At 70.7% G+C, this 115,343-nt stretch carries 94 protein-coding genes, 2 tRNA genes and 4 pseudogenes (1 of these 100 running past the window's edge); 32 read left to right on the plus strand and 68 right to left on the minus strand.

All coding sequences use genetic code 11. The features are described from left to right. The first annotated feature begins 17 nt into the window (after window positions 1–17). The 3 genes from MXD64_RS09325 (at window position 18) to MXD64_RS09335 (ending at window position 5,246) form a co-directional block, all read left to right on the plus strand. Window positions 18–3,482: an SdrD B-like domain-containing protein gene (locus tag MXD64_RS09325; protein ID WP_263136343.1), complete on the plus strand. Its 3,465-nt coding sequence runs from the start codon at window positions 18–20 to the stop codon at window positions 3,480–3,482. 91 nt (window positions 3,483–3,573) lie between these two features. After that, complete coding sequence (locus MXD64_RS09330; RefSeq protein WP_214533030.1) at window positions 3,574–4,605, plus strand: alcohol dehydrogenase catalytic domain-containing protein; 1,032 nt, start codon at window positions 3,574–3,576, stop codon at window positions 4,603–4,605. A gap of 56 nt (window positions 4,606–4,661) precedes the next feature. Further along, entirely contained in the window at window positions 4,662–5,246 is a 585-nt protein-coding gene (locus tag MXD64_RS09335) for a hypothetical protein (RefSeq protein ID WP_194590934.1), read from the plus strand. A gap of 157 nt (window positions 5,247–5,403) precedes the next feature. Here the strand turns inward: MXD64_RS09335 and MXD64_RS09340 are convergent, their stop codons facing one another. From MXD64_RS09340 to MXD64_RS09360, 5 genes are all read right to left on the minus strand, one after another. Beyond that, entirely contained in the window at window positions 5,404–5,559 is a 156-nt protein-coding gene (locus tag MXD64_RS09340; RefSeq protein ID WP_262117580.1) for a hypothetical protein, read from the minus strand. Window positions 5,560–5,667: 108 nt separating this feature from the next. Next, the gene (locus tag MXD64_RS09345; RefSeq protein WP_017887321.1) at window positions 5,668–5,952 is read right to left on the minus strand and encodes a DUF4190 domain-containing protein; all 285 of its coding nucleotides are present in this window, start codon (window positions 5,950–5,952) and stop codon (window positions 5,668–5,670) included. A gap of 123 nt (window positions 5,953–6,075) precedes the next feature. Next, window positions 6,076–8,469, minus strand: a complete 2,394-nt coding sequence (locus tag MXD64_RS09350; RefSeq protein ID WP_263136344.1) for an excinuclease ABC subunit UvrA — start codon at window positions 8,467–8,469, stop codon at window positions 6,076–6,078. A 91-nt stretch (window positions 8,470–8,560) separates the two neighbouring features. Continuing rightward, the gene (locus MXD64_RS09355; RefSeq protein ID WP_017887319.1) at window positions 8,561–9,013 is read right to left on the minus strand and encodes an NUDIX hydrolase; all 453 of its coding nucleotides are present in this window, start codon (window positions 9,011–9,013) and stop codon (window positions 8,561–8,563) included. A gap of 10 nt (window positions 9,014–9,023) precedes the next feature. Then, a complete protein-coding gene (locus MXD64_RS09360; protein ID WP_056068678.1) occupies window positions 9,024–9,785 on the minus strand; it encodes an SDR family oxidoreductase in 762 nt (253 codons plus the stop codon). A 154-nt stretch (window positions 9,786–9,939) separates the two neighbouring features. On the opposite strand from MXD64_RS09360, the gene MXD64_RS09365 reads away from it, so the two are divergent. Further along, window positions 9,940–10,413 carry an NfeD family protein gene (locus MXD64_RS09365; protein WP_017887317.1) on the plus strand — a complete coding sequence of 158 codons (474 nt, stop codon included), beginning with the start codon at window positions 9,940–9,942 and terminating at the stop codon, window positions 10,411–10,413. Beyond that, entirely contained in the window at window positions 10,410–11,633 is a 1,224-nt protein-coding gene (locus MXD64_RS09370) for an SPFH domain-containing protein (RefSeq protein WP_263136345.1), read from the plus strand. The genes MXD64_RS09365 and MXD64_RS09370 overlap by 4 nt, the downstream gene beginning before the upstream one ends. Window positions 11,634–11,706: 73 nt before the next feature. On the opposite strand, the gene MXD64_RS09375 is transcribed toward MXD64_RS09370, so the two are convergent. From MXD64_RS09375 to MXD64_RS09415, 9 genes are all read right to left on the minus strand, one after another. Then, complete coding sequence (locus MXD64_RS09375; RefSeq protein ID WP_027465636.1) at window positions 11,707–12,057, minus strand: RNA polymerase-binding protein RbpA; 351 nt, start codon at window positions 12,055–12,057, stop codon at window positions 11,707–11,709. A 110-nt stretch (window positions 12,058–12,167) separates the two neighbouring features. Continuing rightward, window positions 12,168–13,760: an apolipoprotein N-acyltransferase gene (gene lnt, locus MXD64_RS09380; RefSeq protein ID WP_263136346.1), complete on the minus strand. Its 1,593-nt coding sequence runs from the start codon at window positions 13,758–13,760 to the stop codon at window positions 12,168–12,170. Between the two features lie 11 nt (window positions 13,761–13,771). Next, a complete protein-coding gene (locus MXD64_RS09385; RefSeq protein ID WP_017887313.1) occupies window positions 13,772–16,210 on the minus strand; it encodes a DEAD/DEAH box helicase in 2,439 nt (812 codons plus the stop codon). Next, a complete protein-coding gene (tatC, locus tag MXD64_RS09390) occupies window positions 16,207–16,959 on the minus strand; it encodes a twin-arginine translocase subunit TatC (RefSeq protein WP_031259811.1) in 753 nt (250 codons plus the stop codon). The genes MXD64_RS09385 and tatC overlap by 4 nt, the downstream gene beginning before the upstream one ends. Before the next feature lie 319 nt (window positions 16,960–17,278). Continuing rightward, entirely contained in the window at window positions 17,279–18,250 is a 972-nt protein-coding gene (locus tag MXD64_RS09395; protein ID WP_017887311.1) for a helix-turn-helix transcriptional regulator, read from the minus strand. Continuing rightward, on the minus strand, window positions 18,243–19,295 hold the full coding sequence (locus tag MXD64_RS09400; RefSeq protein ID WP_056068682.1) for a helix-turn-helix transcriptional regulator: 1,053 nt from the start codon (window positions 19,293–19,295) through the stop codon (window positions 18,243–18,245). Before MXD64_RS09400 ends, MXD64_RS09395 begins: the two co-directional genes overlap by 8 nt. A 71-nt stretch (window positions 19,296–19,366) precedes the next feature. Next, on the minus strand, window positions 19,367–20,287 hold the full coding sequence (locus tag MXD64_RS09405; RefSeq protein ID WP_052481627.1) for an FKBP-type peptidyl-prolyl cis-trans isomerase: 921 nt from the start codon (window positions 20,285–20,287) through the stop codon (window positions 19,367–19,369). Window positions 20,288–20,329: 42 nt separating this feature from the next. Continuing rightward, the gene (locus MXD64_RS09410; RefSeq protein ID WP_194590940.1) at window positions 20,330–21,517 is read right to left on the minus strand and encodes a tRNA (adenine-N1)-methyltransferase; all 1,188 of its coding nucleotides are present in this window, start codon (window positions 21,515–21,517) and stop codon (window positions 20,330–20,332) included. Continuing rightward, window positions 21,514–22,263, minus strand: coding sequence for an HAD family hydrolase (locus tag MXD64_RS09415; RefSeq protein ID WP_159556241.1), 750 nt, complete (start codon window positions 22,261–22,263; stop codon window positions 21,514–21,516). Before MXD64_RS09415 ends, MXD64_RS09410 begins: the two co-directional genes overlap by 4 nt. A 147-nt stretch (window positions 22,264–22,410) precedes the next feature. On the opposite strand from MXD64_RS09415, the gene MXD64_RS09420 reads away from it, so the two are divergent. Next, window positions 22,411–23,334: a proteasome assembly chaperone family protein gene (locus tag MXD64_RS09420; protein ID WP_263136347.1), complete on the plus strand. Its 924-nt coding sequence runs from the start codon at window positions 22,411–22,413 to the stop codon at window positions 23,332–23,334. 357 nt (window positions 23,335–23,691) lie between these two features. On the opposite strand, the pseudogene mshC reads toward MXD64_RS09420, so the two are convergent. From mshC to MXD64_RS09435, 3 genes and pseudogenes are all read right to left on the minus strand, one after another. After that, a pseudogene (gene mshC, locus MXD64_RS09425) lies at window positions 23,692–24,937 on the minus strand (cysteine--1-D-myo-inosityl 2-amino-2-deoxy-alpha-D-glucopyranoside ligase). Beyond that, entirely contained in the window at window positions 24,934–25,764 is an 831-nt protein-coding gene (locus tag MXD64_RS09430) for an undecaprenyl-diphosphate phosphatase (protein ID WP_017887304.1), read from the minus strand. Before MXD64_RS09430 ends, mshC begins: the two are co-directional and overlap by 4 nt. 61 nt (window positions 25,765–25,825) lie before the next feature. Continuing rightward, window positions 25,826–27,154 carry a M20/M25/M40 family metallo-hydrolase gene (locus tag MXD64_RS09435; protein ID WP_056068690.1) on the minus strand — a complete coding sequence of 443 codons (1,329 nt, stop codon included), beginning with the start codon at window positions 27,152–27,154 and terminating at the stop codon, window positions 25,826–25,828. A 161-nt stretch (window positions 27,155–27,315) separates the two neighbouring features. On the opposite strand from MXD64_RS09435, the gene MXD64_RS09440 reads away from it, so the two are divergent. After that, window positions 27,316–27,401 (plus strand) — tRNA-Leu (locus MXD64_RS09440). A 269-nt stretch (window positions 27,402–27,670) separates the two neighbouring features. On the opposite strand, the gene MXD64_RS09445 is transcribed toward MXD64_RS09440, so the two are convergent. From MXD64_RS09445 to MXD64_RS09465, 5 genes and pseudogenes are all read right to left on the minus strand, one after another. Continuing rightward, on the minus strand, window positions 27,671–28,999 hold the full coding sequence (locus MXD64_RS09445; protein ID WP_214519676.1) for an NAD(P)/FAD-dependent oxidoreductase: 1,329 nt from the start codon (window positions 28,997–28,999) through the stop codon (window positions 27,671–27,673). A gap of 32 nt (window positions 29,000–29,031) precedes the next feature. Next, window positions 29,032–29,241, minus strand: coding sequence for a hypothetical protein (locus tag MXD64_RS09450; protein WP_017887301.1), 210 nt, complete (start codon window positions 29,239–29,241; stop codon window positions 29,032–29,034). Between the two features lie 7 nt (window positions 29,242–29,248). Continuing rightward, window positions 29,249–31,040: pseudogene (locus tag MXD64_RS09455) on the minus strand (DEAD/DEAH box helicase). Between the two features lie 173 nt (window positions 31,041–31,213). Continuing rightward, complete coding sequence (gene dinB, locus MXD64_RS09460; RefSeq protein WP_263136348.1) at window positions 31,214–32,458, minus strand: DNA polymerase IV; 1,245 nt, start codon at window positions 32,456–32,458, stop codon at window positions 31,214–31,216. A 485-nt stretch (window positions 32,459–32,943) separates the two neighbouring features. After that, the gene (locus MXD64_RS09465; protein WP_263136349.1) at window positions 32,944–34,107 is read right to left on the minus strand and encodes an acyl-CoA dehydrogenase family protein; all 1,164 of its coding nucleotides are present in this window, start codon (window positions 34,105–34,107) and stop codon (window positions 32,944–32,946) included. A 23-nt stretch (window positions 34,108–34,130) separates the two neighbouring features. On the opposite strand from MXD64_RS09465, the gene MXD64_RS09470 reads away from it, so the two are divergent. Then, complete coding sequence (locus MXD64_RS09470; protein WP_017887296.1) at window positions 34,131–34,925, plus strand: SGNH/GDSL hydrolase family protein; 795 nt, start codon at window positions 34,131–34,133, stop codon at window positions 34,923–34,925. 154 nt (window positions 34,926–35,079) lie between these two features. Here the strand turns inward: MXD64_RS09470 and MXD64_RS09475 are convergent, their stop codons facing one another. The 4 genes from MXD64_RS09475 to MXD64_RS09490 are packed head-to-tail and all read right to left on the minus strand — an operon-like array spanning window position 35,080 to window position 39,683. Continuing rightward, window positions 35,080–36,453, minus strand: a complete 1,374-nt coding sequence (locus tag MXD64_RS09475) for a serine hydrolase domain-containing protein (RefSeq protein WP_263137445.1) — start codon at window positions 36,451–36,453, stop codon at window positions 35,080–35,082. A gap of 42 nt (window positions 36,454–36,495) precedes the next feature. Further along, window positions 36,496–37,728 carry a D-alanyl-D-alanine carboxypeptidase family protein gene (locus MXD64_RS09480; RefSeq protein WP_162243000.1) on the minus strand — a complete coding sequence of 411 codons (1,233 nt, stop codon included), beginning with the start codon at window positions 37,726–37,728 and terminating at the stop codon, window positions 36,496–36,498. 25 nt (window positions 37,729–37,753) lie between these two features. Then, window positions 37,754–38,377 carry a DUF1097 domain-containing protein gene (locus tag MXD64_RS09485; protein ID WP_262159777.1) on the minus strand — a complete coding sequence of 208 codons (624 nt, stop codon included), beginning with the start codon at window positions 38,375–38,377 and terminating at the stop codon, window positions 37,754–37,756. Further along, on the minus strand, window positions 38,370–39,683 hold the full coding sequence (locus MXD64_RS09490; protein ID WP_262159776.1) for an amidohydrolase family protein: 1,314 nt from the start codon (window positions 39,681–39,683) through the stop codon (window positions 38,370–38,372). Before MXD64_RS09490 ends, MXD64_RS09485 begins: the two co-directional genes overlap by 8 nt. Before the next feature lie 147 nt (window positions 39,684–39,830). Here MXD64_RS09490 and MXD64_RS09495 point away from each other — a divergent pair, with 147 nt between their 5' ends. From MXD64_RS09495 to MXD64_RS09505, 3 genes are read left to right on the plus strand one after another with little or no spacing between them, the layout of a single operon-like run. Continuing rightward, entirely contained in the window at window positions 39,831–40,508 is a 678-nt protein-coding gene (locus MXD64_RS09495; protein ID WP_042540895.1) for a FadR/GntR family transcriptional regulator, read from the plus strand. After that, window positions 40,505–41,662, plus strand: coding sequence for an acetamidase/formamidase family protein (locus MXD64_RS09500; RefSeq protein ID WP_214519682.1), 1,158 nt, complete (start codon window positions 40,505–40,507; stop codon window positions 41,660–41,662). The genes MXD64_RS09495 and MXD64_RS09500 overlap by 4 nt, the downstream gene beginning before the upstream one ends. After that, window positions 41,659–43,314 (plus strand): AtzH-like domain-containing protein, encoded by a 1,656-nt coding sequence (locus tag MXD64_RS09505; protein ID WP_263136350.1) that lies wholly within the window; start codon window positions 41,659–41,661, stop codon window positions 43,312–43,314. Before MXD64_RS09500 ends, MXD64_RS09505 begins: the two co-directional genes overlap by 4 nt. Here the strand turns inward: MXD64_RS09505 and MXD64_RS09510 are convergent. Next, a complete protein-coding gene (locus MXD64_RS09510; protein ID WP_263136351.1) occupies window positions 43,311–44,129 on the minus strand; it encodes a TrmH family RNA methyltransferase in 819 nt (272 codons plus the stop codon). The genes MXD64_RS09505 and MXD64_RS09510 overlap by 4 nt on opposite strands. Before the next feature lie 163 nt (window positions 44,130–44,292). On the opposite strand from MXD64_RS09510, the gene MXD64_RS09515 reads away from it, so the two are divergent. From MXD64_RS09515 to MXD64_RS09525, 3 genes are all read left to right on the plus strand, one after another. Beyond that, window positions 44,293–45,183: a Sir2 family NAD-dependent protein deacetylase gene (locus MXD64_RS09515; RefSeq protein ID WP_263137446.1), complete on the plus strand. Its 891-nt coding sequence runs from the start codon at window positions 44,293–44,295 to the stop codon at window positions 45,181–45,183. Window positions 45,184–45,222: 39 nt separating this feature from the next. Next, on the plus strand, window positions 45,223–45,861 hold the full coding sequence (locus MXD64_RS09520; protein WP_042540899.1) for a histidine phosphatase family protein: 639 nt from the start codon (window positions 45,223–45,225) through the stop codon (window positions 45,859–45,861). 67 nt (window positions 45,862–45,928) lie between these two features. Beyond that, window positions 45,929–46,660: a hypothetical protein gene (locus MXD64_RS09525; RefSeq protein ID WP_263136352.1), complete on the plus strand. Its 732-nt coding sequence runs from the start codon at window positions 45,929–45,931 to the stop codon at window positions 46,658–46,660. Between the two features lie 154 nt (window positions 46,661–46,814). On the opposite strand, the gene MXD64_RS09530 is transcribed toward MXD64_RS09525, so the two are convergent. Together MXD64_RS09530 and MXD64_RS09535 are read right to left on the minus strand one after the other, a co-directional pair. Continuing rightward, window positions 46,815–47,885: a glycosyltransferase family 4 protein gene (locus tag MXD64_RS09530; protein WP_263137447.1), complete on the minus strand. Its 1,071-nt coding sequence runs from the start codon at window positions 47,883–47,885 to the stop codon at window positions 46,815–46,817. Between the two features lie 5 nt (window positions 47,886–47,890). Next, window positions 47,891–48,967, minus strand: a complete 1,077-nt coding sequence (locus MXD64_RS09535; RefSeq protein WP_317629825.1) for an alpha/beta fold hydrolase — start codon at window positions 48,965–48,967, stop codon at window positions 47,891–47,893. A 113-nt stretch (window positions 48,968–49,080) separates the two neighbouring features. Here MXD64_RS09535 and treS point away from each other — a divergent pair, with 113 nt between their 5' ends. Continuing rightward, window positions 49,081–50,790, plus strand: coding sequence for a maltose alpha-D-glucosyltransferase (gene treS, locus MXD64_RS09540; protein ID WP_017887282.1), 1,710 nt, complete (start codon window positions 49,081–49,083; stop codon window positions 50,788–50,790). Window positions 50,791–50,825: 35 nt separating this feature from the next. Then, window positions 50,826–51,572 carry a 3'-5' exonuclease gene (locus MXD64_RS09545; RefSeq protein ID WP_197068681.1) on the plus strand — a complete coding sequence of 249 codons (747 nt, stop codon included), beginning with the start codon at window positions 50,826–50,828 and terminating at the stop codon, window positions 51,570–51,572. A gap of 178 nt (window positions 51,573–51,750) precedes the next feature. Here MXD64_RS09545 and MXD64_RS09550 read toward each other — a convergent pair whose 3' ends face one another. The 3 genes from MXD64_RS09550 to glgA all read right to left on the minus strand — a co-directional run bounded on the left by MXD64_RS09550 (window position 51,751) and on the right by glgA (window position 54,093). After that, entirely contained in the window at window positions 51,751–51,999 is a 249-nt protein-coding gene (locus tag MXD64_RS09550; RefSeq protein WP_017887280.1) for a type B 50S ribosomal protein L31, read from the minus strand. Window positions 52,000–52,101: 102 nt separating this feature from the next. Next, a complete protein-coding gene (locus tag MXD64_RS09555; RefSeq protein WP_017887279.1) occupies window positions 52,102–52,884 on the minus strand; it encodes an ABC transporter ATP-binding protein in 783 nt (260 codons plus the stop codon). Between the two features lie 9 nt (window positions 52,885–52,893). Beyond that, a complete protein-coding gene (gene glgA / locus MXD64_RS09560) occupies window positions 52,894–54,093 on the minus strand; it encodes a glycogen synthase (RefSeq protein ID WP_031259795.1) in 1,200 nt (399 codons plus the stop codon). 47 nt (window positions 54,094–54,140) lie between these two features. Between glgA and MXD64_RS09565 the strand changes: the two genes are divergently transcribed. Then, window positions 54,141–55,382, plus strand: coding sequence for a glucose-1-phosphate adenylyltransferase (locus MXD64_RS09565; RefSeq protein WP_042540903.1), 1,242 nt, complete (start codon window positions 54,141–54,143; stop codon window positions 55,380–55,382). A gap of 155 nt (window positions 55,383–55,537) precedes the next feature. Next, entirely contained in the window at window positions 55,538–56,176 is a 639-nt protein-coding gene (gene serB / locus MXD64_RS09570) for a phosphoserine phosphatase SerB (protein ID WP_263136353.1), read from the plus strand. 91 nt (window positions 56,177–56,267) lie between these two features. Here the strand turns inward: serB and fabG are convergent, their stop codons facing one another. Next, entirely contained in the window at window positions 56,268–56,981 is a 714-nt protein-coding gene (gene fabG, locus MXD64_RS09575; protein WP_031259788.1) for a 3-oxoacyl-ACP reductase FabG, read from the minus strand. 165 nt (window positions 56,982–57,146) lie between these two features. On the opposite strand from fabG, the gene MXD64_RS09580 reads away from it, so the two are divergent. Genes MXD64_RS09580 through MXD64_RS09590 form a run of 3 tightly spaced genes read left to right on the plus strand, consistent with a single transcriptional unit; the run spans window position 57,147 to window position 58,866 of the window. Continuing rightward, the gene (locus tag MXD64_RS09580; RefSeq protein ID WP_263136354.1) at window positions 57,147–57,569 is read left to right on the plus strand and encodes a DUF3099 domain-containing protein; all 423 of its coding nucleotides are present in this window, start codon (window positions 57,147–57,149) and stop codon (window positions 57,567–57,569) included. After that, the gene (locus tag MXD64_RS09585; RefSeq protein ID WP_081612300.1) at window positions 57,569–57,877 is read left to right on the plus strand and encodes a hypothetical protein; all 309 of its coding nucleotides are present in this window, start codon (window positions 57,569–57,571) and stop codon (window positions 57,875–57,877) included. The genes MXD64_RS09580 and MXD64_RS09585 overlap by 1 nt, the downstream gene beginning before the upstream one ends. Next, the gene (locus MXD64_RS09590; protein WP_259552575.1) at window positions 57,874–58,866 is read left to right on the plus strand and encodes an SURF1 family cytochrome oxidase biogenesis protein; all 993 of its coding nucleotides are present in this window, start codon (window positions 57,874–57,876) and stop codon (window positions 58,864–58,866) included. Before MXD64_RS09585 ends, MXD64_RS09590 begins: the two co-directional genes overlap by 4 nt. A gap of 434 nt (window positions 58,867–59,300) precedes the next feature. Here MXD64_RS09590 and MXD64_RS09595 read toward each other — a convergent pair whose 3' ends face one another. Further along, window positions 59,301–60,899, minus strand: coding sequence for an ABC-F family ATP-binding cassette domain-containing protein (locus MXD64_RS09595; protein ID WP_031259783.1), 1,599 nt, complete (start codon window positions 60,897–60,899; stop codon window positions 59,301–59,303). 115 nt (window positions 60,900–61,014) lie between these two features. Between MXD64_RS09595 and MXD64_RS09600 the strand changes: the two genes are divergently transcribed. Further along, window positions 61,015–61,614, plus strand: a complete 600-nt coding sequence (locus tag MXD64_RS09600) for a biotin transporter BioY (protein ID WP_071251502.1) — start codon at window positions 61,015–61,017, stop codon at window positions 61,612–61,614. Between the two features lie 307 nt (window positions 61,615–61,921). Here the strand turns inward: MXD64_RS09600 and MXD64_RS09605 are convergent, their stop codons facing one another. The 5 genes from MXD64_RS09605 to sufB are packed head-to-tail and all read right to left on the minus strand — an operon-like array spanning window position 61,922 to window position 66,155. Then, window positions 61,922–62,251 carry a metal-sulfur cluster assembly factor gene (locus tag MXD64_RS09605; protein ID WP_017887270.1) on the minus strand — a complete coding sequence of 110 codons (330 nt, stop codon included), beginning with the start codon at window positions 62,249–62,251 and terminating at the stop codon, window positions 61,922–61,924. Further along, entirely contained in the window at window positions 62,251–63,027 is a 777-nt protein-coding gene (gene sufC, locus MXD64_RS09610) for a Fe-S cluster assembly ATPase SufC (RefSeq protein ID WP_263136355.1), read from the minus strand. The genes MXD64_RS09605 and sufC overlap by 1 nt, the downstream gene beginning before the upstream one ends. Before the next feature lie 57 nt (window positions 63,028–63,084). Further along, window positions 63,085–63,411 carry a non-heme iron oxygenase ferredoxin subunit gene (locus MXD64_RS09615; RefSeq protein ID WP_017887268.1) on the minus strand — a complete coding sequence of 109 codons (327 nt, stop codon included), beginning with the start codon at window positions 63,409–63,411 and terminating at the stop codon, window positions 63,085–63,087. Then, window positions 63,411–64,736, minus strand: coding sequence for a Fe-S cluster assembly protein SufD (gene sufD / locus MXD64_RS09620; RefSeq protein WP_017887267.1), 1,326 nt, complete (start codon window positions 64,734–64,736; stop codon window positions 63,411–63,413). The genes MXD64_RS09615 and sufD overlap by 1 nt, the downstream gene beginning before the upstream one ends. Next, on the minus strand, window positions 64,737–66,155 hold the full coding sequence (sufB, locus tag MXD64_RS09625) for a Fe-S cluster assembly protein SufB (RefSeq protein ID WP_263136356.1): 1,419 nt from the start codon (window positions 66,153–66,155) through the stop codon (window positions 64,737–64,739). Between the two features lie 251 nt (window positions 66,156–66,406). On the opposite strand from sufB, the gene MXD64_RS09630 reads away from it, so the two are divergent. Next, window positions 66,407–67,381: a COX15/CtaA family protein gene (locus tag MXD64_RS09630; protein WP_042540911.1), complete on the plus strand. Its 975-nt coding sequence runs from the start codon at window positions 66,407–66,409 to the stop codon at window positions 67,379–67,381. 488 nt (window positions 67,382–67,869) lie between these two features. Here MXD64_RS09630 and MXD64_RS09635 read toward each other — a convergent pair whose 3' ends face one another. Next, complete coding sequence (locus tag MXD64_RS09635) at window positions 67,870–68,796, minus strand: heme o synthase (protein WP_017887264.1); 927 nt, start codon at window positions 68,794–68,796, stop codon at window positions 67,870–67,872. Between the two features lie 424 nt (window positions 68,797–69,220). Between MXD64_RS09635 and tkt the strand changes: the two genes are divergently transcribed. The 6 genes from tkt (at window position 69,221) to pgl (ending at window position 77,536) form a co-directional block, all read left to right on the plus strand. Further along, window positions 69,221–71,314: a transketolase gene (gene tkt / locus MXD64_RS09640; RefSeq protein WP_017887263.1), complete on the plus strand. Its 2,094-nt coding sequence runs from the start codon at window positions 69,221–69,223 to the stop codon at window positions 71,312–71,314. 138 nt (window positions 71,315–71,452) lie between these two features. Next, complete coding sequence (gene tal / locus MXD64_RS09645; RefSeq protein WP_017887262.1) at window positions 71,453–72,565, plus strand: transaldolase; 1,113 nt, start codon at window positions 71,453–71,455, stop codon at window positions 72,563–72,565. Next, complete coding sequence (locus MXD64_RS09650; RefSeq protein WP_071251504.1) at window positions 72,565–74,163, plus strand: glucose-6-phosphate isomerase; 1,599 nt, start codon at window positions 72,565–72,567, stop codon at window positions 74,161–74,163. Before tal ends, MXD64_RS09650 begins: the two co-directional genes overlap by 1 nt. A 22-nt stretch (window positions 74,164–74,185) precedes the next feature. Then, window positions 74,186–75,724, plus strand: coding sequence for a glucose-6-phosphate dehydrogenase (gene zwf / locus MXD64_RS09655; protein WP_017887260.1), 1,539 nt, complete (start codon window positions 74,186–74,188; stop codon window positions 75,722–75,724). Beyond that, complete coding sequence (locus MXD64_RS09660) at window positions 75,721–76,665, plus strand: glucose-6-phosphate dehydrogenase assembly protein OpcA (RefSeq protein ID WP_027465684.1); 945 nt, start codon at window positions 75,721–75,723, stop codon at window positions 76,663–76,665. The genes zwf and MXD64_RS09660 overlap by 4 nt, the downstream gene beginning before the upstream one ends. 100 nt (window positions 76,666–76,765) lie before the next feature. After that, complete coding sequence (gene pgl / locus MXD64_RS09665; protein ID WP_262117605.1) at window positions 76,766–77,536, plus strand: 6-phosphogluconolactonase; 771 nt, start codon at window positions 76,766–76,768, stop codon at window positions 77,534–77,536. Window positions 77,537–77,835: 299 nt separating this feature from the next. Here pgl and MXD64_RS09670 read toward each other — a convergent pair whose 3' ends face one another. From MXD64_RS09670 to polA, 15 genes and pseudogenes are all read right to left on the minus strand, one after another. After that, complete coding sequence (locus MXD64_RS09670) at window positions 77,836–78,204, minus strand: RNA polymerase-binding protein RbpA (protein WP_027465686.1); 369 nt, start codon at window positions 78,202–78,204, stop codon at window positions 77,836–77,838. 3 nt (window positions 78,205–78,207) lie between these two features. Further along, on the minus strand, window positions 78,208–78,459 hold the full coding sequence (secG, locus tag MXD64_RS09675) for a preprotein translocase subunit SecG (protein ID WP_017887256.1): 252 nt from the start codon (window positions 78,457–78,459) through the stop codon (window positions 78,208–78,210). Between the two features lie 108 nt (window positions 78,460–78,567). Continuing rightward, window positions 78,568–79,347, minus strand: coding sequence for a triose-phosphate isomerase (gene tpiA / locus MXD64_RS09680; protein WP_031259782.1), 780 nt, complete (start codon window positions 79,345–79,347; stop codon window positions 78,568–78,570). Beyond that, the gene (locus tag MXD64_RS09685; RefSeq protein ID WP_140448077.1) at window positions 79,344–80,561 is read right to left on the minus strand and encodes a phosphoglycerate kinase; all 1,218 of its coding nucleotides are present in this window, start codon (window positions 80,559–80,561) and stop codon (window positions 79,344–79,346) included. Before MXD64_RS09685 ends, tpiA begins: the two co-directional genes overlap by 4 nt. Before the next feature lie 3 nt (window positions 80,562–80,564). Next, a complete protein-coding gene (gene gap / locus MXD64_RS09690) occupies window positions 80,565–81,569 on the minus strand; it encodes a type I glyceraldehyde-3-phosphate dehydrogenase (protein ID WP_017887253.1) in 1,005 nt (334 codons plus the stop codon). A 269-nt stretch (window positions 81,570–81,838) separates the two neighbouring features. Continuing rightward, the gene (gene whiA / locus MXD64_RS09695) at window positions 81,839–82,819 is read right to left on the minus strand and encodes a DNA-binding protein WhiA (protein ID WP_017887252.1); all 981 of its coding nucleotides are present in this window, start codon (window positions 82,817–82,819) and stop codon (window positions 81,839–81,841) included. A 74-nt stretch (window positions 82,820–82,893) separates the two neighbouring features. Next, on the minus strand, window positions 82,894–83,793 hold the full coding sequence (rapZ, locus tag MXD64_RS09700) for an RNase adapter RapZ (protein WP_140448078.1): 900 nt from the start codon (window positions 83,791–83,793) through the stop codon (window positions 82,894–82,896). A 103-nt stretch (window positions 83,794–83,896) separates the two neighbouring features. After that, on the minus strand, window positions 83,897–85,951 hold the full coding sequence (uvrC, locus tag MXD64_RS09705) for an excinuclease ABC subunit UvrC (protein WP_042540917.1): 2,055 nt from the start codon (window positions 85,949–85,951) through the stop codon (window positions 83,897–83,899). Further along, window positions 85,952–89,008, minus strand: coding sequence for an excinuclease ABC subunit UvrA (gene uvrA / locus MXD64_RS09710; RefSeq protein WP_056068716.1), 3,057 nt, complete (start codon window positions 89,006–89,008; stop codon window positions 85,952–85,954). 11 nt (window positions 89,009–89,019) lie between these two features. After that, window positions 89,020–89,973: an SDR family NAD(P)-dependent oxidoreductase gene (locus MXD64_RS09715; protein ID WP_263136357.1), complete on the minus strand. Its 954-nt coding sequence runs from the start codon at window positions 89,971–89,973 to the stop codon at window positions 89,020–89,022. After that, entirely contained in the window at window positions 89,963–92,035 is a 2,073-nt protein-coding gene (gene uvrB / locus MXD64_RS09720; RefSeq protein WP_031259778.1) for an excinuclease ABC subunit UvrB, read from the minus strand. Before uvrB ends, MXD64_RS09715 begins: the two co-directional genes overlap by 11 nt. A gap of 120 nt (window positions 92,036–92,155) precedes the next feature. After that, complete coding sequence (gene coaE, locus MXD64_RS09725; protein WP_017887246.1) at window positions 92,156–92,758, minus strand: dephospho-CoA kinase; 603 nt, start codon at window positions 92,756–92,758, stop codon at window positions 92,156–92,158. A 92-nt stretch (window positions 92,759–92,850) separates the two neighbouring features. After that, window positions 92,851–94,329 carry a 30S ribosomal protein S1 gene (gene rpsA / locus MXD64_RS09730; protein ID WP_042540921.1) on the minus strand — a complete coding sequence of 493 codons (1,479 nt, stop codon included), beginning with the start codon at window positions 94,327–94,329 and terminating at the stop codon, window positions 92,851–92,853. A 158-nt stretch (window positions 94,330–94,487) separates the two neighbouring features. Beyond that, window positions 94,488–96,168, minus strand: a pseudogene (locus MXD64_RS09735) (DUF885 domain-containing protein). A gap of 127 nt (window positions 96,169–96,295) precedes the next feature. After that, window positions 96,296–98,938, minus strand: coding sequence for a DNA polymerase I (gene polA / locus MXD64_RS09740; protein WP_250891603.1), 2,643 nt, complete (start codon window positions 98,936–98,938; stop codon window positions 96,296–96,298). A 74-nt stretch (window positions 98,939–99,012) separates the two neighbouring features. On the opposite strand from polA, the gene MXD64_RS09745 reads away from it, so the two are divergent. Continuing rightward, window positions 99,013–99,435 carry a PaaI family thioesterase gene (locus MXD64_RS09745; protein WP_017887242.1) on the plus strand — a complete coding sequence of 141 codons (423 nt, stop codon included), beginning with the start codon at window positions 99,013–99,015 and terminating at the stop codon, window positions 99,433–99,435. A gap of 20 nt (window positions 99,436–99,455) precedes the next feature. On the opposite strand, the gene MXD64_RS09750 is transcribed toward MXD64_RS09745, so the two are convergent. The 5 genes from MXD64_RS09750 to MXD64_RS09770 all read right to left on the minus strand — a co-directional run bounded on the left by MXD64_RS09750 (window position 99,456) and on the right by MXD64_RS09770 (window position 103,040). After that, window positions 99,456–99,926 carry a GNAT family N-acetyltransferase gene (locus tag MXD64_RS09750; RefSeq protein ID WP_263136359.1) on the minus strand — a complete coding sequence of 157 codons (471 nt, stop codon included), beginning with the start codon at window positions 99,924–99,926 and terminating at the stop codon, window positions 99,456–99,458. A 115-nt stretch (window positions 99,927–100,041) separates the two neighbouring features. After that, window positions 100,042–100,647, minus strand: a complete 606-nt coding sequence (locus tag MXD64_RS09755) for an ANTAR domain-containing response regulator (protein WP_017887240.1) — start codon at window positions 100,645–100,647, stop codon at window positions 100,042–100,044. Between the two features lie 128 nt (window positions 100,648–100,775). Beyond that, window positions 100,776–100,857 (minus strand) — tRNA-Leu (locus MXD64_RS09760). Between the two features lie 12 nt (window positions 100,858–100,869). Further along, the gene (locus tag MXD64_RS09765; protein WP_140448083.1) at window positions 100,870–102,360 is read right to left on the minus strand and encodes a sensor histidine kinase; all 1,491 of its coding nucleotides are present in this window, start codon (window positions 102,358–102,360) and stop codon (window positions 100,870–100,872) included. Further along, window positions 102,357–103,040 (minus strand): response regulator, encoded by a 684-nt coding sequence (locus MXD64_RS09770; RefSeq protein WP_259495636.1) that lies wholly within the window; start codon window positions 103,038–103,040, stop codon window positions 102,357–102,359. The genes MXD64_RS09765 and MXD64_RS09770 overlap by 4 nt, the downstream gene beginning before the upstream one ends. A gap of 149 nt (window positions 103,041–103,189) precedes the next feature. On the opposite strand from MXD64_RS09770, the gene MXD64_RS09775 reads away from it, so the two are divergent. After that, window positions 103,190–103,660 carry a hypothetical protein gene (locus MXD64_RS09775; protein WP_263136360.1) on the plus strand — a complete coding sequence of 157 codons (471 nt, stop codon included), beginning with the start codon at window positions 103,190–103,192 and terminating at the stop codon, window positions 103,658–103,660. 25 nt (window positions 103,661–103,685) lie between these two features. Here MXD64_RS09775 and MXD64_RS09780 read toward each other — a convergent pair whose 3' ends face one another. Genes MXD64_RS09780 through exaC form a run of 3 tightly spaced genes read right to left on the minus strand, consistent with a single transcriptional unit; the run spans window position 103,686 to window position 106,901 of the window. Continuing rightward, complete coding sequence (locus MXD64_RS09780) at window positions 103,686–104,909, minus strand: helix-turn-helix domain-containing protein (protein ID WP_071251688.1); 1,224 nt, start codon at window positions 104,907–104,909, stop codon at window positions 103,686–103,688. A gap of 52 nt (window positions 104,910–104,961) precedes the next feature. Continuing rightward, window positions 104,962–105,360: a DUF779 domain-containing protein gene (locus tag MXD64_RS09785; RefSeq protein ID WP_042540264.1), complete on the minus strand. Its 399-nt coding sequence runs from the start codon at window positions 105,358–105,360 to the stop codon at window positions 104,962–104,964. Beyond that, window positions 105,360–106,901 (minus strand): acetaldehyde dehydrogenase ExaC, encoded by a 1,542-nt coding sequence (gene exaC / locus MXD64_RS09790; protein ID WP_263136361.1) that lies wholly within the window; start codon window positions 106,899–106,901, stop codon window positions 105,360–105,362. Before exaC ends, MXD64_RS09785 begins: the two co-directional genes overlap by 1 nt. A gap of 151 nt (window positions 106,902–107,052) precedes the next feature. Between exaC and MXD64_RS09795 the strand changes: the two genes are divergently transcribed. Next, entirely contained in the window at window positions 107,053–107,592 is a 540-nt protein-coding gene (locus tag MXD64_RS09795) for an HdeD family acid-resistance protein (protein ID WP_263136362.1), read from the plus strand. 98 nt (window positions 107,593–107,690) lie between these two features. Here MXD64_RS09795 and MXD64_RS09800 read toward each other — a convergent pair. The 5 genes and pseudogenes from MXD64_RS09800 to gltB all read right to left on the minus strand — a co-directional run. Next, window positions 107,691–108,782: pseudogene (locus tag MXD64_RS09800) on the minus strand (acyltransferase family protein); the annotation flags it as partial. Window positions 108,783–108,820: 38 nt separating this feature from the next. Beyond that, on the minus strand, window positions 108,821–109,915 hold the full coding sequence (locus tag MXD64_RS09805) for a VIT1/CCC1 transporter family protein (RefSeq protein WP_214585017.1): 1,095 nt from the start codon (window positions 109,913–109,915) through the stop codon (window positions 108,821–108,823). A 130-nt stretch (window positions 109,916–110,045) separates the two neighbouring features. After that, complete coding sequence (gene pyk / locus MXD64_RS09810; protein WP_017887208.1) at window positions 110,046–111,491, minus strand: pyruvate kinase; 1,446 nt, start codon at window positions 111,489–111,491, stop codon at window positions 110,046–110,048. A gap of 233 nt (window positions 111,492–111,724) precedes the next feature. Further along, a complete protein-coding gene (locus MXD64_RS09815; RefSeq protein ID WP_263136363.1) occupies window positions 111,725–113,182 on the minus strand; it encodes a glutamate synthase subunit beta in 1,458 nt (485 codons plus the stop codon). A 53-nt stretch (window positions 113,183–113,235) separates the two neighbouring features. After that, window positions 113,236–115,343: the final stretch of a glutamate synthase large subunit gene (gene gltB, locus MXD64_RS09820; RefSeq protein ID WP_396127154.1), read on the minus strand. 2,497 nt of this gene lie beyond the right edge of the window; the window shows 2,108 of its 4,605 coding nt (coding positions 2,498–4,605); its start codon lies off the right edge, out of view; the stop codon is at window positions 113,236–113,238.

Below are 115,343 nucleotides of genomic sequence, written 5' to 3' on the forward strand. Positions count from 1 at the left end.
CCCGCACGAGGAGTCCCATGCGAACACGCATCCCGATCCGAACTGTCGTCGCCACGGCGTTGTCGCTGACGCTCCCGCTCACCGCCGCCGCCCCCGCGGGCGCGACCCCGGCCGGGGGAGCGGTGGGCACGGCCACGACGGACCCTGCGACGTCGACCGTCCGTCCGGCAGGGACGGTCGGTCTCGCTGCGAAGGTCGCCAAGGACGGCAACGGCCCGTTCACCCCGGACGACCGGCCCGGGGGCGACTCGAGCGGAACGAACGGCATCGTGCGGACACTCGACGCGATCACGTACAGCGTCGAGATGAGCGTGAACGACGGCGACAGCGTCAACCAACGGTTCGTCGTGACCGCTCCGGCCGGCACGACCTGGGCGGGGCTGCCGAAGCCGTGCACCGGGGCCGCATCGCGCATCGACGGGCAGCGACTCACCTGCTCGGTCGGTGACCTGACCGAGGGCAACCTCGTCGAGGTCCCCGTCGTGCTCGACGTCTCCGGCACCATGCGGCACGGCGACGAGATCGAGGTCACGGTCGAAGCCACGGCGGACAACGCGGACAACGGCGTCGTGACGGCAGTCGCGCCGACCGTGACGGTCTCGGCAGCCGCGCGCTACAACCTGAGCAAGGACGTCGTCGGGTCCTCGCTCACCCCTGACGTCATCGGTCCCGACGGCGAGCGAGGCCTGCGTCTCGTCTACCCGATCGCGGTCAACTGGGAGCCCGTCGTCGCCGGACAGGGCCTGCTCGGGTTCGAAGCGAGCACCGGCCCGATGACCTTCACCGACGACGTGTCCGAGATCCTCGGCGACCTGCCGTCGACCGCCGTGCTGTGGAACGGGACCGCGCCTGCCTGCGGCGTGAACGCAACGAACGCCTGGCGCTTCGACGGCCTGCCGGGCGGACGGGGTGGCGGGCCGCGCAGCGTGGTCGACTCGGGGACCATCGTCTGCGCGCAGTCCTCGCCCGGCGCGGACGTCGACGTGACGATCACGGACACCGTCACCGACCCGGGCCGCATCCCCACCCAGTCGCTCAGCGGCGGCCCGGTCACGGGTGGCACCAGGGCGTACTTCGTCTCGGGCTACCTGAGCCTCTGGCTGCCCTACCCGCCGGGCTCGGTCCTGTCGACCAACCGGTACTCGGCTCTGCAGACCACGTCGGCGAGTGGCGCACAGAACTACCCCGGCAGCGAGGAGCCCCTCGCCGACAACAGCACGTCGCGCAACCTGGTGGGTGTCGGGTCCGGCACCGCCGGCAAGCGACTCTGGCACGTGATCGACAGCGCCGGCACCACCGTCGAGGGTTCCGCCCGCGCGGGCGATCCATGGGTGACGCAGGGGCAGGTCCTGCGGAGCGACGTCACCGTCCTCAACGACGGGTACAGCCGCTGGACCGGCACGATCCTCTGCGACACCTTCGATCGCGGGACCCAGCGCCTCACCCGCGGGGGCACCCCGGGCGCGACGGCGTGGACCAGCGGGTTGAGCAGGCCGCGCATCGAGTACGCGGCCTACGACATGACGAACCCCGCGGCCGGGCGGGACCACACGTGCGGCGATGACGACGGACCGTGGTTCGCCAGCCCGGACGAGGTTCCGGGCGGTCGCGCCGCGGTCGGCGCCGTGCGCGCGCTCGGCGACGTCGACGGTGGGGCGAGAGCGGTGCTGCACACGTACGTCGCAGTGGCCGACGCACCCTCGGGGACCCGCGCGTACGACTTCGGACACGCCCTGCTCGGCGAACACACCGACGTCTGGACCCACGACACGGCCCGGCCGGAGAACGGTGCCGGAGCGATGGCCGACAGCGTCGTGATCACGGAGAACCTGGCACGCATCAGGAAGAAGATCGTCGACCCGGGCACGACCGCGGAGGACACACCGGACAAGACGAGCTTCGTCGGCTCCGGGAGCACCCTCGAGTACGCCCTCTACCCGACACTCACCAACGGCCACTCCGGTGGGCAGCCGACCACGGTGACGGTCCGCGACGTGCTGCCGATGCACACCGACTACATCCCCGAGAGTGCGTCCAGGCCGGCCGAGCTCGACACGATCACGGACAACGCCGGCAACCTCCGCCAGCGCCTCACGTGGACGCTCGACGGCCTGCAGCCGAACACGAGGATCCCGCCGATCACCTACGAGCTGCAGGTGTCGAGTCTCGCGCCTGCCGGACCGGTGCAGAACTACGCGACCATCGCCTCGCCGACGGACCGCTCGGAAGCGTTCCGCCGCGACACCCAACGAGCGGTGCAGGTCGTCGCCGCGGTCGGTGTCGGCGTGGAGAAGGTGGCGACCGAACCGGTCGTCGCGACGGGGGACCAGCTCGAGTGGGACCTGCTCTACACGAACCGCGACGCCCGGAGCATCAGCGGGCTCGACGTCATCGACGTCCTGCCGCACCGCAGCGACCCCCAGGGCTCCGCCTTCCACGGGGCCGTCTCGCTGGCCGACCGCGTCGACGTCGCGCCCGGCGCCGGTGAGACCGTGCGCTACACCACCAGCGATCCGGCCACGATCTCGCTCGACGGCACGGCAGCGTCCAACCAGCCGGGCGGCAGCACGCTCTGGTGCGCGGCGGCAGACCTCGGCGACCCCGCGTGCGGATCCGCGGAACTCGCCGACGTCACCGCCGTGCGGATCGAACGGACCCGCGGTGTCGCGCCGGGACAGACGGTCCGACACCACGTCGTGCTGCGGACCCACGGGGAGCGGGACGGCGACACCTACACGAACCGCTTCGGGCTCCGCGCCTCGAACCTCGAACTCGCCGCGCTGTCGAACCGCGCCACCGTGCGGGTGGTCGCCGGCAGCATCGGGGACCGGGTGTGGACGGACAGCAACGACGACGGCCTCCAGGGTTCCGACGAACCGGGCATCGACGGCGTGCCGATCCGACTGTCCGGCGTCGACGACCGCGGAACCGACGTCGCACGCGCGACCAGGTCCGGACCCGATGGGCAGTACTCCTTCGACGGACTCCGCCCGGGGGACTACGTCGTGGCCTTCACGGCTGCGGACGGCCGTCGGTTCACGAAGGAGCACGTCGGCACCGACGGCACCATCGACTCGGACGCCGGCCAGGACGGCGAGACGCCCGCGGTCTCGATCGCGTGGGAACGCTCCGACGAAGGCGCGAAGGAATCGATCACCCGCGACCGCACCGTCGATGCCGGACTGCTGCTCGGTGACTCGCCGTCGGATCCCGAACCTGAACCCGGGCCAGACCCCGGAACGGTTCCCGGCGCCGGCACGGTCCCCGGCGCCGGCACGGTCCCCGGCTCCGGGCCCGGGGGCGGGTCCGGGTCGACGGCCGTTCCGACTGTGGCGCCGTCGCCCGGAGCGCGCGGGGGCGTCCAGGGGCTCGCCTTCACCGGCACGTCGGGGACGCCGCTCGTCCTCGGCGTCGCACTCCTGCTGCTGGCGCTCGGGGCCGCGATGCTCGGAACGAACCGGAACCAGCGGCGACAGCGCTGATCCGTCACCGGCAGCACGGCGATGCGGCGGAGTCCTGACCTCCGGGGTCGGGGCTCCGTCGTCGTTCGACGCCGTCTGTCAGGATGGCGGCATGCGCGCCGTCCAGTACGCCCAGTTCGGTTCCGTCCCCTCGATCGTCGACCTGCCGGAGCCCGTCGCCCCGGACCACGGTGTCGTCGTGCGGGTGGCTGCCACCGGTGTCTGCCGAAGTGACTGGCACGCGTGGAAGGGCCACGACGACTCAGTCCGGCTGCCGCACGTGCCCGGCCACGAGTTCGCCGGCGTCGTCGCGACGATCGGCACCGACGTGCAGCGCTTCGCCGTCGGCGACCGGGTCACGGCACCGTTCGTGTTCGCCTGCGGCACCTGTGCCGAGTGCCTCGACGGCGCGACCCAGGTGTGCACCGCCCAGCAGCAGCCCGGCTTCGACCTGCAGGGGTCCTACGCGGAGTCGCTGGTGGTCCCGCACGCCGATCTGAACCTCGTCGCCCTGCCCGACGCCGTGGAGTTCACGGTGGCAGCGGCACTGGGCTGCCGCTTCGGCACCGCGTTCCACGCCCTGCACGCCCGCGGGCGGGTGAGCGCAGGGGAGTGGGTCGTGGTCTACGGCTCCGGGGGAGTCGGGCTGTCGGCGATCATGGTCGCCGTGGCCGCCGGTGCGCACGTGCTCGCTGTGGACGTCTCCGCGGCGGCGCTCGAACGGGCCGCAGCACTGGGTGCCGACACGGTGCTGATGGACGCCGATGCGGTGACCACGGTTCGCTCCCGCACCGCCGGGGGAGCGCACCTGTCGATCGACGCCTACGGCAGCCGTGCCACCTCGGTCGCGGCGGTTGCATCCCTGCGTCCGCGCGGCCGACACGTGCAGGTCGGGCTGCTGCTCGACGACGAAGCAACGCCGGCGATCCCGATGGGACGGGTCATCGCCGACGAGCTCGAACTGCTCGGCAGTCACGGCGCAGCGGTCGGGGAGTACGGCGCGATGCTCGACGCCGTCGTCAGTGGGCGGCTCCGGCCGGAGGAGACGATCGGCCGCACCATCGGCTTCGACGACCTGCCCGAGGCGCTCGTCGCGATGGACCGGCCAGCCACTTCTCCGGGGATGACCGTCGCGACGTTCTGACGGTGCGCCGGCCCCGCGTCCTGTCTGGCATGCTGAACCGCGGGGGAAGGGGCGCCATGGAAGACGACACGCTCGAGGGACGCGCCGCTCGTCGTCGACGGACCGTGAAGAACCTGGTGATCGGTACGGTCTTCATGACGGTGTTCGTGCTCATCGTTGCCGCCTGCCAAGGCCACCGGCCGTACATCGCGTCCGATGCCGTCGCCACCCAGCAGGACGAACGGACCGTCGCTGTCGTGAACGCGTTCATGGAGGCGAACGGTGGCTTGTCGCAGTGGAAGGACTACTACGACGAGGGGGAGTCCCGGCCTGCGCCGTTCGGGGAACTGACCGGCGACTCCGTCTGCTCGAACACCGACGTCCTCGGCTTCACCACCGGTGATGCTGGGATCCGCCGGGAAGTGAACCTGTCGAGCACGTCTGCAGTGACGCCACGGACAGTGCTCGACAACGCCGAGCGGGTTTGGACGCGGTACGACATCAGCCGCCGTGGCGACGACCGGGGCCGGAGCACGTGGACCCAGGTGCGGTTCTCAGGAGGCCGGACCTCGCCGAACGTGTACGTCAGCTACGCCGGTGACGACCCGGATGCGAAGGTCAACATGCTGGTCCTTGCCGCATCCGTCTGTCGGGAACTGTGACCGGTGGAGGCGGGGCGTTCCGGACTCCGGTCCATTCGAGTTGACATAATATGCATTATCGGCGCGCACATGAACACCCGATCGGCGCTGAGTGAGCAGAAAAGGTCGGGTCCGTTCTCCGGACTCGACCTCTTCTGCTCACTGGATGACGACGGCGTCAGTCGGCGGGCTTCGTCGGGACGTCGTCGGCGTCGATCTCGAGCGCTGCCGGCTCGCCGCCCTGTTCCTCCAGGTTTGCCTGGTCGGTGTCGGGCTGCTCCGGCGACTCGCTCTGGGTGCTCTCTTCGGCTGGGTCAGGCTGGCTGTAGCTCATGCGCCGGACGGTACGCCCGGGTTCCTGGACACGTACCAGCGGCGCCGGAGATCGACAGCGGGCGCGTGGCGACTCCGCCACGCGCCCGCTGTCATGCGGCGATCAGCCTCAGTTGTTCATCGCGGGAACGACGATCGTCAGAGCGACGATGATGAAGATGATCGAGAGCACGAGGCCGATGACACTCAGGATGATGCCGGCGAGCACCATGCCTCGGGTACCGGCGTTGCGACGACGGGCGACGAAGCCCAGGACCAGGCCGATGATGCTGGCGATGAGTCCGACCCACACGAAGAGGAACGAGAAGACGACGCCGACGATGCCGAGGACGAGCGAACCGACGGCGATTCCGTTGCCGCTGTTGGTCGCGGGTGCGTTGCCGGGGTTGGACATGGTGGAGCTCCTTCGGGTCAGGACGCTGATCCAGGCCGGGTAGCCGATCGTGAGCGTCGGTCAGAACAGTAGTCCTCGCACACGGCTGGCGCCCAGATTCACCGTCCGAGCCTGTCCCCCGGCTCAGGCTCCGACGTACGCCGCCAGGTGCTGCCCGGTCAGCGTCGACCGGGCCGCCACGAGTGCAGCGGGCGTCCCCTCGAACACGATGCGCCCGCCGTCGTGCCCGGCGCCCGGCCCGAGGTCGATGATCCAGTCAGCGTGCGCCATCACGGCCTGGTGGTGCTCGATCACGACGACCGTCCGGCCGGCGTCGACGAGCCGGTCGAGCAGGCCGAGCAGCTGCTCGACGTCGGCCAGGTGCAGGCCCGCGGTCGGCTCGTCGAGCACCACCACGCCGCCCCGGTCACCGAGGTGCGTCGCGAGCTTGAGCCGCTGCCGCTCTCCCCCGGACAACGTGGTGAGCGGCTGTCCGCTCGTCAGGTAGCCGAGCCCCACGTCTGCGAGCCGGGCGAGGATCGTGTGGGCCGCCGGCAGTGCGGACTCCCCCGCCGCGAAGAACGCCAACGCGTCGGCGACGGACATGCCGAGCACCTCGCTGATGTCCTTCCCGCCCAGGTGGTACCCGAGCACGGACTGGTCGAACCGCTTGCCGTCGCACTCGACGCAGGGGCTCGCGACGCCCGCCATCATGCCGAGGTCGGTGTACACGACACCGGCACCGTTGCACGCCGGGCAGGCGCCCTCGGAGTTGGCGCTGAACAGTGCGGGCTTGACGCCGTTGGCCTTCGCGAACGCCTTGCGGATCGGTTCGAGCAGGCCGGTGTAGGTCGCCGGGTTGCTCCGTCGTGAGCCACGGATACCGCTCTGGTCGATGGCGACCACGTCGTCGCGTCGGGCCAGCGACCCGTGGATGAGTGTGCTCTTGCCGGAACCGGCGACCCCCGTGACGACGGTGAGCACCCCGGTGGGGACGTCCACGTCGACGTCGTGCAGGTTGTGGGCCGACGCGCCGCGGATCGCGATCGCTCCGTCCGGACGACGGACGTCGGACTTCACGGTGACGCGGTCGTCCAGGTGCTGACCGGTCACGGTCCCGCTGGCGCGCAGCCCGTCGACGGACCCCTGGTAGCAGAGCGTCCCACCGCCGGAACCGGCACCGGGTCCGAGGTCGACGACGTGGTCGGCGATCGCGATGACCTCGGGCTTGTGCTCGACGACCAGGACGGTGTTGCCCTTGTCGCGCAACCGGACGAGCAGCTCGTTCATCCGCTCGATGTCGTGCGGGTGCAGCCCCGTGCTCGGCTCGTCGAAGACGTACGTGACGTCGCTGAGTGAGGAGCCGAGGTGCTTCACCATATTCACGCGCTGCCCTTCTCCCCCGGACAACGTGCCGGTCGGACGGTCGAGCGACAGGTAGCCGAGTCCGATCTCGACGAAGGACTCGAGCAGGTCACGGAGCCCCTCGAGCAACGGCCCGACCCCCGGGTCGTCCAGACCCCGCAGCCAGGTGACGGTGTCGGTGACCTGCATCGCGCAGACGTCGGCGATGCTGCGGCCCGCGACCTTCGACGAGCGGGCGGTGTCGTTCAACCGGGTGCCGTCGCAGGCCGGACACGTCGTGAAGGTCACCGCACGGTCGACGAAGGCCCGGATGTGCGGCTGCATCGCCTCGCGGTCCTTCTGCAGGAACGATCTGCGGACCCGGTGCACGAGCCCCTCGTAGGTCATGTTGATGCCGGCGATCTTCTGCTTCGTCGGCTCGCGGTACAGGAAGTCCTGCCGCTCCTGCTCGGTGAAGTCGCGGATCGGGGTGTCCCGGTCGAAGTAGCCCGACTCGGCGTACAGCCGCACGTTCCACCCGTCGGTCCCGTACCCGGGGATCGTGAGCGCGCCGTCCCCGAGCGACTTCGTCTCGTCGAACAGCTGCGTCAGGTCGATGTCGTTCACCAGGCCCCGACCCTCGCAGTCCGCGCACATGCCGCCGAGCCGCGTGAACGAGACCTTCTGGGCCTTCGCGTCCGCACCCTTCTGCACCGTGATCGCTCCCCCGGCCGTCACGGTGGCGAGGTTGAACGAGAACGCGTTCGGTCCGCCGACGTGCGGCTGACCGAGTCGGCTGAACAGCACGCGCAGCATCGCGTTCGCGTCCGTCGCGGTGCCGACGGTGGAGCGCGGGTCGGCGCCGATGCGCTCCTGGTCGACGACGATCGCGGTGGTCAGTCCGTCGAGCAGGTCGACGTCGGGACGCGCGAGCGAGGGCATGAACCCCTGCACGAACGCGCTGTAGGTCTCGTTGATCATCCGCTGCGACTCGGCGGCGACGGTGCCGAACACGAGCGAGCTCTTGCCCGAGCCGGAGACCCCGGTGAACACCGTGAGCCGGCGCTTCGGCAGGTCCACGTCGACGTCGCGCAGGTTGTTGGCGCGCGCTCCGCGCACGCGGATCCGGTCGTGCCGGTCGGCAGGGTGCACGACGGCACCGGCGGGGTCGTCGTCGACCGGATCGGTGTCCATGCGGGTCAGCGTACCGACGGGAGGCCCGTGGCGGGGCCGCCACGGGCCTCCCGTCCGCTGGTGGGTCGGCCGTCAGGCCGTGGTGGGGTGCTCAGGCGCCGTGACGGCGCACCAGGTCCGGCAGCTCTGCGGGTTCGAACGCCTCGTCGGTCGCTTCGAGCTCCTCCGCCGTCCACCAGCGCGAGGCGAGGATGTCGACGCGTTCGTCGTCGGTCCACTCGGCGTCGGACAACTCGAAGCCCGGCGTGCGGACGACGTAGAACTCGGCGTGCCCACGGTCGTGGTCAGCGAGGTCCCACTCGACGGTGAAGTCCCACGACCAGACCGGTTCGCCGGGTTCGTCGATGACGATCCCGGTCTCCTCGCGCAGCTCGCGGATCGCGGCGTCGCGGTGGGACTCCCCCGGGTCGACGCCACCACCCGGCGTGATCCAGCGGTGCGCGCCGTCGGACGAGGGCGACTTCGTGTCCATCAGGAACACGCGACCACGGGGGTCGAGCAGCAGGATGCGGGAGGTGCGGCGCAGGCCGGGCTTGGCGGTCACCCGCCCGACGTTAGCCGACGAACCCGCTGACGTCGCCGACCAGCTTGGTGTGGTCGGCGGGGATCGGCTCGACGGCGGCCAGGGCGATCTCGGCCGCGAACTCGGACACGCTGTAGAGCTTGCCGACCTCTTGCCGACGGCCCTCGATCGCGCCGGGGTTCAGGCGGTTCAGGAGCGTCGCGGTGATCGTGCCCTCGATCATGTCGCCGGAGACGACGACGAACTCGATGCCCGCGGCCTCGAGCTGCGGGATGAGCGCACGGAGGGCGAGTTCCCCGGCACGCTTGCTCTTGGCGACCGGGACGTACTCGTCCATCGTCTCGGCGGTCTCGACGAAGTGCGCCTGGTGGCTCGTGACGAAGACCACGCGCGACCCGGCAGGCATGTGCGGCACGGCGGTCTGCAGCATGTCGACCTGGGCGTCGCGGTTCAGACGGAGCGCGTAGTCCTCGCCGACACCGGACTCCATGCCGCCCGAAGCGTTGAGCACGAGCAGGTCGATGCCGCCCCACTCCCGCACGACCGTGTCGACCAGGGCCTGCACGGAGTCGTGCTCGGTGAGGTCGGCGCCGACGGCCAGGGCGGAGCCACCGGACTCGACGATCTTCTCGGCGATCTGCTCGGCCCGCCTGGCCTTGTTGCGGTAGTTCACGACGACCTTCGCGCCGGCCTCGGCCAGGTACCCGACGGTGTCGGCGCCGATGCCACGGGACGAACCGGTGACGACGGCGCGCTTGTCGGTGAGGGATCCGGGGGCGAGGGGGTTGCTCACAGTCGTGTTCTCCAGGTCTGGTTCCGGCCGGTCGGGCGCACCGAGCCTACCAATCGCCTGCACGGTCGTCGGACGTCCTTGATATGTTGAACGGAGTTGTACCGGCTGTCGCGACGCAGCGAGCCGCCGCGCGCGACCGAGGGAGGGAGATCGCGTGAACGGAATCGATTGGATCCAGAGCATCGTCTGGATCGGCCTGGTGTTGCTCCTGGGCGTGGTCGAGATCTTCACTCTCGACTTCATCTTCATCATGCTCGCGGCGGGCGCCGCCGGCGGGTTGGTCGCCGCGCTCCTGGGCGCACCGTGGTGGTTGTCCGCCATCGTCGCCGCGGTGGCCGCCCTCGTGCTGCTGTCGCTCGTCCGACCGCGACTGCTCGTCGCGCTCGGCCGTGGCGCCGACCCGCACCGCACCAACGTCGAGGGCCTCATCGGGCTCGCCGGCACGGTCGCGGTCGCCTTCACCGCTTCCAGCCCTGGCCAGGTCCGCCTGGCCAACGGCGAGACCTGGAGCGCGCGGTTCGCCGCGGACTCCGTCGACCGCACACCGCCACTCGGGACCCCTGTGGTCGTCGAGTCGATCGAGGGGTCGACCGCGGTCGTACGCCTCGCAGAAAGGGCCACCTCGTGACCAGCATCTCCCCGGGGACGATCGCACTGCTCGTCCTCATCCTCGTCGTCGTCATCTTCGTGATCGTCGTCCTGGCGAAGGCGATCCGCATCGTCCCCCAGGCCACCGCGGGCGTCGTCGAACGTCTCGGCAAGTACCACAAGACCCTCAACCCGGGGTTGAACCTCCTGGTGCCGTTCATCGACCGTCTGCGGCCGCTGCTCGACATGCGCGAGCAGGTCGTCTCGTTCCCGCCGCAGCCCGTGATCACCGAGGACAACCTGGTGGTCTCGATCGACACGGTCGTCTACTTCCAGGTGACCGACGCCCGTGCGGCGACCTACGAGATCGCGAACTACCTCGGCGCCGTCGAGCAGCTCACCACCACGACGCTCCGCAACGTGGTCGGTGGCCTGAACCTCGAAGAGGCCCTGACCAGCCGCGACAACATCAACGGCCAGCTGCGCGTCGTCCTCGACGAAGCGACCGGCAAGTGGGGCATCCGGGTCGGCCGAGTCGAGCTCAAGGCGATCGAGCCGCCCGTGTCCATCCAGGACGCCATGGAACAGCAGCTCCGTGCCGAGCGCAGCCGTCGTGCCGCGATCCTGCAGGCCGAGGGCACCAAGCAGTCCCAGATCCTCGAGGCCGAGGGCCAGCGGCAGGCCGCGATCCTGGCGGCCGAGGGTGACGCCAAGGCACAGGTCCTCCGTGCCGAAGGTGAAGCCCAGGCCATCGCGACCGTGTTCGAGGCGATCCACACCGGTGACCCCGACGAGAAGCTGCTGTCCTACCAGTACCTGCAGACCCTGCCGAAGATCGCGGAGGGCACGTCGAACAAGCTCTGGATGATCCCGAGCGAGTTCACCGAGGCCCTGTCCGGCATCGCCAAGGGCTTCAGCGCCAGCCGCGGTGGTGGCGGCGCCGGACCGGTCGCCGGTGCTGCAGGTGCTGCCGGTGGCGCGGACTTCCTGTCCCGTATCTCGAAGCTCGCGAACGAGAGCCTGGCGAACACCGCCGCGGGCGGATCCGCCGACACGACGATGCCGCGCGCGGACGCCACCGCCGCCGACATCGTCCCCGAGTCCGAGCTCGACGCGCGTCTGGCCGAGTCGAACCGCAGCGTCGACGCCCACATCGCGGCCGCCGATGACGCGACCGCCGAGCAGGTCGAGGACACTACGACGACGCCGGGCGACGACGCTTCCGGTCACCGGACGAGCGACGGCTCCGGTCGGCGCTGACACGCCGGCACGCACGAACGACGACGCCCGCCCCGGGGAACCGGGGCGGGCGTCGTCGTTCGTGCGTGGGGTGTCAGGCGCCGCGTCGTGCGCGGAGGACCTGCAGGCGCTCTTCGAGGAGCTCCTCGAGTTCCTCGCGCGAGCGGCGCTCGAGCAGCATGTCCCAGTGGGTGCGGGGTGCCTTCACGTCCTCTTCGGCGACCTCGACGGGGATCCCGTCGTCGCCGAGCAGTCGGCCCTCGCGGCCGGAGCGGGGCTCCGACCAGGTCTGGGGGACGTCCGCATCAGCCGAGAAGACGATGTCGAACGTCTCACCCGAATCCGTCTGGTAGACCGCGCGCTTGCGATCCGAGAGCTCGACGCCCTCTTCGCTCTGGAGACTCTGACTCCCGAGCCGCATGCCGCGGAGACTCCGATCAGCCATGTGTGTGCTCCTCTCGCTCGTCTGCCCTCCACAACACTGTCCCACGCCCCATCAATCCCGTACCGGCGCATTCACAGTCCGTTCCCAGTGGCTGGGCGCGGCGGGTCGGATCAGGAGCGGGCGCGACGACCCCAGGGCGCACAGGCCAGGAGCACGAGCAGCCCGCCGAGGGTGAGCAGGAGTGTGATCGACCCGGACAGGATCGACGCCGGGGTGGTGGACGTCCCGAGCGGCACGTCGGTCACCATCGAGGTCGCGGTGTACTCAGGAACCCGGTCGATCGTGCGGCCGCTCGGGTCGATGACCTGCGACGCTCCGACGGTCGAGATGTTCACGAGCGAGCGTCCGGTCTCGATGGCCCGCATCCGCGCGATCTCGAGCTGCTGCAGGTTCTCGTCGGTGCCCGAGAAGTCGGCGTTGTTCGTCTGCGCGAGGATCACCTGCGCTCCCCCGCGCACCATGTCGGCGGTCAGAGAGTCGTCGACGATGTCGAAGCAGATCGAGATGCCGGCACGGACCCCCGCCACGGACAGCACGTTCGGCTTCGTCCCCGGCGTGTAGTCGCGCTGCAGCAGACCGATGAGCGACGGCGCGAGCTTCGAGAAGAACCAGCGATCGGGCACGTACTCACCGAACGGCACCGGGCGCTTCTTGTCGTACGAGGACTGCCAACCGTCCGCGGTCCACACGAACGACGTGTTGTGCAGGACCCCCGACGGCGTCTGCGTGATGGCGCCCGCCACGATCGGAGCGTGGAGCGAGTCGACCACGGAGTCGAGCGCCGAGGCGATGACGGGCTGCTGGCGCGGGTCGTACTCCGCACCTGCCTCGGGCCAGACGACCAGGTCCACACCCTTCGCGTCCACGTCCGTCGCCGCGACCTGCGCCGCCAGGACGTCACCGGGCTCCGCGCGGTCGAAGTAGCCCGCGGGACCGTTGCCCTGCACCGCCTCGACCCGGATGGTGCCGCTCGTCGCCGTCGGCCACGCCGGCACGGCAAGGACCGCCGCGACGAGCAGGCCCGCCGTCGCCACCCGCACGGGCAGGCGGAGGGTGACGCCCGGCGCGCGGGGCGCCACGAGCGCGAGCGACACGACGACCGCGACGCAGTACACGACGACGAAGGTGAGTCCGAGGACGCCGACGTACGCGGCCAGGTGCGCGAACGGCCCCTGCGACTGCGACAGCCCGACCCGCCCCCAGGCGAACCCGCCGTACGGCCAGCTCCCCGAGAACCACTCGCGTCCGGTCCAGAGTGCAGCGACGACGGCCGGGAGGCCCCACACGCGTCCGGCGGTCGACGGCACCACGCGCGCGACCCAGCGGTACGCCAGGGCGATGGCCACGCTGCCGAGGGCGAAGAACGCGGCCTCCAACAGCGCCAGCGCGAACCACGGGACCGGGCCCAGGTAGCGGCCGGCCCACGAGATCGCGGGGATCCAGAACGCCGCACCGGCGAGGTAGCCGATCCACGCCGCGCGCCGTGCACGCTGCCCCATCACCGCGAGCAGCATGCAGGCGAGCGCCGGGTAGGCCAGGAACCACCACCCGGGCGACGGGAACGCGAGGGCGAACAGGATCCCGCCGATGACGGCCAGTGGTAGCGCGGTGCCCAGCGGCAACGCGGCGAACGGGCCGATCGCGGCCGCCCCGCGGCCGACGCGCGTGGGCAGCCCGCGCACAGTCGTCTCCGGAACCCGCACCGTGCCTCCTGTCAGACCGCTGCGTAGGCGACGATGCCGCGGCGGACCGCGTCCGTCGCACGCCTCGCGGTCTGGGCCAGGTCGTCGTCGCCGGCGTTCCGGATCTGGTCGAGCAGGTCGATGACCTGCTTCGACCAGCGCACGAAGTCACCGGCGGGCAGGTCGAGGGTCCGGAGGACGTCATCGAGCGCCGAGCCCGACGCCCAGCGGAACATGCCGACCGCCATCGCCGGGGTGGGCGGCTGCGAGCCGGCCAGACGTGCCGCACGCTCGATGTCGTCGAGGCGTGACCAGATCGTCAGGGTCTCGTCGAGCGCCGGGCGGAACGCACCACGGGGCAGCGCGTGCTCGGTGCCGGGCGCGTCCTCGCGACGGGGCTGGTAGATGATCGTCGCGGCCATGGCGGCGAGCTGCGCCGGGGTGAGGTCCTTCCAGACACCCGCCTCGAGGCACTCGGCCACGAGCAGGTCGCGGTCGCCGTAGATCCGCTGCAGACGACGGCCGCCGGCTGCCACGGTGGCTTCACCGTTGCCGCCGTCCACCAGGTAGCCGAGCTCGAGCAGGACGTCGGTGACCCGGTCGAACGTCGTCGCGACGGCGCCCGTGCGGGACCGGATCTGCTGGACGAGCTTGTCGTTGGCGCGCTTGAGCTTCCACCAGCGCTCGGACCAGCGGGCGTGGGCCTCGCGTTCCGGGCAGGTGTGACAGGGGTGGCGCTGCAGCTGACGGCGGACCGCGGTGATCGCGGCCTGGCGTTCCTGGCGGGCGCCGTGCGATGCCTCTCGACCCCCGGGGACGTTCGTGCGCTCGAGGTCGGAGAGTTCTCGGCGGAGCGCCGAGTACTCGGTGAAGTCGCCGAGGTGGCACTGCATCGCCTGCCGGTAGCCGTCGAGCGACTCCTGCTGCGAGCGGACCTTGCGGGCGAGGTCGACCACCGACCGGTCGGCCTGGAACTGGGCGAACGACGTCTCGAGGACCTCACGCGTGCGCTGCCGGCCGAACTGGTCGATCAGGTTGACCGCCATGTTGTAGGTCGGCTTGAACGACGAGTTGAGCGGGTACGTGCGACGGCTTGCCAGCGACGCCACGGCCTGCGGGTCGAGGCCGTCGGTCCACTGGATGACCGAGTGCCCCTCGACGTCGATCCCGCGACGACCGGCACGACCGGTGAGCTGGGTGTACTCCCCCGGGGTGATCGGCACACGCGCTTCGCCGTTGAACTTCTCGAGCTTCTCGAGCACGACGGTGCGCGCCGGCATGTTCACGCCGAGCGCCAGGGTCTCGGTGGCGAAGACGACCTTCAGCAGCTTGCGCTGGAAGAGGTTCTCCACGACCTCCTTGAACGCGGGGAGCATGCCGGCGTGGTGCGCCGCGACCCCGCGCTCGAGGCCTTCCAGGAACTCCCAGTAGCCGAGCACTGCGAGGTCCTCGTCCGGCAGGGTGCGGCAGTGGTACTCCGCGGTCTCGCGGATCTCGTTGCGCTCCGGCACCGTCGTCAGCGACAGCCCTGACCGCAGGACGTTCCGGACGCCTTGGTCGCAACCGTTGCGGCTGAACACGAAGAAGATCGCGGGCAGCAGCATCCGCTCGTCGAGCATGTGCGCGATCTGCTCGCGGTGCACCTTCTCGGTGCGGGGCCCACGGCGCTCGGGGTACCCGCCGCGACCACGACGACCGCGGTGTCCGCCGCCGTTCCGCTCGCTCCGTGCGCCGCCGCCGACCATGCGGAGCAGTTCGGGGTTGACACGGTTCGTCGCCGCTGCGCCGCTCGAGTCGAACAGGTCGACCATCTTCGAGCCGACCAGGACGTGCTGCTCGAGCGGGACCGGGCGGTCTTCGGAGACGATGACGTCGGTGTCGCCACGGACGGTCTGCAGCCAGTCGCCGAACTCCTCGGCGTTGGACACCGTGGCACTGAGCGAGACCAGGCGGACCTCGGTCGGCAGGTGCAGGATCACTTCTTCCCACACGGCACCGCGGAACCGGTCGGCCAGGTAGTGCACCTCGTCGAGGACCACCCAGGCGAGGTCGTCGAGCAGGTCCGAATCGGCGTAGATCATGTTCCGCAGTACCTCGGTCGTCATCACGACGACGCGGGCGCGGGGGTTGACGTTGGTGTCGCCGGTGAGCAGGCCGACCTCGGACTCGCCGTAGACGTCGACGAGCTCGGCGTACTTCTGGTTGCTGAGCGCCTTCATCGGGGTCGTGTAGAACACCTTCGCCGTCGGCTGCCGCATGGCGAGCCAGATGGCGAACTCGGCGATGATCGTCTTGCCCGCACCGGTCGGGGCGGCGACCAACACGCTGCGGCCCTGGTCGAGCGCGTCACAGGCAGCGAACTGGAACGGGTCGAGGTCGAACCGCAGGTCGGTCCGGAAGAGCTCGAGGTTGCGCGACCGGTTGCGCACCTTGGCCGCGGCGAACCGCTCGGCTGCGCTCGTGCCGCTCACAGGCCGTACTCCTCGTCGAGCTTCGCCTGCCGCTTGGCCACGCGGCGGTCGTGGATCCAGGCGACGAAGCACGCTGCGATGTAGAGCACCACCATCGGGACGGCGAGCAGGAACATCGAGATGACGTCGGCGCTCGGGGTCACGATCGCGCAGAACACCAGGATGCAGAGGATCGCCACACGCCAGCTCTTGATGATCGCGGCGGCGGACAGCACGCCGACGAAGTTCAGCAGGACGATGAACACCGGCAGGACGAAGGCGATGCCCACCGCGACGATGAGCTTGATGACGAAGTCGTAGTACGCCTTGGCGTCGACGATCGAGGTGTCCTGGCTGGACACGAAGCTGCCGAGGATGCCGACCACGTGCGGCAGGATGTACCACCCGAAGTAGCACCCGGCGAAGAACAGCGGGATGGCGGTGCCGAGGAAGCCCCACACGTACTGCCGCTCACGCCGGATCAGCGCCGGCACGATGAACGCCCAGATCTGGTACAGCCAGACGGGGCTCGCGATGACGACACCGATGGTGATCGCGATCTGCAGCTTGAGGTCGAACGCCCCGGTGATCATCGGGAAGTTCAGCTCGGCGGTGTGCCCGCCGACCTTGGCGAGCTCGGTCACCGGTGCCCGCAGCGAGTCGAGCACCCACGGGGTGAGGAACCATCCACCGACCGCGCCGATGACGATCGCCACCACTGCGCGGAAGAGGCGGTTGCGCAGCTCGATGAGGTGCTGCCCGAGCGACATGCGGCCTTCGGCGTCGGTCTTCTGGCGCCCCTGCCGCTTCGCTCGCCCGCGCGCGGTCGTCGAAGCCATGTGGTCGATCTTACGGGGTCGGGACCGACAGTCCGCCGGGGGTCGGCGTGGGCGGGTCGAGCGGGTGAGGCGGGCACGCGGGAGCGCGGGCGAGCGCGACAGGGCGTACCTGGCGAGATCGGGCGCACCTGGTCGGAACAACGCACCAGGTACGCCCGGAACGACCAGGCACCCGCGGCCCACCGAGCGGGAACGGGCACACCTGGCGAGATCGGGCGAGAAGCGACCGACGGAGACCCCGGGGCGGACGTCAGCCGGCGGCGAGGGCCGCGGCGGCGAAGTCGCGCACGGCGTCACGGGCAGCGGGCGGGTCGAGCACCACCGCGCGGCCGGGCAACCCCGCGACGAGCCGGACCACCCCGTCGAACCCGTGCGACGCCGCGAGCCGGATGCGCACACGCCCGTCGGTGTCGGGCGCGTCGGCGGTGTCGGCCAGGAAGTCGGCGACCAACGGCAGCGACGTGGAGTCGAGTTCCACGGTGACGATGACGTCGTCGGCGGCCTGCTGGAACAGCGTGTCCGGGATGACGACCTGGTCGATCGTCTTCTCGGCGGGACGGTCGTCGACCCGGGCCCCGGACATCCGGTCGAGCCGGAACGTCCGGAGCGCCTGTCGATCCAGGTCCCACGCGCGCAGGTACCAGTCGGTGTCGATCGACTCGACGCGGAGCGGGTCGACCCGTCGGGTGCTGCCCTGCGTGCGCGGTCCGGCGTACTCGAAGACCAGGCCGCGGCCGTCCGACATGGCCCGGCGGATGGTGGCGAGGGCGACGTCGTGCAGGTCCTGCCCGACGGCGACGGTCGACGCCGCTCCCCCGGCACCGCGGGACAGCTTGGCCATGAGCGCGCGGATGGCGTCGCGGTCTGCGGCCTCGGGCAGCGCGGACAGGTACTGCAGGCCGGCGATGAGTGCCGAGGCCTCGCGAGCGGACAGGCGGGGCGAGTCGTCGATCGCCACCAGGTTGGTCAGGACGATCATGTCGTTCTGGTCGAAGTCGTCCCACGCGATGTCGAACAGGTCACCGTGCTGGTACTGCATCGTCTCGCCCGGGACCCCCGACACCGCGATGAGTTCGACGGCGCGGCGGATGCGGGCCTCGGGCACCCCGAAGTGCCGAGCGGCCTCGGCCACCGAGACACGCTCGCGGTCGATGAGGTACGGCACCAGGGCGAGCAGGAAGGCGAGCTTGTCCTGCGCCTGCAGGGGTTGGGCGTCAGCCACGAACGGGGTCCTCTCCGGGGGCTGCGGCACCGTCGTCGTCGGTGTGGTCGCGCACGAGCGCGCGGAGGCGCTCTTCGACCCGTGCCCGCAGGTCGGCCGGCTCGAGCACCCGGACCTCTGGACCGAATGCTGCGAGCTCCTCGGCCAGGATCTGCGGGTCGACGTGGTGCAGCACGAGCCCACCGTCGGCGTCGGTCTCGGTGTCGCGGCGACGGGTGAGTCGGCGTTCGGCGTCGGACCCGGGTGCCACGGCGATGCGTGCGGTGCGCTCGGCCCAGATCCGCTCGAGCTCGGCGAGGGTGCGCTCCCCCGCGCCGACGGGCGCGGTGTGCTGTCCGACCGCGTACTGGGTGACGGGTCCGACGATCCGGGACAGCAGGTAGTTCTTGTCGGAGTCGGTCGCGAACTCGTGGGCGGCGAGCATCCACCGACCGCCGTGCTGCACGAGGGCGAGCGGGGCGACCTCACGCCGGCGGGCGTCGTGCTGCCCGGGCGTGATGTAGTCGAAGCGGACGGCTGCGCCGCGGTCGAGCGCGGAGCGGAGCGGTTCGAACGAGGCGTCCCGGGCGCGGAGCCGCGGGGCGTAGGCGTCGACCCCGAGCTGCAGGGCACCGTCGTCGTCCTCGGCACCCGCCGAGCGCACCTTCAGCAGGCCGCGGCGGGAGTCGGCGGACAGTGCGCCCTCGCGCCACGCCATCGCGGCCAACGACAGCAGCGCGGATTCGTCCGGGGTGAACCGGACGTCGACGGGCAGGTCGTACTCGCCCTTCGGGATCCGGTAGCGGAGCGTCTGGTTGTTGCCCGCGGCACCCGGCGTCTCGATGGTCTCGAGCGGGATGCCGAGCTCGCGGACGTCGTCCTTGTCGCGTTCGAACTGACGCTCGAGCGAGGCGTTGTCGCCACCGGTCGAGAACCGCTGCCGGTACCCCTGCACGTTGGCCAGGATCTCGGCCTTGGTCAGCCCGGACTCCGTCGAGAGCAGCGCGAGCACGAGGCTGAACAGCCGCTCCTCGGCGGGCACACGGGGCACACGGGTCGCTGGCACGAGCCGATCCTACGGCAGCGCGGGTGCACCGGAGTGCACCCGCGCCGCGGTCCGTGGACGGTCGGAGGAGGTCAGTTCGAGATCGCTCCGAGGACGTCGATCACGTAGGCGTTCGCGGTCCCCTGTTGGTTGACGATCGCCAGGACCTGGTCACCGACGCGGTGCCCGACGATCGCGTTCCGGACGCCCTCGTCGACCTGGCCCTTGGTGAGCGGGACCGCCTGCGCGCCGGAACCGTCGGTCCAGCTGGAGCCGACGACGGACGGGTCGGCACCCCAGGTGACGGCGGTGTACTTGATGACCGCGGTGTCCTTCGCGGTGAGCTCGCGGCCGTCGCCCTTGCGGAGCAGGTGCGTCTCGTTCGACTTCGGGGCGCTCCACGACGGGATCGTGATGCCGGGGGCACCGGACGGTGCGAGCACGACGGCGGGCATCTTGTCGCCGGCGAGCTGCGGGGTGCCGGTGGCTCGGGCGTCGAACGCCCGCTTGACGTCGATGACGGCGATCACGGCGTCCTCGGTCTTCTTGGACGAGTCGGTACCAGCGGCGCCGCCGGTGCTGCTCAGGGCGCTCTTCGGCAGGGCCACCGCCAGGCGGTCGCCGACGTGGGCGCACTGCAGCGAGTCGCCGAGGGCCCCGTAGTTGCTCGCGCCCGCGGTGATCGGCGCGGTCTGGCCCGAGTAGCCGCTCGTCTGGGCGACCTGGCCGGTGGAACCGTCGACCAGGGTGTACTCGACCAGGACGGGGGTGCCGTCGTCGATGGTGCGACCGGTGCCCTGCTTCAGCACGGACACCTGGGTGCCCTTGGTGGTGAGGCCCTTCGGCACGGTGACCTTCGGCTCCGAGCCGAACTTGCCGGTGGCGGTCACCGCTTCGGAAGCGGCACCGGGAGCGGCACAGCTCGCGGGCGTGGTGCCGGCACCGTTCGAGGCGCAGGCGGTGAGGGACACCGCGAGACCGATGGTGACCAGGAGTGCGGGGATGGTGCGCACGGACCCTCTTTCCGTTCGATGCAGGACGGGCACGCCGTCAGCCTACCGTTCGTCCTCGGCGGCCCCGGACGGAGCCCCAGCGGCATCCGACGGAACCCCGTCGGCCCCCGACGGAGCCACGGCGGCATCCGACGGAACCACCGCCGACGATGCCTCGGCCGCCGCGACCTTGCGCGCCTGCGCCGCCGACTGCCGGGCCACCTTGCGGAGCTTCTTGTCGCTCGTCGCCCGCTCGCCCACGGCTCCCGGGGTCCACGCCTCGATGTCCTCGTCCGAGAACTCGGCCTTGCCCGCTCGGCGCTTCAGGTTCGGCAGGACCGTGCCGTCGGCCAGGCGTCGTGCCGTGATCAGGAACCCGGTGTGCCCGACCATGCGGTGGTCCGGGCGGACGGCGAGCCCCTCGACGTGCCAGGTGCGCACCAGGGTCTCGCTCGGCATCGGGTCGGTGAAGCGTCCGGTGTCGCGCAGCGCCTCGGCCGTGCGGGACAGCTGCGTGACGGTCGCGACGTAGCAGACGATGAGTCCGCCGGGCACGAGGGCGTCGGCTGCGGCGTCCACGCACTCCCACGGCGCGAGCATGTCGAGCACGACGCGGTCGACGCTCTGCGGCTCGGTCGCGTCGGGCAGCGACTCGACCAGGTCACCGACGGTGACGGACCAGTTGTCCGGGACAGCACCCAGGAAGGTGCCGACGTTGCCCCTGGCGATCGCGGCGAACTCCTCGCGGCGCTCGAACGACTGCAGCTGCCCGGTCGGGCCGATCGCGCGGAGCAGGAACAGCGACAGCGCCCCCGAGCCGACACCGGCCTCGACCACGCGGGCCCCGGGGAAGACGTCCGCGAAGGCCACGATCTGCGCGGCGTCCTTCGGGTAGACGATCGCCGCACCACGCGGCATCGACATCACGTAGTCGTTGAGCAGCGGACGGAGCGCGAGGTACTCGTCGCCGGTGCTCGCCCGGATGACCGAGCCGTCGGGCTGGCCGATGACGTCGTCGTGCCGGAGCACCCCGCGGTGCGTGTGGTACTCACCGGCGGTCTCGAGGGACAGCGTCGTGAGCTTGCCCTTCGGACCGGTCAGCTGCACGCGGTCGCCGGCCCGGAACGGGCCGCGCGGCGGCGTGTGTGGTGCCCCGCCCGCGGTGTGCGGGAGGGCTGCGGTCGGGTCCGCGGTCGGACTGGAGGCGCTGCTCGCGTCCGCTAAGTCGCGTGCGTCGTCGGTGTGGCTCATCGGGTGACCCCTTCGGTGTCCGCAGCGTGCGCCGGGTCCGGCACCGCGCCTCCAGCCCGTGCGGCCAGTGCCGGCGTCGTCAACTCGACCAGCCGGTCGACGTCGACGCCCGCCAGGGTGGTCAGGTGCACGTCGCCGCCGGCGATCTCGGACAGCGGGACGATGTGCTCGACGGCGACCGTGACGGCGCCGGAGGCGACGGCCGACGCGACTCCGGTGGCGGAGTCCTCGATCGCGACGCACGCGGTGGGCTCGACGCCGAGCTGCGCGGCGGCGGACAGGTAGGCGTCCGGGAACGGCTTCGGGCGGTCGACGTCGTCACCGGCCACGACGACGCGGAAGCCGCGCTCGCCCAGGGCCTCGGCGGCGACGAGCGCCATCTTGCGCCGGGACATCGTCACCAGCGCGGTGGGGATGCCGCGGGCGTGCAGCTCCTCGATGAGCTCACGGGCACCCGGACGCCACGGCAGCTCGCCGTCGCGCAGGTGCTCCATCACGTAGTCGGTCATCCACTGGATGATCTCCTCGACCTCCATGTCGACGCCCTTGGCGCGCAGGAGCTCGCCGGAGCGCTCGAGGCCGCTGCCCACCAGGGACAGGCCGTCCGCTTCCGTCCACTCGGCGCCGTACCGGGTCGTCAGGTCCACCTGGGACCGCTGCCAGATCGGCTCGGTGTCGATGATCGTGCCGTCCATGTCCCACAGCACGGCTGCGGGCGGGACGAGGGCAGGAGGATGCGCGGTCACGGGCGACGAGTCTACCGGGGCCGTTCCGCTGGGCGCGGACGCGCACGTCCGCCGGCACCCCCTGGGCCTACAGTGGATGCCTGAATCGTGTCCGGCCGGGGGCATCGCTCCCGCCCCGCTCCGCTCCACCACCAGGAGGTCCGCTCCGTGCCACAGCACTCCCCCTTCAGCGACGGCCGCTTGCTCGTCGTCGCCTTCGAGGGCTGGAACGACGCCGGCGAGGCCGCGAGCGGTCTGGCGCGTCGCATCGTCGAGTCGCTCGGCCTCGACGAACTCCGCGAGCTCGACGGCGAGCGGTACGTCGACTACCAGTTCAACCGGCCCACCGTCGGCACCGACGACGACGGCAACCGCGGCGTGCAGTGGCCCCGGATCGTGCTGCACGGCCCCGGAGCCGAAGGGCGTCCGGTCATCGGCGCCACCGGCTCCCCCACCGACCGCGACGTGTTCGTGCTGGTCGGCCCCGAGCCCTCGCGCACCTGGCGTGGCTTCTGCTCGGAGATCATCGACCTGGCGGACGTCTACTCGATCGACGCCGTCGTCTTCGTCGGCGCCATGCTCGCCGACGTCCCGCACACCCGACCGATCTCGGTGTTCGTGTCGAGTGAGAACGCCGGCGTCCGCGCTGCCTTCGACGTCGACAAGTCCTCGTACGAGGGGCCGACCGGCATCCTCGGTGTCCTCGCCGACTCGATGGACAAGGCGGGGCTGACCACGCTCTCGCTCTGGGCGTCCGTGCCGCACTACGTGCACAACTCCCCCTCGCCGAAGGCCACGCTCTCGCTGCTCGACAAGATCGAGGAGCTCACGGACGTCACGGTGCCCCGCGGGTCGCTGCTCGACGACGCCACCGAGTGGGAGGAGGGCATCGACGCCCTCGCCGCCGACGACGAGGACATGGCGTCGTACATCGGGCAGCTCGAGCAGGCACGCGACACCGTCGACTCCCCCGAGGCCTCCGGCGACGCCATCGCGCAGGAGTTCGAGCAGTACCTCCGTCGCCGGGAGCGCAAGGACGGCAAGGACGGCGGCACCGCCGGTGGCGAGGGGCCCTGGCGACCCCAGCAGTAGCCGTCACCCACTGACGGACAGGAGGCACGGTGCCGGCTGGCACCGTGCCTCCTGTCCGTCGTGGGGTGTGCGGTCACGACACGCCGCTCGCGTCCGCCGGGTGGTCGCGAACTGTCGGCTGCGGCCCGCCTGGGGGACGGTTCCTGACCCCTCGGCGGCGCGCACGCGACGCGTCGCGACCACTCCGCGGACGGGAGGCACGGGGCTGACCCGCCACGAGCCTCCCGTCCGGCGGCCGCGAACGGTCACGACACACCACTCACCTCCGGCGACTGGTCGCGAACTGTCGGCTGCGGCCCGCCTCGGCGACGGTTCCTGACCCCTCGGCGGCACGCACGCGACAGGTCGCGACCGAGCTCAGGCCAGGCGGATGCCGAGCAGCGCGTCGATCAGGTCGACGAGCTCGGGAGTGCACGCCGTGCCGCCCGCGATCGCCGTGTCCACCGCTGCGACCGCCCCCGGCGTGTCGAGGTCGTCCGACACCCGCGCACGGATGCGCGTGGCGACGTCGGCCGCGTCGTCGGCGTGCCCGGCCGATGCTCCGGAGGCCCAGGCGTCCCAGCCCGCGAGTCGCGTCTCGGCACTCGTCAGCTCGGTGGCGAACCACTCCCAGTCGTCGGAGTAGCTTGTGCGACAGCAGCGCCAGCCGGATCGCCCGGGGGTCGGCGCCGTCGTCGAGCAGGCCACGCACGGTGACCAGGTTGCCGAGCGACTTCGAGATCTTCGTGCCCTGGTAGGCGATCATCCCGGTGTGTACGAACGCGTTCGCGAGGGGCTGGTGGGCGAGGGCCGCAGCGTGCCCGGCACTCATCTCGTGGTGCGGGAACACGAGGTCGCTCCCGCCGCCCTGCACGCTGATCGGCAGCCCGAGGCGGTCACCGGCGATGACACTGCACTCGATGTGCCAGCCGGGGCGTCCGGTGCCGATCTCGGTGTCCCAGGCCGGCTCGCCGTCCCGCGCGGCGCGCCACAGCAACGGGTCGAGCGGGTCGCGCTTGCCCGGACGGTCGGGGTCACCGCCGCGTTCGGCGGCGAGGGTCAGCATGGTCTCGCGGTCGAGGCCGCTCTCGTCGCCGAGGGTCCACGCGTCGGTGGGCCGGCTGACGTCGAAGTACAGGTCGTCGCCCTCGGCGTCGTCGGTCGGGACCTCGTACGCGTAGCCGGTCTCCTGCAGGAACGACACGGCCTCGGCGACCCGCTCGACCTCGTCGGTCACGGCCACGAAGTCGTCCGGCGGCAGGATCCGCAGCGACTCCATGTCGCGACGGAACAGGTCGACCTGGGACGCAGCGAGCTCGCGCCAGTCGACACCGTCGCGAGCGGCGCGCTCGAGCAGCGGGTCGTCGACGTCGGTGACGTTCTGCGCGTACTCGACGTCGAGCCCGGCGTCGCGCCAAGCGCGGCCGAGGGTGTCGAACGCCAGGTACGTCGCCGCGTGACCGAGGTGCGTGGCGTCGTACGGTGTGATGCCGCAGACGTACAGCGCGGCACGGTCCTCGTCGCGGGCGGGGTCCACCGGCCCGCCCGTGGCGGTATCGTGGACGACCGGTCTGGGCGCGGCGCCGGGGACGTCGGGGACGGATGGGGCCTGCCAGGCCCTCACGGCTGGATCACTCCGAGCGACAACAACACGATGAGCACGATACCGAGTGCGATCCGGTAAACGACGAAGGGCATGAAGCTGCGCTTGCTGATGTAGTTCATGAACGCTGCGATCACGACGAACCCGACCACGAACGCGACGACCGTGGCGATGAGCGTGTCGGCGAGTCCGAACGGCGATCCGTGGTCACCGAGGCTCGTCGCGGCCTCGTAGAACCCGGACAGGAACACCGCCGGGATCGCCAACAGGAACGCGAAGCGCGCGGCCGCCGGACGGGTGTAGCCGAGGGCGAGGCCCATCGACACCGTCGCACCGGAACGGGACACCCCGGGCACCAGGGCGAGCATCTGCGCCAGGCCGATGAGCAGACCGCCGCGGAACGTCATCTGCTCGATCCGGCGCTCCTTGCGGCCGACCCGGTCGAGCACCCCGAGGACGACACCGAACACGATGAGGACGATCGCGACGATCCAGAGCGACCGGAACGTCGTCTCGATGGAGTCCTTGAGCAGGAGCCCGGCGACCCCGATCGGGATCGTTCCGAGGATCACCAGCCAGCCGACGCGGACGTCGGGGTCGCCCTTCGGCACGTCACGCTTGACCACCGACCGGAACCACCGCCCGATGATCCGGGTGATGTCCTTCCAGAAGTAGATGAGCACCGCGGTCTCGGTGCCGAGCTGCGTCACGGCGGTGAAGGCCGCACCCGGGTCCTTCGCGTCGGGCAGGAACAGCCCGACGATGCGCAGGTGCGCGCTGGAGGACACGGGCAGGAACTCGGTGAGCCCCTGGACGAAGCCGAGGAAGATCGCCTCGAGGATGTGCATCGCACGGGCCTTTCGGGGGAGGTCGGTCAGGGCACCGCCACGACGGCGACCACGAACAATATCAGTACGTCGCGAGCAGGTCGCCCAGCACCCGCCGGCCGAACGCGAGCGAGTCGAGCGGCACCCGCTCGTCGACCCCGTGGAACATCGCCGGGAAGTCCACACCGGCGGGCAGCTGCAACGGCACGAACCCGTACCCGGCGATGCCGAGCGTCGAGAGCGCCTTGTTGTCGGTGCCGCCGGACAGCAGGTACGGCAGGACCGGGGCTCCCGGGTCGTGCCGCCCCAGGACATCGCGGACCGCGTCGACCAGGGGGCCGCCGAAGTCCTGCTCGAGGCCGATGTCGCGGAACGACATGACCACCTCGACCTCGGGTCCGGCGAGCTCCCGCACCCGTTCCAGCACGGACTCCTCATCGCCCGGCAGGCAACGGATGTCGACCAGCGCCTCGGCGGTGTCGGGGATGACGTTGTGCTTGTAGCCCGCGGTCAGCACGGTCGGGTTCGACGTGGTGTGCAGCGCGGCGTGGATGAACCGCGACGCCGACCCGGTGGCCAGCGCGACCTCGTCCGGACCGGTCACCGTCGGGTCGACGCCGAGGAACCGCGCCACCTCGGCGACCATCGCGTCCGTCGTCGCCGAGAGCCGGACCGGCCACTCCTCGCTGCCGATCCGCGCGACCGCCGCCGCGAGCTTCGTGACGGCGTTGTCGCGGATCACGTGCGAGCCGTGCGCCGCAGTGCCCCGCGCGACGAGCTTCACCCACATCAGCGCCTTCTCACCGGTCTGCAGCAGGTAGGCGCGACGGTCACCGAGCGTGATCGAGTACCCGCCGACCTCGCTGATCGCCGCCGACGCTCCCGCGAAGACCTCCGGATGCTGGTCGACCACGTGGTGCGAACCCAGGACTCCCCCGGCCTCTTCGTCGGCGAAGTACGCGATGACCAGGTCACGCTCGGGCGCACCGTGCTGCTCGATGACGTCGGCCAGCGACGTCAGCATCATCGCGTCCATGTTCTTCATGTCCACGGCACCGCGGCCCCACAGCGAACCGTCCTTGACGACGCCGCCGAACGGATCGACCGACCAGTTCGCCGGATCCGCCGGCACCACGTCGAGGTGCCCGTGCACCACGAGCGCCGGCTTGTCACGGTTCCGCCCGGGGACACGCGCAACCACGCTCACCCGGTCCGGCTCCGACTCGAACAACTGCGGCTCGAGACCCAGCGCTCGGAGCTTGTCCTCGACGTAGTGGGCCGCCTCGGCCTCGCCGCGCGACTTCCCCTCGCCCCAGTTCGTCGTGTCGATGCGGATGAGGTCGCGGGCGATCGCCGCGGTCGCCTCGAGCTCGGACACGGACTGGTGCTCGGACGGCTCCGGGTTCGTCATGGCTCCACGGTATCGGTCGACACCGACCCCGACCCCGGGACGGCACACCGAGGACTCGCCCGGGATGCGCTCCCGTGTTCATCGCGCGTTCAGACCCGTGCTAGTGTCTTCTCTCGGCAGGAACGCCGGGTTCAACCCGGGAAACAGACACCAGACACCCTGTCCGGGTGGCGGAATTGGTAGACGCGCTAGCTTGAGGTGCTAGTGCCCGTATTAGGGCGTAGGGGTTCAAGTCCCCTCTCGGACACAGGAAATGCATGCCCCCTGACCTTTCGGTCGGGGGGCATTTTCTGTTGTGTCTTCCCGGCGAGTGCCGCCATCGCTGCGCTCAGGGCGTCCTCCGCGCACACCTCCCCAACCCGTGCGAGGTTCCGCGCTCCGTGCGGCGCTGCAAGCGCGCACCGAACACGCAACACCGCACCAGATCGTGAACACAGCACGGTGCGAACGCAGCACGTACGCACGGGAGGCGCGGTGCCAGCTGGCACCGCGCCTCCCGTGCGTCCGTGGGTGCGTCTAGCTCTTCGACGCCTCGACGAAGTTGCGTCGCGGGTCGGTCTCCTTGATCAGGGAGGTCGCGTCGCGACCGGACACGGCGCCCGTGATCCAGCCGATGATGATGCGCGCCTTCCGGTTCAGGGTCGGCATCGCGTACACGTGGTAGGCGCGGTGCGCGAGCCACGCGAACAGGTTGGTCATCTTGATGCCCTTGATGTTCGCGGCACCCTTGCCCACACCGTACGACGCGACGGTGCCGATGGAGGGGTGGCGGTACTCCTCGAGCGGCTTGCCGGTGATGGTCGCGACGATGTTGTCGGCGGCGACCACGGCCTGACGGACGGCGTTCTGCGCGTTCGGCGGGTAGAACGCCGGCTGCTTGTCGGCGGTCAGGTCGGGCACCTGCGCGACGTCGCCCAGGCCCCAGACGCCCTCGACGACCTGGTGGGTGTCCTCGGCCTCGACCTGGAGCTTCGCGTTCGCGGCGAGGTGGCCCTTCGGCCCGCGCGGCAGGTCGGAGGCGTCGAGGAGCGGGTTCGGCTTGACGCCTGCGGTCCAGACGAGCAGTCCGGTGGCGAACTCGTCGCCGTCGGAGAACTTGACGACACCACCCTCGGCGCTCGGCATGGTGGTCTTCAGGCGGACGTCGATGCCGCGGGCACGGAGCGACTCGAGCGTCCACTTGGACAGCTCCGGGCCGACCTCGGGCGCGACGCGGTCGAGCGCGTCGATGAGCACCCAGCGGGGCTGCTCGCCGGCGAGCGACGGGTAGGTCTTGATGGCGGCCTGCGACACGTCGAACAGCTCACCGATCGCCTCGACGCCGGTGTAGCCACCGCCGACGAACACGCTGGTCAGCAGACGACGGCGCTCGTCCTCGTCACGCGTGGCAGCAGCCTTCGCGATGTTGTCGAGGAGCTTGGCGCGCACGTAGGCGGCCTCTTCCACGCTCTTGAAGCCGACGCCGTACTCCTCGAGTCCGGGGGTCGGGAACGTGCGGGTGACGGAGCCGAGGGCGACGACGAGCTGGTCGTAGCCGAGGGTGCGGTCGTCGCCGCCGGCGGTCGCGATCGACACGGTCTTGTCGGCCGAGGAGATCGCGGTGACCTTGCCCTGGATCACGCGGGTCTTGCGCAGCGCACGGCGCAGCTCGACGGTGACGTCCTTCGGCGCGATGTGGCCACCGGCGACCTCGGGCAGGAACGGCAGGTACGTGTAGTAGGTGTTCTGGTCCACCAGCGTGATCCGCATGGGCACCGTGGCCGCGTGCTTCTGGAGCTGCTTGACCGTGGCGTAGCCAGCGGAGCCGCCGCCGAGGACGAGGACGTGAGGGATCGAGTCTGCCATTCCTCCGGTCTACCGGACTTTGGCTTGGCGCGTCATGAGTTCCGCGGCCTGTCGCGGAGCCGCCACCACGCGGTCTCGGCGAGTTCGGGGCCCGTGAACACTCCGTGCGGGGTGCGGCGGGACTCGGTGAGCGAGAAGCGGCGCAGCCGGTAGCCGCCGCCGAAGCGGTCGATGATCGCCTCGGGCGACGCCTCGGGGTCGCGTTTGACGTACCAGGTGCGATCGTCGACCGGCTCGATCACGCCGCCGTCACCGACGTCCGCCGATGCGGGAGCGCAGGATGTCGATGCGCTTCTGGATCTGCTCGATGCTCGCCTGTGCCACGGCCGGGCCACCGCTGATGCGCCGGAGTTCGGCGTGGATCGATCCGTGCGGCTCGTTCGAGTGACGGGACCAGATCGACACGAGCCGGGCGAGCTCGGTCCGCTGTTCCTTGATCGTCATGTACATCGGGCGGTCGGGCTCGGGCGCCTTGGGCAGGCCGTCCTTGGCCGTCCGGCCCTTGGACCGCTTGGCCTGGGTCGCCTGCCGGGCGCGCAGGAGGTCGCGCACCTGGTCGGGTTCGAGGAGCCCCGGGATGCCGATGAAGTCGAGCTCCTCGAGGGAACCGACCTCGCCGCCGGTACCGAACTCGCCGCCGTCGTAGAGGACGCGGTCGAAGGACGCCTGCGAGTCGAGCGCCTCGAACGGCTGGACCTCGAGCAGGCTCTCGGACGCACGGTCTTCCTTGTTGGCCTCGGCGACCATGGCGTCTTCGGGGTTGTACATCCCGTCGTCGGCGTCCTTCGGGCGGTCGAGGGCGTGGTCGCGCTCGAGCTCGAGGGTGGCGGCGAGGGCCATCAGGCCGGGGACGCTCGGCAGGAAGACACTCGCGGTCTCACCACGACGACGGGCACGGACGAAGCGGCCGATGACCTGTGCGAAGAACAGCGGCGTGCTCGCGCTCGTGGCGTAGACGCCGACGCAGAGCCGTGGGACGTCGACGCCTTCGGAGACCATGCGGACGGCGACCATCCAGCGCGAGGTGTCCTCGGCGAAGGCGCTGATGCGGCTCGACCCCGCGGCTTCGTCGGACAGCACCACGGTCGGGCGCTCCCCCGTGATCTGCTGCAGGATCCGGGCGTAGGCGCGGGCCGTGGTGGTGTCCGTGGCGATGACCAGACCGCCGGCGTCGGGCACACCACGGCGGACCTCGGTCAGGCGCTTGTCGGCGGCGGAGAGCACGGCCGGCATCCACTCGCCCTCGGGCGACAGTGCGGTGCGCCAGGCCTGGGCCGTGATGTCCTTCGTGACCTGCTCACCCAACGAGGCCGACATCTCGTCGCCCATCCGGGTCTTCCAGCGCATCTGGCCGGCGTAGGCCATGAACAGCACCGGGCGGACGACGCCGTCCTTGAGTGCGCGGCCGTAGCCGTAGTTGTAGTCGGAGATCGAGGTGCGGATGCCCTGCTCGTCGGGGGCGTACTGCACGAACGGGATCGGTGCGGTGTCGGACCGGAACGGGGTCCCCGACAGCGAGAGCCGTCGGGTGGCACCGGAGAACGCTTCCCTGATGCCGTCGCCCCACGTCAGGGCGTCGCCGCCGTGGTGGACCTCGTCGAGGACGACCAGGGTGCGCCCGCCCTCGGTGATGCGCTTGTGCACTTCGGGGTTCATGCCGACCTGGGCGTAGGTGATCGCGACGCCCTGGTAGTGCCGGCCGAACATGCCGTCGCCGTTCTTGAACATCGGGTCGATCCGGATGCCCACGCGGTCGGCGGAGTCGGCCCACTGGCGCTTCAGGTGCTCGGTCGGTGCGACGACGACGATGCGGTCGACGGTGCCGCGGGCCAGGAGCTCGGTCGCCAGTCGGAGCGCGAAGGTGGTCTTGCCGGCACCCGGGGTCGCTGCCGTCAGGAAGTCGCGGGGTTCCTTCTCGAAGTAGCTTCGTGAGCGCTTCGATCTGCCAGGCACGGAGCTTCGATGCCGTGCCCCACGCGGCCCGGTCCGGGAACGCCGGCGACAGGTGCTGGACCGCCGAGTTGCCGGCCGCTTCGGCCAGGGCCGCGGCGTCGGCTTCGTCACGGGCGGCGTCACCGTCGGCCTGCGCCGTGTCGAGCGTCGGCGATGTGCCGCCGGCGCCGGACTGGTCGTCACCCGACTCCGCCCACAGCGTGGCGGGCTGCTGGTCTTCGTACTCCGCTGCGCTCACTGAACCCGATTCTACCGCCACCGTCAGTCCTGCCGAGCGTGCGGGACGCCCCCGTCAGGGGTCCGACGGACCAGGGATGCCGGTCGCAGGACGCCGGCGCCGAAGCGAGCGGCGACCGCGTCCACGGTGGTCTCGGTGTCACGCCACGGCGCGTCGTCGTCCCACAGGGCGTTGCTGGCAGCCGTGGGCACGAGGTTCTCGCCGCGCACGCCGATCAGCCGGATCTGGTTGCCGGGTCGGTGCAGCACGTCGTACAGCTCGACGGCTTCGCGGTGCAGGCGCTTCGCGACGTCGGTCGGTTCCGCCAGGGTGCGCGACCGGGTCAGCGTGGTGAAGTCGGTGTAGCGGACCTTGAGCGCCACCGTCCGGGCCTGCACGTCGGCCTGACGCAGGCGGACCGCGACCTTGTCGGCCAGGCGGAGGAGTTCGCGAGCGACGTCGTCGCGCTCGGTCAGGTCGCGGCCGAAGGTGACCTCGTGCCCGATCGACTTCTCGCCGACGCCGGTGTCGACCACGCGCGGGTCGCGACCCCAGGACAGGTCGTGCAGCCGCTGCCCGCCAGCCGGGCCGAGTGCCGAGACGAGCGAGCCGAGCGGGGTGTTCGCCAGGTCGCCGACGGTGCGGATGCCCCGGCGTTCGAGCGTCTCCTGCGTCTTGCCGCCCACGCCCCAGAGCGCGGAGACCGGCTGCGGGTGCAGGAACGCCACGGTGTCCGCTCCGGGCACGACGAGGAGGCCGTCCGGCTTCGACCGGCTGGAGGCGAGCTTCGCCACGAACTTGGTCGATGCCGCACCGACCGAGCAGTGCAGCCCGGTCTCGGCGAAGACCGTGCGGCGGATCGCCTGGCCGATCTGCCACGGCGTGCCGTGGAGCCGGAGCGCGCCGGCGACGTCGAGGAACGCCTCGTCGATGCCGAGCCGCTCGACCCGCGGGGTGAACCGGTCGAAGATCGCCATCACGGATGCGGACTTCGCCCGGTACTTCTCGAAGTGCGGTTCGACGATCACGGCGTTCGGGCAGCGGCGTTTGGCGACGGCCATCGGCATGGCGGAGTTCACGCCGTACCGACGGGCTTCGTAGGTGGCCGCCGTGACGACGGAGCGGTCGGAGTCGTGGCCCACGATGACCGGCAGGCCCTGCAGGTCGGGGCGGTCGAGCAGTTCGACGGAGGCGAAGAAGGCGTCCATGTCGACGTGCAGCACGGTCGCCGAGACGTCGTCCACCGGTGCGTCGGAGACGAGGCGGTTCCGTCCGTCCTGCTTGCTCACACCGAGATGATGCCAGGCGCCACCGACATCGCCGTGCCGGGCGTGCCGACGGCCGCACGGTGCGAGGTTCGTCCCGTCGTGCGCGGTTGTTCGCCCGTCATCGCACCGTGCGCCCTTCGCAACTCGGTGCCGGGTTGGTTGCACGGTGCGACGCCACAAGGCAGCACCGAGCGGCCAACCTCGCACCTGCCGACGGACCCCGCACGGTGCGCCGCCACGCCATCGCCCGCGGCACCGCGCGCCCTTCGCAACTCGGTGCCGGGTTGGTTGCACGGTGCGGCGCCGCAAGGCAACACCGATCGGCCAACCTCGCACCGGCCGACGGACCCCGCACCGAGCGCCGCCACGCCAACCCCGCACCCGCCGACGGACCCCGCACGGTGCGCCGCCGCGCCAACCCCGCACCGGCCGACGGACTCGGCACCGTGCGCGGCCACGCCACCCTCGCACCGGAAGCGCCCCGGAAGCGCCCCGGAGCGCAGCGCTCAGCCGAGCGGGCCGAGCACCGACGCGGCGATCGTCCGCGCCGCGGAGTCGCGCGACGACGGGTGGTACTGCCCCGCCCGGACGTCACGCGCCAGCCGCGCCAGCTCACTCGACGCCCGGAACGCCGAGCCGCCGACGACGCGCATGGCCTCGTCCACGACGTGCTGCGCCGTGTCCACGGCCCGCGCCTTCGTGCCGACGAGCAGCGGGAACCACCGGGCTCCGAGGTCGTCGACCTCGTCGACCGACCGCGCCAACGAGTCGACCTGCAGCGTGATCGCGTCGACCGCGCCGCGCAGGTCGGCGATCGCCCGGCGCACGTCGGGGTCCTCCGACCGCCGAGTACCGTCGGCCGCGGTCCGCCCCGCCACGGCGGTCGCCGCGAGCGCGATCGCCCGCTCGGCGATCCCGACGTACACCGACGCGATGAGGAGCTCGAACGAGGCGAAGATCCCGAACACGAGCGGGTCCTGGTTCGGCCCGACCGGCAGTGACCGGACGATGCGGCCAGCCGGGACGTGCACGCCGTGCAGCTTCGTGGTGCGGCTCTGCGTCGCGCGCATCCCGAGCGTGTCCCAGTCGTCCAGGTGTTCCACGTCGCCGTCCGACCGCAGCACGAAGCCGTGCACGAGCCGGGGTTCCGCCCCCGAGGTGTCCTTGCCGAAGACGCTCATGACGTCCCACGCCGGAGCGAGGGAGGTGAACATCTTCGTGCCGGTGAACCGGTACCCGCCGTCGCCGTCCGGCTCCGCCGTGGTCGACGAGTCGAACAGCACGGCGTCGTTGCCGGGTTCGCTCACCCCGAAGGCGAGCAGGTGATCGTCCGCAGCGTGGTCGGTGACGGCCTGGAGGAACGACTCGCCTCGCGCACGGACGGCGCGCGCCGCCTGCACCCACACCTGGTGCATGCCGAGGCCGAGCGCCGTCGCCGGCGCGGCCTGGGCGAGGGCGCGCTGCACGCCGGCGGTGGCGCGCAGGCCGAGGCCCGCCCCGCCCTGCTCGACGGGGACACCGATCCGCAGGTAGCCGGCGGCGCGGAGCTCGTCGAGGTCCTCGGTGCAGAACGCGTTCGCGGCGTCGTACCCGGGGGCGCGCCCGGTGATGCGGTCGAGCAGTTCGTCGGGCACCGACCAGCCGACGGCGTCCGTGTTGGCCTTCGTCATGCCACGAGACTAGGGTCCGGGACGTGTCAGATCGTCATCCTTGGACCAGGTACGTCGCGATCGGTGACTCGTTCACCGAGGGGATCGGGGACCCCGACCCGACCGTCCCGGGCGGCAACCGCGGCTGGGCGGACCGCGTCGCCGAGGTGCTGGCACACCAGACGGACGACTTCGCGTACGCCAACCTCGCGATCCGCGGGCGGCTGCTCCAGCAGATCATCGACGAGCAGGCCGAGGCCGCCGTCGCCCTGCACCCGGACCTCATCACGGTGTCGGCCGGCGGCAACGACATCATCCGCCCGGGCTCGGACCCGGACGAGCTCGCCGAACGGGTGGACCGGCTCGTCGCCGACCTGCGCCGCGATGGAGCCACCGTCGTGCTGTTCACCGGCCCGGACGTCGGGATGACCCCGGTGCTCGGGATGGTCCGCGGCAAGACGGCGATCTACAACGAGAACCTGCACGCCATCGCCCTGAAGCACGGTGCCCTGGTGGCCAACATGTGGGCACTCCGCGTGCTCCGGGACCCGCGGATGTGGGCTCCGGACCGGCTGCACCACTCCCCGATGGGCCACTCCACGATCGCCGCCGCGGTGCTCGACGCCCTCGGTGTGCCGCACGGGCTCGAACCGTTCAACCCGGACCCGCTCGAGGCACGGCCGTGGCGCGAGGCCCGCGCCGAGGACCTCGGGTGGGCCAGGGAGTACCTGGTGCCGTGGGTGGTCCGCCGCATCAAGCACACCTCGTCCGGCGACGGGGTGACGGCGAAGCGGCCCGAGCTGCAGATCGTCACCGAGCACCCTTCCGACACCCCGTAGCCGACGACGCCCCTTCGAGTCCGCACGCCTCCGCAGCCGCGCCCCACCACGGTCATCGCGCCCCGGCTCACCGGGGCGCGATGACGGCACGGGGGCGCGAACCGCGTCGTGCGCGCCGCGAACGGGGTTGTGCGCACCCCGTCGTCGGCACAGGTCAGTCCGCGGGGCGACGGAGCGTCATCGGACCGTCGTGCAGCGGCTCGGTCTTCCACTTCGCCCCGACCGTGCCCGCGTCGAGGTCGACGCGTAGGTGCAGCAGGTGCGGGGTCTCCAGGAAGCGGACCGCGACGAGCACGGTGCCCTCCGGCTCGGTCGCCGCACTCGCCGCGAGGGCGCCCTCGACGGCCCACCGTCCTTCGCCGAGCGGCACGGACTCCGACCGGCCGTCGTCGGTGATCGTCAGGCGGACACCGTCTGCACCGCGCGCGAACGTGGCGGCGTCGAGGATCCCGCCCGGACGCGACCGCAGCTCGACGTCGGCGAGGTGCTCCGGAAGGCGACCACCCTGCACCGGTGGCAGCCCGAGGGAGGCGAGCCGTGCCTCCAGTGCGGTGTCCGCATCCGTGTCGGTCGTGCCGTCGACGGCGGGCAGGAGGTGCTGCCAGGCCGCGTCGAGGACCGCCTGCATGTCGACGGTCTGACCGGTGATCGCGAGCACGACGTCCTGTTCCGGCAGGACGACGCAGAACTGACCGTAGGCGCCGTCGCCGCGGAAACCGTGGCGGGCCATCCAGAACTGGAAGCCGTACCCCTTCGACCAGTCCGGGTTGGCCTCGTCCGGGTTGGCGACCTGCCTGCTCGTGGCCTGTTCGACCCAGTCGGCGTCGAGGATCCGCTCGCCGTCCCAGACGCCGTCCTGCAGGTACAGCTGGCCGAGCTTCGCGACCGCGTCGGTCGTGGCGTAGCACCCGCTGAACCCGAACTCCGCGCCGGTGTCGTCGCGGCGCCACGCGAGGTCGTCGATGCTGAGCGGGTCGAGCAGGTGCGGGCGGAGCCAGGCCACGAGCGACCCGCCGGTCACGCGCCGGACGATGCTCGCGAGCGTGTACGTGCACGGCTGGTTGTACGCGAAGACCGAGCCGGGCTCCTCGTCCGGCGGGAGCAGCAGGAACCCGCGCACCGTGTTCGTCGAGTCGAGGGCCTCGGCCCGTTCGAGCGTCTCCTCGCGGTGCCCGCTGGCCATCGCGAGCAGGTGCCGCACCCGCATCCGGCGGCTGCGCTCATCGGTGACGTCGGCGTCGAGCTCCGGGAAGTACGACAGCACGGTCGCGTCGAGGTCGACCAGTCCCTGGCGCACGGCGATGCCGACGGCCGCTGCGGTGAAGCTCTTGCTCAGCGAGTAGAGCAGGTGCACGCGGTCGGCCGAGTACGGCTGCCACCACCCCTCGGCAGCGACCTGGCCGTGCCGGAGCAGCATGAAGCTGTGCGGCTCGACGCCGGGTGTCGACTCGAGGGCGTCGACGAACGCGAGGACTCCGCGGGCGTCGACGTCGAGGGCGGAGGGGGTGGTCCGGGGGAACGTCGTCATCGTCGTCACCCGACCGACTCTACGGTCGGGCACCGACGAGCGTCACGCCCCCTGGAACGGGTTCGTCCAACGCCACCAGACGCCGGGGTCGTCGATCGTCCGCGCGAGCGCGAGCGGCACCGTGACCGGGTCGTGGTCGGAGATGCGGAACCGGACCTGCCCGACCCGCTCGCCCTTCGTGCCGAAGGTCACCCGCTCGAGCGTCGCCTTCGCGGTGACCGTGGTCTTCCCCCACACGAGCACCTCGGCGGCCTTCGTCGTGACCGCGTCCGCCTCGTCCTGCCACGGGGTCGAGAAGGTGCCGAAGGTCTGCCCCTGGTGGGTGAGCGTCACCACCTGGAAGTTGTCCGCGACGGACCGCAGCAACCGCTGCACGTCGTTGTCGAGGGAGTCGTGGTCCACGCCGCCGAGCATCACGCCGACGACGGTGACCTGCCTGCCGCCGCGCTCGTACGTCGCCGCGAACAGCAGGCAGGCCCCGGCCTCGTCGAGCGTGCCGGTCTTGATCCCCTCGACGCCGTCGAGCCCGAGGAGCTTGTTCGAGTTCTCGATCGCGCCGACCGTCGGGATCGTGACGTCCTGCGTGCCGACGATGTCCTTGACGACCGGGTTCGCGAGCGCCAGCTGCCCGAGCTCGACCAGGTCGGTCGCGGTCGAGGTGTTGTCCGGGTCGAGGCCGGTCGGCTCGTGGATCGTCGTGTCGTCGAGGCCCTGCTCGTCGAGCCACTTCGCGGCCGCTCGCTCGTAGGCGTCGAGGGATCCGAAGGCCCAGATGGCGAGCGCGCCGGCGTAGTTGTTGGCCGACTTCATGAGCATCACCTGGAACGCCTGGTGCTCGGTGAGCTTCAGGCCGGCCGGCATCGGGGCGACCTCGCCGTTCTGCGCCGCGTACTTCGCGTACAGGCCCTCCATCTGCTTCGTGAAGCGGATGGCCGGGCCCGACTGTCCGGGCGCCATCGGCTTCTCGTCGAGCACCACGAGCGCCGTGACGACCTTCGTGATGCTCGCGATGGACCGGGGCTTCGTGTCGCCGCTGGTACGCAGGCTCTCGGGGAAGTCCGTCGCTTCGACCGCGGTCGCGCCGTAGCCCGGGAAGCTCAGTGCCGGGGCAGTCGTCCTCGGTGCCGAGTAGGTGGTGGTGCTGGCGCTCGCCGGACCGAACGGCACGACGGCCGCGGCGACGAGGTACCCGGCCACCAGGAGCAGCACGGCGACCACCGAGATCGTGACCGGCCTCCGGACGGCGGAGCGGGGGCGGCGGACGACTCGTGACACGGGACCCGAGCGTACCGGTCCGCTCCTAGGCCGAGGCTGCGACCGGCTGGTCGGGCTGCCGTTCCGGAGCAGGGGCATGGGCGGCCGGGCTGGCGGGGTGCGCACCCACGGCCGGGTCGGCCACATCGGCCGCGCCGGTCGTCTCGGGCCGCGCGAAGGTCAGGCGACGGGACAGGTACGCGAACACCGGGCCGAGCGCGTTCATCAGCACGACCGAGACCCAGGCGGCCCAGGCGTTCCCCGGGTCGAAGCCGAACCCGCCGAAGCACGTCGCGAAGAACGAGGCGAACCCGAGGAACATCCCGGGGACGAGCCCGAACAGCTTCGTGCGACCGGTGTACATCAGCGCGCAGTTCACGACGAGGATGAGCAGCGCCAGCACGGTGTTCTGCGCCGCCTGCCCCTCGCCGAAGAGCGTGCCGAACCGCTGGTCGAGCAGGACGATGACCAGACCGAACGCCGACCCGATCGGCATCGCGGCCCAGAGCCGGGTGGCGTTCCGCAGCGTCGGCTTGCTGCCGAGCAGGAACATCCCCGCCCAGCTGATGAAGATCGCCCAGGTCGGCAGGTGCAGGGCGTTGCCCCCGATGAACGCCGTGGCACCGGCCAGGACGGAGGCGACGATCTCGTGCGGGATCCGTTCACGCATGGCTGAGTTCCTTCGATCGGTTCGTGGTGCGGCTGGTGGTGAGTCGGGTGGTCCTGGTGGTCTCGGCGACGACCCGGCCGCGCTTGACGACGAGGGCGCGGTCCGGCCGGTCGAGCAGCACGCCGTCCGGGTCCGTGGTGGAGAGCACGACGAGGTCGGCGGCGGCACCGGCCCGGATGCCGTGGGTGTCCGCGACGCCGACGACCTGCGCGGCACCGGTGGTGGCCATCGCGAGCACCCGTCGCAGGTCGTCCGGTCCGGACAGGTGCCCGGTCTGGGCCAGCAGGAGCCCGACGTCGAGCAGGTCGGCGTTCCCGAACGGGGTGAAGGCGTTCCGGACGTTGTTCGACGCGTACGCGCTCGTGACGCCGGCGTCCCAGAGCTCACGGACCGGCACGACCCCGCGGCGGACGTCGTGGTCGTCGGACCGGCCGCCGAGGTGCAGGTCGGTCGCGGGCAGCGGCACGACGGCGACCCCGGCGGCGGCCAGGCGGTCGAACAGCACCCGGCGCTCGCCGCGGGGCAGGCTGGCGACCGAGGTCACGTGGCCGAGCGCCACCCGCCCCTGCAGCCCGCGGGCCGCCACACGGTCGGCGATGTGCCCGGCGAGCGCGTACCGCGGGTCGGAGGTGTCGTCGGCGAAGTCGGCGTGCAGGTCCGCCGGCACGCCGAACTCCTCGGCGAGGTCCAGGACGGTCTCGACGTGCTCGTGGCACGCGGCGAGGGTGCGCTCGTTGTAGGTGCAGCCGCCGATGACGTCTGCCCCTGCGGCGAGCGCCCGGCGGAGCAGGGCCAGCGTGCCCGGTGCCTTCGCGATGCCCTCCTGGGGGAAGGCGACGATCTGCAGGTCGAGGGCGTCCCGGTACTCGTCGCGCAGGTCGAGCAGGACCTCGACGCCGGTGAGCCCGACGATCGGGTCGACGTCGGGGTGTGCGCGGACGAGGGTCGTGCCGTTCGTGATGGCCTGGTCGAGCAGGGTGCGGGCGCGGTCGCGGACGGTGGCGTGGGTGAAGCCGCGCTTGAGCTCGCCCGTGACGGCGATGGCTCCGGCGAGTGTGCCGTCGGGGTTCGGGCGTTCCCGGTCGAGCAGGGCCTTGTCGACGTGCAGGTGCGCTTCGATGAGTCCGGGGATGACGACGCGGCCGGCGCAGTCGACCACGCGGGTGGGAGCAGCACCGGTGCCGGTGCCGTGCGCCGAGCCCAGACCGGGCAGCGCGTCGGCCACGCTGACGATCACGCCGTCGGCGATGGTGACGTCGACGGAACGGCCGTCGGTCAGCCGTGCATTGGTGAGGACCAGGTCCACGTCGGACCTCTCTTCCGGTCGGTGCTGGCGGGGTGTGCTCCACCATTCGCCCACCGTGTTTCGGGTTCCGACGCCGGATGTGACGGCCGTGTAAAAGTTGGTCGTACCAATGAACCAAGCAGACCAACGGGCCCTACGGTCGAAGGCATGCACCGTGGACGGACCCTGAGTGCGGCGACCGCCGCCCACCTCGGCACGCTCGTGCTCGACGACCTGCAGCCCGGCGACAAGCTGCCGCCGGAACGCACCCTCGCCGAGGACCTCGCCGTGTCCCGCACGACGATCCGCGAGGCGTTGCAGGAGCTGGAGCGCCGTCGCCTGGTCTCCCGGACCCCTGGTCGTGGCACCGTCGTGCTGCCGAGGCCGGAGGAGGCGTCGGCCCTGCTCGACCACCACCGCGACGACCTGGACCACCGGGCCGAGCACGTCGCCGAGTTCCGGACGGTCGTGGAGCCGCAGGTCGCGGGACTCGCGGCGGCGCGGGCGGGTGCGGCCGACCTGCTCACCCTGGAACGCATCCTCGCCGCCACGCACGCGGGCCTCAGCCCGGAGGAGTCGCTCGCGCAGGACGTCGCCTTCCACGTGCAGGTCGCCCGCACCTCGGGCAACCCCCTGCTCGTGTCCCTGTGCGAGCTCAGCAGCGGATGGGTGCAGGACGTCCGCGCCCGGTCGCACAGCACCAGCGAGGGGCGGCGGTCGTCGTTCGAGTGGCACGAGCGGATCCTCGAGCGGATCCGGCAGCACGACGTCGACGGCGCGGCCCGGGCGATGGCCGACCACCTCGCCGACGTGGCCCACCTGGTCGAACGGAGGACGGACCGATGACCACCGCACACCACACCAGCGCACACCGCACCACCGCACACCGCACCACCGCACACCAGAACACCGCCCCCGCGGTCCCGACCCTGCAGCCCGGCGCCGGGCCCGTCCGCGGCGACCACTCCCTGCCCGTCGACCCGGAGACCGTCCTGTGGGGCCGGCTGCCGAGCGACGGTGACGTCCCCGCCCTGACGATCGGTGCCGGGGAGTCCGTCACCATCGACACCGTCAGCCACGAGGGGATCCTGCCCGACCAGGGCAGCGACCCCGTCGCCTGGTTCGGCGACCACGGTGTGGCCCCGGAGCACGTCCTCGCCGACGCCGTCGCGATCGCCCGCTCCGGACACCGCGACCCCACGGCGGACGGCCCCCACGTGGTGTCCGGTCCGATCGCGGTGCGCGGCGCCCGCCCCGGTGACGTCCTGACCATGACGGTGCTCGAGACCCTGCCCCGGGTGCACTACGGCGTGGTCTCGAACCGGCACGGCCGCGGTGCCCTGCACGGCGAGTTCCCGGTCGACGGCACGACGGTGAGCGTCTTCGCCGACGTCGTCGACACCGCCCAGGGTCGACGGGGCCGCATCCCGCTCACCGCCGCGGGCGACCGCTTCGCGCACTTCCCCCTGGCACCGTTCCTCGGGATCATGGGCGTCGCGACCCCCGGCGAGCGGCTGCACTCCGTCCCGCCCGGTCGTCACGGCGGCAACATCGACGTCAACCTGCTGCAGGTCGGTTCGCAGCTGCACCTGCCGGTACTCGTTCCCGGTGCGCTGGCCCACGTCGGCGACCCGCACTTCGCCCAGGGCGACGGCGAGGTGGCGCTCACCGCGATGGAGGCCTCGCTCCGCGCCACCATCCGCTTCGACCTGACCCCGGCAGCCGAGGCCGCCGCCCGCTTCGGCGACCTGGTCTGGCCCGTCGCCGAGACGCAGGAGTTCCTCGTGCCCACCGGCATGGACCCCGACCTCGACGAGGCCGTCCGGCAGTGCGTCCGGCACGCCGTCGCGATCCTCGGCGCGCGCTGGGGCATGGAACGCCACCTGGCGTACGCGTACCTGTCCGCCGCGACCGACTTCAACATCTCGCAGGTGGTGGACCTGGTCACCGGGGTCCACGCCCGCATCCGCAAGGCCGACTTCGAGGAGCCCGCCCGATGACCACGCCCGGAACGTCGACCAAGCCGCACACCCCGGCCACGCCGGACGCGCCCGAGGCCCCGGCCGGCCTGCTCGCAGCCCTCGACGCCTACGAGACGGCACTGCTGGCGAACGACCTCGACGCCCTCGACGCCGCCTTCGTCGACTCCCCCGGCACGATGCGCGGCGACGACCGCGGCCTGCTCGTCGGGCACGACGCGATCAGCGCGTTCCGCGGGGCACGGGGTGGGGTCGCGACCCGGTCGCTGACGCACGTCGAGGTCCGCCCCCTGACCGAGGACCGCGCCCTCGTCGTGTCGGTGTCCCGGTTCGCCGCGGGTGGGCAGGGCCTCCAGACCCAGCTCTGGCGCCGCGACGGCGAAGGCGACACCGACACCGACCCCGGCGCCGGACCCCGCTGGCGCATCGAAGCGGCCCACGTCACCGGCCGCCCGAAAGCCGTCGACACCACCGTCTGGCGGGCCGTCGGCGACCCGCTCGTCGCACCCACCGCCGTGGGGCCGCTCGACGGCCTGACCATCGCCGTCAAGGACCTCTACGCCGTGCCCGGCCAGCCGGTCGGCGCGGGCAACCCGACGTACCTGCACGAGGCACCGGTCGAGACGACGGCCGCCCCCGCGGTCGCCGCGCTCCTCGCCGCCGGCGCGTCGATCCGCGGGGTCGCACGCACCGACGAGTTCGCCTACAACCTGACCGGCCGGAACGCGCACCACGGCACGCCGCCGAACAGCGCGGCTCCCACCCGACTGCCGGGAGGCTCGTCCAGCGGATCCGCATCGGCCGTCGGCCTCGGGATGGTCGAGATCGGGATCGGCACGGACACCGCGGGCTCGGTGCGGGTCCCCGCCTCGTACCAGGGACTCTGGGGCCTCCGGACGACCCACGGCACGGTGTCCCGCGACGGGCTGCTCCCCCTGGCGCCGTCGTTCGACACCGTCGGGTGGCTCACCCGCAGCCCCGAGGTGCTGCTCGCCGCCCTCGACGCCACCGTCCCGCCGATGCCCGGACCGGACGACGCGGTCGACGCGACGGTGCTCGTCGTCCCCGAGGAACTCGTCGCGCTCGTCGAACCGGACACCGCCCGGGCCTTCACGGCCTTCGTCGAGACCCTCGACGAACCCGTCGCCACCGTCCGACTGCGCGACCTCGGCATCCCGGAGCCCCGAGCCCTGCAGGAGCAGCTGCGGCTCGTCCAGGCCGCCGAGGCCCTGGCAGCACACGGCCCCTGGATCGACGCGCACCCCGGAGCGCTGAGCGCCGTGGTCGGTGACCGGTTCCTCGCGGCCGGGGCGAACGACCCCGACGCGACCGCCGACGCCGTCACCGCCCTGGACGCCGTGCGCACGACGATCCGCGGTGCCCTCGCCGGTCGGACCCTGCTGTTCCCGACCGTCCCCGGGCCCGCACCGCTGCTGGACGCGGACGCCCGAGCGCTCGAGCGCACCCGGACCGCCACCACGGCGATGACCGCGCTCGCGAGCGTCGGCGGGCTCCCCGCGGTGAGCGCACCGGCGATGACCGTGGCCGGCGCGCCCGCCGGCGTCTGTCTGGTCGGTGGACCGGACACCGACCGTGCCCTGGTGATCCGTGCCGGGCGCATGCTGTCGGACCAGCCCGCCCCGGGCCTCCCGACCGTCTCGGTGGTGCGCTAGGAGGCGAGCCGCCGGGCGTGGGTGACCGCCCACAGACCGACGGCGCTCGCCGCGGCCACGTTGAGCGAGTCGACGCCGTGCGCCATCGGGATGCGGACGGTCGTGTCCGCCGACGCGATCGCGGCCGGCGACAGTCCCTGCCCCTCGGTGCCCATGACGAGCGCGACCCTGTCGGGCAGGTCCGCCACGAAGGCGTCGAGGTCGACGGACTCGTCCGTCAGTGCCATCGCGGCCAGGTGGAAGCCCTGTGCGCGGAGTTCCTCACCCGCCGCGGGCCAGTCGCCGATGCGGGTCCACGGCACCTGCAGGACGGTGCCCATGCTCACCCGGACGCTCCGGCGGTACAGCGGGTCGGCGCAGCGCGGGCTGACGAGCACGGCGTCGGCGCCGAGACCGGCGACGCTGCGGAACACCGCGCCGACGTTCGTGTGGTCGACGATGTCCTCGAGCACGACGACGACCTTCGCGTCCCGCACCACGTCGGCGACGCTCGGCAGCTCGGGACGCTGCATCGCAGCGATCGCACCGCGGTGCATGCGGAAACCGGTGAGCTCCTCGAGCAGGGCGTCCGCACCGACGAAGACGGGACCGTCGTGCTCCGCGACCAGCGGCAGGACGGTGTCGAGCCACTTCTCCTGCACCAGGATGCTGCGCGGCACGTGACCGGCGCGGACCGCCCGCTCGATGACCGTGTTCGACTCGGCGATGTACAGGCCGCCCTCGGGCTCCGAGACCCGACGGAGCGCCACGTCGGTGAGCCGGGCGAAGTCGTCGAGGCGGGGATCGTCGAGGGAGTCGATGCGGACGGGGTGCACGGGGCTCGTTTCGGTGTGGTGCGGGGATGGCGTCCCCGGTGCTCCACTCGGGAAGTGACCGGGACGGTCGGGTGTTGAGGGTACCGTGAACAGGGTGCTGGATGATGCTGCGTCGACGACCGGACCGACCACCGGAGCGGCCTCCGGGGCCACCTCCGAGTCGGTGAGCGCCGACGACCTCGACCGTGTCGTCGAGCTGCTCGCGGGCAAGCGCGTCGCCGTGCTCTCCGGCGCCGGTCTCAGCACCGACTCCGGCATCCCCGACTACCGCGGAGCCGGACGCGTCGTGCGGAAGCCCATGACGTTCCAGGAGTTCCTCGCCGACCCCGCGAAGCGCCAGCGGTACTGGGCCGGATCGCACCTGGGCTGGCGGAGCTTCGCGGCCGCCACGCCGAACGACGGGCACCGGGCGCTCGCCGCGCTCGAGGAAGCCGGGATCGTCGCCGGCGTCATCACGCAGAACGTCGACGGCCTGCACCTGCGCGCCGGGTCCCGTCGCGTCGTCGAGATCCACGGGTCGATGGACCGCGCCGTGTGCCTGCGGTGCGGGCAGGTGTTCTCCCGCTCCGACCTCGCCACCACCATCGACCGGGCGAACCCCTGGATCGACGAGCCCGGGTCCGTGCAGCTGCAGCCCGACGGCGACGTCGAGATCACCGACGTCGAACGGTTCGTCGTGCCCGCGTGCTCCGTCTGCGGCGGCGACCTGAAGCCCGACGTCGTCTTCTTCGGCGAGTTCGTGCCGGCCGAGAAGTTCCGCGAGGCCGTGTCGATCGTCGCCGACGCCGACGCGCTGCTCGTGGTCGGGTCCTCCCTCACCGTGAACTCGGGCGTGCGGCTGGTCGACCACGCGGCACGCCGGAAGAACCCGGTGGTCATCGTGAACCGCGGTGAGACCCGCAGCGACCGCCGGGCGGCCGTGAAGCTCGACGCCGGCACCACCGAGACGCTCGTGCACCTGGCGGAGCGGCTCAGTGCGGCGGGGGCGTCGCGCGCGGCGTCACCCGCAGCCTCACCCGCAGCGTCGCGCGCGGACTCGCGCTCGTCCGAGTAGCCGGACGGGCCCGCCGGTCGCGTCTGCGAAGATCGACGAGTGACGACCCTCCTGTACCTCGTCCGCCACGGCGAGACCGACTGGAACGCGCAGCGCCGCATCCAGGGCTCCACCGACATCCCGCTCAACGACACCGGACGACGGCAGGCCGCCGAGGCCGCCGAACTCCTGACCCGCCGGCCGTTCGACGCCGTGGTCGCCTCCCCGCTGTCCCGCGCCGCCGAGACCGGTGCGATCATCGCCGATCACCTGGGACTCGACGCACCGACGACGTACCCGGGCCTGGCCGAGCGGTCCTACGGCGAGGCCGAGGGCCTGACCGACGACGAGGTGTCCGCCCGGTACCCGCACGACGACATCCCCGGTCGGGAGTCCCGCTCCGCCCTGCTCGCGCGGATCACCGAGACCCTCGGCGAGATCGCGGTGCGCTTCGACGGAGGCGTCGTGGTGGTCGCGACGCACGGCGCGGTGATCCGCAGCGTCGTCAACGCCGCAGCCCCCGGGACGGCCGACCGCGGCCACACCCCGATCCGGAACGGGTCCATCCACTCGTTCCGGTGGGACCCGGAGCGCTTCCACGCCGAACTCGTCCGGTTCGACGACCCGATCGACGACGTCTCCGACGCCACCGGCGGCTCGGCGTTCGAGTACCAGAACCCCTTGGAACGCCGGGGCTGACCGGGGACTACGCTCCGACGCACCCGCACACCGGGGACCACCCGCAACCCAGGGTGACGGGAGCCAGATGTCCGACGACGGAACCAGCCGACACGGCCGGCATGCCCCCGATCCGTCCGACGACGACCTCGACCGCGTGTTCGGCCCGGAGACGGCGAGCATCCCCACGCGTACCCGCGCCCGCACCTGGTTCGTCATCGGCGGGAGCGTCCTCGTCGTGGCCGCGGTCATCGCCGTGGTGCTCGGGTCGATCATCGGCTCCGTGCAGAACGGCATCGGCGGGGTGTTCCCACGGCCGGACATCGCGCTCGACCGGTTCGACACGCGGGTGGACGACCTGCCCGGCGTCATCGAGGTGCGGCACCACGCCCCGGCCAAGACCGGGTTCGCGAGCTACGACGCGGTCGCGACGGTCCGCGCCGACCCCTCGCTCGACCGCGCTGCCAGACGTGACCTGGTCGCCGCCATCAGCCGTGCAGCCGACGAGTCCGGTGGCAACGGCGTCCGCGTCGTCGTGATCGCCGACCTCGGCAGCCTGCAGATCGGCGTCACGGGAGCCGGGGAGGTCGCGGCGAAGCGACTCGCGCTGGCGGACACGCTCGACCGCATCGGCGGGGTCACCGCGGTCCGCTGCTCGTGGGAGCGCGGCGGCGACCCGTCCGACACCGCAGGGGACCAGTCGATCGTCGTGCGGACCCCGGGGCGGGGAGCAGCGGTGCCGCCCATCCTGTCGCGGGCGACCGAGGAGACGCAGAAGGTGTTCCCCGGGGCGGACGTGCAGGTGATCGCGCGGAAGTAGCGGAAGGAGGTGTGGTGCGGTGGTCGCGGCCGGGCGACGTGGAACCACACGGTCGACGTCGTACGACATCGGCAGCGTCGTTCCGCATCGCCACGAAGCGCGAGACCGCGCGCAACGCCCCGAGCCCGAACCGCGAGCCCGCCCGCGCCCGCACTCAGGCCCGCCGGTCCCCCACGGCCCGCTCGACGGCCCGGACGACCTGCTCCGCCGAGTCCTGCCACCGGAACCGCCGAGCACGCTCGATCGACCGCAGCGAAGCCTCGTCCCACCGGTCCTCGACCCGCCGGACGGCCGCGGCGACGGCGGACGGCGACGCCGGGTCGAAGTACTCGGCCGCATCGCCACCGATCTCGCGGAAGATCGGGATGTCGCTGACGACGACCGGGGTCCCGACGCCCATCGCCTCGACGAGCGGGATGCCGAACCCCTCGTCGTACGACGCGGTCGCCAGCGCCGTGGCCGAACGGAGCACGGACAGGTACTCCTCGTCCGTCGCGCCGTCGTGGAAGACGATCGTCCCCGCGGGAGCGAGCCCCTCGAGTCGCGCCCGGTCGGCACCGGACACCCGCGACATGCAGTGCAGCGTCCAGTCCGCCCCGAGCAGCGGCAGCGCCGCCGCCAGGGTCTCGACGTTCTTGTACGGCATGAACGACCCCATGTAGACGAGGGAGCGCTCGCGCGGCGCTCCGGTCGCCCGTGGCGTCGCCGGGTCGGCCGCGTTGTACGCGACCGTCACGGGTCGGCTCGTCAACCGGTGCTCGGCGATCAGCCCGGCGGTCGTCTCCGACACCGTCACCACCCCGTCCGCACCGTTCAGCAGGAACCGCTGTGGCGCCCACGACAGGTGGAACGCCCGCCAGCCGAGCCGCAGCGGCCACGAGAACTCCCGCGGGGGCGTGCGGTTGCGGTAGTAGATCAGGTCGTGCAGCGTCAGGACGAGCGCGTACCGGCGCCCGCGCGACCCCATCGTCTGCATCGGTGAGAACACCGCGTCGAGCCCCAGACGGTTGACCCGCCGGGCGACGAGCGGCTCCCGCGCGTCCGTCGGCGCCGGCAGCAGCTCCCACGGCAGGTCCGGCGGCAGCGACTCGAGCTGGCGCTCGTCGTGGACGAGCAGCACGAAGTCGTGTCGGTCCGGCAGGTTCGCGACCACTCCGGCGGTGAACCGGCTGATGCCGTCGTGCCGACCGATCCGCACGTACCGGCAGTCGATCCCGATGCGCAGGCGCGTCACGCGTCGGTCTCCTTCGTGTCGCTCGCCGTCGCCTCGGTCGCCTTCGCGGCGTTCGGCTTCGTGGTGTTCGACTTCGCCGGAGCCGTCTTCGCCTCGGTCGCCTTCCCGGCGGTCGTCCGGGAGGCCCGCCCCGCCCCCGACGGTCGGCCCGCCCTGGTGCCGCGGCCCCGTTCAGGGCGCGCGGCCGTGTCCGCCATCCGGCGCAGCACCGCGGCGGCGGCCGGAGCCGGTGTCTCGTAGTGCACCAGGTGCCCGACACCCGGGATCACGACGAGCTCGGCGTCCCGCAGGCGTTCGGCGAGTGCACGCTGTTCGGGCACGGCGGTGATGTCGTCGTGCTCCGCCGCGACGAGCAACACGGGCACGTCGATCCGGTCGGCGTACTCGGACACGTCGTGGGTGACCGAGGTGCGGAACGCCTCGAGCACGCTCGTACGGTTCGCGAAGGCCGAGAAGTACCGGTCGTGCTGATCGTGGACCCACCGGCGGACGACGGGGTCGTGCGACTTCAGCATCGCGATGCTCATCGCCCGGACGATCGCACCGTTCCGCAGTATCCCGAGCCCGATCGGCTTCGGCAGCACCGCGCCGGCACGGTAGTACCCGATCGCGATCGCGGTCCCGACGGCACGCGGACCCTGCAGTGCCGGGGCGGCGATGGGGTTGACGAGCACGAGCAGCCGGGTGTCGAGACCGGCGGCGACGGTGGCCGACACCACGATCGACCCGAACGAGTGCCCGAGCACGACGGTGTCGCGCCCGAGCCCGAGCGCGGCGTGGAACCCGGTCAGCCAGGTGACGTACGCGTCGATGTCGGACACCGGCAGCGGATCGGACACGCCGAAGCCGGGCAGGTCGGGCACGATCACCCGGACACCGTCCAGGTGCGCGGCGATCGTCTCGAGGCCGTGGTGGTCCCCGCGGAACCCGTGCACGGCGAGCACGGTGCGATCCGCGCCCTCGGGCCCGTAGACCCAGTAGTGCGTGGTCCGGCCGTCGACCTGGACGGCCCGGTGCACGACCGGGGTGGCGGCCATCAACGACTGGTACGGGGAGAGCACGGGCGGTTGCATCGGCGTCAGTCTAGGGAGCGAACCGCACGAATCCCCGGACACCCGCAGCATCTCGCGCCTATCGTGTCCGGGGCGGGCCGTCGAGCGGTCCGTCGACGACGACGAGGAGCACGGTGACCTTCACAGCCCCGATCCAGCTGCCCGGCCTGACGCTCGACCCGCAGTGGTACAAGCGCTCGGTCTTCTACGAGTGCATGATCCGGTCGTTCGTCGACTCCAACGGGGACGGCATCGGCGACATCCAGGGCGTGATCGGCAAGCTCGACTACCTGCAGTGGCTCGGCGTCGACGCGCTGTGGCTGCCGCCGTTCTTCCAGTCGCCGATGCGTGACGGTGGCTACGACATCGCCGACTACCGGGCGATCCTGCCGGAGTTCGGCACCCTCGACGACTTCCGCGAGCTCGTCACGAAGTCGCACGAGCGGAACATGCGCATCGTGATCGACATGGTGATCAACCACACCAGCGACCAGCACGAGTGGTTCCAGCAGTCCCGCGAGGACCCGGACGGCCCCTACGGCGACTTCTACGTCTGGCGCGACACCGACGAGGACTACTCGAACATCCGCATCATCTTCGTCGACACCGAGGAGTCCAACTGGACCTTCGACCCGGTCCGACGCCAGTTCTTCTTCCACCGCTTCTTCTCGCACCAGCCCGACCTGAACTTCGAGAACCCCGCCGTCATCGAGGCCATCTACGACGTCGTCCGGCACTGGCTCGACATGGGCGTCGACGGGCTCCGGCTCGACGCGATCCCGTACCTGTTCGAGTCGGAGGAGGGCAACGGCGAGGGCGAGCCGGAGACGCACGAGTTCATCAAGAAGCTCCGCGCGATGGTCGACGACGAGTACCCCGGCCGGGTGCTCCTGGCCGAGGCGAACCAGTGGCCGCGCGAGACCGCAGCCTTCTTCGGCACCGACGAGGAACCCGAGTGCCACATGGCGTTCGACTTCCCGGTGATGCCGCGCATCTTCTACTCGCTCCGCGCCCAGCACGCCGCCGAGCTCAAGGCGATCCTGTCCGAGACCCTCGACGTGCCGGCCAGCGCCGCGTGGGGCGTCTTCCTCCGCAACCACGACGAGCTCACGCTCGAGATGGTGAGCGAGGAGTACCGGCAGGCGATGTACGGCTGGTACGGCTACGACCCACGGATGCGCTCGAACATCGGTATCCGCCGACGTCTCGCTCCCCTGCTCGACAACTCGCGCGCCGAGCTCGAACTCATCCACGCGCTGCTCTTCTCGCTGCCCGGTTCACCGTTCCTGTACTACGGCGACGAGATCGGGATGGGCGACAACATCTGGCTGCCGGACCGCGACTCGTCCCGCACGCCGATGCAGTGGACGCCGGACCGCAACGCCGGCTTCTCCACCGCCGACCCGGGCAAGCTCTACCTGCCCGTCGTGCAGTCGCTCGTGTACAACTACGCGCAGGTCAACGTCGAGGCGCAGCTGGCCCAGTCGCGCTCGCTGCTGCACTGGGTCCGCAACGTCATCCACACCCGCAAGGCCCACCCGGTGTTCGGCCTCGGCTCCCTGAACGTGCAGGAGACCTCCAACGACTCGGTGCTCGCCTTCGTCCGCTCGTGGGAGGGCTCCGGGCAGCAGTTCGGGCCGTCCGCCGAGGACGTCCTGTGCGTGTTCTCGTTCGCGACGAACCCGACCTCGGTCACGATCTCCGCGCCGGAGTTCGCGGGTCGCCCGCTCTACGACCTGTTCGGCGGCAGCTCGTTCCCGTCGTTCGACGAGGACGGCACCGTCACGCTCACCATGGGCACGCAGTCGTTCTACTGGCTGCACGTCGGCGCGCCGACCCGGTAGTCGGGGGTGTCGGTGCGTCCCGTTAGCCTGACCGCGTGACGTTCCCCACAGCACAGCTCGACGCACCCGCTCCGTCCCAGGACCTCACGGGTCGCCCCTGGTGGCACGCGCTGGGCGTCTTCGACCTCGAGACCACCGGGGTCGACGTCGAGACGGCCCGCATCGTCACGGCCCACGTCGGACTCATCGACATGACCGGGGCCTCCATCGTCGAGGGCGCGTGGATCGCCGACCCGGGCGTCCCCATCCCCGAGGGCGCCGCGGCCGTGCACGGGTACACGACCGAACGTGCCCAGGCCGAGGGGCGTCCCGCGGCCGAGGTCGTCGGCGAGATCATCGCCGCGATCGAAGCCGTGTTCGCCCGGGGCATCCCGCTCGTGATCTACAACGCCCCCTACGACCTCACCGTCCTCGACCGCGAAGCGAAGCGGCACGGGTTCGCCTCCCCCGTCATCGGCAACGTCGTCGACCCGCTCGTGATCGACAAGGCGCTCGACACCTTCCGCAAGGGCAAGCGCACGCTTGAAGCCGCGTCCGAGCTCTACGGTGTCACCCTCGACGACGCCCACGACGCCGGCGCGGACGCCATCGCTGCCGGGCGTGTCGCCCAGGCCATCGCGGGCAAGTACCCGGACGAACTCGGCATCTCCGCCGAAGCACTCCACCGCAAGCAGGTCGGCTGGTGCGCCGAGCAGGCCGCGTCGTTCCAGGACTACATGCGCAAGAAGCGCGACCCGTCGTTCACCGCCGACGGCCGCTGGCCGCACCGCAACGGCGCCTGACCCCGCACAGCCCGCGCGGGACACCGGTGTTCGTGCGCCGAACACCCGCACAACCCGGTGTGACGCGCGAACACCGGTGTCTTGCGGGCCCGGGCCAGCGGCTGCCGGAGACACCGCACAACGCGAGCGGGCGGCCCTCCTGCAGGAGGGCCGCCCGTCGGCGTTGCGTGGGGGCTGCTTACTTGCTGAAGCCCTTGAAGCGCTGGTTGAACTTCTCGACGCGGCCGGCCGAGTCGAGGATGCGCTGCTTGCCCGTGTAGAACGGGTGCGAAGCGGACGAGATCTCGACGTCGATGACCGGGTAGGTCGCACCGTCGAGCTCGATGGTCTTGTCGCTGTTCGCGGTCGAACGCGTCAGGAACGTCTCACCGGAGGCCAGGTCGCGGAAGACGATGGCGCGGTACTCGGGGTGGGTGTCGGTCTTCATGGAGATTCCTCGATAGCGGTGGTGGGATTGCGCGAACTGCGCGGGAAGTCGTCGGCTTGCGCCAGCCGTCCACGATACCAGAGAGACGGCGGGATCGCAGCGCTACGCGGCGCGTGCCGTGTAGCGACCGGCGTCCTTGGTGACCGAGAGGTCGATGCCGAACGCCTCGGTCAGGGTCTGGTCGGTCAGGACCTCGTCGATGGGACCGGCGGCCTGCACGTGGCCGTCGGCGAGGACCAGTGCGTGGGTGAACCCGGCCGGGATCTCCTCGACGTGGTGGGTCACGATGACGATGGCGGGCGAGTCGGCGCTCTGGGCGTAGCCGCCGAGGGTGCGGACGAGGCTCTCACGGGCGCCGAGGTCGAGCGACGCGGCCGGTTCGTCGAGGAACAGGATCTCCGGGTCGGTCATCACGGCCCGGGCGATCTGCACGCGCTTCTGCTCGCCGTCGCTCAGGTCGCCGAACGTGCGGTCGGTGAAGGACCCCAGGCCCCACTCCTCGAGCACGCGCTGCGCACGACGGACGTCGAGCTCCTCGTACTCCTCGTTCCAGCGCCCCGTCACCGAGTACGCCGCGGTGAGCACGACGTCGATGACCTTCTCGGTGACGGGGATGCGGCGCGCCAGCGCGGTCGACGCGAAGCCGATGCGCGGGCGGAGCTCGAACAGGTCGGCGCCACCGAGCTCGGTGCCGAGCACCTCGACGTCGCCCGAGGTCGGGAACGTCTGGGCACCGGCGACCTGCAGCAGCGTCGTCTTGCCGGCGCCGTTCGCGCCGAGCACGACCCAGCGTTCGTCGTCCTGCACCTCCCACGAGATCGCGTCGAGGATGGTGGCCCCGTTGCGGACCACGGAGACGTCTGACAAGCGCACGACCGAGGGCATGCGACCAGCCTACGGGTTCTGGCCGAGCACCTGGTCGTAGACCTGCCGTGTCCTGGTGGCGATCGCGTCCCAGGTGAACTCGGTCTCGACACGGAGCCGTCCGGCGCGTCCCATGAGCTTCGCCAGCCCCTCGTCGGCGAGCACCTCGGCCAGGGTCGCGGCGAGGTCGGCCACGAAGCGGTCGGGGTCGGTCGGGGTGCCGGTGCCGTCCTGCACCTGGTCGATCGGGACGATGCGACCGGTGAGCCCGTCGGCGACGACCTCGGGGATGCCCCCGGTGCCGGTGCCGACGACGGGGATCCCGCACGCCATCGCCTCGAGGTTCACGATCCCGAGCGGCTCGTACACCGACGGGCAGACGAACACGGTGCCCGAGGACAGCACGTTCACGATCTCCTGGTGCGCGAGCATCCGGTCGATCCAGACGACGCCCTCGCGTTCGGCGCGGAGCCCCTCGACGAGCGCGGTGACCTCGGCCAGGATCTCGGGGGTGTCCGGCGCGCCGGCGCACAGCACGATCTGCACGTCCGACGGCAGCGACGCCACGGCGCGGAGCAGGTACGGCAGGCCCTTCTGCCGGGTGATGCGTCCGACGAACACGACGCTCGGGCGCGTCGGGTCGATGCCGAGGGCACGCACGGCGTCCTCGTCGACGGTCGGCTTCCACGCGTCGATGTCGATGCCGTTGTAGACGACGTGCACCTTCGCCGGGTCGATCGAGGGGTAGGAACGCAGGATGTCCGCACGCATGGCCTTCGAGACCGCGATGACGCCGTCGGCGTTCTCGAACGCCTCGCGCTCCATCCAGCTGGACAGGCGGTAGCCGCCGCCGAGCTGCTCGGCCTTCCACGGGCGCAGGGGCTCGAGGCTGTGGGCGGTGACGACGTGCGGGATGCCGTAGGTCAGCTGCGCGATCCGGCCCGCGGAGTTCGCGTACCAGGTGTGCGAGTGCACGAGGTCGGCGCCCTCGACGTCGGCTGCGATGGCCACGTCGGTGCCCAGGGCCTGCAGTGCGCCGTTCGCCTGGCCGAGGCCGTCCGGGGTCCGGTAGCCCCACACGTCGGGTTCGTCACGGAAGGCCCCGAAGGCCCGGACACGGACTTCCGTCTCCGTTCCCGACCGCAACGCGGCGGTGAGTTCGGACACGTGGACACCGGCTCCGCCGTAGACCTCCGGCGGATACTCCCTGGTCAGCAGATCGACTCGCACTGGTTCAAGGTAACCGGTTCCCAGTGCTGACGCCTACTGTGAGCGGCATGGCTCCAAAGAAGGTCTTCGGCATCGTGCTCGCCGGTGGCGAAGGCAAACGACTCATGCCGCTCACCGCCGATCGCGCGAAGCCCGCCGTCCCGTTCGGCGGCAACTTCCGTCTCATCGACTTCGCACTGTCGAACCTGGTGAACTCCGGTCTCAACAAGATCGTGGTCCTGACCCAGTACAAGTCGCACAGTCTCGACCGACACGTCGCGGAGACCTGGCGGATGGAGGGGCTGCTCAGCTCCTACGTCGCGTCGGTCCCCGCGCAGCAGCGGCTCGGCAAGCGCTGGTTCGCCGGGTCGGCCGACGCGATCCTGCAGTCGCTCAACCTGCTCCGCGACGAACGCCCCGACATCGTGGTCGTCGTCGGCGCGGACCACGTGTACCGGATGGACTTCCACCAGATGGTCGAGGCGCACATCGCCTCCGGCCGCAGTGTCACCGTGGCGGCGATCCGCCAGCCGATCGGCCTCGCCGACCAGTTCGGCGTGATCCAGGTGGCCGAGGACGACCCGACCAAGATCGACGCGTTCCTCGAGAAGCCGAAGGACGCGATCGGCCTGGCCGACTCCCCCGGCGAGATCCTGGCTTCGATGGGCAACTACGTGTTCAACGCGGACGCCCTGGTCGACGCGGTCCTGCGCGACGGCCAGCTCGAGACCTCCGCGCACGACATGGGCGGCGACATCGTGCCCGACTTCGTCAACCGCGGCGACGCCGGCGTGTACGACCTGCAGCGCAACGAGGTCCCCGGGTCCACCGACCGCGACAAGTACTACTGGCGCGACGTGGGCACGATCGACTCGTTCTTCGACGCCCACATGGACCTCATCGCCCCGGTCCCGGTCTTCAACCTGTACAACCAGGACTGGCCGATCTTCAACCAGCAGACGAACCTGCCGCCGGCGAAGTTCGTCCGCGACGCGAACGGCAACACCGGCTCCACGGTCGACTCGCTCGTGTCGCTCGGCTGCCTGGTGTCGGGCGCCCAGGTCGAGCGCAGCATGATCGGGCCGTGGTGCTCGATCGACTCCGGTGCGAAGGTCCTCGACTCGATCGTGTTCGAGCGCGCCACCATCGGCGCCGGCGCGATCGTCAACCGCGCCATCCTCGACAAGGACGTCGTCCTCGCACCGGGTGCGCAGGTCGGCGTCGACCGCGAGGCCGACGAGGCACGCGGCTTCACCGTCACCGCGTCCGGCATCACCGTTGTCGGCAAGGGCGTCCGCGTCGACGCCTGATCCGTCACCGAGTCCGGGCTCAGCCCATGGGTCGGCAAGGGCGTCCGCGGCGATGCGTGACGACGCACCCGGGGCGCAGCCCGGAACGGACGGTCTGGAGGCACGGCTCGCGTCACCGACGCGGCCGTGCCTCCGCCAGTCGGTACCGTTGGTGCGTGCCCCGCTTCCTCGTCGTCCTCGATGCCGATTCCACCCTCCTCGAGGACGAGGTGATCGAACTGCTCGCCGACAGCGCCGGGACCCGGCCACAGGTGGCGGCGATCACGGAGCGCGCCATGCGCGGGGAACTCGACTTCGCCGAGAGCCTCCGGGAGCGTGTCGCGACCCTGGCGGGCCTCCAGGCGGACGTCTTCGTCCGCGCGCAGCAGGCGGTCCGTGTGACGCGGGGCGCCGACCAGCTCGTCCGCGGCGTGCACGCCGCCGGCGGCACCGTCGGCGTGGTGTCGGGCGGGTTCCACGAGGTCCTCGACCCCTTCGCCGAGCAACTCGGCCTCGACCACTGCCGGGCGAACCGGCTCGAGGTCAGCGGCGGCGTGCTGACCGGCCGCGTGCTCGGCGACGTCGTCGACGCGCACGCGAAGGCCGTCGCGCTCCGCGAGTGGGCGGACGCCGACGGTGTCGACCCGGCACGGACGATCGCGATCGGGGACGGCGCGAACGACCTCGAGATGATGCGCGTCGCGGCGCTGTCGGTCGCGTTCGACGCGAAGCCGCGCGTGCGGGAGCAGGCGAACGTCGCGGTCGTCGACCGTGACCTGTCCGCCGTGCTCGCGACGCTCGGTCTGCGCGGCTGAGCGGACCGTCCGGTCTTCGCGCTCAGCGACACGTCACGCGCGCGAGCACCCGTGGACGGTCGCTGGGCACGAAACGTCGCGCAGGCGGTGGCTAGTGCCCCATCCCGAGGCCGCCGTCGACCGGGATGATCGCTCCGGAGACGTACCCGGCGCCGTCGCTCGCCAGGAACAGCGTGGCGTCGGCGACGTCGTCGACCGTGCCGTAGCGGGCGGCCGGGATCGCCTTCTTGAACTCGGCCTGCAGCTCGTCGGAGAGCGCGGCGGTCATGTCGGTCTGGATGAAGCCGGGCGCGACGACGTTGGCGGTGATGCCACGCGAACCGAGTTCACGGGTGATCGAGCGGGCCATGCCGACCAGGGCGGCCTTCGAGGACGCGTAGTTGACCTGGCCGATCTGGCCGTAGGCACCCACGACGCTCGACATCAGCACGATGCGCCCGAACTTGGCCTTCATCATGCCCTTCGTGGCGCGCTTGACGACGCGGAAGGTGCCGGTGAGGTTCGTGTCGACGACGCTGGTGAAGTCGTCCTCGGACATGCGGAGGAGCAGCTGGTCGTTCGTGATGCCGGCGTTCGCGACGAGGACCTCGATCGGACCGAACTCGGCCTCGACCTGCGTGAACGCGGCGTCGACGGAGGCCGTGTCGGTGATGTCGGCCTGCACCGTCAGCGCGCCCTCGGGACCACCCTGACCGCTGCGCGACGTCACGGCGACCCGGTGGCCGGCTGCGACGAACCGCTCGGCCAGCGCGCGGCCGATGCCGCGGTTGCCGCCGGTGATGAGGACGGTACGGGGGGTGCTCATGGTCGCTCCGTTCGGTGGGTTCTGCTCGGCACGCGGTGCCGGGGACCCGGCGGACACGCCCGGACGAGCGTACCGGAGCCGACCACCCTGCCGGTTCGCGCGCGGCGCACCCATGATCGGCCCGGCGGGATTAGGCTTGACCACGGGTAGACGGAGACCATCTGTATGAAGAGCACGCACACGAGCATCACCTCGCTGCCGGACACACCGGAGCAGGACCGGGCGCACCGCCTGTCCCGCTACGTCTGGCAGATGGCCATCCGAGTGGTCCTCTTCATCTCCGCCGTGCTCGTGTACTCGACCTGGCACTCGTGGCTTGCCGTCATCCCGATCGTCCTCGCCGCGGTGATCCCCTGGGTCGCCGTCGTCATCGCGAACGCCGGCAGCCGGACCGAGAGCGACATGATCTCCCCCGCCGGGTCCATCGAGCTGTACGACGCCGTCGACACGCGCCTCCGCGAACAGCAGGAGGACGCACGGGCCCAGGCCTACCGCGACGAACAGGACCGCCTCCGCCAGCAGGCGCAGCACGCCCAGGACGAGTGGCAGCGCAACGGCGACCGATCGAAGATGTGGGGGCCCCGCTGATGGGTGCGACGTTCGACCTGCAGACCGAGCCCGGATCGACCCCGGTGTGCTCGCGAGCGGGTTGCACCTCGACGGCCGGCTGGCGCGTGAACTGGCGCAACCCCCGCATCCACGCGATCGACCGCGTGAAGATCTGGGCGGCGTGCGACGAGCACCGTGACTTCCTGGCCGATTACCTGCGGTCCCGCTCGTTCCCGGTGCGCGTCACCGGCATGCACGAGGACGTCGACCGCCTCGACGACGAGCGCGACCCGGTGGCAGCGCCGAAGAACGACGTCGGGGTGCGCGCCACCGGCACCTCGCGATGACCGACGGCTTCGACCCGCAGTCCCGGTACGGCCGCAAGCACGCCGCCAAGCTGCAGCGTGCCGCCGCTGGATCGAGCTCCGGCTTTGGCTCGGACTCGGGGTCGGGCTCGGGTTCGATCAGCCGCTCCGACGAGCCCTTCGTCGGCTGGCGCTTCGTCCGGAGCCGCCGCTGGCTCGGCTACTTCGCGATCGCCGTCGCCTTCGCCATCGTCTGCACGCTGTTCGGCATGTGGCAGTGGGACCGCCGCAACGAAGCCGTCCGGCAGAACGAGCAGGTCGCGCAGAACTACGACCACACTCCCGTCCCCCTCGACCGGGCGCTGCCGAAGGCGTCGAGCTGGCAGGACGAGCAGGAGTGGCTCCGGGTCTCCGTCACCGGCCGGTACGACGTCGACTCCCAGCTGCTCGTCCGCAACCGCGTGCACAACGGGCAGCCCGGGTTCGAGGTCCTCACCCCGCTCGTCACGTCCGAGGGCCGCGCCTTCATCGTCGACCGCGGCTGGGTCCCGACCGGCAACGCGCAGGACGCCCCCGACCACGTTCCCGCTCCCCCGTCCGGCGAGGTCACCGCCGTCGTCCGGCTGCAGCAGAGCGAACCCCGCATCCCCGGCCGCTCCGACCCGAAGGACACCGACCAGGTGCAGTCGGTCACCCTGGCCGACGTGGCGAACAAGGTCGACGACCCCATCTGGACCGGTGCGTACGGGCAGCTCGCCTCGGAGTCCCCCGCCCCGACCGAGGCCCGCCCGCTCGGCTGGGATCGCCCGAACGCCGACACCGGGCTGCACCTGAGTTACTTCATCCAGTGGTTCCTGTTCGCCGCCGGGGGCTTCGGGTTCCTGGCGTACGTGATGGTGCAGGAGTACCGGAACCTCAACCAGGACGACCCCGAGGAGCGCGAGCGTGCCCTCGAGCGCGAACGCCGCAAGAACCTCAAGCCGAAGACCGACGCCGAGATCGAGGACGAGCTCATCGCGTCCCGTCGCTGACGCGCTGGCGTGTGTGCGCGTCAGCGCACCGTGCGCACCTCGCAACCCCGTGCGCGCTTCCGCGCACCGTGCAGCACCACAAGCGCGCACCCACCACGCAACACGGCACCGGCCCGCGAACGCGGCACCGTGCGCACGGGAGGCGCGACACACGACCAGCACCGCGCCTCCAGACCGCACCGTGCGCACCTCGCAACCCCGTGCGCGCTTCCCCGCACCGTGCAGCACCACAAGCGCGCACCCACCACGCAACACGGCACCGGACCGCGAACGCGGCACCGTGCGCACGGGCCTCGCGCGGCCGACTCCGAGGCCGGTGCGCAAGACGCCGTCGTCATCGCGACACGCCCCCACGTCGGCGAGGCGCCGCCGTCTCCGGCGGCGCCTCGACGGCTCAGCGGCGTCGTGTGGACACGACGGCGTCTCGCAAGCGGCTACGCGAGTTCGATGAGCTCCGCGTAGTCCTTGTTCCAGTGGTCCTCGGTGCCGTCCGGCAGCAGCAGCACGCGCTCGGGGTTGAGCGCCTCGACCGCGCCGGCGTCGTGGGACACCAGGACGACCGCGCCCTCGAAGCCGGCCAGGGCGTTGAGGATCTCCTCGCGTGACGCCGGGTCCAGGTTGTTCGTCGGTTCGTCGAGCAGCAGGACGTTCGCCCCCGAGACGACGATCATCGCGAGCGACAGACGCGTCTTCTCACCACCGGACAGGACGCCGGCCTTCTTGTAGCCGTCGTCGCCGGTGAACAGGAACGACCCGAGCACCCGACGGGCCTCGGTCTCGTTGAGGTCCGTCGACGCCGACACCATGTTCTCGATCACCGTGCGGTTGATGTCGATGTTCTCGTGTTCCTGCGCGTAGTAGCCGATGCGCAGACCGTGGCCTGGCTGGATCTCACCGGTGTCGGGCTGGTCGGCACCCGCGAGGATGCGCAGCAACGTCGTCTTGCCCGCACCGTTGAAGCCGAGGATGACCACGCGGGAGCCGCGGTCGATCGCCAGGTCGACACCGGCGAAGATCTCCAGCGAGCCGTAGGACTTCGACAGCCCCTCGGCCATCAGCGGCGTACGACCGCACGGCGCCGGCGTGGGGAAACGGATCTTCGCGACGCGGTCGGCGACGCGCTCGTCCTCGAGGCCGGCGAGCAGCTTGTCGGCACGCGCGACCATCTGGTGCGCGGCGGCGGCCTTCGAGGCCTTCGCACCGAAGCGTGCGGCCTGGTCCTTGAGCGTGGCGGCCTTCTTCTCGGCACCCGCGCGCTCCTTGCGACGGCGCTCCTCGTCGGCGACGCGCTGCCGCTGGTAGAGCTTCCAGCCCATGTTGTAGATGTCGATGGTCTGGCGGTTTGCGTCCAGGTAGAAGACGCGGTTCACGACCTCTTCGACGAGCTCGACGTCGTGGGAGATGATGATGACGCCGCCGGGGTAGGTCTTCAGGTGCTCGCGGAGCCACACGACGGAGTCGGCGTCGAGGTGGTTGGTCGGCTCGTCGAGGATCATCGTCTCGGCGTCCGAGAACAGGATGCGGGCGAGCTCGATGCGCCGTCGTTGACCACCCGAGAGCGTCTTGAGCTGCTGGTCGAGGATGCGGTCCGGCAGCTTCAGGTTCGACGCGATCGAGGCGGCCTCGGCCTCGGCCGCGTAGCCACCGAGCGCGTTGAACTGGTCGTCGAGACGGCTGTAGCGCCGCATCGCCTTCTCGGCAACGGCCGCGTCGTCGCTCGCCATGTCGAGCGTGGCGAGGCGGATGCCCTCCACGAGCTCACCGAGCCCGCGGGCGTCGAGGATGCGCTTCCGCGCGGTCTCCTCCGGGTCGCCGGAGCGGGGGTCCTGCGGCAGGTAGCCGATCTCCCCGCCGCGGTCGATCGTGCCGCCGTTCGGCTGCGTCTCGCCCGCGAGGGCCTTGGTCATCGTCGTCTTCCCCGCGCCGTTGCGGCCGACGAGTCCGATCTTGTCGCCCTTCTCGACACGGAAGGACACTTCTTCCATGAGGAGACGAGCTCCGACGCGGATCTCGAGTTCGTGCACGGCAAGCACAGTGGACGTCCAATCAGTTGGTGGGTTTGCACAACGGTGTGTGCGTGAGGTGCACCGCTACGCTGACGGGACCGATGGTTCCGAACGGAACCAGCAGTCCATTCTAGGAGAATCCATGACGAACGCCACCGGGTTCGCTCCCCGCGCAGTCCTCGCCGACCGTCTGCGCACGCACGGGCTGGCCACCGACGCCGCCCTCGTCGCCGGCGGAGCCCTGTTCACCGCCGCGATGGCGCAGCTCGAGGTCCCGATGTGGCCGGTCCCGATCACCGGGCAGACGCTGGCCGTCGTGCTCGTCGGCGCGACGTTCGGCGCACGTCGCGGCATGCTCTCGCTGCTCGTCTACGCCGTCGCCGGACTCGCGGGTGCCCCGTTCTTCGCCGACCTGCAGGGCGGCCTGCAGGCCCTGGCCCTGCCGAGCTTCGGGTACGTCATCGGCTTCATCCCGGCCGCCGGGCTCGTCGGCTGGCTCGCCCGCCGCAACTGGGACCGCAACGTCGGTCGTGCCGCGGTCGCGATGCTGCTCGCGAGCGCGATCCCGTTCGTGACCGGCCTGCCGTACCTCGCCGTGGCGCTCGGCCAGCTCGGCGCCCCGAACGACGTCCAGTCGGTGCTCGCCGCCGGCCTGTACCCGTTCATCATCGGTGGCGTCGCCAAGGCCCTCATCGCCGCCGGCATCCTGCCGCTCGCGTGGAAGGCCGTCGGCCGCCGCTGACCCCTCGCACGAGAACGGCCCCGCACCGATCGGTGTGGGGCCGTTCTGCGTCCGCAGCGCGTGGGCGGGCAGGCAGGCGGCCGCGGCGCCGGGCTGTCAGTGCGGTCACGACTCCCCACTGCCCGGATGCCGAGTGGTCACGTTCCGTCGCCTGGAGCGGGGTCAGCCGACCGAACGCGACCACTCGGCGAACGTGAGCGGGCGGTTGCGACCACTCGGCGGCGCGCCCCGCGCGTGGCGTGCGCACAAACGGACGGGAGGCGCGGTGCCAGCTGGCACCGCGCCTCCCGTCCGTTGTGGGTCGCGCCTAGATCGCGAACCCGAGGGCGCGCATCATCTCGCGTCCGTCGTCGGTGATCCGTTCCGGACCCCACGGCGGCATCCAGACCCAGTTGATCCGGAAGGCGTCCACGATGCCGTCGAGCGCGTTCGCGGTGTCACCCTCGATGACGTCGGTCAGGGGGCAGCCGGCGCTGGTGAGCGTCATGCTGATGACGAGGGCGTTGGCGTCGTCGTCCCAGGCGAGGTCGTAGATCAGGCCGAGGTCGACGATGTTCACGCCGAGCTCCGGGTCCTGGACCTCCTTCAGGCCCTCGACGACCTCGTCGAACTTGTCGGGAGCGAGTGCGGCGATCATCAGGCCTGCGCCTCGGCGGCCGCGACGGCCTGCACGTAGCGGTCGTAGCCCTCGTTCTCGAGGCGGTCGGCCAGCTCGGGGCCGCCCTGCTCCGCGATCTTTCCGGCGACGAACACGTGCACGAAGTCCGGCTTGATGTAGCGGAGGATGCGCGTGTAGTGCGTGATGAGCAGTACACCGAGGCCGGTCGCGGCCTTGGCACGGTTGACGCCCTCGGAGACGATCTTCAGCGCGTCGACATCGAGGCCGGAGTCGGTCTCGTCGAGGACGGCGAAATTCGGCTTGAGGAGCTCGAGCTGCATGATCTCGTGGCGCTTCTTCTCGCCACCGGAGAAGCCCTCGTTGACGTTGCGCTCGGCGAACGACGAGTCCATCTTCAGGTCGGCCATCGACTGACGGAGTTCCTTGATCCAGCCGCGCAGGGCCGGGGCCTCACCGTCGATCGCCGTCTTGGCGGTGCGGAGGAAGTTCGACACCGTGACGCCGGGGATCTCGACCGGGTACTGCATCGCCAGGAACATGCCGGCACGGGCACGCTCGTCGACGCTCATCGCGAGGACGTCCTCGCCGTCGAGGGTGATCGTGCCACCGACGACGTTGTACCGGGGGTGTCCGGCGATCGTGTACGCCAGGGTGGACTTGCCGGAGCCGTTCGGCCCCATGATCGCGTGGATCTCGCCCTCGTTGATGGTGAGGTCGACACCCTTCAGGATCTCCTTGGTGCCCTGGTCGGTGTCGATCGAGACCTTGAGGTCACGGATTTCCAGAGTGGACATTGCGTTCCTTCGGTTGCAGCTGTGGTGCGGCGTCAGCCGCGGGAAGTGTTGGGGTGCTCAGTCGACCGGGACGACGTCCTGGACGTCGACGTAGACGTCGCCGTCGCGGACCTCGACCCGGAAGACCGGGACGGGCTCGTAGGCCGGGAAGTTCTGCGGCTTGCCGGTGGTCAGCGAGAAGCGGGACCCGTGGGCCCAGCACTCCAGCGAGTCACCCTCGACGAAGCCCTCGGCCAGCGAGATGTCGCCGTGCGTGCAGGTGTCGCCGATGGCGTGGACCGTGCCGGACGAGTCCTTCACGATCGCGACCGCCGTGCCACCGACGACCACCCGCATCGGGCTGTCCACCGCGATGTCGGCTTCGGCGCAGACCTTCTCGGCCATCAGGCGTTGGCCTGCGGAGCGGCGGTCTGCGGTGCGGGTGCCTGCGGCGCGGCGGCCGGCTCGGCGCCGGACTCGGCCGGTGCCGCGATGACCGAACGGCCCTCGGCGAGTTCCTGCTCGACCGCGGCGATGAGGCGTTCCTCGAGCTCGGGCGCACCGATCTTCTGGATCACCTCGACCAGGAAGCCGAGCACGACGAGACGCCGCGCTTCTTCTTCCGGGACTCCGCGGGACTGCAGGTAGAACAGCTGCTCGTCGTCGAAGCGACCGGTGGCACTCGCGTGACCGGCACCCTCGATGTTGCCCGTCTCGATCTCGAGGTTCGGGATGCTGTCGGCACGGGTGCCGTCCGTCAGCACGAGGTTGCGGTTCTGCTCGTACGAGTCGGTCCCGTCACCGGCGCGACCGATCAGGACGTCACCGATCCAGACGGTGTGCGCGCCCTGGCCCTGCAGCGCACCCTTGTAGTTGACCCGACCGCGCGTGTTCGGCGCGTCGTGGTTCACGTAGACCTGCTGCTCGATGTACTGGCCGGCGTCGGCGAAGTACACGCCGTACATCTCGGTGTCGGCACCCTGCGCACCGAGGTGCGTCGAGGGGTTGACCCGGATGACGTCGCCGCCGAGCGAGACCACGACGTGCTTGAGGAAGGCATCGCGCCCGACCTCGGCGAAGTGCGTCGACACGTGCACCGCGTCGTCGTCCCAGTCCTGCAGGCTGACGACGGTCAGTCGTGCGTTCTGCTGCGCGACGATCTCGATGTTCTCGCTCAGCAGGGCGCTGCCGCGGTTGTCGAGCACGACGATGCCCTGCGCGTTCGGCTCGGCCGTGATGACCGTGTGCGCGGCGCGGGGCTGCGACCCGAAGTCGGAGCGGGTCACCGTGATGAACTCGTGCGCTTCGGTGGCCTTGATCGTGATCGCCAGGACCGCGTCACGGGCGCTCCAGGCCGCGGCCGCCGCGCGGTCTTCGGGCAGGCCGGCGGTGCCGACGCGGGGGTCGTCGCTGCGACCCCACTCGACGTCGGCGCCCTCGGACTGGCGGGCGAGGTACGGGTAGGCGGATCCGTCGAGCGGGCCGTCCAGCAGCGGCTGGAGCTTGGTCAGCGGCGCGAACTTCCAGTTGACCTCTCGGCCGGTGACCTTCGGGAACGCCTCGACGTCGCCGGACTGGAACCGCTCGGAGCGGGTCTGGACCGGCACCTTCTTGTCGGGGGCGTCCCAGCCGCCGTCGGAGTGGGCTCCGGCGCCGTGCTGGGTGCCGCCCTGCGCTGCGGCAGCGGGCTCGATCGGCTGGTCGATGTGGGGAGGGGTGGTGCTGGACATCTAGCCGACGGATCCTTCCATGCTCATCTCGATGAGCTTGTTGAGTTCGAGTGCGTACTCCATCGGGAGCTCGCGGGCGATCGGCTCGATGAAACCACGGACGATCATCGCCATCGCCTCGTCCTCGGCCATGCCGCGGGACATGAGGTAGAAGAGCTGCTCCTCGCTGACACGCGAGACCGTGGCCTCGTGCCCCAGCTGCACGTCGTCGACACGGATGTCGATCGCCGGGTACGTGTCGCTCCGGCTGATCGTGTCGACGAGCAGGGCGTCACAGCGCACGGTGTTGGCCGCGTGGTGCGCGCCCGGGTCGACCCGGACCTCGCCGCGGTACCCGGCACGACCGCCGCCACGGGCGATCGACTTGGAGACGATCGAGGACGTCGTGTACGGCGCCATGTGGATCATCTTCGCGCCGGCGTCCTGGTGCTGGCCGGGGCCCGCGAAGGCCACGGAGAGCGTCTCGCCCTTGGCGTGCTCCCCGGCGAGGTAGATCGACGGGTACTTCATCGTGACCTTGGAGCCGATGTTGCCGTCGATCCACTCCATCGTCGCGCCTTCGTGCGCGATCGCACGCTTCGTGACGAGGTTGTAGACGTTGTTCGACCAGTTCTGGATCGTCGTGTAGCGAACGCGGGCGTTCTTCTTCACGATGATCTCGACGACGGCCGAGTGCAGCGAGTCGGACTTGTAGATCGGAGCGGTGCAGCCCTCGATGTAGTGGACGTACGAGTCCTCGTCCGCGATGATCAGCGTCCGCTCGAACTGACCCATGTTCTCGGTGTTGATCCGGAAGTAGGCCTGCAGCGGGATCTCGACGTGGACGCCCTTGGGGACGTAGACGAACGACCCACCGGACCAGACGGCCGTGTTCAGCGCGGCGAACTTGTTGTCGCCGGCCGGGATCACGGTGCCGAAGTGCTCCTCGAACAGCTCCGGGTGCTCACGGAGCGCCGTGTCGGTGTCCATGAAGATGACGCCCTGCTGCTCCAGGTCCTCGCGGATCTGGTGGTACACGACCTCGGACTCGTACTGCGCGGCGACGCCGGCGACCAGGCGCTGGCGCTCGGCCTCGGGGATGCCGAGCTTCTCGTAGGTCGCACGGATGTCCTCGGGGAGGTCTTCCCACGACTGCGCCTGCTTCTCGGTGGAGCGCACGAAGTACTTGATGTTGTCGAAGTCGATGCCCGTCAGGTCGGCACCCCACGTCGGCATCGGCTTGCGGCCGAAGAGCGACAGCCCCTTGAGGCGGTTCTTCAGCATCCACTCGGGCTCGTCCTTGAGGTTCGAGATGTCGGTGACGACCTCTTCCGAGATCCCACGACGGGCGGAGGACCCTGCCGAGTCGGAGTCGGACCAGCCGAACTCGTATTGGCCGAGCCCTTCGAGCTCGGGACGGTCGATGAGCACGTCGGACATGGTCTCCTCGTTTCCTTCTCGCGGGACAGCGTTACAGGTGTCAACCCGTGGCGTCTGGACGCCATTCCACCGTGGACCGCTGACATGCGGACCCGGTGCTGCTCCCTCGCAACGACTATGGTTCCACGCAGTCCGTGGAGTGATCGGCGATCTCGGCCCATTCGGAGCCGGCGCCTGCCTAGACTTGACTGCTGCTGAACCCTCGAATCCTACAGGTTCACTGCACGGAACAACAGGAAGGCACCACCCTCGTGACACGCGTCGGATCCCCCGTCGAGCAGGATCTCCGGACCGGACGGTGGTGGTCGCTCCCCCGTGCGGTCGACCGCCGCGTCGTCGCACTGGCCTGGGCGTCCTTCGTGGTCGAGGTCGTGCTGATCGGCACAGGCGGCCTGGTCCGCCTCACCGCGTCGGGCCTCGGATGCCCCACCTGGCCCAAGTGCACGGCGGATTCGCTGGTCTCCACGCCGGAGATGGGCGTCCACGGCATCATCGAGTTCGGCAACCGTCTGCTGACCTTCGTGCTCGTGATCGTGGCCGTCGCGATGTTCCTGGCGGTCGTCCGGATGCTCCGCACGCGGCCGGAACTGTTCTGGTTGGCGTTCGCTCAGGGCGTCGCGATCCCGGTGCAGGCCGTGATCGGCGGCATGAGCGTGTGGACGAACCTGAACCCCTTCGTGGTCGGACTGCACTTCGTCGTCTCCGCCGCGCTCACCTCGGTGACCGCTGCCCTGGTCTACCGCACCGTGCACGGCCCCCGCACGGCCGAGCGGCTCGTCCCCGGCTGGTACACCGGCGTCGTCCGCGGCACCGTCGCCGCCGTCGTCGTGACCGTGCTCGTCGGCATCCTGACCACCGGCAGCGGCCCACACGCCGGCGCTGACGAAGCCGTCGACGGCGGACGCCTGCACCGCACCGGGTTCGACCCCGCGGTCATGGAGCACGTGCACGCCTGGCCGGCGTACGCCCTCTTCGCGCTCACCCTGGTGCTCGTCATCGGAGCCGTCCGCCTGGGCCGGCCGAGCAAGTGGCCGTTGCTGCTGCTCGTCGTCGAGTTCCTGCAGATCGCGGTCGGCCTCACGCAGGCACGCACCGGTCTGCCCGTCGGGCTCGTCGGCACGCACATGGTGCTCGCCGGGCTCCTCGTGGGCGCCGTCACCGCCGTGGTGCTGTCCACGCGGGCATCGGCCGGTCGCGACGCCGTCCGGGAGCCCATCGTCGCCTGACGCCCGGGCGCGTCGCGCGCTCGACACCCGTTCTCCGACACCCCACGAGTCGTTCGACTCGTGGGGTGTCGCGTTTGTGGTGGTCGGCCGGACGCGCCGTCGGACCGAGTCCGCATTACGTGTGGTCCCCAGCCAGTCGCGTCCGCGCCGCGGCAGACGCGCCGCGCGCCGGACGGGAGGCCCGTGGCGGGCCCGCACCGCGCCTCCAGGCCGCCGCGTGCCGAGCACAGGACGCCGGTGTCCTGCCGAGACGCCGCCGAACGCGCGAGACGCCGCCGGATTCGGCGGCGTCTCGTCGGGGTGGCGGCGTCCTGCGGACACGACGGCGTCTTGCCAATACGACGGCGTCAACTGGACACGACGGCGTCCTGCGGACACGACGGCGTCAACCGGACACGACGGCGTCTTGCCAATACGACGGCGTCAACCGGACACGACGGCGTCCTGCGGACCGAGCACGCGCCTGCGGCGGCGCCGGCGCGACCGCCCTAGAAGGTGAAGACCTGCGGCAGCAGCGGGTCGATGCCCACCGCGATGAAGAGCAGCGTCAGGTACGTGATCGAGCTGTGGAAGACCCGCATCGGATGCACGTGCTCGACGTGCTGGATCGCCCGCGAGTACAGGCGGTGCGACTCGACGACGAACCAGATGCCACCGGCCAGCGCGACCACCGTGTACAGCGGACCCATGTGCCCGACGGGGATGAGCAGGAGCGAGCAGACGAGCGTCGCCCAGGCGTACAGGACGACCTGCAGGCCGACGACGGTCCGACCACGGACGACGGCGAGCATCGGCACGTCGGCGGCGTCGTAGTCGTCCCGGTACTTCATCGACAGCGGCCAGTAGTGCGGCGGCGTCCAGAGGAAGATCACCATGAACAGGATGACGGGGGTCCACGTCAGCGATCCGGTGACACCCGCCCAGCCGATGAGCACGGGCATGCAGCCGGCCGAGCCACCCCAGACGATGTTCTGCGGCGTGCGGCGCTTGAGCCACAGCGTGTAGACGAACACGTAGATCAGGATCGCGATGACGCTGAGCGCCGCCGCGAGCCAGTTCACCAGGAAGCCGAGCACCGCTGTCGACAGGACGCCGAGGATCCACGAGAACACGAGGGCTTCACGGTCGGAGAGTTCGCCGGTGACCAGCGGCCGGGTGCTCGTCCGCTTCATGAGCCGGTCGATGTCGCGGTCGATGTAGCAGTTGAAGGCCGACGCCGAACCGGCCGACATCGCTCCGCCGAGCATCGTCCAGAAGACGAGCCACAGGTCGGGGACGCCGCGCTCGGCGAGGAACATCGTCGGGGCCGTGGTGACGAGCAGCAGCTCCATCACGCGCGGCTTCGTCAACGAGACGTACGCACGGACCTTGCGGGACAGCGGCGATCGGGGTCGATCGGTGTCGGGCCGGGTCACGGTGGCAGTCGGCAAGGGAACCTCAGTCTGTTCGCATCAGCTCGCACACTCGGTGGACGACTGCGGCGGCGTCCGGGCATGCGCTGACCCGGAATGTCCACGGGTCCCGATCAGTTTACGGGATGGAAGCGCCGCAACGGTGCCCCGCTCCGACATCCCGGCGTGATCCGGACGCGTTCGACACGCCCGGATCGACCGTCGTCGGCCACCCCGGTGTGAACATCGGGGGTCACCTGAACCCCTTCTGAGTACCGGGTCACTATGCTGGACACGCCCTCCCGCAGTGCGCGCCCCGATGACGTCGGCCGCGATGAGCCGGTCGGCCGCCGCTAGACGGCGACACGACTCGGCCCCGGGATGGCCACATGTCCGTGCGATGGCACGAGCCCTCGCACATGTCGCATCAAGAAGGGTCAACATCCAAGTGGCTGAATTCACCTGGGACGCCATCGACCGGAAGGCCGTCGACACGGCCCGCGTTCTCGCCGCCGACTCGGTCGAGGCCGCCGGCAACGGTCACCCCGGCACCGCGATGAGCCTTGCTCCGCTCGCCCACCTGCTCTTCCAGAAGGTGATGCGTCGCGACCCCAGCGACGCCACCTGGATCGGCCGCGACCGCTTCATCCTCTCCGCCGGTCACGCCTCGATCCTCCAGTACGTGCAGTTCTACCTGCACGGCTACGGGCTCGAGCTCGAGGACCTGCAGCACCTGCGCAAGTGGGGCTCGAAGACCCCGGGTCACCCGGAGTACGGCCACACCGACGGTGTCGAGATCACCACGGGCCCGCTCGGCCAGGGCCTCGCGTCCTCGGTCGGCTTCGCCTACGCCCAGCGCTTCGAGCGCGGCCTGTTCGACCCGGAGACCCCAGCCGGCCAGTCGCCGTTCGACCACTTCACCTACGTGATCGCCGGCGACGGTGACATGCAGGAGGGCGTGACCAACGAAGCGGGTTCGCTCGCCGGTCGCCAGCAGCTCGGCAACCTCATCGCGTTCTACGACTCGAACCAGATCTCGATCGAGGACAACACCGACATCGCGTTCTCCGAGAGCGTCCCCGAGCGCTACGAGGCGCTCGGCTGGCACGTCCAGATCGTCGACTGGAAGAAGAACGGCGAGTACTCCGAGGACGCCGAGGAGCTCCACGCCGCGATCGAGGCCGCCAAGCAGGTCACCGACAAGCCGTCGCTCATCGTCCTCAAGACGATCATCGGCTGGCCGTCGCCGACCAAGCAGAACTCGGGCAAGATCCACGGTTCAGCGCTCGGCGCCGACGAGATCAAGGGCCTCAAGGAGATCCTCGGTTTCGACACCGACAAGACCTTCGAGGTCGCTCCCGAGGTCCTCGAGTACACCCGCGGCGCCGTCGCCAAGGGCCAGGCCGAGCACGCCGAGTGGCAGAAGTCCTTCGACGCGTGGGCCGCAGCCAACGCCGACAAGAAGGCACTGTTCGACCGCGTCCAGTCGAAGGAGCTCCCGGAGGGCCTCGAAGCAGCGCTCCCGGTCTTCCCGGCGGACAAGGCCGTCTCGACCCGTGCCGCTTCCGGCAAGGTCATCAACGCCATCGCGCCGCTGATGCCCGAGTTCTGGGGCGGTTCGGCCGACCTCGCCGAGTCGAACCTCACCACGATCGAGGGTGCCAAGTCCTTCGGTCCGGCCGAGGCCTCGACCTCGACGTGGAGCACCGACCCGTACGGCCGCGTGCTGCACTTCGGCATCCGCGAGCACGCCATGGGCTCGATCCTCAACGGCATCGTCCTGCACGGGAACACCCGCCCCTTCGGCGGCACGTTCCTCATCTTCAGCGACTACATGCGTCCGGCGGTCCGTCTCGCCGCGCTCATGCAGGCGCCGGCGATCTACGTCTGGACCCACGACTCCGTCGCCCTCGGCGAGGACGGCCCGACGCACCAGCCGATCGAGCAGGTCTCGTCGCTGCGTGCGATCCCGGGTCTCGACGTCGTCCGTCCGGCCGACGCCAACGAGGTCGCGTACGCGTGGCTCGAGATGCTCAAGCACACCGACCGCCCGGCCGGCATCGCCCTGAGCCGTCAGAACCTGCCGGTGTTCGAGCGTGGCGAAGGCGACGCCTCGGGCGAGGTCTTCGCTTCTGCGAAGAACGTCGCCAAGGGCGCCTACGTCCTGGCCGAGGCGCCCAACGGCACCCCGGACGTCATCCTCATCGCGACCGGTTCCGAGGTCCAGATCGCGGTCGAGGCTCGCGAGCAGCTCAAGGCCGAGGGCATCAACGCCCGCGTCGTGAGCGCCCCGTCGATCGAGTGGTTCCGCGCCCAGTCCGAGAACTACCAGGACCAGGTGCTCCCGAAGGACGTCACCGCTCGCGTGTCGGTCGAGGCCGGCATCGCCATGAGCTGGCGCGACATCGTCGGCGACAAGGGCCGCAGCGTCTCGATCGAGCACTTCGGTGCCTCGGCCGACTACCAGACGCTCTTCAAGGAGTTCGGCTTCACGACGGAGCACGTCGTGGCCGCCGCGAAGGAATCGATCGCAGCTTCCTGACCTGCAAGGGCCGGGTCCGGTTTCCGGATCCGGCCCTTCTTCCGGGAGGCCCGGCTCGGTTCCGCCACGGGCCTCCCGTCCCCGAAACCCCGACTCACGGTCCTCACGGACCCGTCGATGAAAGAAGAAGAGAAACACATGGCTGAGAACACCCCCACCGCCGCCCTCTCCGCGGTCGGCGTGAGCATCTGGCTCGACGACCTCTCCCGCGAGCTCCTCGAGACCGGCAAGCTCACCGAGCTCATCGAGCAGAAGAACGTCGTCGGTGTGACGACGAACCCGACGATCTTCGCGTCGGCCCTCGCCAAGGGCGAGCGCTACGACGCGCAGGTCAAGGAGCTCGCCGCTGCGGGCACCGACGTGACCGACGCGATCTTCGCGATCACCACGCAGGACGTCGCGAACGCATCCGACGTCTTCAAGCCGATCTACGACGAGACCAAGGGCTTCGACGGCCGCGTCTCGATCGAGGTCGAGCCGGGTCTGGCGCACGACACCGCCAAGACCATCGAGCAGGCCAAGTTCCTGTTCGAGAAGGTCGGCAAGGAGAACGTCCTCATCAAGATCCCGGCGACGCTCGAGGGTCTCGAGGCGATCACCGAGGTCATCGGCGCCGGCATCTCCGTCAACGTCACGCTGATCTTCTCGCTCGAGCGCTACCGCGCCGTCATCGACGCCTACCTCGGTGGGCTCGAGAAGGCCAAGGCCGCCGGCCACGACCTCTCCAAGATCCACTCGGTCGCGTCGTTCTTCGTGTCGCGCGTCGACTCCGAGATCGACAAGCGCCTGGACGCCGTCGGCACCGACGAGGCCAAGGCCCTGAAGTCGAAGGCCGGCATCGCCAACGCGCAGCTCGCCTACCAGGTCTGGACCGAGGCGTTCGCCTCCGAGCGCGCCCTGGGCCTGCTCGAGTCCGGTGCCAACACGCAGCGTCCGCTCTGGGCCTCGACCGGTGTCAAGGACCCGTCGCTCCCCGACACGCTCTACGTGACCGAGCTCGCCGCCCCGAACACCGTCAACACGATGCCGGGCAAGACGCTCGACGCCACGTTCGACCACGGTGAGATCCACGGCGACGCCATCGCCGGCACCTTCGACCAGGCGCAGCAGGTCCTCGACCAGCTCGCCGCGCAGGGTGTCGACTACGACGAGGTCGTCGCGCTGCTCGAGAAGGAGGGCGTGGACAAGTTCAACGTCTCCTGGGGCGAGCTCGTCGACACCGTCAAGGCAGCGCTCGAGGGCGCCAAGTAGTGACGGTTTCCATCGCAGCCAGCGGCGACGCCGCGCGGGCCATCGAACAGGTGGTCCCGCGGCTCGTCGCTGACCTGGTGGCCTCGGGCATCACCGCCCAGGACGCCGATCTGTGGGGAGCCACCGCCGAGGCCGAGGCGTCGAAGCGCCTCGGTTGGGTGGAGGCCGTCTCGGTCTCCCGCCCACTCGTCGCCGAGGTGACCGCGCTGCGCGAGTCGCTCCGTGCCGAAGGGGTCGACCACGTCGTCCTCGCCGGCATGGGCGGCTCGTCGCTCGCACCCGAGGTCATCACGCGCACGGCCGGTGTCCCCCTCACGGTCCTCGACTCGACCGATCCCGCGCAGGTCCACGCCGCCGTGACGACCGACCTCGAGCGCACCGTGCTCGTCGTCTCGTCGAAGTCCGGTTCGACGCTCGAGACCGATTCGCAGCGCCGGGTCTACGAGCAGGCGTTCCGCGACGCCGGTATCGACCCGGCCGGCCGCATCGTCGTCGTCACCGACCCGGGCTCCGCGCTCGAGGCAGCCGCGACCGACGCCGGGTACCGCGTCTTCACCGCCGACCCCACCGTCGGCGGCCGCTACTCCGCGCTCACCGCCTTCGGCCTCGTGCCGTCCGGTCTCGCCGGAGCGGACATCGCCGAGCTCCTCGACGAAGCCGACGCCATCTCCGCGCTGCTCTCGGTCGACCTGGACGAGAACCCCGGGCTCGTGCTCGGTGCGGTCCTCGCCGGCACCGAGCCGCTGCGCGACAAGATCGCCATCGTGCCCGACGGCACGCACATCGTCGGTTTCGGCGACTGGGTCGAACAGCTGATCGCGGAGTCGACCGGCAAGGACGGCCGCGGCCTGCTGCCCGTCGTGCTGCACGCGGACTCCCCCGAGGTCACCGCCGGCCTGCCCGACGTCCAGGTCATCCGCCTGGTCGGTTCGCGCGAGGACGAGCGTCACGTGGCCGAGGGCGAGGTCGAGATCACCGGCACGCTCGGTGGCCAGATCCTCGTCTGGGAGTACGCCGTCGCGGTCGCCGGTCGCCTGCTCGGCATCAACCCGTTCGACCAGCCCGACGTCGAGGCCGCCAAGGTCGCGACGCGCGCACTGCTCGACGACCGCCCCGCCGCGGCTGAGCCGGCGTTCTCCGAGGACAGCATCGCCGTCCGCGCGACGCCCGGACTCGCCATCGGTGCGACGCTCTCGGAAGCCGTGTCGGGCCTGGTGTCCGCACTCGACCCGACCGGCTACGTGTCGGTGCAGGCGTACGTCGACCGCACCGCGAACAGCGGCCTCGAGTCGCTGCGCGACGCGATCGCGGCGCGCACGGAACGCCCCGTCACCTTCGGGTACGGCCCGCGGTTCCTGCACTCGACCGGCCAGTACCACAAGGGCGGCCCCGCAACGGGAGTGTTCCTGCAGATCGTGGCCGACGAAGCCGAGGACCTGGCGATCCCGGGTCGGCCGTTCACGTTCGGGCAGCTCCTCCAGGCCCAGGCGGCCGGTGACGCGAGTGTCCTCGCCGAACACGGCCGACCGGTCCTCACCCTCACCACGTCGGACGTCCTCGCCGCCACCGCGGCGATCGCGGCCGCCGTCTCCCCCTGACTCGTAAGGAGTTCACCGACTCATGTCACCGGTGGCAATCACCCCGGAGCACAACCCGCTCCGGCTGCCGACGGATCGTCGACTGAACCGGATCGCGGGACCGAGCACGCTCATCATCTTCGGTGTGACGGGCGACCTGTCACGCAAGAAGCTGATGCCCGCGGTCTACGACCTGGCCAACCGGGGGCTCCTGCCCCCGGGGTTCGCGCTCGTCGGGTTCGCTCGTCGCGACTGGGAGGACCAAGACTTCTCCCAGCTCGTGCACGACGCCGTCAAGGAGCACTCCCGCACCCCGTTCGACGAGGACGTCTGGCGTCAGCTCGAACAGGGCATCCGCTTCGTGCAGGGCTCGTTCGACGACCCCGAGGCGTTCCGCGAGCTCAAGCGCACCGTCGACGACCTCGACGCCGAGCGCGGGACGCTGGGCAACCACGCGTTCTACCTGTCCATCCCACCCAAGATGTTCCCGGTCGTCACCGAGCAGCTCAAGCTGTCCGGGCTGACCGAGAAGCGCGAGGGCTCCTGGAGCCGCGTGGTCGTCGAGAAGCCGTTCGGCTCCGACCTCCGCACCGCGCGCGAGCTCAACGCGATCGTCGAGAGCGTCTTCGCTCCCGACGACGTGTTCCGCATCGACCACTACCTCGGCAAGGAGACCGTCCAGAACCTCCTGACGCTCCGGTTCGCGAACCAGATGTACGAACCCATCTGGAACTCGAACTACGTCGACCACGTGCAGATCACGATGGCCGAGGACATCGGCGTCGCCGGACGAGCCGCGTACTACGACGGCATCGGCGCGGCGCGCGACGTCATCCAGAACCACCTGCTGCAGCTCCTCGCGCTCACCGCGATGGAGGAGCCCGTCTCGTTCAAGGCCGCGGACCTGCGCGCCGAGAAGGAGAAGGTGCTCTCCGCCGTGCGTCTGCCCGAGGACCTCTCCACCGCAACCGCCCGCGGGCAGTACGCCGGTGGGTGGCAGGGCGGCGAGAAGGTGCTCGGCTTCCTCGAGGAAGGCGGCATGGACCCCGAGTCCGGCACCGAGACCTACGCGGCGATCAAGCTCGACATCGCCACGCGTCGCTGGCAGGGCGTCCCGTTCTACCTGCGCGCCGGCAAGCGTCTCGGCCGTCGTGTGACCGAGATCGCGATCGTGTTCAAGCGCGTCCCCGAGGACGTCTACGGCAACTCGCAGTCCCCGCTCGGGCAGAACGCCCTGGTGATCCGCGTCCAGCCGGACGAGGGCGTCACGCTCCGCTTCGGATCGAAGGTCCCGGGCGTCGGCACCCAGGTGCGCGACGTGACGATGGACTTCGGCTACGGCCACGCGTTCACCGAAGCATCCCCCGAGGCGTACGAGCGACTCATCCTCGACGTGCTCCTCGGTGACCCGCCGCTGTTCCCGCGGCACCAGGAGGTCGAGCTGTCCTGGAAGATCCTCGACCCCATCGAGGAGTTCTGGGCCACGCAGGGCCAGCCCGAGCAGTACCGTCCCGGCACGTGGGGTCCGGCATCCGCCGATGCCCTGCTCGCCCGCGACGGTCGGACCTGGAGGCGTCCGTGAAGATCGACATGCCCGACACCACGGTGTCGAAGATCCAGAAGAAGCTCGTCCGCATCCGCGAAGAGGGCGGCGCCGTCGCCCTCGGCCGGGTGCTGACCCTCATCATCTCGACGGCCCTCGGCCACGAGGAAGAGGCGATCGAGGCGGCGAACGAAGCGTCCCGCGAGCACCCGATGCGCGTGATCATCGTCTCGAAGAACAGCGGTGACACGAAGTCCCCCGGGCGCCTCGACGCGCAGATCCGTGTCGGCAGCGACGCGGGTGCGAGCGAGGTCATCGTCCTCCGTGCGTACGGCGAGACCGCGACCGACGAGGAGAGCCTGGTCACCGGGCTCCTGCTGCCGGACGCACCCGTCGTGGCCTGGTGGCCGCAGACGGCGCCGGAGCAGCCCGCGGCGTCGGCCCTGGGCCGCATCGCGCAGCGCCGGATCACCGACGCTGCCGCGCAGAAGGACCCGAACGGTGCGATCGAGGCCCTCGGCGCGTCCTACGTGCCGGGTGACACCGACTTCGCCTGGACCCGTCTCACCCTGTGGCGGAACCAGCTCGCCGCGGCGCTCGACCAGCCGCCGTACGAGCCGATCACCGCGGTCGAGGTCTCCGGAGCGTCCGACAGCCCGTCGACGATCCTGCTCGCCGCCTGGCTGCAGCTGCAGCTCCAGGTGCCGGTGTCCGTCGTCACGTCGCCCCGTGCGACGGGGTCGAGCGGTATCCACGGCGTGAAGCTCGTCCGCGAGTCCGGGACCATCGAGCTCGAGCGTTCCCTGGTGGACGTCGCCACGCTCTCGATGCCCGGGCAGCCGACGCACGACCTGTCGCTGCCACGCCGCAACCTGCGTGACTGCCTGGCCGAGGAACTCCGTAGACTCGACCCGGACGTCCTCTTCGGAGACGTCGTCAAGCACGGGGTGCCCCAGCTGCGCGAGACCATCGCCCGCTGATCCACACCCCACACGGTCGGGCCGTCTGTCTGGTGCAGGCGGCCCGACCGGACCGAAGGCGGTCGGACGACCGGTCGGCCGCCACGAACACGGGAGTCACGTGACCAACGAACGGCGGGTGCTCGTGCACCCCGACAAGCAGGCCCTCGGCGCTTCGGTCGCCGCACGCTTCATCACCAAGATCATCGACGTGCTCGACGAGCAGGAGCGTGCCGACATCGCGATCAGCGGTGGCTCGGTGTCGTCCCTCGTCCTCGCCGCGATCGGCCAGTCGCCAGCGCGCGAGAGCGTCGACTGGTCGAAGGTGCACGTCTGGTGGGTCGACGAGCGCTGGGTCCCGTCGGGCGACGCCGACCGCAACACCACCGGCACGCAGACCGACTTCTTCGACCACGTGGACATCCCCGCGTCGAACATCCACCCGATGCCGGCCTCGGACGGCGGGCTCGACATCGAGGCCGCTGCGAGCCAGTACGAGCGTGAGCTGCAGGACGCCGCGCCCGAGGGTGCCGTTGCTCCGCGTTTCGACATCACCCTGCTGGGTGTCGGCCCGGACGGACACACCGCGTCGCTCTTCCCGGAGTTCCCGCAGCTCACCGTCACCGACCGCGCTGTCGTGTCGGTGGACGACTCCCCCAAGCCGCCGCCGCAGCGCTTGACCGTCACCTACCCGGTGATCAACGCCTCGCAGCGCGTCTGGGTCATCCTGTCCGGCGCCGAGAAGGCGTCGGTGCTGGGGCTCGCCCTCGCCGGCGCGTCGGTCGACGACGTCCCCGTCGGAGGCGTGCAGGGCCGCAAGCGCACCGTCTTCTTCGTCGACCAGGACGCCGCCCGCGACGTCCCCGAGAACCTGATCGCGTCGACGTACTAGACGCGCGTTCCTGACGGACAGGAGGCCCGGTGCCAGCTGGCACCGGGCCTCCTGTCCGTCTGTGGTCGCGCCCACCGCGCGCGGTCACGACGCCCCGCCGGCGCGATGCCGAACGGTCACGAACTGTCGCCCGCGGGCGCCGCAGGCGACACAACGTGCAACCCCGGCGCACCGCACGCGGCATGTCGTGACCACTCCACTCGACGAGCCGGCTCCCCGCGCGCCCTCCTCCCCCGACGGACGGACGCACGAAGGCCCCCACACCATCCGGTGCGGGGGCCTTCGTCAGTGTGTGGGCGCTACGCCTTCTTCGCCGCGGTGCCGCGACGCTCGCGGAGCTGCTGCAGCGCGTCTTCGAGGAGCTGCGCTGCCTCTTCCTCGGTGCGGCGTTCCTTCACGTACGCGAGGTGGGTCTTGTAGGGCTCCGTCTTGGAGACCACGGGAGGGTTCTCCTTGTCGCGCCCAGCCGGGAGACCACTCGACGGCGAGTCCACCGTCTCGGGGATCTCCTCGTCGGGGAGGTTGGCGGCGAAGTACCGCACGACCTCGTTGCCGAGGGCGTCCCAGTACGAGATCGCCACGCGCTCGGCCTGGACCCCGCGGTCCTGTTCGCCCATCGGTCCCGCGCCGACGCGAGACCCTCGGATTGCACTGCCTCCGCTTGCCATGGATCAGACCCCCGCCGTGAACTTGTTGATGAGACCGAGCACGATGATGGAAACGATCCAGACCAGACCGAGGATCACCGTGATGCGGTTGAGGTTGCGCTCGGCCACGCCGGACGCACCGAGGTTGCTCGTGACCCCACCGCCGAACATGTCGGAGAGGCCACCACCGCGGCCCTTGTGCAGCAGGATGAGGAGCGTGAGCAGGAGGCTCGTGATTGCGAGCAGGACCTGCAGCACGACGGAGAGTATCGCCACGACGTACCTTTCGTGTCAGTCAGCCGTACCAGTGTACCGGCCGCGCGGAGCACGGCCGGTACCTGGACGGGAGTGGTGCGGACGACTGCCCGCGACGACGCCTGTGGACTACAGCCCGACGTGCTGACGGAACCGCGCGATGGCCGCGAACTCCTGCACGTCGAGCGAAGCGCCACCGACGAGCGCGCCGTCGATGTCGGGCTCGCGGAGGAACCCCGCGATGTTGCCGGACTTGACCGAGCCGCCGTAGAGCACCCGGGTGTCCGCAGCGGCCTGGTCGCCCCAGGCAGCAGCGATGCCGCGACGGATGGCCGCACACTCGTCCTGCGCCTGCTCGGCCGTGGCCGCCTGGCCGGACCCGATGGCCCAGACCGGCTCGTACGCCACGACGATGTCGGCCGGCTTGACCGCGTCGAGCACGACGCGGAGCTGCTCGACCGGCACGACACCGGCGCCGCGCTCCTCGCGCTGCTCGCCGGTCTCGCCGACGCACACCACGGGGACGAGGCCGTGCTTGACTGCCGCTGCGGTCTTCGCCGCGACGACCTCGTCGGTCTCACCGTGCAGCGTGCGCCGCTCGGAGTGGCCGACGATGACGTACTGGGCGTCGAGCGCCGCCAGGAACGCGCCGGAGACGTCACCGGTGTAGGCACCGGAGTCGAACTGCGACAGGTCCTGCGCACCGAAGTGGATCGGCAGCTTGTCGGCCGAGATGAGCGTCTGCACGCTCCGCAGGTCCGTGAACGGCGGGAAGACCGCGACCTCGACGTCGTCGAAGTCGTGCCGGGCGTCCTTGAGGGTCCACGCGAGCTTCTGCACCGTGGCGATGGCCTGGAGGTGGTCCAGGTTCATCTTCCAGTTGCCCGCGATCAACGGAGTCCGGGTCATGCTGTCCACCCCAGTGCTTCGAGACCAGGCAGCGACTTGCCCTCGAGGAACTCGAGGCTCGCACCGCCACCGGTCGAGATGTGGCCGAACTGGTCGTCCGAGAAGCCGAGCGAGCGCACGGCGGCAGCGGAGTCGCCACCACCGACGACGCCGAGGCCGTCGACCTCGGTGAGCGCCTGCGCGACGGTCTTCGTGCCGGCGGCGAAGGCCGGGAACTCGAACACGCCCATCGGGCCGTTCCAGAACACGGTCTTCGAACCCGAGACGGCCGAGGCGAACCGCGCTGCGGTCTCCGGGCCGATGTCGAGGCCGATGCCCTCTGCTCCGAACGACGAGGACTCGATGGCGTCCGCCGCGACGGTCTCGTGGTCGGCGTCGGCCGCGAAGCCGGATGCCACCACGACGTCGGTCGGCAGGTCGATGGTGACGCCGAGCTCCTTCGCACGCGAGAGGTACTCGCGGACGACGTCGAGCTGGTCGGCTTCGAGCAGCGACTTCGCGACCCCGTGGCCCTGGGCCGCGAGGAAGGTGAAGAGCATGCCGCCGCCGATGCACAGCGTGTCGACCTTCGGCAGGATGTGGTCGATGACACCGAGCTTGTCGCTGACCTTCGACCCGCCGAGCACGACCGTGTACGGCCGTTCCGGCGAGGTGGTCAGCCGCTCGAGCACCCGCAATTCGGTCTCGATGAGCGACCCGGCCGCGCTGGGCAGCGCGGACGCGAGCTCGTAGACCGAGGCCTGCTTGCGGTGCACGACACCGAAGCCGTCGGAGACGAAGGCGTCACCGAGGGCCGCGATGCGGTCCGCGAAGGCGCTCCGCGCGGCGGCGTCCTTCGAGGTCTCCTCCGGGTTGAACCGGAGGTTCTCGAGCAGCAGGACGTCGCCGTCCTCGAGGGCCTCGGCCGCGGCGGTCGCTTCGTCGCCGACGGTCTCGCCGACGAACGTGACCTCTTTGCCGAGCAGCTCGGAGAGCCGCTGGGCGACCGGCGCGAGCGAGAACTCGGGCTTGGGCTCCCCGTCGGGGCGACCCAGGTGCGAGATCACGATGACGCGCGCGCCGGCGTTGACGAGGGTGTTCAGGGTGGTCAGCGACGCCCGCACGCGGCCGTCGTCCGTGATGGTGCCGTCCTTGAGCGGGACGTTCAGGTCACAACGGACGACGACACGCTTGCCGGCGAGGTCGCCGAGGTCCTCGAGGGTGCGGAGGGCCATGTGTTACAGACGCTCGCCGACGTACTCGGTGAGGTCGACGAGGCGGTTCGAGTAGCCCCACTCGTTGTCGTACCACGAGGTGATCTTCACGAGGCCGCCGATGACCTTGGTCAGGCCGGAGTCGTAGATCGAGGAGTGCGGGTCCGTGGTGATGTCGGTCGACACCAGCGGGTCCTCGCTGTAGAGCAGGATGCCCTTGAGGGGACCTTCTGCGGCCTCCTTGTAGGCGGCGTTGATCTCGTCGACGGTGACCTCGGACTTGGTCTCGAGGGTGAGGTCGGTGATCGAGCCGGTGGGGACCGGGACGCGCAGGGCGAAGCCGTCGAGCTTGCCGGCGAGCTCCGGCATGACCTGGCCGATGGCCTTGGCGGCACCGGTCGAGGTCGGGACGATGTTCAGCGCGGCGGCGCGGGCACGACGGGGGTCCTTGTGCGGGCCGTCCTGCAGGTTCTGGTCGGCGGTGTAGGCGTGCACCGTCGTCATGAGGCCACGCTCGATGCCGAACTTGTCGTGGAACACCTTGGCGAGCGGCGCGAGGCTGTTCGTGGTGCAGGACGCGTTCGAGATGATGTGGTGGTTCGCAGCGTCGTACTGGTCCTCGTTCACGCCGAGCACGATGGTGACGTCGTCACCCGAGGCCGGGGCGGAGATGATGACCTTCTTGGCACCGGCGTCGATGTGCTTCTGCGCGTCGGCGGCCTTGGTGAAGAACCCGGTGGACTCGATGACGATGTCGACACCCAGCTCGCCCCAGGGCAGGTTGGCGGGGTCGCGCTCGGCGAGGACCTTGATGGCCTTGCCGTCGACGACGATGTTGTCGCCGTCGAGCTCGACGGAGACGCCGAGACGACCCGTGATGGAGTCGAACTTCAGCAGGTTGGCGAGCGACGCGTTGTCGGTGAGGTCGTTCACCGCCACGATCTCGAGGTCGGAGCCCTTCGCGAGGGCGGCCCGGAAGAAGTTACGGCCGATGCGGCCGAAGCCGTTGATACCGATCTTGACGGTCAATGGATCTCCTGGTGAGTGTGGAGCGCCCAGGGGGCGCTGCTTTCGGGAGGCGCGCACCCTGGCGGGCCCGCGTGTGGTGGACGATACGCCCCGTAACGTCGCCGTAACGACCCTAGCAGTCGGACACTGCGTGCCCGAGCGGGATGACGGTCCGTCCGGACGGTCGCCGACCAGGCCGGGGACGGGTCCGGGAACGGGTGCGGAAACGGACGGGAGGCGCGGTGCCAGCTGGCACCGCGCCTCCCGTCCGCAGGGTCGACAGACCCGTGTCAGACCCCTTCGAGCTCCTCGGGAACACTCGCTTCGGTGCCCGGGATGCCGAGGTCGGAGGCCCGCTTGTCGGCCATCGCCAGCAGGCGACGGATGCGACCCGCGATGGCGTCCTTGGTCATGGGCGGGTCCGCGTGCTGGCCGAGCTCGTCGAGCGAGGCGTCGCGGTGCTGCAGGCGCAGCGTGCCGGCGTACTGCAGGTGGTCGGGGACGTCCTCGCCGAGGATCTCGAGCGCGCGCTCGACCCGGGCGCAGGCGGCCACGGCGGCCTGCGCGGAACGGCGCAGGTTCGCGTCGTCGAAGTTGACCAGGCGGTTCGCGGTCGCTCGGACCTCGCGGCGCTGGCGCATCTCCTCCCAGTCGGCGGTGGTGCGTGCGGCGCCCATCACCGTCAGCATCTGACCGATGGCCTCACCGTCGCGGATGACGACGCGGTGGACCCCGCGGACCTCACGGCCCTTGGCGGCGACACCGAGACGTGACGCGGCACCGACGAGGGCCATCGCGGCCTCGTTGCCGGGGCAGGTGACCTCGAGCGCAGCGGCCCGACCGGGGTCGGTCAGGGTGCCGGAGGCGAGGAACGCACCACGCCAGATGGCGGCGAGGTCCTCGCGGTTGCCCGTGGTCAGGCGGTTCGGCAGCCCGCGGACGGGTCGACGACGGGCGTCCATCAGGCCGGTCTGGCGAGCGAGGGTCTCCCCCGCCTCGAGCACGCGGACCAGGTAGCGGGTCCCGCGACGGGAGGATGCGGACGACCCCACCGACGCCTCGCTGCGCACGCCGTACAGCTCGGCGAGGTCCTTGCGGACCCGGTGCACGATGATCCGGGTGTCGAGCTCGACCTCGACCGCGATGCGGCCCGAGATGACGTGCAGACCACCGGCGAACCGGAGGATCGTGGCCAGTTCGGCGGCGCGGACCGTGTTGCGGTTCACGGCGACCCTGGCCAGTTCGTCCTTGACCTCGGCAGTCAACGGCACAGCATCATTCCTAACTTCATTCAGTGGTTCCCGCAGATCCGGCGGCACGGGCGTGGGAGCGGCCGGAGGGACGGTCACTCCCGGCCGAGATCTCGGTTCTTCACACGCACGGCGACGCCTGGCATCCCGCGGAGGAGGTTCGCCAACTCGGCGACGATGGCGACCGAGCGGTGCTTCCCGCCGGTACAGCCGATGGCGATCGTAGCGTGTCTTTTGTTCTCGCGCTGGTACCCCTCGAAGACCGGCTCGAGCACGGAGGCGTAGCGGTCGACGAACGGACGGGCTCCGGCCTGGGCGAGGACGTAGTCCGACACGGGCTGGTCGAGGCCGGTGTGGGGCCGCAGTTCCGGCACCCAGTAGGGGTTCGGCAGGAACCGGACGTCCGCCACCATGTCGGCGTCGGCGGGCAGTCCGTACTTGAACCCGAAGCTCATCAGCGTGACCTGGAGTCCCACGAAGTGCTCGTCGGCGAACTGTTCGATGACGGTGTTCGCGAGCTGGTGGATGTTGAGGTCGGAGGTGTCGATCACCACGTCGGACGCCTCACGCAGGCCGGCGAGCCGCGCGCGTTCGCGGGCGATGCCGTCGAGCAGGGTGTCCTCGCCCTGGAGTGGGTGGGGTCGGCGCACCTGCTCGAACCGTCGGACCAGCACGGCGTCGGTCGCCTCGAGGAACAGCACCCGGACCCGTGCGGACGTGCTCGAGCGGACCTGCTCGACCGCGTGCTCGGGGTCGGTGAAGAACCGCCCGCCCCGGACGTCGACCACCGTGGCGATCTTCGGGATCTTCTCGCCCGCACGGTCGGCGAGCTCGGTCAGCGGGGCCAGCATCTGCGTGGGCAGGTTGTCGACGACGTACCAGCCCAGGTCTTCCAGGGCCTTGCCGACCGTGGACCGCCCGGCCCCGGACATGCCGGTGACGATGAGGATGTCGTGCTGCGACGCGTGTGTGGTCGCGGTGGCGCTGTCGGTCATCTGGGAGTGGGCTCCGTCGTGGCGGCCCGGGCGCGTCGCCCGGGGAGGTCTCGGCTGCCGCACCAGGCTACCGCCCGGTGACGGACGGGAGGCGTGGGGTTCGTCACGACGGTCGCTGCGGACCGTCGCTGGTCACCTCGGGGACCCGCACCGGGCCTCCGGGGTGGGTAACGGTCTGCTGGGTGGCTGCGTCCTCGGTCACGGTGTCCGCGATCGCGTCGGCGTCCGGCTCGGGGGCGCTGGACGCGCTCGTGGCCGGTGCGCTCGTCGGCGTCTGGGCCAGCTTCGAGACGACCGCGGCAGCCGTCGCCGGACCGATCCCGTTCACCTCGCCGATGTCCTCGGCCGTGGCTTCACGCAGCCGGGCGACCGATCCGAAGTGCTTCAGCAGGGCGTTCACGCGACTCGGTCCGAGACCGGGGATCTCGGACAGCCGTGAGCGCACGTCGCGCTTGCGCTTGCTGCGCTGGTGGGTGATCGCGAACCGGTGCGCCTCGTCACGGATCCGCTGGATCAGGAACAGCGCCTCGGAGTTGCGGGGCAGGATCACCGGGAAGTCGTCGTCCGGCAGCCAGAGTTCCTCGAGCCGCTTGGCGATGCCGACCAGGGCGATGTCGTGCACGCCGGCTTCGTCCATCGCGCGCTTCGCGGCCTGCACCTGGGGCTGTCCGCCGTCGACGATCAGCAGCTGCGGACGGTACGCGAACCGCTTCGTCGGCTTCGACCCCTCGACGACCTCGTCCGTCGTGACGTCCGGGACGTCCGGCAGCTCGGCGTCCTCGTCCAGCCGGGCCAGGCGCCGCGACAGCACCTGGTGCATGCTGTCGGTGTCGTCGGTGGTCTCGGCGATCGAGTACCGGCGGTACTGGTCCTTGCGTGGCAGACCGTCCTCGAACACCACCATCGATGCGACGACGTTCGTGCCCTGCAGGTGCGAGATGTCGTAGCACTCCATGCGGAGCGGCGCCTCGGTCATGCCGAGGGCGTCCTGGATGTCGGCGAGTGCTGCGGCCCGGGTGGTGTAGTCGGCGGAGCGCTTGGTCTTGTAGAGCATGAGCGCCTGCCCGGCGTTCTGCGCAGCCGTCCGGGCGAGACCCGCACGGTCGCCGCGCTGGGCGGTGCTGAGCTTCGTGCCACGCCCGTTCCGGCGCTTGCTGAGCCACTCCTGGAGCGCGTCGGCGTCCTCTGGCAGCTCGGGGACGACGACTTCGCGCGGGGGTTCGTCGGTGACGTAGACGCCCTGCACGATCTGCTCGACGAGGTCGCCGGTGGCGATGTCGAGTTCCTTGTCGACCACCCAGCCGCGGACACCGCGGATGCGGCCGCCCCGGACCGAGAACAACTGCACGGCGGCGGCGAGCTCGTCTTCCGCGATGCCGAACAGGTCGAGGTCGACCGAGTCACGGAGCACCACGGCGGACTTCTCGAGCACGGCTTCGAGCGCCTCGACCTGGTCGCGGAACTTCGCGGCCTGCTCGTACTGCATCGCGTCGGCGGAGGCGCCCATGCGCTGCCGGAGCTCGGTGATGACCCGACGGTCGTAGGAGTTCATGAAGCGCACGAACTCCTCGACGAGCGCCCGGTGCTCCTCGATCGTGACCTTCTGCGAGCACGGGCCACCGCACTTGCCGATCTGCCCCGGGAAGCACGGGCGGCCGGTCTGCATCGCCTTCTTGTACGAGGAGTCCGAGCACGTCCGGATCGGGAACACCTTGATCATCAGGTCGATGGTGTCGTGCACGGCCCAGATCTTCGGGTACGGACCGAAGTACTTCGCCCCCTTGATCTTGCGGTTGCGCGTCACCATCACCCGCGGCGCTTCGTCACCCAGGGTGACCGCCATGTACGGGTACGACTTGTCGTCGCGGAACTTGACGTTGAAGGGCGGGTCGAACTCCTTGATCCAGGTGTACTCGAGCTGGAGCGCCTCGATCTCGGAACCGACCGTCGTCCACTCGACGCTGCGGGCCGTCAGGACCATCCGCCGGGTGCGCTCGTGCAGCGTCGGGAGCGGGGCGAAGTAGTTGCTCAGCCGGGCGCGGAGGTTCTTCGCCTTGCCGACGTAGAGCACCCGGCCGGCCTCGTCACGCCATCGGTAGACGCCCGGGTCGGTCGGGATCTCCCCCGCCTTCGGACGCCACGGGACGGTGTCCGCCACCTACCGAGCACCCGCCTTCTGCTTGCTCGTCTGCTTGGTCGTGCCCGACTGCTTGCCGCCCTGCTGCTTCTGGGTTGCCTGGCGTGCACCGACGGCCTGCTGCTTGCCGACCCGGGCGTCCTGCGCGTCGAAGATCTCGCGCAGGAAGACACCGGTGTGGCTCTCCGGCACGGTCGCCACGTGCTCCGGGGTGCCCGTCGCCAGGACCGTGCCGCCACCGGAGCCGCCCTCGGGCCCCATGTCGATCAGCCAGTCGGCGGACTTGATGACGTCGAGGTTGTGCTCGATGGTGATGACGGTGTTGCCCTTGTCGACCAGGCTCTGCAGCACGAGGAGGAGCTTGCGGACGTCCTCGAAGTGCAGACCGGTGGTCGGCTCGTCGAGCACGTACACCGTGCGGCCGTTCGAGCGACGCTGCAGCTCGGTGGCCAGCTTGACGCGCTGCGCCTCGCCGCCGGAGAGCGTGGTCGCGCTCTGGCCGAGGCGCACGTAGCCGAGGCCCACGTCGACGAGGGTCGCCATGTAGCGGTGGATCGCGGAGATCGGCTCGAAGAACTCGGCCGCCTCGCTGATCGGCATGTCGAGGACCTCGGAGATGTTCTTGCCCTTGTAGTGCACCTGGAGCGTCTCGCGGTTGTAGCGCGCACCACCGCAGACCTCGCACGCGACGTAGACGTCGGGCAGGAAGTTCATCTCGATCTTGATCGTGCCGTCACCGGCGCAGTTCTCGCAGCGACCGCCCTTGACGTTGAAGCTGAATCGACCGGGCTGGTAGCCGCGGGTCTTCGCTTCCTGCGTCTCGGCGAACAGCTGCCGGATGCGGTCGAACACGCCCGTGTAGGTCGCCGGGTTCGACCGCGGCGTGCGGCCGATCGGTGCCTGGTCGACGTGCACGACCTTGTCGAGCTGGTCGAGGCCCTTCACCCGCGTGTGCTTGCCCGCGATGTGCCGCGCACCGTTGAGCTGGTTGGCGAGCACCTTGTACAGGATGTCGTTCACCAGCGTCGACTTGCCGGAACCGCTGACACCCGTGACCGCGGTGAAGACACCGAGGGGGAAGTCCGCGTCGATCGTCTTCAGGTTGTTCGCCCGAGCGCCCTGCACCGTGATGGCGCGCTTGAGGTTGACCTTGCGACGCTCGGCGGGCACCTCGATCGCACGGCGGCCGGCGAGGTAGTCACCCGTGATCGACTCGCGGTTCTCGATGATGCCCTCGTACGAACCGGAGTGCACCACGTTGCCGCCGTTGACGCCGGCGCCGGGGCCGATGTCGACGACCCAGTCGGCCGTGCGGATCGTGTCTTCGTCGTGCTCGACGACGATGAGCGTGTTGCCGAGGTCCTTGAGCTTGACCAGGGTGTCGATGAGTCGACGGTTGTCACGCTGGTGCAGGCCGATGCTCGGCTCGTCGAGCACGTAGAGCACGCCCGTCAGGCCGGAGCCGATCTGCGTCGCCAGACGGATGCGCTGTGCCTCGCCACCGGAGAGGCCACCGGCACCACGCGCCAGGGTGAGGTAGTTCAGACCGACCTCGAGCAGGAACTCGAGACGCGCGCGGATCTCACGCAGCACCGCCGCGGCGATGTGCGCTTCGCGGTCGGTCAGCGTCAGCTCGTCCATGAACGAGTACGCGTTGTCGAGCGACATGTCGGTGACGTCCGCGATGCTGCGGTCGTTCACCGTCACCGCGAGCACCTCGGGCTTGAGGCGGGTTCCCTCGCACACCGGGCACGGGACCTCGCGCAGGTAGCCCTGGAAGCGCTGCCGCTGCGAGTCCGACTCGGCCTCGGCGAACTTGCGCTCGATGTAGGGCATGACGCCTTCGAAGCCACTCGTGTACCGCATCTCGCGGCCGAAGCGGTTGCGCCAGGAGACCGAGACCTGGAAGTCCTTGCCGGTCAGGATCGACGCCTGGACCGCGGGGTCGAGCTGGTTCCACGGGGTGTCGAGCGAGAAGCCGAGCTCCTTGCCGAGGCCGCCGAGCAGCTTCTCGAAGTAGGAGTACAGCCCGCTGGTGCCGGTCCAGGGCAGCAGGACGCCGTCACGCAACGATGCCTCGGGGTCGCCGAGCACCAGGTCGGGGTCGACCGACATGCGCGTGCCGAGGCCGGAGCACTCGGGGCAGGCACCGAACGGGGCGTTGAACGAGAACGTCCGCGGCTCGATCTCGGTGAGCGCCAGGGGGTGGTTGTTCGGGCAGGAGAGGTTCTCGGAGTAGGTCCGGACCGCCCCGGGTCCCTCGTGGTCCACCAGGTCGATGCCGACGGTGCCGTCGGTCAGCCGCAGCGCGGTCTCGAGCGAGTCGGTGAGCCGCCCGAGGATGTCGTCGCTCGACACCAGGCGGTCGACGATGACCGAGATGTCGTGCTTGACCTGCTTCTTGAGCTTGGGCGGGTCGCTGAGCTGGATGCGCTCCCCGTCGACGATCGCACGGGCGTAGCCGGACGCTGCGAGCTCCTGGAAGAGGTCGACGAACTCGCCCTTCTTCTTGGAGATGACGGGTGCGAGGACCTGGAACCGGGTACCGGTCTCGAACTGCATGAGCTGGTCGGCGATCTGCTGGACGGTCTGCTTGCTGATCACCTCGCCGCACGTCGGGCAGTGCGGTACCCCGATGCGCGCCCAGAGCAGACGCATGTAGTCGTAGACCTCGGTGATCGTGCCGACCGTCGACCGGGGGTTGCGGTTGGTCGACTTCTGGTCGATCGACACCGCCGGCGAGAGCCCCTCGATGAAGTCGACGTCGGGGCGGTCGACCTGGCCGAGGAACTGGCGCGCGTAGGCGGACAGCGACTCGACGTAGCGGCGCTGCCCCTCGGCGAAGATCGTGTCGAAGGCGAGCGAGGACTTGCCCGAGCCGGACAGGCCGGTGAACACGACGAGCGAGTCGCGCGGGATCTCGAGGTCGACGTCACGGAGGTTGTGCACGCGGGCACCGCGCACGCTGAGCGTGGAGGTGCTGTGCGGTGCGTTCCCGCCGGGGAGGTGGAGGTCAGCGGGCTCGCCGAAGGCGTTCCGGCCCGACGTCGAGGTACCGGGGTCAGAGGTGATGGTCATCGTCGTCGAGTCTACGAAGCGGCACCGACATTCGGCCGGGAAGCAGGGTCAGACGAATGCGTCGAGAGCGAACGCGACCCCGGAAGCGCGCGCACTCGCGGTCCAGAGCTGCGCGGCGACCGTGCGGTCGTGCGCCCGGGGTTCCGCCGCGACCACCGTCGATGCACCGCGGAGCTGTCCCCAGCCGGCCGGACCCCAGCACTCCCCGAGCGCACGTCCGCACCGACCGCGGCGTGCACGAGCGGCTCGGCACCGACGTCCTTGCCCTGGGCGACGAGGCGCGCAGCCGGGCGGATCCACTCGGGTTCCGGGCGGACCGGACTGATGTCCGGTCGGACCGGCGACAGCCGGTCGAGTGACAGACCGGGGTGCGCCACGACGCTCGACACGGGCGACCCCGAATCGGCCAGCCGCTCGGCGAGCTCGAACCCGAACAGCATCACGGCGAGCTTGCTCCGGGCGTACTGGCGATGGCTGGAGTAGCGGCCGACGCCGAGGGGGTCCGTCGGGTCGAGCTGTGCGAACCGGTGCGCGATCGAACCGAGGTGCACGATCCGGCCGGCGCGTCGTTCGAGCAGGGGCAGCACGAGGCCGGTCCAGGCGAAGTGGCCCAGGTGGTTCGTGCCGATCTGCAGTTCGGTTCCCTGCGCGGTGCTCCGCTGTGTGGACGCGCCGACGACGCCCGCGTTGTTCACGACCGCGTCGACACCGTCGGGTTCCAGCTGTGCGAGCTCCGCGGCGGCTGCACGCACCGAGTCGAGGTCTGCCAGGTCGAGGTGGACGTGGGCGAGCGACGCACCGTCGACGTGTCGCCGGATGCTGCGCTCGGCGGCCGCAGCCCGACCGCGGTCGCGCGTGGCCAGCACCACCCGGTGTCCGGCCGCGGCCAGTTGTTCGGCGGCGTGGTAGCCGAGGCCGGCGCTCGCACCGGTGACGACGACCGTGCGGGCAGCGTCAGCTGACATGCCCGGCCGACTCCATCTGGCGCAGGGCCTTCTTCAGGTCCTGCACCTCGTCGCGCAGTCGGGCTGCGAGCTCGAACTTCAGCTCGGCCGCCGCCTGCAGCATCTGGTCGTTGAGGTCGGCGATGGTGGCCCCGAGCTGCGTCGCGCCCTCGCCCGCGATGCCCCCGCGCTTGAGGTTCGGCGTCGGCGAACGACGGCCGTCCGTACCGGGGCGGCCCTGCAGGAGCGCCTTCGTGTCGTCGTTCTCGCGCTGCAGGACCTCGGTGATGTCGGCGATCTTCTTGCGCAGTGGCTGCGGGTCGATCCCGCGCTCCAGGTTGTACGCCACCTGCTTCTCGCGACGGCGGTCGGTCTCCTCGATCGCGATCTTCATCGAGTCGGTCATCTTGTCGGCGTACATGAGCACCTGGCCCGACACGTTGCGGGCGGCACGACCGATCGTCTGGATGAGCGACGTCGATGAACGGAGGAAGCCTTCCTTGTCGGCGTCGAGGATGGCGACGAGCGACACCTCGGGCAGGTCGAGGCCCTCACGCAGCAGGTTGATGCCGACGAGCACGTCGTACACGCCCTGCCGCAGCTCGGTGAGCAGTTCGACACGCTTCAGGGTGTCGACGTCGGAGTGCAGGTACCGGACCCGAACGCCCGCGTTGCCGAGGAAGTCGGTGAGTTCTTCGGCCATGCGCTTGGTGAGCGTCGTGACGAGGACGCGTTCGTCCTTCTCGACACGCTGCTTGATCTCCTCGAGCAGGTCGTCGATCTGGCCGTCGCTCGGCTTCACCACGATCTCGGGGTCGATGAGGCCGGTCGGGCGGATGATCTGCTCGACCACGCTGTCGGTGACCCCGAGCTCGTAACGGCCGGGGGTGGCCGACAGGTAGACCTTCTGGCCGACGCGCTCCAGGAACTCCTCCCACTTCAGCGGGCGGTTGTCCATCGCGCTCGGCAGACGGAACCCGTGCTCGACGAGGGTGCGCTTGCGCGAGGCGTCGCCTTCGTACATCGCACCGATCTGCGGCACGGTGACGTGCGACTCGTCGATGACGATGAGGAAGTCGTCCGGGAAGTAGTCGATGAGGCAGTGCGGTGCCTCACCCGGGCCGCGGCCGTCCATGTGCCGCGAGTAGTTCTCGATGCCGGAGCAGAACCCGATCTGCTCCATCATCTCGATGTCGAACGTCGTTCGCATGCGGAGCCGCTGGGCCTCGAGCAGCTTGCCCTGGCCCTCGAGCTCGGCGAGCCGTTCCGCGAGTTCTTCCTTGATGGACACGATCGCCCGGTGCATCACGTCGGTGTCGGCGACGTAGTGCGACGCGGGGAAGATCGAGACGGCGGGCAGGTCGTCGATGACGTTGCCCGTCAGCGGGTGCAGCGAGGAGAGCGCTTCGATCTCGTCACCGAACATCTCGATGCGGATGGCGTGCTCTTCGTACATCGGGATGATCTCGATGGTGTCGCCGCGCACCCGGAAGGTCCCGCGCGCGAAGTCGACGTCGTTGCGCTGGTACTGCATGGCGACGAACTTGCGCACGAGCTGGTCACGGGAGATCGTCTGGCCGACGTGGAGTGCGACCGAGGCGTTCATGTACTGCTCGGGGGTGCCGAGGCCGTAGATGCACGAGACGGTGGAGACCACGACGGTGTCGCGCCGGCTGAGCAACGAGTTCGTCGTGGAGTGCCGGAGTCGTTCGACCTCGGCGTTGACCGAGGAGTCCTTCTCGATGAACGTGTCCGTCTGCGGGACGTACGCCTCGGGCTGGTAGTAGTCGTAGTAGGAGACGAAGTACTCGACCGCGTTGTTCGGCATCAGACTGCGGAACTCGTTGGCGAGCTGCGCCGCGAGGGTCTTGTTGTGCGCGAGCACGAGCGTCGGCCGCTGCACCTGCTCGATGAGCCACGCGGTCGTCGCCGACTTGCCCGTACCGGTCGCGCCCAGCAGCACGACGTCGGTCTCACCGGCGTTGATCCGCCCGGCGAGTTCCGCGATGGCCGCGGGCTGGTCGCCACTCGGCGAGTACTCGCTGATGACCTCGAACGGACGCACCGCTCGGGTCGGTTCGATCGCAACACCCATGGGGACAACGCTAGTCGGCACCCCTGACACCGGAGGACGTTGCTCGCCCTGGGCGTACTGTCCCCTCCGACGGCGCCGGACCGGACCGCCCTCCGGGGTGCGCACGGCTCATCCCGTGATCCGGGCCCACACCTCGTCGGCGGAGCGGATCGTCCGCTCGAGGGTCCCGGTCGCGTCGACGACGTGGTCGGCGAGGGCGAGGCGGTCCTCGTCACTCGCCTGGGCTGCGACCCGGCGCTCGGCCTCCTCACGGGGCATCCCACGGTGTTCGACGAGTCGCTCGATGCGCTGCGCCGCGGGGGCGTCCACCACCACGACCGCCTCGAACCGGAGCGGACGGGACCCCCGAGCCTCGGCCAGGAGCGGCACGTCGTAGACCACCACGGCGTCGGGGTCAGCGGACTCGGCTCCGTCGAACGCCTGCTGCGCGAGCCGCCACACCTCGGGGTGCGTGATGGCTTCGAGGTCCTTCCGCGCCGCGGGGTCCGCGAAGACGATCGATCCGAGTGCGGGCCGGTCGAGCGAGCCGTCGGCGGCGATGACCGACGCGCCGAACCGCTCGGCGACCTGTGCCAGGCCCGGGCTTCCCGGTGCCACCGCGTCCCGCGCCAGGCGATCGGCGTCGACGATGACGGCCCCGTGCTCGGCCCAGCGTCGGGAGACGGTCGACTTGCCCGCGGCGATGCCGCCCGTGAGTCCGATGATGTGCACGGCAACAGGGTAACGACCCGGAAGCCCGGAAACGCCGGAAGCCCGGCACCCTGTCAGGGGTGCCGGGCTTCCGGTCGGGACGAACCGCTCGATCAGTTGTTGGTCGAGCTGAGCTTCTCGCGGAGTGCAGCGAGCGACGCGTCGTCGGCCAGGGGGCTTGCGCCACCCGTCTCGCCGGCGAACGACGAGGACGACGACGACGACGACGAAGCCGTGGCCGGGAGGTCGAAGCCACCCTGCGCCTCGTCGGCGATGGTCTTCGCGACCTGCGCCTTGTGGGCTTCCCAACGACCCTGGGCGGCCGCGTACTGGCCCTCCCACTCGGTGCGCTGCGTGTCGTAGCCCTCGAGCCACTCGTTGGTCTCCGGGTCGAAGCCCTCGGGGTACTTGTAGTCGCCCTTGTCGTCGTACTCGGTCGGCATGCCGTAGAGCGCCGGGTCGAACTCGTCGCTCTCCGGGTCCACGCCCTCGTTCGCCTGCTTGAGGCTGAGCGAGATGCGGCGACGGTCGAGGTCGATGTCGATGATCTTGACGAAGACCTCGTCGTTGACCGAGACGACCTGCTCGGCGAGCTCGACGTGCTTGTTCGAGAGCTCCGAGATGTGCACGAGGCCCTCGATGCCGTCGGCAACACGGACGAAGGCACCGAACGGGACGAGCTTCGTGACCTTGCCCGGTGCGATCTGGCCGATCGCGTGGGTGCGGGCGAAGACCTGCCACGGGTCCTCCTGCGTCGCCTTGAGCGAGAGCGACACGCGCTCACGGTCCAGGTCGACCTCGAGGATCTCGACGGTGACTTCCTGACCGACCTCGACGACCTCGCTGGCGTGCTCGATGTGCTTCCAGCTGAGCTCGGAGACGTGGACGAGACCGTCGACGCCACCGAGGTCCACGAACGCACCGAAGTTGACGATCGAGGACACGATGCCCTTGCGGACCTGGCCCTTGTGGAGGTTGTTGAGGAACGTGGTCCGGGACTCGGACTGCGTCTGCTCGAGGAGCGCACGGCGCGACAGGACCACGTTGTTGCGGTTCTTGTCGAGCTCGAGGATCTTGGCCTCGATCTCCTGGCCGAGGTACGGCGTGAGGTCGCGGACACGACGGAGCTCGATGAGCGAGGCGGGGAGGAAGCCACGGAGGCCGATGTCGACGATGAGGCCGCCCTTGACGACCTCGATGACCGTCCCGGTCACGACGCCGTCGGACTCCTTGATCTTCTCGACGTCGCCCCACGCACGCTCGTACTGCGCACGCTTCTTCGACAGGATGAGGCGGCCTTCCTTGTCCTCCTTCTGGAGAACCAGGGCCTCGACCTCGTCGCCGACCTCGACGACCTCGTTGGGGTCGACGTCGTGCTTGATCGAGAGCTCGCGCGAGGGGATGACACCCTCGGTCTTGTAACCGACGTCGAGGAGGACCTCGTCGCGGTCGATCTTCACGACGGTGCCGGAGATGAGATCACCGTCGTTGAAGAACTTCAGGGTCTTCTCGACCTCGGCCAGGAAGTCATCAGCCGAACCGATGTCGTTGATGGCGACCTGCTTAGGAGCCTTGGTCGTAGTGGTTGTCATGTAGAGATTGCTCCGAACGGACATGAGTCGGGCCATGGCGTGCGGGGACTCGGCCCCCGTGGTGCACCGCCGTGGCGATTGATTGAGTGGCGCGGATTGCGCCGCACAAGTCTAACCGCACCGGCCGAAGCCTCACAACCGGGCGGGTCGACGGCGCGTCACCCGACCAGGGCGGTGCGCAGGGTGTCGAGACCGATGCTGCCGAGCGAGAGCGCACGGTGGTGGAACACCTTCAGGTCGAAGTCGGCTCCCTCACGCGCGGCGACCTCGTCGCGGATGGACTCCCACACGCGCTGGCCGACCTTGTAGGACGGTGCCTGCCCCGGCCACCCGAAGTAGCGGGCCACCTCGAACCGGACGAACGCCGGGTCCATGTTGACGTTCTGCCCCATGAAGTCGAGCGCGTACTCCCACGTCCAACCGCCGCCGGCGGGGTTCGTCTTCTGCAGGTGCACGCCGATGTCGAGCACGACGCGGGCGGCACGCATCCGCTGGCCGTCGAGCATGCCGAGTCGGTCGCCGTCGTCGTCGAGGAACCCGAGCTGTTCCATCAGCCGCTCCGCGTAGAGCGCCCAGCCCTCGACGTGCCCCGAGGAGCCCGCCAGCTGCCGGCGCCAGGTGTTCAGCTCGCCGCGGTTGTAGACGCCCTGGCTGATCTGCAGGTGGTGACCCGGGACGCCCTCGTGGTAGACCGTCGTCTTCTCGCGCCAGGTGCCGAACTCGGTGACGCCCTCGGGCACGGACCACCACATGCGACCGGCACGGGAGAAGTCGTCGGACGGGCCGCTGTAGTAGATCCCGCCCTCTTGCGTGGGGGCGATCCGGCACTCCAGACGACGGATCGGGTCCGGGACGTCGAAGTCACTTCCCCGCCATCGCGGCGATCGACGCGTCGCTCGTCTCCTGCATCCACCGCTGCAGGGCGTCGGTCCCGTGCAGGATCCGTGACGGGTCGGTGTCGAGCACCTCGATCGCGCGGGCGACGCTCGCACCGGACTCGATGCGGTCGGCGATGCGCTCCTGTTCGTCCCGCATCCGGGCGAGTTCCTCGAGGCCCCACTCGTACGTCTCGTCGAGGTCGACGACCGCACCGAGGAACCGGCGGGAGTGCAGCTCGTAGGCCTCGCGACCGACGGCGTCGACCGGGGTGGCCAGCGGCAGCAGCTCGTGCTCCAGGAACTGTCCGAACGAGCGGTAGGCCGCCGCCGCGACCTCGGCACCGCGGCGCAGGTCGGCTCGGAGCGCCTCCGGCACGGGGACGTCGCCCTCGAACGCGGCGGAGTCGGCCAGCTGACGGAACATCCCGCCGTCGGCGCCGGTGCGCGCCGCCTGCTCGGCGATGAGCGCGACCTGGCGCTTCGCCGGGGTGACGTCTTCACGCGTGCCCTCGAGCAGTGTCTCGCGGATGCCCTCGAGCGCATCCGGCAGCGCCTGCAGCCGACTCGCGATGTCCTGCCAGTCCGACTCGGTCGCGGTCGGCATCAGGTCGATGATCTCGCGCACCGACTGTGCCGGGCTCGCGATGACGTTCAGGTCGCGGAGGTGCAGCTTGCGCTCGTAGGACTCGACGGTGAGGTCCAGCTCGGCACCCAGATCGGCCTTGGTCACCTGGTCCACGGAGTCGACGGCCGGAGCGGCGTCGAGTGCACGCTTGGCGCTGCGGGCGGCCTCGGCCAGCGCCGCGGCGCCAGCGGGCGAGGTGTCGCCGTACTCCCCCGTGCGCCCCGGCACCCCGATGTACGTGGCGGTCGTCGGGTCGAGGTCGACGAGTGTGGTGACCCAGTCCTCGGCGACACGGTCGACGGCGGACGGCTGGCGGACAGGACGGTCATCGGTCATGCCCTCGACCCTACCCAGGTGGACCACGGCGGACGGCCGCTGCGGATCGACGGACAGGAGGCGCGGTGCCAGCTGGCACCGCGCCTCCTGTCCGTCGCCCGTCACCACCAGGGCCGGCGGCCCCGCGTCAGTGCGCGGCGTCCTCCCAGTTGCGGCCGACGCCGACGGACACGTCGAGCGGCACCGTCAGCTCGGCGGCGTTGCCCATCCGGGTGCGCAGGATCTCCTCGACGCGCTCCTGCTCACCCGGAGCGACCTCGAGGATGAGCTCGTCGTGCACCTGGAGCAGCAGGTGGGACTCCAGCTCACCGTCGCGCAGGTCGTCGGCGACGCCGAGCATCGCGATCTTGATGATGTCGGCGGCGGAACCCTGGATCGGTGCGTTCAGCGCGGCCCGCTCGGCGTTCTCGCGCAGCACCCGGTTCGGGCTCTTCAGGTCGGGGAACGGACGACGGCGACCGAAGATCGTCTCGGTGTAGCCGTCCTCACGCGCCTGCTCGACGACGTTGCGCAGGTAGTCGCGCACGGCGCCGAAGCGGGAGAAGTACTCGGTCATGAGCGTGCGGGCCTCGGACTGCTCGATGCGCAGCTGCTTCGACAACCCGAACGCGCTCAGCCCGTACGCCAGGCCGTAGGACATGGCCTTGACCTTCGTGCGCATCTCGTTGGAGACCTCGGACGGGTCGACACCGAAGACCCGGGCGCCGACGAAGCGGTGCAGGTCCTCGCCCTCGTTGAAGGCCTGGATCAGCCCGGGGTCGCCGGAGAGGTGCGCCATGATCCGCATCTCGATCTGCGAGTAGTCGGCGGTGACGAGCGTCGTGTACGGCTCGGCGACCGCGAACGCCGAGCGGATCCGGCGACCGACGGCGGTCTTCACGGGGATGTTCTGCAGGTTCGGGTCGGTCGACGACACCCGGCCGGTGCTCGTGCCGGTCTGCTCGTACCGGGTGTGGATGCGCCCGTCGACCACGGCGGCGTCGAGGGTGTCGACGATCTGCCGGAGCTTCGTGGCGTCGCGGTGCTGCAGCAGGAGCCCGAGGAACGGGTGCGGGTGCTGTTCCTGCAGGTCGGCCAGGCTCGCGGCGTCGGTCGAGAACCCGGTCTTGGTCTTGCGGGTCTTCGGCATCGCGAGCTCGGTGAACAGGACTTCCTGCAGCTGCTTCGGCGACCCGAGGTTGACCTCGTGCCCGATCTCGGCGAACGCCTGCTGCGCCAGCTCGGCGGCGCGCTCCCCCAGCTCCTTCGACAGGCCCGTGAGCACCGGACGGTCCATGCCGACGCCGATGGTCTCCATGCCCGCGAGCACCGAGACGAGCGGCAGCTCGATGTCGTCGAGCACCTGCAGCGAGGACGCGTCGATCCGGGCACGCAGGGCCGTGGTGACGCGGAGCACGAACCAGGCGTGCACCCCGACGTTGACCGGGTCGGTCTCGGGGACGAGCTGGTTCGGGTCGGCCGTCGGCAGTTCTTCGCCGAGCTCCTGGTAGACGAGGTCGGACAGCGGCTGCCCCTGCTTGCCGGGCTGTGCGAGCCACCCCATGATCCGGGCGTCGCCGGCGACGCCGTTCACCACGAAGCCGGCGGTGCCGAGGGCCTTGATCGCGGCCTTGGCGTCGTGGAAGTGCTTCGGTGCGTCGGACGCGAACCAGGCCGAGAGCTGCTCGTAGTCCTGGGCACCGCTGCCACCCGGCACGAGCACGGCGTCGTCGTGGGTCGCGATGCCGATGGCGCTGAGGCGTCCGTCGATGACCTCGACCGCGACGCCGTAGCCGTTCGCCGCCTCGGTCGCGTTCCGGCGTTCGAGCCAGTAGCCGAGCTCTTCGTCGATCAGGGTCTTGACGGGCGGCGGGGTCGGCGCACCGTCGTCGACGGTGCCCTCGGCCGAGGGTTCTGCGGGCTCGCCCGACCCGGCGACCTTGAACACGCGGTCGAGCAGCGTGCGGAACTGCAGCTTGGCGAAGAGCTCGCGCACCGCGTTCTCGTCGACGGGACGGAGTGCGACGTCGGCCGGACCGACGGGCAGTTCGACGTCGGTGACCAGGCGGTTGAGCCGGCGGTTCCGCACGGCACGGTCCCGCTGCTCACGCAGGTTGTTGCCGACGACGCCCTTGATCTCGTCGGCGTGCTCGAGGACACCGTCGAGCGACCCGTACTGGGTGACCCACTTGACCGCGGTCTTCTCGCCGACCTTGTCGATGCCGATCAGGTTGTCGCTGGTCTCGCCGACGAGGGCCGCGATGTCCGGGTACTGGTGCGGCTCGATGCCGTACCGCTCGTAGACCTTGTCGCGGTCGTAGCGGGTGAGTTCGGAGACACCGCGGACCGACGGGTACAGCAGCGTCACGTCGTCGTTGACGAGCTGGATCGAGTCGCGGTCGCCCGAGACCACGTAGACCTTGTACCCCTGGTCGGAGCCCTGCTTGGAGAGGGTCGCGAGGATGTCGTCGGCCTCGTAGTCCTCTTTCGTGACGGTGGTGATGCCCATCGCCTCGAGCGCCTGCTGCAGCAGCGGGATCTGGCCCTTGAACTCGGCCGGTGTCTCGGAGCGGGTGCCCTTGTACTCGGCGTACTCACGCGTGCGGAACGAGAACCGGGAGATGTCGAACGCCACCGCCAGGTGGGTGGGCTTCTCGCGCTGCAGGAGCATCAGCAGCATCGAGATGAAGCCGTGGATCGCGTTGGTGTGCTGCCCCTCGCGGTTCACGAAGCTGTCGACCGGCAGCGCGTAGAAGGCCCGGAAGGCGAGCGAGTGGCCGTCGATGACCATGAGGGTAGGCTTTGCGGAGTCCGACACCCGGACAGCCTACCGACGCCCGCTGACACGGAAGGTCGACGCAGACCGTGACCGACGACACCACCTCGACCACGATCGACCCCCGCCTCGATGACCGCGGCACGGGCGAGCTGGCCGAGAAGATGGGCATGGTCATCACCGAGCTCTCGGCGGAGCGAGCGGTCGGTTCGATCCCCGTCGAGGGCAACCGCCAGCCGGTCGGCCTGCTGCACGGCGGTGCCTACGTCGTCCTCGCGGAGAGCCTCGGGTCGATGGCCGCGAACGTGCACGCCGGGCCCGGCCGCTACGCCGTCGGCATCGAGCTCAGCGCCTCGCACTCCCGGAGTGCCACGAGCGGCCTGGTCACGGGCACGTGCACCGCCATCCACCTGGGCGGCACGCTCACCACCCACGAGATCGTCCTGACCGACGACCAGGGTCGCCGCTGCTCCACCGTCCGGATCACGAACATGATCCGCGAGCGTCGCTGACCGACGGGCCGACCGGCCGCTCAGTCCTCGGGCGGCCGCTGCAGCAGCAGGCGGGCGTCGCCGAAGCCGAGCCGCCGGTAGAGCCGCTCGCCGTCCACGCTCGAGTGCACCGACGTCCGCTCCGCGCCGAGTTCGTCCGCGACCTCGAGCAGGGCCGTGACGAGCCGTCCGGCGACGCCGGAACCGCGCAGCTCCGGGTGCACGTAGACCGTCTGCAGCTCGGCGGCGAACCGGTCGCCGTCCACGTTCGGCGCCGGCGGCCGCGGGTGCACCGCCAACCACGCCATGCCGAGCACGACGCCGTCCCGCTCGGCGACGACGCACCGGTGCGACTCCCGGTGCCCGGCAGCGAACTCCGTCATCGCCCTGCGGTACTCCTCCGGCGTCTGCACCGGTGAGCGGCCGCCCTCGTCCACGCTCCACCGCCACCGCAGGTCGGCCACCGCCGGCATGTCGTCAGGCCGGGAGGCCCGGATCACCACGTCGTCCATGCCTCCAGCCTGCCAGGTGGTCGCGCCCCATGCCCCGCCCTCGGACGCAGGAACGCCGCCGACCCCAGGGGTCCGACGGCGTTCCGTGAGCGACGGTGCTGTGCTGCGGCGTCCGCTACTTCTTGGCGCTGAGCTGCTCGATGATCGCCTTCGCGACGTCGTGCATGGTCAGGCGGCGGTCCATCGACGCCTTCTGGATCCAGCGGAACGCCTCGGGCTCGGTGAGGCCCATCTTCTCGTTCAGCAGGCCCTTGGCACGGTCGACGAGCTTGCGGGTCTCGAAGCGCTCGACGAGGTCGGCGACCTCGGCTTCGAGGGTGATGATCTGCTGGTACCGCGAGAGGGCGATCTCGATCGCGGGGAGCAGGTCGTTCGGGGTGAAGGGCTTGACCACGTAGGCCAGTGCACCGGCCTCGGTGGCACGCTCGACGAGGTCCTTCTGGCTGAACGCGGTCAGCAGGACGACGGGAGCGATGTGGTTCTTGGACAGCTTCTCAGCTGCGGAGATGCCGTCGAGCTGGGGCATCTTGACGTCCATCACGACGAGGTCGGGACGCAGGTCGGTCGCGAGCTGGACGGCGGTCTCGCCGTCTCCGGCTTCACCGACGACGTCGAACCCGTTGTCGCGGAGGATCTCCACGATGTCGAGGCGGATGAGCGACTCGTCCTCGGCGACGACGACGCGACGGGGTGCTGGTGCTGTTGCTTCTGTGTCACTCACGGACGAAAGCCTACTAGACGACGGAACTGCCGCATCCCAGACCACGCAGATCGATCAGACGGATGGGCAGCTTGGTACGAGTGGCGGGACGCGGGTCCGAACTGCCCCGCACGCCGTGAGCAATTTCGTACGAGTGGCGGGACTTGAACCCGCACGCCGTGAGGCAGAGCATTTTGAGTGCCCCGTGTCTGCCGATTCCACCACACTCGCGAGGACTCCAGGCTAGCAGGACGCGCGCACCACCCCGGTCGCCGCCGGGAGCGACAACTCGAACACGGCGCCGCCCAGCGTGCCTTCCTCGCCGTACCGCAGCCCGCCGCCGTGCGCCTCGGCGATGCCCCGTGCGATGGGGAGCCCGAGCCCCGCTCCGCCCGAGCGGGCGTCCCGTGCGGCCTCGAGCCGGACCAACCGGTCGAACACCCGCTCACGGTGTTCCAGGGGGATCCCCGGCCCGTCGTCCTCGACCCGTACCACGGGGCCGGGTCCGCGGTCGTCGAGGCTGACGACGACCCGTCCCGTCGCACCGCCCGCACGTGCCGCGTTGTCGACGAGGTTGCCGAGGACCTGGGCGATCCGCTCGGCGTCGACGTCGGCCTCCACCGGGTGCTCGGGCACGACGACGTCGAGCTCGAGGGTGGGCAGCCGGAGCCGGAGCCGGTCTCCCTCGGCCGCCAGGAACGCCCCGAGCTCGACCACCTGCCGGTCGAGTTCGATCCCGCGGTCGAGCCGGGCCATCGTGAGCATGTCCTCGATGAGCCGAGCTGCCCGGTCGGCCTGCCGGACGACGTGCACGGCCAGCACCTCGCGGGTCCGGTCGTCACCGGCGCCACCCCGCACCAGGGTGTCGGCGGCCGCGCGGACCCCTGCGACGGGTGTCCGCAGTTCGTGCGCGGCGTCGGAGAGGAACGACCGGACGCGGGCCTCTGCGGCGACGGCTTCACGCTCGGCGCCCTCGACCGCGTCGAGCATCTCGTCCAGGGCGACGGCCACGCGACCGATCTCGGTGTCGCGGCGCGAGGGTCGGAGCCGCTGCCCACGGTCACCGCCGGCGATCGACCGCGCGGTCGTCGCCATCTGGTCGAGCGGTCGCAGGGACCGTCGGACGACCAGGACGACGCCGAGGACGGCGATGCCGAGGAACGCCGCCGAGGCACCGCCCATCACCCAGCCGAGCTGCACGAGCGTGTCCTGGACGTCGCGGGTGCCGGCGGTGAGGGTGATCCGGGTGCCGTCGTCGAGCCGGCTCACCAGGGTGAGGACACCGTCGTCCTCGCGAACCGACGACGACGTGATCGTGGCGCCGTCGTCGGCGGGCGCCGGCGTGGCCGGATCGGTGGGTGTCCGTCCGACGCCCCCGCTGCCCCGTGGGACCGTCACGGGGAGGGAACCGGGGTCGGGCGGACCGGCGCGGAGCTGGTCCGGGGTCGGTCCGGCCTCGACGGCGTCCCCGTCCGGCTGGACGATCCGGACCGAGAGTCCCTGCGCGGAGAGCCGGTCGGCCAGGTCCTCGGCGTCGACGGTGCCGACGAGCGCCGCGGCGGCCGACGCACGGTCGCGCAGGCGGTCCTCGGCCTGGGCGCGGAGCCGGACGCCGAGCAGCCCCTCGACCGCGATCGTCAGCCCGGCGAGCAGGACGGCGAGCAGGACCACGATGGCGACGACGGTTCGCAGCCGCAGCGAGGTGGTCCGCAGGCGCCCGGCCTCAGCCCTCACGCTGCGGTCCGCTCGTCGCTGAGCCGGTACCCGATGCCCCGGACGGTGTGCACGAGGCGTGGTCCGTGCGCCTCCATCTTCCGCCGGAGGGCGCTGAGGTGGACCTCGACGACGTTCGCCGCGACGTCGTCGTACCCCCACACCTGGGTGGTGATCTGTCCCTTGGACACCGTCCGGCCCCGGCTCTCGGCCAGGAAGCGCAGCAGGCGGAACTCCGTCGCGGTGAGGTCGAGCAGCACCCCGGCGCGGCGGGCGGTGGCGGCGTCCGGGTCGAGCACGAGGTCGCCCACCTCGACGACCGAGGGGATCCGGCCACGCCGTCGGAGCACCGCGGTCACGCGGGCGACCAGTTCGGCCATCGCGAACGGCTTCACCACGTAGTCGTCGGCCCCCTCGGCGAAACCGCGCAACCGCTCGTCGAGTTCGTCCCGCGCGGTCATCATGACGACGGCGGCGTCCGTGGCGGAACGCACCCGTCCGGCGAGCACGATGCCGCTCGGTCCGGGCAGCATCCAGTCGAGCAGGACGAGGTCGGGGGCGCTGCGTCGCAGGTCGTCGACGAGGTCCCGTCCGTCCACGGCCTCGGCGACGAGGAAGCCCTCGGCGCGGAGTGTGGTCGCGACCGCGGTGCGGATGGAGTCGTCGTCGTCGACGACCAGGATTCGGGCGGGAGCAGGCACGGCGGACACCGTACGGCGCTCCGACGGCCACCGAGCATGGAGGACGCTGGAGAACCCCTGTGCTTCAGGCATGCTTCAGATTCGGACTCGAGCGTCGTCTGCAGCGGCGGATCACCCGGATCCGCTCGGACAGACGAACGGTGACCACCATGCACGACGAACGAGACGACTCGACCACCACTCCCACCCGACGACGCGGGGCGCTCCTGCGACGGGTCGGCATCGGCACGGCCGCGGCCGCGGTCCTGGTGCTCGGCGGGTTCGGCATCGCCACGGCGAACGCAGCCACGACCTCCCCGGCGCAGGGCACCCCGACCGGCGCACCGACCGGTGCGACCGCGCCGGCCCCGGCCGACGGCGACACCGCGACGGTGCCCGCACCGCCCCAGGGCGGGCCCGCGACGGCGCCCGGCTGCACGGCGCTCCCGGACGCGGGTGCGCACGCGACCGTCCCCGCCCCGCCGAAGGGCGCCGACGGGAAGGCGCCGACCCCGCCGAAGGAGGGTGCGAAGCCCACGGCGCCGACCCCGCCGGAGGACGGCGCGACGGGGAAGGCCACGGCACCCGCCCCGGCAGCTCCCGACGGGACCACGACCCCTGCGCCGGCCTCCGGTTCCTGATCACCGAGCCGGGGAGCGCGCGCCGTCAGCGATCCCGATCGCGCGGGGCGCGCCTCCCGGCCTGGTCGTCCCGAGCGTCCCCGGAACCCTCGAGCGCCTCGATCGCCGCCACGAGACCGGCCCGTCGCGGCGATCGCCGCGGCAGCACCGCGAGCAGCGCGCGGAGGACGAACGCATCCGTCGCGCCGTCCGGCGTGCGTGCCCACGCGAGCAGGGCGTCGACGCCGCCGTCGGCGACGACGGACTCACGGAACCGCAGCCGCACCAGGTCACGGACCGCGTCGACGCCGGGTGCGGCGGAGCCCGGCAGGACCGGTCCGGCGTACCGGTCGACGGCCTGGAGGCGCGCCCCGCGTTCGAGCGCGGACAGCACGCCGTCGACGTCGGTCCGGACCCCGGTCACCCGGTACGGCCGCGACGTCACCGTCACGCCCGGCGCGTGCTGCGCGAGGACCCGGCGGAGCCGCACCACCTCGGCGCGCAGGGTGACGACCGCGCCCGGGTCGCCGTAGACGGCGGCGGCGAGGTCGGTCGCCGCGAGGCCGCCGGGGTGCGCGGCGAGCACGACGAGCAGTTCCGAGTGCCGGGCGGACAGCTCGACCCGGCGGTCGGAGACACGGAGCACGGCGGTGTCGGTCCCGAGCACGGTCAGCTCGGCCGACGGCGCGCGGGGTGTCCGCGCGCGTGGGCGGGCCGCGGCGAGGGCGAGCTGGGCCTCGGCGGCGGCGACCGTGGCGGCGAGCAGCGACAGGGTGTGCCGCTCGACGGCGCGGTCGTCGCCCGTCAGGTCGAGCACCCCGACGGTGGCACCGCTCACGTCGTGCACCGGGACGGCCGTGCACGAGAACGGCTTGACGGCGTTCGCGTAGTGCTCGTCGGAGCGGATCTGCACCGGACGGTCCAGGCGCAGTGCCGTGCCGGGCGCGCTGGTGCCGACGCGGTCCTCCGACCAGTCGGCCCCGGGGACGAAGCCCATGTCCTCGGCGGCGCGACGCGTGGAGCGGGCGCCGTCGACCCAGACGAGACGGCCCGCGGCGTCCGCGACGGCGACGACGCACCCGGCCGAGCGGGAGTCGTCGAGCAGCAGCCGGCGGACCACCGGCAGCAGGGTGGCGAAGGGGCCGTCGTGCCGGACGGCGTCGAGTTCGTCGTCGCCGAGGGCGAGGACCGGGGCGGCGTCGGGGTCGACCCGGGCGGACCGTTGCCACGATGCGGCGACGAGCGGGCGGAGCCGACCGGGTGCGCGCATGCGTCCTCCGATCGACCCCGCCCGCCGCTCCGTCGCGACGCGTGCGGTCAGCCTACGTCCGGGCCACCCGCGGGACCAGGCCGAGATCGGCGAGCTCGGCGTCGTCGAACATCCGCGACCGGGTGAGGAACCGCTTGCCCTCCGGGACCTCGACCGAGAACCCGCCTCCCCGACCGTCGACCACGTCGATCGTCAGGTGCGTGTACTTCCAGTACTCGAACTGCGACACCGACATGTACACCTCGACCGGGTCCAGCCCGTCGACCTGCAACGCACCGAGCAGGACGTCCCCCGGACCGGTCCGGAACATGCCGACGGGGTAGCACATCGGACTCGAGCCGTCGCAGCAGCCGCCGGACTGGTGGAACATCAGCGGGCCGTGCCGGGCGGTGAGGGTGCGGAGGAGCTCCCCCGCCGCCGGCGTCACCGCGACGCGTGCGGTGTCGGGCATCAGAAGAAGCCCATCGGTCCGTCTGCGTAGGAGACGAGCAGGTTCTTCGTCTGCTGGTAGTGGTCGAGCATCATCTTGTGGTTCTCGCGCCCGATGCCGGACTGCTTGTAGCCGCCGAAGGCCGCACCCGCCGGGTACTGGTGGTACGTGTTCGACCACACGCGCCCGGCCTGGATGTCCCGTCCGGCGCGGTACAGGGTCGTGACGTCCCGGCTCCACACCCCGGCGCCGAGCCCGTACAGGGTGTCGTTGGCCGTGGCGATCGCGTCGTCGTAGCCGCTGAAGGACGTCAGCGCGAGCACGGGCCCGAAGATCTCCTCCTGGAAGATCCGCATCGAGTTGTCGCCCTCGAACACCGTCGGCGTGACGTAGTAGCCACCGGAGAGTTCGCCGCCCAGGTCGGCGCGCTCGCCACCGGTCAGGAGCTTCGCGCCCTCCTGCTTGCCGATGTCGATGTAGCTCAGGATCTTCTCGAGCTGGTCGTTGGACGCCTGGGCGCCGATCATCGTCGACAGGTCGAGCGGATGGCCCTGCTTGACGGCACGGACGCGCTCCAGGCCGTCCGCGACGAACCCGTCGTAGATCTCCTTCGCCACGAGTGCCCGGGACGGACACGTGCAGACCTCGCCCTGGTTGAGGTTGAAGAACGTGAAGCCCTCGAGCGCCTTGTCGTAGAAGGAGTCCTTGTCGGCCGCCACGTCGGGGAAGAACACGTTCGGGCTCTTGCCGCCGAGCTCGAGCGTCACCGGGATGAGGCTCTGCGAGGCGTACTGCATGATCAGCCGACCGGTGGTGGTTTCTCCCGTGAAGGCGATCTTGCGGATGTCCGGGTGCTGGGCGAGCGGTGCGCCGACCTCGATGCCGAAGCCGTTGACGACGTTGAGCACGCCCGCGGGCAGCAGGTCGCGGATGAGCTCGACGAGCACGTGGATGGACGCCGGGGTCTGCTCGGCGGGCTTCAGGACGACGCAGTTGCCGGCGGCGAGGGCCGGTGCGAGCTTCCACACCGCCATCAGGATCGGGAAGTTCCAGGGGATGATCTGCCCCACGACGCCGAGCGGTTCGTGGAAGTGGTACGCCACGGTGTCGTGGTCGATCTCGCCGGCGGATCCCTCCTGCGCCCGGATGGCCCCGGCGAAGTACCGGAAGTGGTCGATCGCGAGCGGGATGTCCGCGCCGAGGGTCTCGCGGATGGGCTTGCCGTTCTCCCACGTCTCCGCGACGGCGAGCATCTCGAGGTGCTCCTCCATGCGGTCGGCGATCTTGTTCAGGACGACGGCCCGTTCGGCTGCGCTCGTGCGGCCCCACGACGGGAACGCCTTCCAGCCCGCGGCGACGGCACGGTCGACGTCGGTGGCGTCACCGCGGGCGACCTCGGTGAACACCTTGCCGGTGACGGGGGTGGGGTTCTCGAAGTACTGCCCGCTCGACGACGGGACGTACTCGCCGCCGATGAAGTGGTCGTACCGGGACCGGTACTCGACCAGGGAGCCGGGTTCGCCTGGTGCGGCGTAACTGGTGGGCGAAGGTGCGATGGTCATGGTGGTGCCCTTTCGACGACGCTGTCGGGGCGCACGGGTCGTGTGCCTGCTCCGGACGGTACGGCCGCGGGGGTTGCAGGTGGTTGCACGAGGCCACGGCGCGACGGGTAGCGTGCTGGACACCAGCGCTGGCGATCAGGGAGGAGCGCTCGTGGATTCTCGTGCCGTCAGGACGTTCCGGGTGTTCGTCGTCGTCACCGCCGTCGTCGCCATCGCACTGGGCATCGTGGCCATCGTCTGGCCCCGCCCGTCGCTCGTGCTCGTGGCACTGCTGTTCGGTGTGTACCTCGTCGTGGCCGGTGCGCTGCGGGTCTTCGCCGCGGTGCGGGGGCACGGCACCCGCCCGGCGTGGCGGTGGACGTCCGGCATCGTCGGTGGCCTGGTCGCGGTCGCGGGGCTCGTGACCCTGCTCGACCCGGCGATCCCGCTCGTCGTCTACGCGGTGCTCGCCGGTGTCGGGTTCGTGATCGAGGGGATCGTGTCGATCGTCGGTGGGTTCGTCGGGCACCCGGGATCGTCGCGCGTGCCGACGCTCGTGAGCGGGGTGCTGTCGATCCTCGGCGGCGTGGCCGTGCTCGTCGCCCCGGTGCTCGCGCTCGCGGTCTTCATGGTGTTCGCCGGCATCGCGCTCATCGTCGTCGGCGCCGCTGCGCTGCTGCTGCTCCCCCCGCGCGCCGCCGTCCGACGCTGACCGCCGTCGCGGCGGCGGCGGCCGAAGGCGCCCTCGAGCAGCGCGCGTTGGTGCGAGTTCATGAACGGACGCTCTACCACCACGGCGAACAGCACGCAGAGCGCGACGGCGACGGGGGCGACACCGAACAGCATCAGCGCGAACTGCACCGGGGTCGGCAGACCGAGCGGCAGGAGGAGCAGGTTCCCGAGCGCGAGCAAGGGGCTGTGCACCAGGTACACGCTGTACGACACCAGGCCGAACTGGACCAGGCGCCGGCCGCCGAGCACCCCACGCGCGCGGTGCGTCCCGGCGCGCCCCGTCCGCTGCCCCTCGGCGAGGACCATCAGGAGCAGGGTCGATCCGACGCCGACCACGACACCCACCGTGACCTCGGACACGGCGCCGGGCGCCACGACGACCAGGCCGTACGCCGCGACCAGCACCACGGTGGCGACGACCAGCGTCGAGCGCTGGTGACGCAGGAGCGCCCGCGCGAGGCGGGGACGTCGGCGGCGCAGCTCATCCTCGGGGCCGACGACCAGGGACGCGCCGTACATGCCCAGGGCGAAGATGCCCAGGAAGTGGGGCGCCGACCACGCGCCGACCCCGGTCCGGACGGAGACCGCGGCCAACACGAACAGCAGTGCGACGAGGACGAGCGGCGGCACGCGTCGCCAGACGACCAGGAGCACCGGCATCAGGAGCATGAGCTGCATCTCGATCGGCAGGCTCCACAGCGTCCCGTTGATGGTCGTGATCCAGTCCGGCGAGAAGTTGTGCACCAGGAAGACGTGCGCCACGATGCTCTGCAAAGTCACGGGGAGCTTGTCGTCCCAGAGCGTGCCGTGCGGGACCCCCATCACCGGCACGAACGCGATGAGTGCGAGCGAGACCAGCAGCGCGGCGAGGTAGGGCGGCACGAGCCGTCGGATGCGCCGCTGCGCGAACACCACGTAGCTGCTGCCGAGGGCGAGGTCCCGCCGTCCAGCCACCGCGATCATGAGCGTGAACCCGGAGATCGCGACGAAGGCGGGGACCCGTACGTCGCCGGCGTCGAGCAGGCGCCAGACGACGGGCATCGATTCCTCGAGCGCTCCGGCCACCCCGGTGAACCGAGCGGTGTGCGCCAGGACGACGAGGATCGCGAGGATCCCCCGGAGTCCGTCCACGTGGGCGAGGTCGAGCCGGGGAAGACGATCGGATGCCATCTCAACAGCATCTCACATCTCGTATATGAATACCAAGGTCATGCGGAGCCGGTCCCGAACAGCAACCCGAGCACGTAGGTGACGACCGCCGCGCCGAAGCCGATCGCGAGCTGCCGGAACGCGCGCTTGGTGGGCGAGGCGCCGCTCAGCACGCCGACGACCGCGCCGGTGCCGAGCAGGGCGATGCCCACCAGCCCGCCGGCCACCGCGATCGCCGGCCACCCCTGCATCCCGAACAGGAACGGGAGCACCGGGATGATCGCGCCCGAGGCGAAGAAGCAGAAGCTCGACACCGCGGCGCTCAGCCCGGTACCGACCGCCTCGTGGTCGTCCGCGACCGCGGTCGAACCGGTCGCCGGCCGCCGCTCGCCGATGCCGGACAGCACCTGCGCGGCGTGCTCGGTCGCCTCGGCCTCGGACATCCCGCGCGCGCGGTAGACCAGCGCGAGCTCGTTCGCATCGACGTCGAGGTCCGACACCGCCTTGCCGGCCTCGGGGTGCGGCGCGGACGCCTCGAGCAGTTCGCGCTGCGACCGGACGGAGACGTACTCCCCCGCCCCCATCGACAACGCGCCGGCGAGCAGGCCGGCGATGCCGCTCAGCAGCACGAAGTGCCGGTCGGCCCCGGAGGCACTGATGCCGATGATGAGCGCCAGGTTGGACACCAGGCCGTCGTTCGCGCCGAACACCGCCGCCCGGAACGTGCCGGACAGCCGCATCCGGCCGCGGTTCGCGAGCCCGCGCACGACCTCGCCGTGGATCCGCTCGTCGGCGGCCATCCGCGCCGTCGCGTCCGAGTCGTCGGCGTACGGCGAGCGGTCCTCGGCGCGCTGCATGAGCGCGAGGACGAAGACCGACCCGAACCGCTTGGCCAGCACGGCGAGCACCCGGGTGCGCAGGCTCCCCCGCTGGGGCCGTCCGACGTCGTCGCCGAGCAGGTCGAGCCAGTGGTCGGCGTGCCGCCCCTCGGCCTCGGCCAGCGCGGCCAGGATCTCGCGCTCCTCGCCGGAACGGCGCGCGGCGAGGTTGCGGTACACAGCCGCCTCGGCACGTTCGTCGGCCAGGTAACGACGCCAGCGGCGGACGTCGGCGCGCGGCGCCGGGGTGTCGGATCGGAGGCTCACAGCGACCATCCTGCCGCCTGCGGCCGACGTCCGGTCACCACCAGGGCCGTGGAGACGCGGCAGGGCGCGGACCGGAAGCGGTCGGTGCTGCGCGCACCGTGCCTCCCGTCCGCGCCCTGGTGGCGACGGATCCGTCGGATCAGTCCCGGACGTACGCCGGGGCGGCCTCGGCGTGGGCGTCGCCCACCCGGTGCACGCGGAGGTCGTTCGTCGAGCCCTCGATGCCGGGAGGGGACCCGGCCGTCACGATGACGCGGTCGCCGGGGGCGGCCAGGCCGTTCTCGAGGAGGACGTCGTCCACCTGCGAGAAGAGCTCGTCGGTGTGGGTCTTGCGCTCCACCAGGAACGAACGGACGCCCCAGGTGAGTGCCATCCGGCGGCGCGTGGCCTCGTTCGGGGTGAAGGCGATGATCGGCAGGCCGTGGCGCAGGCGCGACATGCGTCGGGCCGAGTCGCCGGACTCGGTGAAGACGCAGAGGTAGGACGCCTCGGTGAACTCGGCGATCTCGACGGCGGCGAGGGTGATCGCACCGCCGAGGGTGCGCGGCTTGGTGCCGAGCGGCGCGATGCGCTCGAGGCCGTGGTCCTCGGTGGACTCCACGATGCGGGCCATGGTGCGGACGGTCTGCACCGGGTACTCACCGACGCTCGTCTCACCGGACAGCATGACCGCGTCGGCACCGTCGAGCACGGCGTTCGCGACGTCGGAGGTCTCGGCGCGCGTGGGGATCGGCGACGAGATCATCGACTCGAGCATCTGCGTCGCGACGATGACCGGCTTCGCCATGCGGCGGGACAGCTCGACGGCGCGCTTCTGCACGATCGGGACGGCCTCGAGGGGGAGCTCGACGCCGAGGTCACCGCGGGCGACCATGATGCTGTCGAAGGCGTCGATGATCTCCTCGAGCGCGTCGACGGCCTGGGGCTTCTCGACCTTGGCGATGACCGGCAGGCGCTTGCCCTCTTCGTCCATGATCTCGTGCGCACGCACGACGTCGCTCGCGTTGCGGACGAACGACAGCGCGATGAGGTCGGCACCCTGGCGGATCGCCCAGCGGAGGTCGGCCTCGTCCTTCTCGCTCAGCGCGGGGACGTTGACGGCGACACCGGGCAGGTTGATGCCCTTGTTGTTGGACACCGTGCCGGGGACGACGACCTCGGTGCGGACCCGGACGCCGTCGGTGTCGAGGACACGCAGGCGGACGCGGCCGTCGTCGATGAGCAGCGGGTCGCCGGGCTTGACGTCCTGCGGCAGGCCCTTGAACGTCGTGCCGCAGATCTCCTTCGAGCCGGGGACGTCCTCGGTCGTGATGGTGAAGATGTCACCGACCGCCAGGTCGTGCGGGCCGTCGGCGAAGCGGGCCAGACGGATCTTCGGACCCTGCAGGTCGACGAGGATCGCGACGGGCTTGCCGAGCTCTTCGGCGGCACGACGGACGTTGACGTAGTTGGCCTCGTGGACGCTGTAGTCACCGTGGCTGAGGTTGAGGCGGGCGACGTCGACGCCCGCTTCGATGATCTCCTTGACGGTCTCGTAGTCCGACGTTGCCGGTCCGAGCGTCGAAACGATCTTTGCGCGTCTCAATGGATTCCTTCGTGGTGGTGGATGGAGCTTGGGTTTCCGCGCTGTGGGGCCGCGCGGAACGAAGCGAGGCCACCAGCACCATACCGAGTGCTGGTGGCCTCACGCTCACGGGAGCGTGAGCATCTGGTGGAGACGGTCCGTCTTCTGGCGGCGATCCGTCGTCCGGTGGCGGTCCGACATCTGGTGGCCGTCCGACATCTGGTGGCGGTCCGACATCTCGTGATCGTCCGGCATCAGACGGAGATCGCCCGGTCGGTCGCCTTGACCGGAGCCGGCAGGATGGTGGAGCCCTCGAGGTACTCGTCCACCTGTGCGGCCGCGGCACGGCCCTCGGCGATCGCCCACACGATGAGCGACTGCCCCCGACCCGCGTCGCCCGCGACGAACACGCCGGCCTCGTTGGTCGCGTAGTCGGCACGGCGGTCGAGCGACCCGGAGCCCGTGGTCGGCAGGCCGAGCTGCGGCTCGATCGTGTCCGACTCGGGGCCCGTGAAGCCCATCGCGATGAGGACGAGGTCCGCCGGGATCTCCCGCTCGGTGCCCGCCTTCGGCACCCGTCGGCCGTCGAGGTACTCGGTCTCGGCGACCCGGAGCGCACGGACCTCACCCGCGTCGTTCGACAGGAACTCGACGGTGGAGGCGAGGAAGTGCCGCTCGCCGCCCTCTTCGTGGGCACTCGTGATCTCGAACACGGTCGGGAACATCGGCCACGGCTGGTCGGACGGACGCTCGAGCGGCGGCTGCTTGCCGATCGCCAGGTTCGTCACGCTCAGCGCGCCCTGACGGTGTGCGGTGCCGATGCAGTCCGCACCGGTGTCGCCGCCGCCGATGACGACGACGTGCTTGCCCTCGGCCGTGATCTGGTTGTCGACCGTCGTGCCCGCGTTCGCCTTGTTCTGCTGGACCAGGTAGTCCATCGCGAAGTGCACGCCCTCGAGGTCGCGCCCCGGGATCGGCAGGTCACGGGGCACGGTGGCACCGGTGGCGACCACGACCGCGTCGTAGCGGGACTTCAGGTCGTCCCAGGTGATGTCCTTGCCGATCTCGACACCGGCACGGAACCGGGTGCCCTCGGCCTGCATCTGGGCGAGGCGCGCGTCGATCTGGCGCTTCTCCATCTTGAAGTCCGGGATGCCGTAGCGGAGCAGTCCGCCGATGCGGTCGTCCCGATCGTAGACGGCGACCGTGTGCCCGGCACGCGTGAGCTGCTGCGCGGCGGCGAGCCCGGCGGGGCCGGAGCCCACCACGGCGACGGTCTTGCCGGTCAGGCGCTCCGGCGGGTGCGGCGTGACCCACCCGTTCTGGAACGCCTGGTCGATGATCGAGACCTCGACCTGCTTGATGGTCACCGGCGGCTGGTTGATGCCGAGCACGCAGGACGACTCGCACGGGGCCGGGCAGAGCCGCCCCGTGAACTCCGGGAAGTTGTTCGTCTCGTGCAGGCGTTCGATCGCCTGACGGCCCTCACCGCGCCAGGTCAGGTCGTTCCACTCCGGGATGAGGTTGCCGAGCGGGCAGCCCTGGTGGCAGAACGGCACGCCGCAGTCCATGCACCGGCCGGCCTGGCGCTTCAGGACACCGGACTCCTGCTGCTCGTAGACCTCTTTCCAGTCCATGAGCCGCACGGGCACGGGGCGCCGGGGCGGGAGTTCGCGTTCCTGGACCTTCAGGAATCCCTTGGGGTCAGCCACCGGTCACCTCCAGGGTTGTGATGGGCTCTGTCGATTCCGGACGTGCGTGACGCTCAGCCACCGGTCACCTCCATGATCCGATTCCAAACGATGTCACCGTCGGGGTCGAGCCCCTCGTCGACGGCCTGTCTGCGCGTCTCGAGCACCGCCGCGTAGTCGCGCGGCAGCACCTTGACGAAGTCGCTCAGGTCCCCGGACGCCAGCAGGTCGGACGCGAGCGTCGACCCCGTCTCGTCGGCGTGCCGGGTGAGCAGGTCGGTGACGATCTCGACGTCGGCACTGTCGAGCGCCTCGAGCCGGAGCTCGCCGGTCGCCAGGGCGTCGGTGTTCACGTGCTCCCGGCGCAGGCCCCGGACGTACGCCGTGCCACCCGACATACCGGCACCGAGGTTCCGGCCGGTCTCGCCGATGATGAGCGCGAGTCCACCCGTCATGTACTCGAGCGCGTGGTCGCCCACACCCTCGACGACCGCCGTGGCACCGGAGTTGCGCACCAGGAACCGCTCGCCCACGATGCCGCGGATGAACATGCTGCCCTGGGTGGCGCCGTACCCGATGACGTTGCCGGCGATGACGTTCTCGGCCGGGTCGAAGCCCGAACCGGCGTCGGGTCGGACGACGATCTGGCCGCCGGACAGGCCCTTGCCGACGTAGTCGTTGCTGTCGCCGATCAGGCGCAGCGTGATGCCCGCCGGCAGGAACGCGCCGAGCGACTGCCCGGCCGAACCGCGCAGCGTGACGTCGATCGAACCGTTGGGCAGCCCGTGTTCCCCGTGTCGCAGGGTCACCTGGTGGCCGAGCATGGTGCCGACGGCGCGCTCGGTGTTCCGGATGGGCAGGTCGAGCGCGATCGACCCGCCGTGGTCGAGCACGTCAGCGGTCTGCTGGATGAGCTGCACGTCGAAGTGCTGGTCCAGCTCGTGGTCCTGCTCGCGGTGGTGGCGGCGCGGCTCCGCGTCGTCGAAGTGCGGTCCCTTGAGCACCGGCGCGAGGTCGAGGCCCGACGCCTTCCAGTGCTCCACGGCGCGGTCCACGTCGAGCGCGTCGGTCTGCCCGATCGCCTCGTCGAGGCTGCGGAAGCCGAGCTCCGCGAGGAGCTCGCGGACCTCTTGTGCGATGAACTCGAAGAAGTTGACGACGAACTCCGGCTTGCCGGAGAAGCGCTTGCGGAGCTCGGGATTCTGCGTGGCGACGCCCACAGGGCAGGTGTCCAGGTGGCAGACGCGCATCAGGATGCACCCCTCGACCACGAGCGGAGCGGTCGCGAAGCCGTACTCCTCTGCTCCGAGCAACGCGGCCACGACGACGTCGCGCCCCGTCTTCATCTGCCCGTCCACCTGCACGACGACCCGGTCGCGCATGCCGTTCAGCATGAGCGTCTGCTGGGTCTCGGCCAGGCCGATCTCCCACGGAGTGCCGGCGTGCTTGAGCGAGTTCAGCGGGCTGGCGCCGGTGCCACCGTCGTGGCCGGACACGAGCACGACGTCGGCCAGGGCCTTCGTCACACCGGCCGCGACGGCACCGATGCCGGACTGGCTGACGAGCTTCACGTGGACGCGGGCGGCCGGGTTGGCCCGCTTCACGTCGAAGATCAGCTGCTTGAGGTCCTCGATGGAGTAGATGTCGTGGTGCGGCGGCGGCGAGATCAGGCCGACGCCCGCGGTGGCGTGCCGGGTGCGGGCCACCCACGGGTAGACCTTGGCCGGGGGCAGCTGACCACCCTCGCCGGGCTTCGCACCCTGCGCCATCTTGAGCTGGATGTCGGTGGCGTGCGTCAGGTACATGCTCGTCACGCCGAAGCGTCCGGAGGCGACCTGCTTGATGGCGCTGCGGCGCTCGGGGTCGAGCAAGCGGTCGACGTCCTCACCGCCCTCGCCCGTGTTCGAGCGGCCGCCGAGACGGTTCATCGCGATGGCGAGGGTCTCGTGGGCTTCCTTCGAGATGGACCCGTAGGACATCGCGCCCGTGTTGAAGCGCTTGACGATCGACTCGATCGACTCGACCTCGTCGAGCGCGATGGGCTTGCGCGCACCCTGCTTGAAGCGGAACAGCCCGCGGAGCGTCATCAGCTGCTCGGACTGGTCGTCCACGGCGCTCGAGTACTCGCGGAAGATGTCGTACCGGCGGGCACGGGTCGCGTGCTGCAGGCGGAACACCGTGT

The organism is Curtobacterium sp. Arg-1, assembly GCF_025643395.1.
Classification (GTDB): Bacteria; Actinomycetota; Actinomycetes; order Actinomycetales; family Microbacteriaceae; genus Curtobacterium; species Curtobacterium poinsettiae.

Bases quoted from the DNA above. Each gene is read 5' to 3' on its own strand.
- MXD64_RS09495 (WP_042540895.1), top strand. From the start codon at position 39,831: ATGCACCGTGGACGGACCCTGAGTGCGGCGACCGCCGCCCACCTCGGC.
- MXD64_RS09805 (WP_214585017.1), bottom strand. From the start codon at position 109,915: ATGGTCGCTGTGAGCCTCCGATCCGACACCCCGGCGCCGCGCGCCGAC.
- MXD64_RS09750 (WP_263136359.1), bottom strand. From the start codon at position 99,926: ATGGACGACGTGGTGATCCGGGCCTCCCGGCCTGACGACATGCCGGCG.
- MXD64_RS09670 (WP_027465686.1), bottom strand. From the start codon at position 78,204: ATGGCAAGCGGAGGCAGTGCAATCCGAGGGTCTCGCGTCGGCGCGGGA.
- sufD (WP_017887267.1), bottom strand. From the start codon at position 64,736: ATGTCCAGCACCACCCCTCCCCACATCGACCAGCCGATCGAGCCCGCT.
- MXD64_RS09485 (WP_262159777.1), bottom strand. From the start codon at position 38,377: ATGCGTGAACGGATCCCGCACGAGATCGTCGCCTCCGTCCTGGCCGGT.
- zwf (WP_017887260.1), top strand. From the start codon at position 74,186: ATGTCACCGGTGGCAATCACCCCGGAGCACAACCCGCTCCGGCTGCCG.
- MXD64_RS09555 (WP_017887279.1), bottom strand. From the start codon at position 52,884: ATGCCCTCGGTCGTGCGCTTGTCAGACGTCTCCGTGGTCCGCAACGGG.
- MXD64_RS09445 (WP_214519676.1), bottom strand. From the start codon at position 28,999: ATGGCAGACTCGATCCCTCACGTCCTCGTCCTCGGCGGCGGCTCCGCT.
- MXD64_RS09775 (WP_263136360.1), top strand. From the start codon at position 103,190: ATGCACGACGAACGAGACGACTCGACCACCACTCCCACCCGACGACGC.
- tpiA (WP_031259782.1), bottom strand. From the start codon at position 79,347: ATGACCCGGACTCCGTTGATCGCGGGCAACTGGAAGATGAACCTGGAC.
- MXD64_RS09465 (WP_263136349.1), bottom strand. From the start codon at position 34,107: ATGACGAAGGCCAACACGGACGCCGTCGGCTGGTCGGTGCCCGACGAA.
- MXD64_RS09475 (WP_263137445.1), bottom strand. From the start codon at position 36,453: ATGACGACGTTCCCCCGGACCACCCCCTCCGCCCTCGACGTCGACGCC.
- MXD64_RS09345 (WP_017887321.1), bottom strand. From the start codon at position 5,952: ATGTCCAACCCCGGCAACGCACCCGCGACCAACAGCGGCAACGGAATC.
- polA (WP_250891603.1), bottom strand. From the start codon at position 98,938: ATGGTCATCGACGGCCACTCGCTCGCCTTCCGGGCCTTCTACGCGCTG.
- MXD64_RS09580 (WP_263136354.1), top strand. From the start codon at position 57,147: ATGAAGAGCACGCACACGAGCATCACCTCGCTGCCGGACACACCGGAG.
- MXD64_RS09430 (WP_017887304.1), bottom strand. From the start codon at position 25,764: ATGCACATCCTCGAGGCGATCTTCCTCGGCTTCGTCCAGGGGCTCACC.
- MXD64_RS09525 (WP_263136352.1), top strand. From the start codon at position 45,929: ATGTCCGACGACGGAACCAGCCGACACGGCCGGCATGCCCCCGATCCG.
- MXD64_RS09500 (WP_214519682.1), top strand. From the start codon at position 40,505: ATGACCACCGCACACCACACCAGCGCACACCGCACCACCGCACACCGC.
- sufB (WP_263136356.1), bottom strand. From the start codon at position 66,155: ATGTCCGACGTGCTCATCGACCGTCCCGAGCTCGAAGGGCTCGGCCAA.
- rapZ (WP_140448078.1), bottom strand. From the start codon at position 83,793: ATGACCGACAGCGCCACCGCGACCACACACGCGTCGCAGCACGACATC.
- MXD64_RS09410 (WP_194590940.1), bottom strand. From the start codon at position 21,517: ATGAGCCACACCGACGACGCACGCGACTTAGCGGACGCGAGCAGCGCC.
- MXD64_RS09565 (WP_042540903.1), top strand. From the start codon at position 54,141: ATGGCTCCAAAGAAGGTCTTCGGCATCGTGCTCGCCGGTGGCGAAGGC.
- MXD64_RS09685 (WP_140448077.1), bottom strand. From the start codon at position 80,561: ATGGCCCTCCGCACCCTCGAGGACCTCGGCGACCTCGCCGGCAAGCGT.
- MXD64_RS09325 (WP_263136343.1), top strand. From the start codon at position 18: ATGCGAACACGCATCCCGATCCGAACTGTCGTCGCCACGGCGTTGTCG.
- fabG (WP_031259788.1), bottom strand. From the start codon at position 56,981: ATGAGCACCCCCCGTACCGTCCTCATCACCGGCGGCAACCGCGGCATC.
- MXD64_RS09335 (WP_194590934.1), top strand. From the start codon at position 4,662: ATGGAAGACGACACGCTCGAGGGACGCGCCGCTCGTCGTCGACGGACC.
- MXD64_RS09600 (WP_071251502.1), top strand. From the start codon at position 61,015: ATGACGAACGCCACCGGGTTCGCTCCCCGCGCAGTCCTCGCCGACCGT.
- MXD64_RS09585 (WP_081612300.1), top strand. From the start codon at position 57,569: ATGGGTGCGACGTTCGACCTGCAGACCGAGCCCGGATCGACCCCGGTG.
- tatC (WP_031259811.1), bottom strand. From the start codon at position 16,959: ATGTCGCTCGGGCAGCACCTCATCGAGCTGCGCAACCGCCTCTTCCGC.
- MXD64_RS09330 (WP_214533030.1), top strand. From the start codon at position 3,574: ATGCGCGCCGTCCAGTACGCCCAGTTCGGTTCCGTCCCCTCGATCGTC.
- MXD64_RS09615 (WP_017887268.1), bottom strand. From the start codon at position 63,411: ATGGCCGAGAAGGTCTGCGCCGAAGCCGACATCGCGGTGGACAGCCCG.
- MXD64_RS09350 (WP_263136344.1), bottom strand. From the start codon at position 8,469: ATGGACACCGATCCGGTCGACGACGACCCCGCCGGTGCCGTCGTGCAC.
- MXD64_RS09715 (WP_263136357.1), bottom strand. From the start codon at position 89,973: ATGTCAGCTGACGCTGCCCGCACGGTCGTCGTCACCGGTGCGAGCGCC.
- uvrA (WP_056068716.1), bottom strand. From the start codon at position 89,008: ATGACCATCACCTCTGACCCCGGTACCTCGACGTCGGGCCGGAACGCC.
- MXD64_RS09590 (WP_259552575.1), top strand. From the start codon at position 57,874: ATGACCGACGGCTTCGACCCGCAGTCCCGGTACGGCCGCAAGCACGCC.
- MXD64_RS09785 (WP_042540264.1), bottom strand. From the start codon at position 105,360: ATGCCCGACACCGCACGCGTCGCGGTGACGCCGGCGGCGGGGGAGCTC.
- MXD64_RS09435 (WP_056068690.1), bottom strand. From the start codon at position 27,154: ATGACGAACCCGGAGCCGTCCGAGCACCAGTCCGTGTCCGAGCTCGAG.
- MXD64_RS09605 (WP_017887270.1), bottom strand. From the start codon at position 62,251: ATGATCGCCGCACTCGCTCCCGACAAGTTCGACGAGGTCGTCGAGGGC.
- MXD64_RS09375 (WP_027465636.1), bottom strand. From the start codon at position 12,057: ATGGCTGATCGGAGTCTCCGCGGCATGCGGCTCGGGAGTCAGAGTCTC.
- tal (WP_017887262.1), top strand. From the start codon at position 71,453: ATGGCTGAGAACACCCCCACCGCCGCCCTCTCCGCGGTCGGCGTGAGC.
- MXD64_RS09780 (WP_071251688.1), bottom strand. From the start codon at position 104,909: ATGCGCGCACCCGGTCGGCTCCGCCCGCTCGTCGCCGCATCGTGGCAA.
- exaC (WP_263136361.1), bottom strand. From the start codon at position 106,901: ATGACCATCGCACCTTCGCCCACCAGTTACGCCGCACCAGGCGAACCC.
- sufC (WP_263136355.1), bottom strand. From the start codon at position 63,027: ATGTCCACTCTGGAAATCCGTGACCTCAAGGTCTCGATCGACACCGAC.
- MXD64_RS09505 (WP_263136350.1), top strand. From the start codon at position 41,659: ATGACCACGCCCGGAACGTCGACCAAGCCGCACACCCCGGCCACGCCG.
- MXD64_RS09535 (WP_317629825.1), bottom strand. From the start codon at position 48,967: ATGCAACCGCCCGTGCTCTCCCCGTACCAGTCGTTGATGGCCGCCACC.
- MXD64_RS09550 (WP_017887280.1), bottom strand. From the start codon at position 51,999: ATGAAGACCGACACCCACCCCGAGTACCGCGCCATCGTCTTCCGCGAC.
- MXD64_RS09340 (WP_262117580.1), bottom strand. From the start codon at position 5,559: ATGAGCTACAGCCAGCCTGACCCAGCCGAAGAGAGCACCCAGAGCGAG.
- rpsA (WP_042540921.1), bottom strand. From the start codon at position 94,329: ATGACAACCACTACGACCAAGGCTCCTAAGCAGGTCGCCATCAACGAC.